Source organism: Saccharopolyspora ipomoeae (assembly GCF_029952525.1).
Classification (GTDB): domain Bacteria; phylum Actinomycetota; class Actinomycetes; order Mycobacteriales; family Pseudonocardiaceae; genus Saccharopolyspora; species Saccharopolyspora ipomoeae.
Map to the genome: position 1 here is coordinate 1 of NZ_JASAOF010000009.1, position 113,725 is coordinate 113,725.

The 113,725-nt window shown below is 70.9% G+C and carries 96 protein-coding genes and 1 tRNA gene (1 of these 97 cut by a window edge); 62 read left to right on the plus strand and 35 right to left on the minus strand.

The window, feature by feature from the left end; translation table 11 throughout:
- Positions 1 to 115: 115 nt before the first annotated feature.
- On the minus strand, positions 116 to 1,345 hold the full coding sequence (locus tag QFW96_RS15770; protein WP_281456401.1) for a sarcosine oxidase subunit beta family protein: 1,230 nt from the start codon (positions 1,343 to 1,345) through the stop codon (positions 116 to 118).
- A gap of 410 nt (positions 1,346 to 1,755) precedes the next feature.
- Between QFW96_RS15770 and QFW96_RS15775 the strand changes: the two genes are divergently transcribed.
- The 4 genes from QFW96_RS15775 to QFW96_RS15790 all read left to right on the plus strand — a co-directional run bounded on the left by QFW96_RS15775 (position 1,756) and on the right by QFW96_RS15790 (position 7,739).
- On the plus strand, positions 1,756 to 4,221 hold the full coding sequence (locus tag QFW96_RS15775) for a GcvT family protein (RefSeq protein WP_281456402.1): 2,466 nt from the start codon (positions 1,756 to 1,758) through the stop codon (positions 4,219 to 4,221).
- Between the two features lie 111 nt (positions 4,222 to 4,332).
- Positions 4,333 to 5,688, plus strand: a complete 1,356-nt coding sequence (locus QFW96_RS15780) for an L-serine ammonia-lyase (RefSeq protein WP_281456403.1) — start codon at positions 4,333 to 4,335, stop codon at positions 5,686 to 5,688.
- A gap of 10 nt (positions 5,689 to 5,698) precedes the next feature.
- Positions 5,699 to 6,532, plus strand: a complete 834-nt coding sequence (gene purU, locus QFW96_RS15785; RefSeq protein WP_281456404.1) for a formyltetrahydrofolate deformylase — start codon at positions 5,699 to 5,701, stop codon at positions 6,530 to 6,532.
- Between the two features lie 43 nt (positions 6,533 to 6,575).
- Complete coding sequence (locus tag QFW96_RS15790) at positions 6,576 to 7,739, plus strand: aromatic ring-hydroxylating oxygenase subunit alpha (RefSeq protein WP_281456405.1); 1,164 nt, start codon at positions 6,576 to 6,578, stop codon at positions 7,737 to 7,739.
- A 58-nt stretch (positions 7,740 to 7,797) separates the two neighbouring features.
- Here the strand turns inward: QFW96_RS15790 and QFW96_RS15795 are convergent, their stop codons facing one another.
- Positions 7,798 to 9,228, minus strand: a complete 1,431-nt coding sequence (locus QFW96_RS15795) for an MFS transporter (RefSeq protein ID WP_281456406.1) — start codon at positions 9,226 to 9,228, stop codon at positions 7,798 to 7,800.
- Between the two features lie 328 nt (positions 9,229 to 9,556).
- Between QFW96_RS15795 and QFW96_RS15800 the strand changes: the two genes are divergently transcribed.
- Together QFW96_RS15800 and QFW96_RS15805 are read left to right on the plus strand one after the other, a co-directional pair.
- Positions 9,557 to 9,904, plus strand: a complete 348-nt coding sequence (locus QFW96_RS15800) for a bifunctional 3-phenylpropionate/cinnamic acid dioxygenase ferredoxin subunit (RefSeq protein WP_281456407.1) — start codon at positions 9,557 to 9,559, stop codon at positions 9,902 to 9,904.
- Positions 9,904 to 11,067, plus strand: a complete 1,164-nt coding sequence (locus tag QFW96_RS15805) for an NAD(P)/FAD-dependent oxidoreductase (RefSeq protein WP_281456408.1) — start codon at positions 9,904 to 9,906, stop codon at positions 11,065 to 11,067. Before QFW96_RS15800 ends, QFW96_RS15805 begins: the two co-directional genes overlap by 1 nt.
- 87 nt (positions 11,068 to 11,154) lie before the next feature.
- Here QFW96_RS15805 and QFW96_RS15810 read toward each other — a convergent pair whose 3' ends face one another.
- Together QFW96_RS15810 and QFW96_RS15815 are read right to left on the minus strand one after the other, a co-directional pair.
- Positions 11,155 to 11,814 (minus strand): GntR family transcriptional regulator, encoded by a 660-nt coding sequence (locus tag QFW96_RS15810; RefSeq protein ID WP_281456409.1) that lies wholly within the window; start codon positions 11,812 to 11,814, stop codon positions 11,155 to 11,157.
- Positions 11,815 to 11,985: 171 nt separating this feature from the next.
- Positions 11,986 to 12,579: a TetR family transcriptional regulator gene (locus tag QFW96_RS15815; RefSeq protein ID WP_281456410.1), complete on the minus strand. Its 594-nt coding sequence runs from the start codon at positions 12,577 to 12,579 to the stop codon at positions 11,986 to 11,988.
- 116 nt (positions 12,580 to 12,695) lie between these two features.
- Between QFW96_RS15815 and QFW96_RS15820 the strand changes: the two genes are divergently transcribed.
- Entirely contained in the window at positions 12,696 to 13,883 is a 1,188-nt protein-coding gene (locus QFW96_RS15820; protein ID WP_281456411.1) for an NADH:flavin oxidoreductase, read from the plus strand.
- Positions 13,884 to 13,893: 10 nt separating this feature from the next.
- On the opposite strand, the gene QFW96_RS15825 is transcribed toward QFW96_RS15820, so the two are convergent.
- On the minus strand, positions 13,894 to 14,694 hold the full coding sequence (locus tag QFW96_RS15825) for a crotonase/enoyl-CoA hydratase family protein (RefSeq protein WP_281456412.1): 801 nt from the start codon (positions 14,692 to 14,694) through the stop codon (positions 13,894 to 13,896).
- A gap of 144 nt (positions 14,695 to 14,838) precedes the next feature.
- Between QFW96_RS15825 and QFW96_RS15830 the strand changes: the two genes are divergently transcribed.
- Genes QFW96_RS15830 through QFW96_RS15840 form a run of 3 tightly spaced genes read left to right on the plus strand, consistent with a single transcriptional unit; the run spans position 14,839 to position 18,316 of the window.
- Positions 14,839 to 15,957 carry an acyl-CoA dehydrogenase family protein gene (locus QFW96_RS15830; RefSeq protein ID WP_281456413.1) on the plus strand — a complete coding sequence of 373 codons (1,119 nt, stop codon included), beginning with the start codon at positions 14,839 to 14,841 and terminating at the stop codon, positions 15,955 to 15,957.
- Positions 15,957 to 17,126, plus strand: a complete 1,170-nt coding sequence (locus tag QFW96_RS15835) for an acyl-CoA dehydrogenase family protein (RefSeq protein WP_281456414.1) — start codon at positions 15,957 to 15,959, stop codon at positions 17,124 to 17,126. Before QFW96_RS15830 ends, QFW96_RS15835 begins: the two co-directional genes overlap by 1 nt.
- A complete protein-coding gene (locus QFW96_RS15840; RefSeq protein WP_281456415.1) occupies positions 17,123 to 18,316 on the plus strand; it encodes a CaiB/BaiF CoA transferase family protein in 1,194 nt (397 codons plus the stop codon). Before QFW96_RS15835 ends, QFW96_RS15840 begins: the two co-directional genes overlap by 4 nt.
- Here QFW96_RS15840 and QFW96_RS15845 read toward each other — a convergent pair.
- Together QFW96_RS15845 and QFW96_RS15850 are read right to left on the minus strand one after the other, a co-directional pair.
- A complete protein-coding gene (locus tag QFW96_RS15845) occupies positions 18,303 to 18,908 on the minus strand; it encodes a class I SAM-dependent methyltransferase (protein WP_281456416.1) in 606 nt (201 codons plus the stop codon). The genes QFW96_RS15840 and QFW96_RS15845 overlap by 14 nt on opposite strands.
- Positions 18,909 to 19,159: 251 nt before the next feature.
- On the minus strand, positions 19,160 to 19,987 hold the full coding sequence (locus QFW96_RS15850) for a PaaX family transcriptional regulator (protein ID WP_281456417.1): 828 nt from the start codon (positions 19,985 to 19,987) through the stop codon (positions 19,160 to 19,162).
- 195 nt (positions 19,988 to 20,182) lie between these two features.
- On the opposite strand from QFW96_RS15850, the gene QFW96_RS15855 reads away from it, so the two are divergent.
- Positions 20,183 to 21,484 carry an MFS transporter gene (locus tag QFW96_RS15855; RefSeq protein ID WP_281456418.1) on the plus strand — a complete coding sequence of 434 codons (1,302 nt, stop codon included), beginning with the start codon at positions 20,183 to 20,185 and terminating at the stop codon, positions 21,482 to 21,484.
- Positions 21,484 to 22,986, plus strand: coding sequence for an acyl-CoA synthetase (locus QFW96_RS15860; protein ID WP_281456419.1), 1,503 nt, complete (start codon positions 21,484 to 21,486; stop codon positions 22,984 to 22,986). The genes QFW96_RS15855 and QFW96_RS15860 overlap by 1 nt, the downstream gene beginning before the upstream one ends.
- Here QFW96_RS15860 and QFW96_RS15865 read toward each other — a convergent pair.
- Both QFW96_RS15865 and QFW96_RS15870 read right to left on the minus strand, forming a co-directional pair.
- Entirely contained in the window at positions 22,983 to 23,849 is an 867-nt protein-coding gene (locus tag QFW96_RS15865) for a universal stress protein (RefSeq protein ID WP_281456420.1), read from the minus strand. The two genes, QFW96_RS15860 and QFW96_RS15865, sit on opposite strands and share 4 nt — an antisense overlap.
- Before the next feature lie 88 nt (positions 23,850 to 23,937).
- Positions 23,938 to 24,312, minus strand: coding sequence for a response regulator transcription factor (locus QFW96_RS15870; protein ID WP_281456421.1), 375 nt, complete (start codon positions 24,310 to 24,312; stop codon positions 23,938 to 23,940).
- A 333-nt stretch (positions 24,313 to 24,645) separates the two neighbouring features.
- On the opposite strand from QFW96_RS15870, the gene gad reads away from it, so the two are divergent.
- Together gad and QFW96_RS15880 are read left to right on the plus strand one after the other, a co-directional pair.
- Complete coding sequence (gene gad / locus QFW96_RS15875; RefSeq protein ID WP_281456422.1) at positions 24,646 to 25,923, plus strand: glutamate decarboxylase; 1,278 nt, start codon at positions 24,646 to 24,648, stop codon at positions 25,921 to 25,923.
- A 47-nt stretch (positions 25,924 to 25,970) separates the two neighbouring features.
- Positions 25,971 to 26,903 carry a nitrilase-related carbon-nitrogen hydrolase gene (locus QFW96_RS15880; protein WP_281456423.1) on the plus strand — a complete coding sequence of 311 codons (933 nt, stop codon included), beginning with the start codon at positions 25,971 to 25,973 and terminating at the stop codon, positions 26,901 to 26,903.
- 1 nt (position 26,904) lies between these two features.
- Here the strand turns inward: QFW96_RS15880 and QFW96_RS15885 are convergent, their stop codons facing one another.
- The gene (locus QFW96_RS15885) at positions 26,905 to 27,675 is read right to left on the minus strand and encodes a LamB/YcsF family protein (protein WP_281456424.1); all 771 of its coding nucleotides are present in this window, start codon (positions 27,673 to 27,675) and stop codon (positions 26,905 to 26,907) included.
- Positions 27,676 to 27,853: 178 nt separating this feature from the next.
- Here QFW96_RS15885 and QFW96_RS15890 point away from each other — a divergent pair, with 178 nt between their 5' ends.
- Genes QFW96_RS15890 through QFW96_RS15905 form a run of 4 tightly spaced genes read left to right on the plus strand, consistent with a single transcriptional unit; the run spans position 27,854 to position 31,317 of the window.
- Positions 27,854 to 28,747, plus strand: coding sequence for a 5-oxoprolinase subunit B family protein (locus QFW96_RS15890; protein ID WP_281456590.1), 894 nt, complete (start codon positions 27,854 to 27,856; stop codon positions 28,745 to 28,747).
- Positions 28,744 to 29,724 (plus strand): 5-oxoprolinase subunit C family protein, encoded by a 981-nt coding sequence (locus tag QFW96_RS15895; protein WP_281456425.1) that lies wholly within the window; start codon positions 28,744 to 28,746, stop codon positions 29,722 to 29,724. The genes QFW96_RS15890 and QFW96_RS15895 overlap by 4 nt, the downstream gene beginning before the upstream one ends.
- A gap of 13 nt (positions 29,725 to 29,737) precedes the next feature.
- A complete protein-coding gene (locus QFW96_RS15900; protein WP_281456426.1) occupies positions 29,738 to 29,977 on the plus strand; it encodes an acetyl-CoA carboxylase in 240 nt (79 codons plus the stop codon).
- Positions 29,974 to 31,317 carry an acetyl-CoA carboxylase biotin carboxylase subunit gene (locus tag QFW96_RS15905; protein ID WP_281456427.1) on the plus strand — a complete coding sequence of 448 codons (1,344 nt, stop codon included), beginning with the start codon at positions 29,974 to 29,976 and terminating at the stop codon, positions 31,315 to 31,317. Before QFW96_RS15900 ends, QFW96_RS15905 begins: the two co-directional genes overlap by 4 nt.
- 93 nt (positions 31,318 to 31,410) lie before the next feature.
- Here the strand turns inward: QFW96_RS15905 and QFW96_RS15910 are convergent, their stop codons facing one another.
- The 4 genes from QFW96_RS15910 to QFW96_RS15925 are packed head-to-tail and all read right to left on the minus strand — an operon-like array spanning position 31,411 to position 34,358.
- Positions 31,411 to 32,088: an alpha/beta fold hydrolase gene (locus QFW96_RS15910; RefSeq protein ID WP_281456428.1), complete on the minus strand. Its 678-nt coding sequence runs from the start codon at positions 32,086 to 32,088 to the stop codon at positions 31,411 to 31,413.
- Positions 32,089 to 32,091: 3 nt separating this feature from the next.
- Positions 32,092 to 32,412, minus strand: coding sequence for a biotin/lipoyl-containing protein (locus QFW96_RS15915; RefSeq protein ID WP_281456429.1), 321 nt, complete (start codon positions 32,410 to 32,412; stop codon positions 32,092 to 32,094).
- Positions 32,405 to 33,394 carry an alpha-ketoacid dehydrogenase subunit beta gene (locus QFW96_RS15920; protein ID WP_281456430.1) on the minus strand — a complete coding sequence of 330 codons (990 nt, stop codon included), beginning with the start codon at positions 33,392 to 33,394 and terminating at the stop codon, positions 32,405 to 32,407. Before QFW96_RS15920 ends, QFW96_RS15915 begins: the two co-directional genes overlap by 8 nt.
- Positions 33,387 to 34,358, minus strand: coding sequence for a thiamine pyrophosphate-dependent enzyme (locus tag QFW96_RS15925; RefSeq protein WP_281456431.1), 972 nt, complete (start codon positions 34,356 to 34,358; stop codon positions 33,387 to 33,389). Before QFW96_RS15925 ends, QFW96_RS15920 begins: the two co-directional genes overlap by 8 nt.
- 185 nt (positions 34,359 to 34,543) lie before the next feature.
- Between QFW96_RS15925 and QFW96_RS15930 the strand changes: the two genes are divergently transcribed.
- The 4 genes from QFW96_RS15930 to QFW96_RS15945 all read left to right on the plus strand — a co-directional run bounded on the left by QFW96_RS15930 (position 34,544) and on the right by QFW96_RS15945 (position 39,575).
- Positions 34,544 to 36,061 (plus strand): PucR family transcriptional regulator, encoded by a 1,518-nt coding sequence (locus QFW96_RS15930; protein WP_281456432.1) that lies wholly within the window; start codon positions 34,544 to 34,546, stop codon positions 36,059 to 36,061.
- 98 nt (positions 36,062 to 36,159) lie between these two features.
- Complete coding sequence (locus tag QFW96_RS15935) at positions 36,160 to 37,392, plus strand: NAD(P)/FAD-dependent oxidoreductase (protein WP_281456433.1); 1,233 nt, start codon at positions 36,160 to 36,162, stop codon at positions 37,390 to 37,392.
- Entirely contained in the window at positions 37,389 to 37,550 is a 162-nt protein-coding gene (locus tag QFW96_RS15940) for a hypothetical protein (RefSeq protein ID WP_281456434.1), read from the plus strand. The genes QFW96_RS15935 and QFW96_RS15940 overlap by 4 nt, the downstream gene beginning before the upstream one ends.
- 228 nt (positions 37,551 to 37,778) lie before the next feature.
- Complete coding sequence (locus tag QFW96_RS15945) at positions 37,779 to 39,575, plus strand: flavin-containing monooxygenase (RefSeq protein WP_281456435.1); 1,797 nt, start codon at positions 37,779 to 37,781, stop codon at positions 39,573 to 39,575.
- Position 39,576: 1 nt separating this feature from the next.
- On the opposite strand, the gene QFW96_RS15950 is transcribed toward QFW96_RS15945, so the two are convergent.
- From QFW96_RS15950 to QFW96_RS15965, 4 genes are all read right to left on the minus strand, one after another.
- Complete coding sequence (locus QFW96_RS15950) at positions 39,577 to 40,755, minus strand: amidohydrolase (RefSeq protein ID WP_281456436.1); 1,179 nt, start codon at positions 40,753 to 40,755, stop codon at positions 39,577 to 39,579.
- A gap of 20 nt (positions 40,756 to 40,775) precedes the next feature.
- Positions 40,776 to 42,038 carry an amidohydrolase family protein gene (locus QFW96_RS15955; protein WP_281456437.1) on the minus strand — a complete coding sequence of 421 codons (1,263 nt, stop codon included), beginning with the start codon at positions 42,036 to 42,038 and terminating at the stop codon, positions 40,776 to 40,778.
- Positions 42,039 to 42,185: 147 nt separating this feature from the next.
- A complete protein-coding gene (locus QFW96_RS15960; RefSeq protein WP_281456438.1) occupies positions 42,186 to 42,839 on the minus strand; it encodes a GntR family transcriptional regulator in 654 nt (217 codons plus the stop codon).
- A 52-nt stretch (positions 42,840 to 42,891) separates the two neighbouring features.
- The gene (locus QFW96_RS15965) at positions 42,892 to 44,118 is read right to left on the minus strand and encodes a lipase family protein (protein WP_281456439.1); all 1,227 of its coding nucleotides are present in this window, start codon (positions 44,116 to 44,118) and stop codon (positions 42,892 to 42,894) included.
- Between the two features lie 256 nt (positions 44,119 to 44,374).
- Here QFW96_RS15965 and QFW96_RS15970 point away from each other — a divergent pair, with 256 nt between their 5' ends.
- From QFW96_RS15970 to QFW96_RS16005, 8 genes are all read left to right on the plus strand, one after another.
- Complete coding sequence (locus QFW96_RS15970) at positions 44,375 to 45,952, plus strand: alpha/beta fold hydrolase (protein ID WP_281456440.1); 1,578 nt, start codon at positions 44,375 to 44,377, stop codon at positions 45,950 to 45,952.
- On the plus strand, positions 45,949 to 46,923 hold the full coding sequence (locus QFW96_RS15975) for a R2-like ligand-binding oxidase (RefSeq protein WP_281456441.1): 975 nt from the start codon (positions 45,949 to 45,951) through the stop codon (positions 46,921 to 46,923). Before QFW96_RS15970 ends, QFW96_RS15975 begins: the two co-directional genes overlap by 4 nt.
- Complete coding sequence (locus QFW96_RS15980) at positions 46,920 to 48,362, plus strand: MFS transporter (RefSeq protein WP_281456442.1); 1,443 nt, start codon at positions 46,920 to 46,922, stop codon at positions 48,360 to 48,362. The genes QFW96_RS15975 and QFW96_RS15980 overlap by 4 nt, the downstream gene beginning before the upstream one ends.
- Positions 48,363 to 48,467: 105 nt before the next feature.
- Positions 48,468 to 50,207 (plus strand): fatty acyl-AMP ligase, encoded by a 1,740-nt coding sequence (locus tag QFW96_RS15985; protein ID WP_281456443.1) that lies wholly within the window; start codon positions 48,468 to 48,470, stop codon positions 50,205 to 50,207.
- Complete coding sequence (locus tag QFW96_RS15990; protein ID WP_281456444.1) at positions 50,207 to 56,662, plus strand: type I polyketide synthase; 6,456 nt, start codon at positions 50,207 to 50,209, stop codon at positions 56,660 to 56,662. The genes QFW96_RS15985 and QFW96_RS15990 overlap by 1 nt, the downstream gene beginning before the upstream one ends.
- Complete coding sequence (locus tag QFW96_RS15995) at positions 56,629 to 58,194, plus strand: acyl-CoA carboxylase subunit beta (RefSeq protein WP_281456445.1); 1,566 nt, start codon at positions 56,629 to 56,631, stop codon at positions 58,192 to 58,194. Before QFW96_RS15990 ends, QFW96_RS15995 begins: the two co-directional genes overlap by 34 nt.
- Positions 58,195 to 58,220: 26 nt before the next feature.
- Positions 58,221 to 59,180 (plus strand): alpha/beta hydrolase, encoded by a 960-nt coding sequence (locus QFW96_RS16000; RefSeq protein WP_281456591.1) that lies wholly within the window; start codon positions 58,221 to 58,223, stop codon positions 59,178 to 59,180.
- A 386-nt stretch (positions 59,181 to 59,566) separates the two neighbouring features.
- Positions 59,567 to 60,883 carry a PucR-like N-terminal domain-containing protein gene (locus QFW96_RS16005; RefSeq protein ID WP_281456446.1) on the plus strand — a complete coding sequence of 439 codons (1,317 nt, stop codon included), beginning with the start codon at positions 59,567 to 59,569 and terminating at the stop codon, positions 60,881 to 60,883.
- 209 nt (positions 60,884 to 61,092) lie between these two features.
- On the opposite strand, the gene QFW96_RS16010 is transcribed toward QFW96_RS16005, so the two are convergent.
- The 5 genes from QFW96_RS16010 to QFW96_RS16030 are packed head-to-tail and all read right to left on the minus strand — an operon-like array spanning position 61,093 to position 65,647.
- A complete protein-coding gene (locus QFW96_RS16010) occupies positions 61,093 to 61,803 on the minus strand; it encodes a GntR family transcriptional regulator (protein WP_281456447.1) in 711 nt (236 codons plus the stop codon).
- A gap of 35 nt (positions 61,804 to 61,838) precedes the next feature.
- Positions 61,839 to 62,303: a ribose-5-phosphate isomerase gene (locus QFW96_RS16015; RefSeq protein ID WP_281456448.1), complete on the minus strand. Its 465-nt coding sequence runs from the start codon at positions 62,301 to 62,303 to the stop codon at positions 61,839 to 61,841.
- Entirely contained in the window at positions 62,300 to 64,009 is a 1,710-nt protein-coding gene (locus QFW96_RS16020) for a dihydroxyacetone kinase family protein (protein ID WP_281456449.1), read from the minus strand. The genes QFW96_RS16015 and QFW96_RS16020 overlap by 4 nt, the downstream gene beginning before the upstream one ends.
- Before the next feature lie 16 nt (positions 64,010 to 64,025).
- Entirely contained in the window at positions 64,026 to 64,802 is a 777-nt protein-coding gene (locus tag QFW96_RS16025; protein ID WP_281456450.1) for an SDR family NAD(P)-dependent oxidoreductase, read from the minus strand.
- A 23-nt stretch (positions 64,803 to 64,825) separates the two neighbouring features.
- Positions 64,826 to 65,647: a sugar phosphate isomerase/epimerase family protein gene (locus tag QFW96_RS16030; RefSeq protein WP_281456451.1), complete on the minus strand. Its 822-nt coding sequence runs from the start codon at positions 65,645 to 65,647 to the stop codon at positions 64,826 to 64,828.
- 220 nt (positions 65,648 to 65,867) lie between these two features.
- On the opposite strand from QFW96_RS16030, the gene QFW96_RS16035 reads away from it, so the two are divergent.
- Positions 65,868 to 67,214, plus strand: a complete 1,347-nt coding sequence (locus QFW96_RS16035) for an MFS transporter (protein ID WP_281456452.1) — start codon at positions 65,868 to 65,870, stop codon at positions 67,212 to 67,214.
- A gap of 233 nt (positions 67,215 to 67,447) precedes the next feature.
- On the opposite strand, the gene leuD is transcribed toward QFW96_RS16035, so the two are convergent.
- Together leuD and leuC are read right to left on the minus strand one after the other, a co-directional pair.
- A complete protein-coding gene (gene leuD / locus QFW96_RS16040; protein WP_281456453.1) occupies positions 67,448 to 68,041 on the minus strand; it encodes a 3-isopropylmalate dehydratase small subunit in 594 nt (197 codons plus the stop codon).
- Entirely contained in the window at positions 68,041 to 69,468 is a 1,428-nt protein-coding gene (gene leuC / locus QFW96_RS16045; protein ID WP_281456454.1) for a 3-isopropylmalate dehydratase large subunit, read from the minus strand. The genes leuD and leuC overlap by 1 nt, the downstream gene beginning before the upstream one ends.
- 62 nt (positions 69,469 to 69,530) lie before the next feature.
- Here leuC and QFW96_RS16050 point away from each other — a divergent pair, with 62 nt between their 5' ends.
- Positions 69,531 to 70,013 (plus strand): Lrp/AsnC family transcriptional regulator, encoded by a 483-nt coding sequence (locus QFW96_RS16050; protein WP_281456455.1) that lies wholly within the window; start codon positions 69,531 to 69,533, stop codon positions 70,011 to 70,013.
- A 5-nt stretch (positions 70,014 to 70,018) separates the two neighbouring features.
- Here QFW96_RS16050 and QFW96_RS16055 read toward each other — a convergent pair whose 3' ends face one another.
- Positions 70,019 to 71,380 carry a GntP family permease gene (locus QFW96_RS16055; RefSeq protein ID WP_281456456.1) on the minus strand — a complete coding sequence of 454 codons (1,362 nt, stop codon included), beginning with the start codon at positions 71,378 to 71,380 and terminating at the stop codon, positions 70,019 to 70,021.
- 380 nt (positions 71,381 to 71,760) lie between these two features.
- Between QFW96_RS16055 and QFW96_RS16060 the strand changes: the two genes are divergently transcribed.
- The 3 genes from QFW96_RS16060 to QFW96_RS16070 all read left to right on the plus strand — a co-directional run bounded on the left by QFW96_RS16060 (position 71,761) and on the right by QFW96_RS16070 (position 77,624).
- A complete protein-coding gene (locus QFW96_RS16060; protein WP_281456457.1) occupies positions 71,761 to 75,366 on the plus strand; it encodes an indolepyruvate ferredoxin oxidoreductase family protein in 3,606 nt (1,201 codons plus the stop codon).
- Between the two features lie 31 nt (positions 75,367 to 75,397).
- Complete coding sequence (locus tag QFW96_RS16065) at positions 75,398 to 76,426, plus strand: PQQ-dependent sugar dehydrogenase (protein WP_281456458.1); 1,029 nt, start codon at positions 75,398 to 75,400, stop codon at positions 76,424 to 76,426.
- A gap of 166 nt (positions 76,427 to 76,592) precedes the next feature.
- Positions 76,593 to 77,624 (plus strand): aldo/keto reductase, encoded by a 1,032-nt coding sequence (locus QFW96_RS16070; protein ID WP_281456459.1) that lies wholly within the window; start codon positions 76,593 to 76,595, stop codon positions 77,622 to 77,624.
- Here the strand turns inward: QFW96_RS16070 and QFW96_RS16075 are convergent.
- On the minus strand, positions 77,614 to 78,618 hold the full coding sequence (locus tag QFW96_RS16075; RefSeq protein WP_281456460.1) for a LacI family DNA-binding transcriptional regulator: 1,005 nt from the start codon (positions 78,616 to 78,618) through the stop codon (positions 77,614 to 77,616). The two genes, QFW96_RS16070 and QFW96_RS16075, sit on opposite strands and share 11 nt — an antisense overlap.
- Positions 78,619 to 78,780: 162 nt before the next feature.
- Here QFW96_RS16075 and QFW96_RS16080 point away from each other — a divergent pair, with 162 nt between their 5' ends.
- Entirely contained in the window at positions 78,781 to 79,776 is a 996-nt protein-coding gene (locus QFW96_RS16080; RefSeq protein ID WP_281456461.1) for a zinc-dependent alcohol dehydrogenase family protein, read from the plus strand.
- A gap of 109 nt (positions 79,777 to 79,885) precedes the next feature.
- Positions 79,886 to 81,298, plus strand: a complete 1,413-nt coding sequence (locus tag QFW96_RS16085) for a sugar porter family MFS transporter (protein ID WP_281456462.1) — start codon at positions 79,886 to 79,888, stop codon at positions 81,296 to 81,298.
- On the opposite strand, the gene QFW96_RS16090 is transcribed toward QFW96_RS16085, so the two are convergent.
- From QFW96_RS16090 to QFW96_RS16100, 3 genes are all read right to left on the minus strand, one after another.
- Positions 81,288 to 82,094, minus strand: a complete 807-nt coding sequence (locus QFW96_RS16090) for an alpha/beta fold hydrolase (protein ID WP_281456463.1) — start codon at positions 82,092 to 82,094, stop codon at positions 81,288 to 81,290. The two genes, QFW96_RS16085 and QFW96_RS16090, sit on opposite strands and share 11 nt — an antisense overlap.
- 130 nt (positions 82,095 to 82,224) lie before the next feature.
- Positions 82,225 to 83,259, minus strand: a complete 1,035-nt coding sequence (locus tag QFW96_RS16095; RefSeq protein ID WP_281456464.1) for an esterase/lipase family protein — start codon at positions 83,257 to 83,259, stop codon at positions 82,225 to 82,227.
- 57 nt (positions 83,260 to 83,316) lie between these two features.
- Complete coding sequence (locus QFW96_RS16100) at positions 83,317 to 84,210, minus strand: SAM-dependent methyltransferase (protein ID WP_281456465.1); 894 nt, start codon at positions 84,208 to 84,210, stop codon at positions 83,317 to 83,319.
- Between the two features lie 210 nt (positions 84,211 to 84,420).
- Here QFW96_RS16100 and QFW96_RS16105 point away from each other — a divergent pair.
- The 13 genes from QFW96_RS16105 (at position 84,421) to QFW96_RS16165 (ending at position 95,175) form a co-directional block, all read left to right on the plus strand.
- Positions 84,421 to 84,494, plus strand: a tRNA-Pro gene (locus QFW96_RS16105).
- Between the two features lie 87 nt (positions 84,495 to 84,581).
- Positions 84,582 to 84,809 carry a hypothetical protein gene (locus QFW96_RS16110; protein WP_281456466.1) on the plus strand — a complete coding sequence of 76 codons (228 nt, stop codon included), beginning with the start codon at positions 84,582 to 84,584 and terminating at the stop codon, positions 84,807 to 84,809.
- 135 nt (positions 84,810 to 84,944) lie between these two features.
- A complete protein-coding gene (locus QFW96_RS16115; RefSeq protein ID WP_281456467.1) occupies positions 84,945 to 85,370 on the plus strand; it encodes a cupin domain-containing protein in 426 nt (141 codons plus the stop codon).
- Positions 85,371 to 85,433: 63 nt separating this feature from the next.
- On the plus strand, positions 85,434 to 86,648 hold the full coding sequence (locus tag QFW96_RS16120) for an acyl-CoA dehydrogenase family protein (protein WP_281456468.1): 1,215 nt from the start codon (positions 85,434 to 85,436) through the stop codon (positions 86,646 to 86,648).
- Between the two features lie 18 nt (positions 86,649 to 86,666).
- On the plus strand, positions 86,667 to 87,521 hold the full coding sequence (locus tag QFW96_RS16125; RefSeq protein ID WP_281456469.1) for a fumarylacetoacetate hydrolase family protein: 855 nt from the start codon (positions 86,667 to 86,669) through the stop codon (positions 87,519 to 87,521).
- 343 nt (positions 87,522 to 87,864) lie between these two features.
- Positions 87,865 to 89,175, plus strand: a complete 1,311-nt coding sequence (locus QFW96_RS16130) for an MFS transporter (RefSeq protein WP_281456470.1) — start codon at positions 87,865 to 87,867, stop codon at positions 89,173 to 89,175.
- 159 nt (positions 89,176 to 89,334) lie between these two features.
- The gene (locus QFW96_RS16135; protein WP_281456471.1) at positions 89,335 to 91,149 is read left to right on the plus strand and encodes an acetyl/propionyl/methylcrotonyl-CoA carboxylase subunit alpha; all 1,815 of its coding nucleotides are present in this window, start codon (positions 89,335 to 89,337) and stop codon (positions 91,147 to 91,149) included.
- The gene (locus QFW96_RS16140; protein WP_281456472.1) at positions 91,146 to 91,895 is read left to right on the plus strand and encodes an SDR family NAD(P)-dependent oxidoreductase; all 750 of its coding nucleotides are present in this window, start codon (positions 91,146 to 91,148) and stop codon (positions 91,893 to 91,895) included. The genes QFW96_RS16135 and QFW96_RS16140 overlap by 4 nt, the downstream gene beginning before the upstream one ends.
- A complete protein-coding gene (locus QFW96_RS16145) occupies positions 91,895 to 92,776 on the plus strand; it encodes an HpcH/HpaI aldolase/citrate lyase family protein (protein WP_281456473.1) in 882 nt (293 codons plus the stop codon). The genes QFW96_RS16140 and QFW96_RS16145 overlap by 1 nt, the downstream gene beginning before the upstream one ends.
- Positions 92,773 to 93,243 (plus strand): MaoC family dehydratase, encoded by a 471-nt coding sequence (locus QFW96_RS16150; RefSeq protein WP_281456474.1) that lies wholly within the window; start codon positions 92,773 to 92,775, stop codon positions 93,241 to 93,243. The genes QFW96_RS16145 and QFW96_RS16150 overlap by 4 nt, the downstream gene beginning before the upstream one ends.
- Positions 93,240 to 93,722, plus strand: coding sequence for a MaoC/PaaZ C-terminal domain-containing protein (locus QFW96_RS16155; protein WP_281456475.1), 483 nt, complete (start codon positions 93,240 to 93,242; stop codon positions 93,720 to 93,722). The genes QFW96_RS16150 and QFW96_RS16155 overlap by 4 nt, the downstream gene beginning before the upstream one ends.
- Positions 93,712 to 94,446, plus strand: coding sequence for an SDR family NAD(P)-dependent oxidoreductase (locus tag QFW96_RS16160; RefSeq protein WP_281456476.1), 735 nt, complete (start codon positions 93,712 to 93,714; stop codon positions 94,444 to 94,446). Before QFW96_RS16155 ends, QFW96_RS16160 begins: the two co-directional genes overlap by 11 nt.
- Positions 94,447 to 94,557: 111 nt before the next feature.
- On the plus strand, positions 94,558 to 95,175 hold the full coding sequence (locus tag QFW96_RS16165; RefSeq protein WP_281456477.1) for a TetR-type transcription factor C-terminal domain-containing protein: 618 nt from the start codon (positions 94,558 to 94,560) through the stop codon (positions 95,173 to 95,175).
- 63 nt (positions 95,176 to 95,238) lie between these two features.
- Here the strand turns inward: QFW96_RS16165 and QFW96_RS16170 are convergent, their stop codons facing one another.
- Together QFW96_RS16170 and QFW96_RS16175 are read right to left on the minus strand one after the other, a co-directional pair.
- Positions 95,239 to 96,357 carry an alkene reductase gene (locus QFW96_RS16170; protein ID WP_281456478.1) on the minus strand — a complete coding sequence of 373 codons (1,119 nt, stop codon included), beginning with the start codon at positions 96,355 to 96,357 and terminating at the stop codon, positions 95,239 to 95,241.
- Between the two features lie 26 nt (positions 96,358 to 96,383).
- Positions 96,384 to 97,946, minus strand: a complete 1,563-nt coding sequence (locus tag QFW96_RS16175) for an acyl-CoA carboxylase subunit beta (protein WP_281456479.1) — start codon at positions 97,944 to 97,946, stop codon at positions 96,384 to 96,386.
- 144 nt (positions 97,947 to 98,090) lie between these two features.
- Here QFW96_RS16175 and QFW96_RS16180 point away from each other — a divergent pair, with 144 nt between their 5' ends.
- The 12 genes from QFW96_RS16180 (at position 98,091) to QFW96_RS16235 (ending at position 111,999) form a co-directional block, all read left to right on the plus strand.
- Positions 98,091 to 99,620: a class I adenylate-forming enzyme family protein gene (locus tag QFW96_RS16180; RefSeq protein WP_281456480.1), complete on the plus strand. Its 1,530-nt coding sequence runs from the start codon at positions 98,091 to 98,093 to the stop codon at positions 99,618 to 99,620.
- Between the two features lie 17 nt (positions 99,621 to 99,637).
- The gene (locus QFW96_RS16185) at positions 99,638 to 99,973 is read left to right on the plus strand and encodes an EthD family reductase (protein ID WP_281456481.1); all 336 of its coding nucleotides are present in this window, start codon (positions 99,638 to 99,640) and stop codon (positions 99,971 to 99,973) included.
- Between the two features lie 209 nt (positions 99,974 to 100,182).
- Complete coding sequence (mftA, locus tag QFW96_RS16190) at positions 100,183 to 100,284, plus strand: mycofactocin precursor MftA (RefSeq protein ID WP_281456482.1); 102 nt, start codon at positions 100,183 to 100,185, stop codon at positions 100,282 to 100,284.
- Between the two features lies 1 nt (position 100,285).
- Entirely contained in the window at positions 100,286 to 100,591 is a 306-nt protein-coding gene (gene mftB, locus QFW96_RS16195; RefSeq protein ID WP_343231391.1) for a mycofactocin biosynthesis chaperone MftB, read from the plus strand.
- Entirely contained in the window at positions 100,575 to 101,840 is a 1,266-nt protein-coding gene (gene mftC, locus QFW96_RS16200) for a mycofactocin radical SAM maturase (RefSeq protein ID WP_281456483.1), read from the plus strand. The genes mftB and mftC overlap by 17 nt, the downstream gene beginning before the upstream one ends.
- Positions 101,841 to 101,877: 37 nt before the next feature.
- A complete protein-coding gene (mftD, locus tag QFW96_RS16205; RefSeq protein WP_281456593.1) occupies positions 101,878 to 103,131 on the plus strand; it encodes a pre-mycofactocin synthase MftD in 1,254 nt (417 codons plus the stop codon).
- Positions 103,128 to 103,841, plus strand: coding sequence for a mycofactocin biosynthesis peptidyl-dipeptidase MftE (gene mftE / locus QFW96_RS16210; protein WP_281456484.1), 714 nt, complete (start codon positions 103,128 to 103,130; stop codon positions 103,839 to 103,841). The genes mftD and mftE overlap by 4 nt, the downstream gene beginning before the upstream one ends.
- Before the next feature lie 791 nt (positions 103,842 to 104,632).
- Positions 104,633 to 105,607: a substrate-binding domain-containing protein gene (locus QFW96_RS16215; protein ID WP_281456485.1), complete on the plus strand. Its 975-nt coding sequence runs from the start codon at positions 104,633 to 104,635 to the stop codon at positions 105,605 to 105,607.
- Positions 105,608 to 105,622: 15 nt separating this feature from the next.
- Positions 105,623 to 108,115 (plus strand): ATP-binding cassette domain-containing protein, encoded by a 2,493-nt coding sequence (locus QFW96_RS16220; protein ID WP_281456486.1) that lies wholly within the window; start codon positions 105,623 to 105,625, stop codon positions 108,113 to 108,115.
- A gap of 200 nt (positions 108,116 to 108,315) precedes the next feature.
- Complete coding sequence (locus QFW96_RS16225; protein WP_281456487.1) at positions 108,316 to 109,167, plus strand: ABC transporter permease; 852 nt, start codon at positions 108,316 to 108,318, stop codon at positions 109,165 to 109,167.
- A gap of 252 nt (positions 109,168 to 109,419) precedes the next feature.
- The gene (locus tag QFW96_RS16230) at positions 109,420 to 110,874 is read left to right on the plus strand and encodes an aldehyde dehydrogenase (RefSeq protein ID WP_281456488.1); all 1,455 of its coding nucleotides are present in this window, start codon (positions 109,420 to 109,422) and stop codon (positions 110,872 to 110,874) included.
- Between the two features lie 96 nt (positions 110,875 to 110,970).
- Positions 110,971 to 111,999, plus strand: a complete 1,029-nt coding sequence (locus QFW96_RS16235) for a zinc-dependent alcohol dehydrogenase (protein ID WP_281456489.1) — start codon at positions 110,971 to 110,973, stop codon at positions 111,997 to 111,999.
- 46 nt (positions 112,000 to 112,045) lie between these two features.
- On the opposite strand, the gene QFW96_RS16240 is transcribed toward QFW96_RS16235, so the two are convergent.
- The 3 genes from QFW96_RS16240 to QFW96_RS16250 all read right to left on the minus strand — a co-directional run.
- On the minus strand, positions 112,046 to 112,393 hold the full coding sequence (locus tag QFW96_RS16240) for an EthD domain-containing protein (protein ID WP_281456490.1): 348 nt from the start codon (positions 112,391 to 112,393) through the stop codon (positions 112,046 to 112,048).
- A 53-nt stretch (positions 112,394 to 112,446) separates the two neighbouring features.
- Positions 112,447 to 113,301 (minus strand): mycofactocin-coupled SDR family oxidoreductase, encoded by an 855-nt coding sequence (locus QFW96_RS16245; protein WP_281456491.1) that lies wholly within the window; start codon positions 113,299 to 113,301, stop codon positions 112,447 to 112,449.
- A gap of 63 nt (positions 113,302 to 113,364) precedes the next feature.
- Positions 113,365 to 113,725 carry the 3' portion of a nuclear transport factor 2 family protein gene (locus tag QFW96_RS16250; protein WP_281456492.1) on the minus strand. Its footprint extends 140 nt past the window's final position, so only the last 361 of its 501 coding nucleotides appear in the window; the start codon falls outside the window, past its right edge — the gene reads right to left on this strand; the stop codon is at positions 113,365 to 113,367.

Below are 113,725 nucleotides of genomic sequence, written 5' to 3' on the forward strand. Positions count from 1 at the left end.
GGGAGGACGCCGCGACGCCGTGTATTGGCATACATCAGGAGTGGCGCCCGGACCCGGAGGGCCGCTGAGGTTCCGCTACTTGCACCGCCAAGCAAGATGAGTGTGGAAATAGTGGTCAGTGCGCCACGCCGGCGGCGCCGTGCTCGTCGACGAGGGCGCCGGTGGTGAACCGGTCGAGGCCGAACGGGGCGTTGAGCGGGTGGGGTTCGTCGTGGGCGATGGTGTGGGCGTAGCACCAGCCGACGCCCGGAGTGGCCTTGAAACCGCCTGTGCCCCAACCGCAGTTGATGTAGAGGCCCTCGAACGGGGTGAGACCCATGATCGCCGAGGCGTCCGGGGTCACGTCCACGACACCGGCCCAGGTGCGCAGCACGTGGGCGCGGGCGAACATCGGGAACAGCTCCACGGCGGCGGTCAGCTCGCGCTCGATGGTGTGGAACGAGCCGCGCTGGCCGTAGGAGTTGTAGGAGTCGATGCCGGCGCCGAGGACGAGTTCTCCCTTGTGCGCCTGGGAGACGTAGACGTGCACGGCGTTGGACATGACCACCGTGGGGTGCACGGGTTCGAGCAGTTCGGACACCAGCGCCTGCAGCGGGTGGCTCTGCAGCGGCAGCCGCAACCCGAGCTCGTCGGCCAGCACCGAGGTGTGCCCGGCGGCGGCGAGGGCGACCTTGCCGGTGGCGATGTCGCCGCGCGTGGTCTTCACCCCGACGATCCGGTCGCCGACCCGGTCGAAGCCGGTGACCTGGCAGTTCTGCACCAGGTCGACGCCCATCCGGTCCAGCGCGCGGGCGAACCCCCAGGCGACGTGGTCGTGCTTGGCGATGCCGGCCCGGGGCTGCCAGGTGGCGCCCATGACCGGGTAGCGCAGGTCGGGGGAGGTGTTGAGGATCGGGCAGATCTCGGCGACCTGCTGCGGGTCGAGCCACTCGGCGTCGACGCCGTTGAGCCGGTTGGCGCCGACGCGGCGGACGCTGTCGCGGACCTCCTGCAGGGAGTGGGCGAGGTTGAGCACGCCGCGCTGGGAGAACAGCAGCGGGTAGTCGAGCTCCTCCTCCAGGCCCTCCCAGAGCTTGAGCGCGTGCTCGTAGAGCCCGGCGCTCTCGTCCCAGAGGTAGTTGGAGCGGATGATCGTGGTGTTGCGGGCCATGTTCCCGCCCGCGAGCCACCCGCTCTCCAGCACCGCCATGTTGGTGATGCCGTGGTTGACCGCCAGGTAGTACGCGGTGGCCAGGCCGTGACCCCCACCCCCGACGATCACCACGTCGTAGGACGGTTTCGGATCGGCCGAACCCCAGAGCCAGTCCGGGTGCTCGGGCAGATCGGCACCGGGCGTTCGAGGCATGGGAGCCCTCCGTTCGAGATGCGGTGGAGCGAGTGCTCAACAGGGGGAGAGGCGCTGAAAGCCAACTGACATATCAGATGGACACCAAGGTAACAGCCAGCGCCGCCCGGTCAAGCCCTCGCGTCCATCCGGTCGAAAACCCCGGTTTTCGTGCCGATGAATGTTGCGGTTTTCGGCGGGTCGGGGCGTTCGGTAGCGGGCGCGGGGGAATTTTCGGGTCACGTGTTGACCGCGGGGATGTGGGCGCTTACCTTGATGCGCAGTTGATATATCAGTCCTCTGTCAGGGGTCGCTGATCGCCTTCGCCTCGTTCCGCCGTCCGGCGGAACTCCTTCTCCTGCAACGCTTCTCCGCCTCACCGGAGGCGGAACCTCCAGCTTCAGACTCCGCCGCTCCGTTAGGAGATCAGCATGAGCACGAGTCCTCGCGTCGTCATCATCGGAGCCGGGATCGTCGGTGCGAACCTGGCCGATGAGCTCACCAGCCGCGGGTGGAACCAGGTGACCGTCGTCGACCAGGGCCCGCTGCCGCTCACCGGCGGCTCGACCTCGCACGCGCCCGGGCTCGTCTACCAGACGGGTCCGTCCAAGACGATGACCCAGTTCGCCACCTACACCGTCGAGAAGTTCCTGGAGCTCGACGACGACGGCGACCGCTGCTTCAACCAGGTCGGCGGCCTGGAGATCGCCACCACTCCCGAACGGCTCGCCGACCTGCACCGCAAGCAGGGCTGGGCCACCTCCTGGGGGGTTCCCGGCGAGGTCATCGGGCCCGACGAGTGCGCCAAGCTGCACCCGCTGCTCGACGCCGACAAGGTCCTCGGCGGGTTCCACACGCCCACCGACGGTCTGGCCAAGGCCGCGCGGGCCGTGGTCACGCTGGCCCGTCGGGCGGTCTCGCGCGGGGCGCGGTTCCGGGGCGCGGTGACCGTCACCGGCATCAACCACAGCAACGGCCGGGTGACCGGGGTCGAGACCGACCACGGCGAGATCCCCGCCGACATCGTCGTGTCCTGCGCCGGTTTCTGGGGTCAGGCCATCGGCGAGATGGTCGGCATGACCGTGCCGCTGCTGCCGATGGCCCACCAGTACGCGAAGACCGCGCCGCTGCCCGAGCTCGCCGGCCGCAACGACGAGCGCACCGAGGCCAACCTGCCGATCCTGCGCCACCAGGACCGCGACCTCTACTACCGCGAGCACGTCGACCGCCTCGGCATCGGCACCTACGCCCACCGGCCGATCCCGGTGCGCCTGAGCGACCTGCCGCAGGACGGCGAGACCTCCGAGCGGGCCATGCCGTCGATGCTGGAGTTCACCGAGGAGGACTTCGCACCGTCCTGGGAGCACAGCAAGCGCCTGCTGCCCGCGCTGGAGACCGCCGAGATCGAGACCGGGTTCAACGGCGTCTTCTCCTTCACCCCCGACGGCGGCCCGCTGGTCGGCGAATCGCCCGACGTGCAGGGGTTCTGGATCGCCGAAGCCGTGTGGGTGACGCACTCGGCCGGTGTCGCGCGCTCGGTGGCGCAGCTGCTCGTCGACGGCCGCAGCGAGATCGAGCTGCACGGCTGCGACGTGCACCGGTTCGACGAGATCGAGACGACGCCCGACTACGTCGAGGAGACCTCCTCCCGCAACTTCGTCGAGATCTACGACGTCAAGCACCCGCTGCAGCCGAAGTTCTCGCCGCGCGACCTGCGCGTGAGCCCCTTCCACGCCCGGCAGAAGGAGCTCGGCGCGGTGTTCCTGGAGGCCCACGGCTGGGAGCGCCCGCACTGGTTCGAGGCCAACGCACCGCTGGTCAAGGACCTGCCGATGGAGTGGCAGCCGCCGTCGCGGGACTCCTGGTCGGCGATGTACCACAGCCCCGTCGCCGCGGTGGAGGCGTGGAGGACCCGCACCGCCGTCGCGCTCTACGACATGACCTCGCTCAAGCGCCTGGAGGTCAGCGGCCCCGGGGCGCTGGCGTTCCTGGACCGGATGACCACCAACAAGGTCGACAAGTCGGTCGGGTCGGTGACCTACACGCTCATGCTCGACGAGGCCGGCGGCGTGCGCAGCGACCTCACCGTCGCGCGGCTGGGCGAGCAGCTGTTCCAGATCGGCGCCAACGGCAACATCGACCACGAGTACCTGCGGCGCAACCTGCCCGACGACGGCAGCGTGACGGTCCGCGACATCACCGGCGGCACCTGCTGCATCGGCGCGTGGGGCCCGCTGGCCCGCGACCTGGTGCAGCCGCTGACCGACGCCGACCTGTCGCACGAAGGGCTGAAGTTCTTCCGCTGCAAGCAGATCCGCATCGCCGGGATCCCGGTGACGGCCATGCGCGTGTCCTACGTGGGCGAGCTCGGCTGGGAGCTCTACACCAGCGCCGAGTACGGGCAGCGGCTGTGGGACGTGCTGTTCGAGGCCGGTCGCGACCTCGGGGTCGTGGCGGCCGGGCGCGCGGCCTTCAACAGCCTCCGGCTGGAGAAGGGCTACCGCGCCTGGGGTGCGGACATGACCACCGAGCACGACCCGTACGAGGCCGGGGTCGGCTTCGCCGTGCGGATGAACAAGGGCGACTTCGTCGGCCGCGACGCGCTGGCCGAGATCGACCCGGACGCGGTCGAGCGGCGGTTGACGTGCCTGACCGTCGACGACGGGCGCAGCGTGGTGCTCGGCGCCGAGCCGGTGTTCGTCGACGAGGAACCCGCCGGCTACATCACCTCGGCGGCCTTCTCGCACACCCTGGGCACGCCGATCGCCTACGCGTGGCTGCCCGCCTCGGCGGAGCCCGGAACCCGGGTCGAGATCAAGTACTTCGACCGCATGATCGCCGCGACCGTCGCGGCCGAGCCCCTGGTGGACCCCGAGATGCACCGCATCCGCCGCTGAGTTCCGGGAGCGGGGCGGTTCTTCCTCGAATCACCCATGATCGTGATCCGTTTTGTCCGGTCAATTCGAGGAAGAACCGTCCCCTGCCCCCACCTACCCCCGGGAGCACCCATGACTCTGTCCGTCTTCGACTTGTTCAAGGTCGGCATCGGGCCGTCCAGCTCGCACACCGTCGGGCCCATGCGAGCGGCGTACCTCTTCGTCGAGCACCTGCGCGCCACCGGGACGATGCCCCGGGTCCGGCGGGTGCGGTGCGAGCTGTTCGGCTCGCTCGGCGCCACCGGGCACGGGCACGGCAGCGTCAAGGCCGTGGTGCTCGGGCTGACCGGCGAGCAACCGCACCTGGTCGATCCCGTCGCCGTCGAACCGCACGTCGACGCGGTGCGGGAGGAGCGCCGGATCAGCCTCGGCGGCGAGCACAAGATCGCCTTCGACCTCGACCACGACGTCGTGCTGCACCGCCGCAAGCGGCTCGACTTCCACAGCAACGGCATGACCTTCGAAGCCCTCGACGACGACGGCGCCCGTCTGGTCCACCGCGAGTACTACTCCGTCGGGGGTGGTTTCGTGCTCGACGAGGACGACACCGGACGCCCGGTGCTCGTCGAGGACGCCACCCCCGTCGCCCACCCGTTCGGCACCGGGGCCGAGCTGCTCACCCAGGCGGCCGGCCTCGGCGGACGGATCAGCGACGTCGTGCTGGCCAACGAGGCGTCCTGGCGGCCCGAGGCCGAGACCCGCGCGCACCTGCTGCACATCTGGCAGGTGATGCGCGAGTGCGTCGAGCAGGGCGTGCGCACCGGGGGAGTGCTGCCCGGTGGGCTCAAGGTCCGCCGCCGGGCCCGCGACCTGCGCGCGAGCCTCGACGAGCACGCCGATCCGATGGAGTGGGTGACCCTCTACGCCCTGGCCGTCAACGAGGAGAACGCCGCGGGAGGCCGGGTCGTCACCGCCCCGACCAACGGCGCGGCCGGGATCGTGCCCGCGGTCCTGCACTACGCCCACCGGTTCCTGCCCGGCTTCGACGACGACCACGCGGTCCGCTTCCTGCTCACCGCCGGTGCGGTGGGCGTGCTGTTCAAGGAGAACGCCTCCATCTCCGGCGCCGAGGTCGGCTGCCAGGGAGAGGTCGGCTCGGCCTGCTCGATGGCCGCCGCCGGGCTCGCCGAACTCCTCGGCGGCACCCCCGAGCAGGTGGAGAACGCCGCCGAGATCGGCATCGAGCACAACCTGGGGCTGACCTGCGATCCCGTCGGCGGGCTGGTGCAGATCCCGTGCATCGAGCGCAACGCGGTCGCCGCGATCAAGGCCATCACCGCCGCCCGCATGGCGCTGCGCGGCGACGGCGAGCACCACGTGTCGCTGGACAAGGCCATCAAGACGATGCGCGAGACCGGCGCCGACATGAAGGACAAGTACAAGGAGACCGCGCGCGGCGGACTCGCGCTCAACATCGTGGAATGCTGAGGAGAATCCCGTGACGTTCACCCTCACCCTGAGCTGCCCCAACCGCACCGGCATCGTCCAGGCCGTCAGCTCGTTCCTGTTCACCCACGGCTGCGACATCGGCGAGTACCGGCAGTTCGACGACCCGGTGCGCGGCCGCCTGTTCCTGCGCGTGCAGGCCACCGGCGAGGACACCGACCACCTGTCTCGCGAGTTCGCCTCGGTGGCAACCGATTTCGAGATGGACTACGCCTTCCACCCGGACCGCCCCGCGCGCGTGCTGGTGATGGTCTCCAAGCTCGGCCACTGCCTCAACGACCTGATCTACCGCTGGCGGGCGGGCGCGCTGGGCGCCGAGATCGTCGCCGTGGTCTCCAACCACGAGGACCTGCGGCCGATGGCCGAGGCCGCGGGCCTGCCGTTCCACCACGTGCCGGTCACCGCGGAGACCAAGCCGGAGGCCGAGGCGCAGCTGCTGCGGCTGGTCGACGACCACGCCGCGGACCTGGTCGTGCTCGCCCGCTACATGCAGGTGCTCTCCGACCAGACCTGCAAGGCGCTGCACGGCCGGGCGATCAACATCCACCACTCGTTCCTGCCCGGTTTCAAGGGCGCCAAGCCCTACCACCAGGCCTACGACCGGGGCGTCAAGCTCGTCGGCGCCACCGCCCACTACGTCACCCCCGACCTGGACGAGGGGCCGATCATCGAGCAGGAGGTCATCCGGATCGACCACACCCACGACCCCAAGGCCCTGCAGACCGTCGGTCGCGACGCCGAAGCGCTCGCCCTGTCGCGGGCGGTGCGCTGGTACTGCGAGCACCGCGTGCTGCTCAACGGCACCAGCACCGTCGTCTTCCCCTGAAACCGCTTCCTGCGCCCCTGAACCCCTGCGCCGAGGAGAAACGATGACCACCGGTGAGCTCCCGACCACCGACCTGTCCGAGCCCGAGCTGACCCAGAACGCCCTGCCCGAGAGCCTGCGCGAGACGCTGCCCGGGCACTACTACACCGACGAGGGGATCTTCCGCCTGGAGCAGGCGACGATCTTCGAGACCGGCTGGTTCTGCGCGGTTCTCAGCGCCGACCTCGACAAGCCCGGCAAGTTCGAGACCGTCCAGATCGGCCGCGAGAGCGTGCTGGTCACCCGCAACCGCTCCGGCGAGATCCGCGCGCACCTCAACGTGTGCCGGCATCGCGGCGCGCGGCTGTGCACCGAGGAGTCCGGCGAGGCGCGCCGCTCCTTCCAGTGCCCGTACCACGCCTGGACCTACTCCTTCGACGGCGACCTGATCGCCGCGCCGAACCTCAACGCGATGGACGACGTGGACCGCACCCAGTACGGCCTGCACCGCGTCCACGTGCGCGAATGGCTCGGCTACGTGTGGCTGTGCCTGGCCGAGGAGCCGCCGTCGTTCGAGGACACCGTCATCGGCGACGTCACCGAGCGGCTCGGCACCCCGGACGCGATCGTGGGCTACCAGGTCGCGGACCTGAAGCTGGGCAGGCGCATCGAGTACGACGTGAAGGCGAACTGGAAGCAGATCGTCGAGAACTTCATGGAGTGCTACCACTGCGCGACGATCCACCCGGAGCTCACCGAGGTGCTGCCGGAGTTCGCCGACGGGCTGGCCGCGCAGTACTTCGTCGGGCACGGCGCCGAGTTCGGCGAGGACGTCGAGGGCTTCACCGTCGACGGCTCGGCCGGTCTGGCCAAGCTGCCGGGCGTGAGCGAGGAGCAGGACCGCCGGTACTACGCGATCACGGTCCGCCCGCAGGTGTTCATCAACCTGGTTCCCGACCACGTGGTGTTCCACCGCATGTTCCCGCTCGCCCCCGACCGGACGCTGGTGCGCTGCGACTGGCTGTACCTGCCGGAGGTGGTCGATTCGGGCGCCGACATCGACCGCTCGGTGGAGCTGTTCCACCGCGTCAACCAGCAGGACTTCGACGCCTGCGAGCGCTGCCAGCTGGCGATGGACTCCCGCTCCTACGCCTCCGGCGGCGTGCTGGTGCCCAGCGAGCACCACATCGCCGAGTTCCACGACTGGGTCCGCGAGCGCACCGGCTGACCGCACCCACGACGAGGGCCCCGCACCTGATCCAGGTGCGGGGCCCTCGTTCTCGTGCTCAGCGGGGGAGTTCCAGCGGCACGCCGTCGTCGGACAGCGGGGGAGGCGGCAGCTCGGCGCTGGAGGTCAGCGGGGCGGCCCCGTCCAGGGGCTTGCCGGCGTGCTCGCGCAGGAAGTGCGTGGCGGCGATGCCGATGACCCCGGCGCCGATGAGGTAGTAGCCGGGCCAGTCCAGGTTGCCGGTCGCCGTCACCGCGGCCTCGATGATGGTCGGCGCGGTACCGGCGAACAGCGACACCGAGAGGTTGAAGATCACCGCGAGGCTGCTGTATCGGATCATCGTCGGGAACAGCGCGGGCAGCGTGGACGGCGAGACGGCCGCGAAGCACATCAGGCACAGACCGATGATGAGCAGCCCCAGCAGCTGGCCCGCCGCGCCCTCGCGCAGCAGCCACACCGCGGGCAGTCCCAGCAGCACCAGTCCGACGCTGCCGGTCATGAGCACGGGTTTGCGGCCGATGCGGTCGCTGAGCCTGCCCACGCCGACGATGGCGCACAGCATCACCAGCATGACCGCGACCTGCATCCCGGTGGCCACGGCGCCGGACGTGGCGACCTCGCCGTGCCGCTGCAGGGTGCTGGTCAGGTAGGTCGGCGCGTAGTTGGTGAGCACGTAGTTGGTGACGTTCCAGGCCACGACGATCCCGGCCGCGACCAGCGCGGGCGTGCGGTAGTGGCGGCGCACGATCTGCACGGCGCGTCGCGTCGACATCGTGGCCAGCACGGGGGAGCGCTCCATGAGCTGCCGGAACGCCGGGGTGTCCTCCAACCGGATCCGCAGGTAGAGCCCCACGATCCCCAGCGGCAGGGCCAGCATGAACGGGATCCGCCAGCCCCAGGCGAGGAGGTCGGAGGTGGGCAGCAGCGCGATGACGGCCCCGCAGGTGCCCGCGCCGAGGGCGTAGCCGGTGAGCGTGCTGAACTCCAGCCAGCTGCCGAAGAACCCGCGCCGCCGGTCCGGCGCGTACTCGGCGATGAGCGTCAGCGCGCCGGTGTACTCGCCGCCGGCGGAGAAGCCCTGCAGCATCCGCACGAGCAGCACCAGCAGCGGGGCCAGCAGCCCGATGGCGCCGTGGCCGGGGACGAGGCCGAGCAGCACGGTGGCACCGGCCATCATGAGCACGGTCGCCGAGAGCACCTTGGTGCGCCCGTAGCGGTCGCCGAGACGTCCGAAGACGAACCCGCCGAGCGGGCGCATCACGAACGCGGCGGCGAAGGCGCCGAGCGTGTAGACCGCGGACCACGGGCCGAAGGCGGGGAAGAACACCTGGTCGAGCACTCCGGCCGCCAGGTAGGAGTAGATGCCGAAGTCGTACCACTCGGCGACGTTGCCCACGGAGGCCGCTGCGACCGCCCGGTGGACCGTGCGTTCCTCTTGCACGACAGGCGGTCTCAGGCCTCGCCGAGGCCGTCTGGGGCGATCGGTCATGGGGCTCTCCCGGGTGCGACGCAGCGCTGGGGGCCGCGAGTCCTCGTGGCGGCGTCGCGGTTGTGACCGCGATCGACTACTGATATATCTGTTGGCGAGAAGGTAAACCCTCGGCATCGCCGAATCAAGGCCTCAACCCCTCCGCTGGTCCGTACCCGGGGTCGCGACGCTGTTGTCCGCGGTCCCGCGATGAGGTGTGCCCATCGGCTTCCACCTGGGAAAACCGCATGTTTCCGTCCGGATTTCCCCATTGACGAGCGGGCCGCGGACCCCCATCCTGTTGTTGCGCATAGCACGCGGTGTTCCGCTATCTGCAACAGGAGGCGTCATGATCTTGGTTGGTGAGCTGGTCGACCTGCCGCCGGGGGAGTCGGTTCGCGTGCACGGCGACGTGGCGATCGCGGTGTTCAACGTCGACGGCGAGCTCTACGCCATCGACGACACCTGCTCGCACCAGGACGCGTCGTTGTCCGACGGCTGGCTCGAAGGCTGCGCCGTCGAATGTCCGCTGCACGCGGCCTGTTTCGACCTCAAGACCGGTATGCCCAGCGGTCCGCCCGCCAAGAAGCCCGTCCGCACGCACGCGGTGACCGTCGAGGACGGCGTCATCTACGTCCACGAGACCACGCGCGTCGAGGCTCCCGCCCAGGGGGCGCCCGCGGAGGAGGTCGTCTGATGCGGCACATCACCGTGGTCGGCGCCTCGCTGGCCGGTCTGTCGGCGATCCGCGCGCTGCGCGAGCAGGGCTTCGACGGCCGGATCACGGCCGTCGGCGACGAGGTGCACGCACCCTACGACCGCCCGCCGCTGTCCAAGGAGTTCCTCGCCGGGACCGCGAGCGAGGACGACATCCGGCTCACCGACTCCGACGACGACGCGCTGGAGGTGGACTGGCGGCTCGGGCACCTCGCAAGCGAGCTGGACACCACCGATCGCGCCGTCGTGCTGTCCGACGGCACCCGCATCGGCACCGACGGCGTCGTGCTGGCCACCGGCGCGCGGGCGCGCTCCCTGCCCGGCGGCGACCTGGCCGGGGTGCACGTGCTGCGCAGCCTCGACGACGCGCTCGCGCTGCGCGCCGAGCTGGTTCCCGGGGCGCGCGTGGTGATCGTCGGCGCCGGCTTCATCGGGGCCGAGGTCGCCTCGACCGCCGTCGGTCTCGGCTGCGAGGTCGACGTCGTCGACAACGGGCCGGTGCCGCTGCGGCGCGCGCTCGGTCCCGAGATGGGCGAGATCTGCGGACGCCTGCACGCCCGCAACGGCGTCCGGGTGCACCCGCTGGCGGGCATCGCCGAGCTGATCGGCGAGTCGCGGGTGAGCGGCGTGAAGCTCACCGACGGGCGCGAGCTGCCCGCCGACGTCGTCGTGGTCGGCATCGGCGCGGAACCCAACACCGAGTGGCTGGCCGGGTCGGGGCTCGACGTCGACCACGGCGTGCGCACCGACGCCGACGGCCGGACCGCGCTGCCGGAGGTCGTGGCGGCGGGCGACTGCGCCCACTCCTACCGCGACTACACCGCGCGCCCGATGCGGCTGGAGCACTGGACCAACGCCTTGCAGCAACCCGCTGCGGCGGCCGCGGCGCTGCTCGGCCGGGAGCACTCCGCGCCCGCGCACCACGCGGTGCCCTACTTCTGGTCCGATCAGTACGGGCACAAGATCCAGTTCGCCGGTCACCGCACCGACGACTGCACGGTCCAGATCGAGGAGGGCGACCCGGAGTCCGGCGACTTCCTGGCCCTCTACCTCGACGCCGCCGAAGAACCCGTCGGCGTCCTCGCGGTGGATCGGGCCCGCCCCTTCGGACAATGGCGCCGCAAGCTGGCGAAGCGCTTGTAGGAGGTCGCCGGGGGTGCGGCGGTAGCCGCTGCTTCAGGTGTGGGACTCAGCCCGCACCCCCGAGGCGCTGTGGTGCTCCGACAGCTCTCAGACCAGGGAGCGCATCGCCTTGTCGAAGTTGAGGACGTGCTCCCTGGCCAGCTGCTCCGCCTTGTCGGGCTTCTCCGAGGCGATGGCGCGCAGCAGGGCCGAGTGCTCCATGACGTGGCTGTCGAAGTCCTGCATGCGGTCGAGGAAGACGCAGAAGATCCGGGTGGCGAGGTTGTCGTAGCGGATCAGGGTGTCCTCGAGGTGCGGGTTGCCGGCCGCGTGGTAGATCGTGCGGTGCACGTGCAGGTCCCAGCGCATGATCTCGTCGCGCTCCATCGACCGGAAGTCCAGGCCGTCGAGGTGGTCGACGAGCTCGCCGATCTCCTCCAGCTCCGCTTCACCGGCGACCTCGGCGGCCCGTCGCGCGGCCAGCGGCTCCAGGTTCATCCGGATGTCGGAGATGTAGGCGAGGTCGGTGATGTCCACGGCCGTGGCGAACGTGCCGCGACGCGGGTAGGACACGACCAGCCGGTCGATCTCCAGCCGCTTGAGCGCCTCGCGCACGGGCGTGCGGCCGATGTCGAGCGAGCGGGCCAGCGCCGCGTCGTCGATGGCGGTCATCGGTGGGATGTCCAGCATGATCAGCCGGTCCCGGATCGCCAGGTAGGCCTTCTCGGCCATGGACAGGGCCGGGTGCTCCTCGCTCGCAGTCATCATCGCCTCGACCTCAACAGAACGCAGTTCTGGCGCATCGAAATTCTGGTACATCAGTAGTATAGCAGAAAGCGGGATCGGTTCATTCAAATGATTTGGATCGTGCGGTGAAATCATTTTGAATTGTGATTTTACGGTGCTCGACACCGCGATTCGGCGATTCCCGCGAGGTCGTCAGGCACCCCGGATGGACAGCCAGCCGAGGGCCTCCTCGGCCGCCGTGGCGGCGCGGTCGTGGGAGGCGGTCTCGCTCCAGGCGACGAGGGCCGCGAAGGTCGCGGCCTGGTAGCCGCTGGCCAGGGCCGTGGCCGCGGCAGGGGTGATGCCCGGGACGCGGCGGGCGATGAAATCGGCGAGTTCGTCGATCCACGGCCGGTAGGCGGTGGGGGCGGTGCCGGCGAGCTCGGGTTCGGTGCACACCAGGCGGATCCAGTCCGGGCCGGCCGGGGACATCGGATCGTCCGACATGGACGCGACGACCCCGCGGCGGACGGCCTCGTCGACCGGGACGTCCTCGGGCATCTCCGCCAGCGCCTCGCGCAGTCGTCGGGTGGCGGCCGGCACGCCGACCCAGGCGATGTCGGACTTGCGCGCGAAGTGGCGGACCAGCGTGCGGACGCTGACGCCGGTGGCCTCGGAGATCTCCTTCCACCCGACGGCGGCGTAGCCGCGTCGGCTCCAGAGGCGGAACGTGGCGGTGGCGATGGCGGCGCGGTCGAGCACGGTCGGGCGCCCGCGCTGCGGCGCGGAGGCGTCGCTGTGGGTCACGCGCCCGAGCCTAGTCGATCCCGGTGCTGGTCAACCGCTCTGGCCGACAAATTTTGGCCAAGTGCGCCAAAACTCTGGTAGCGTCAGCCCGCGCAACGCCGCGGGAGGAGAATGCGATGCGCGACAAGGCCGTTCCCGACGTCCTCGCCCCTGCGAAGCTCGGCCCGGTGCGGCTGCGCAACCGGATCCTCAAGGCCGCGACCTACGAGAAGCGCGCGCGGCGGGGCCTGGTCACCGACGAGCTCATCGACTTCCACGTCCGGCACGCCGCCGGGGGAGTCGGCATGACCACCGTCGCCTACTGCGCCGTGGCGCCCGAGGGACGCACCGACGGCCACCAGATCGTGTGGCGCGACGAGGCGGTCCCGGGGCTGCGGCGGCTGACCGAGGCCGTGCACGCCGAGGGCGCGGCGATCTCCGCGCAGGTCGGCCACGCCGGTCCGGTCGCGGACCCGACCAAGACCAAGCTGCCCGCGCTCGGCCCGAGCCGGTCGCTGAGCCTGCAATCGCTGCGGCAGGTCAAACCGGCCACCCTCGCCGACATCGACCGGGTCGTGCGCGCGCACGGCGAGGCCGCGAAGATGGCGGTGGCAACGGGTTTCGACGCGGTGGAAGTCCACTTGGGACACAACTACCTCACCAGCTCGTTCCTGAGCCCGAAGCTCAACAAGCGCACCGACGACTACGGCGGTGACCTCGCCAACCGCGCCCGGCTCGCGCTGCGGGTCATGCGCGCGGTGCGGGAGGCCGTGGGGGACCGGATCGCGATCCTGGCCAAGCTCAACATGGATGACGGTGTGCCGGGCGGGTTCTGGCTCGACGAGGCGATCACCGTCGCGCAGTGGCTGGAGGCCGAGGGCACGGTCGACGCACTGGAGATGACCGCCGGCAGTTCCCTGCTCAACCCGATGTACCTGTTCAAGGGCGACGCCCCGGTCCGCGAGTTCGCCGAGGTGATGCGCGAACCGATCCGCACCGGCGTCAAGCTCGTCGGCAGCAGGTTCCTCCGCGAATACCCCTACCAGGACGGCTATCTCCTCGACGACGCCCGCCAGATCCGCGCCGCCGTCGACCTCCCGATGGTCCTCCTCGGCGGGGTCACGAACCGGCAGGTCATGGACACGGCCATGCACGAGGGCTTCGAGTTCGTGGCGATGGCCCGGGCGCTCCTCCGAGAGCCCGACCTCGTCAACCGCATCGCCGCCGACTCCTCGACCCGCTCCCTCTGCAACCACAACAACCGCTGCATGGTCACCATCTTCACCGGCTCCCGCTGCGTCCTGGCCCCGGAAACCCCGTCCTGAAACCGGGGTTTCAGCGGCCTCGGTAGGTCGCGGAGCGCTTGTTCAGGACGGCGTCCATGGCTTCGGCGTGGTCCTCGGTGTGGTGGGAGAGGGCCTGCATGGTGGCGGAGAGTTCGAGGACGTGGCGGAGGTCGTTGGTGCGGGACTCCTTCAGGAGGCGCTTGGCCATGCGGGTGGCGTGAGGCGGGTTCTTGGCGACTCGGGCCGCGAGGGCGCGGGCTTCGTCGAGGAGGTCCTCGGGTTCGGTGACGTGGGCGACCATGCCCCAGTCCAGGGCCTTCCGGGCGTCGACCCGGTCTCCGGTGAGGGCCATCTCGGCCGCCTTCTGCGGGCCGATGGCCTGGGTGAGGAACCAGGCGCCGCCGTCGCCGGGGATGATGCCGAGCTGGACGAAGGACTCGGCGAACCAGGCGTTGGCGGAGGCCACGCGCAGGTCGCACATCATGGCCAGGTCGCATCCGGCGCCGACGGCGGGGCCGTTGACCGCGGCGACCATCGGGACCTCGCACTCGGACAGGGCCAGCGGGATGCGCTGGATGCCGTCGCGGTAGCCGTTGCGCATCTCCCACGGGCTGCCGCTGAACATCCCGGCCTTCTCCCGCATGTCGTTGACGTTGCCGCCCGCGGAGAACGCCTTGCCCGCGCCGGTGAGCACCACGCACCGCACGTCGAGGTCCTGCTGGACGCGGCGGGCGTGGGTCTCGAACGCCTCGATCACGTCCGCGCCGGAGATCGGGTTGCGCTGGTCGGGCAGGTTGATCGTCCAGGTCTCCACGTGATCGGCGCGCTCGACCAGCAGCACATCGGACATGAGTGGCATTCCTCCCAGCGTGCGGGCACGGTTCGGCGACACCCTACGTGCGCGGACGCGTCCCGGTCATCAGGAAGGTCCGTTGACCGGGAACGTGCGTACCGGTTACGTGGGAGGCACCCGTCGGAAGCACAGGAGTGATCGATGCCGTCGCTGATGCCGCCACCGGTCCAGGAGGACGCCGCACTGCTGTCGTTGCGCAGGCAGGTGCGGGAGTTCCTCGCCGAGCAGGTCACCTCGGGCGGCTTCACGCCGACCGTCGACAGCTGGCTCAGCGGCTGGGACCTGGAGTTCACCCGCGCGCTGGCCCGGCGCGGCTGGCTCGGGATGACGGTGCCGGTCGAGTACGGCGGGCACGGCCGCACGTTCCTGGAGCGGTTCGTGGTCACCGAGGAGCTGCTCGCCGCAGGGGCGCCGGTCGCCGCGCACTGGATCGCGGATCGGCAGGTCGCGCCGAACCTGCTGCGCTTCGGCAGCGAGGACCTCAAGCGCACCTACCTGCCGCGCATCGTGGCTGGTGAGGCGTTCTTCGCGATCGGGATGAGCGAACCGGATTCGGGCTCGGACCTGGCCAGCGTCCGCACCCGCGCCGAGCGGGACGACGGCGGGTGGCGGGTGCGCGGCACGAAGCTGTGGACCTCCGGCGCGCACGTCGCCGACGCCTTCATCGTCCTGGTCCGCACCTCGCCGCCGGGCGAGGACCGGCACGGCGGCCTGAGCCAGCTGCTGGTGCGGCTGGACTCGCCGGGGCTGACGGTCCGGCCGGTGATCTCGGCCAACGGCACGCACCACTTCAACGAGGTGCACCTCGACGGCGTGTTCGTCGCCGACGATCACGTGGTCGGCGAGATCGGGGCCGGGTGGCAGCAGGTCACCTCGGAGCTGTCGTTCGAGCGGTCCGGTCCGGAGCGGTTCCTGTCCACCTACCAGCTCGCGAAATCCCTGGTGAACAGCCTGGATCCGGCCGAGGCCGGGCGGATCACCGGCAGGCTCGCCGGGTTGCACCAGATGTCGCTGTCGGTCGCGGCGGCCCTGCAGCGCGGCGAGCGCGCCGACGTGCCCGCCGCGCTGGTGAAGGTGCTCGGCACGACGCTGGAAGGCGACATCGCCGACATCGCCGACCTGGACACGCCGACCGGCGCCGCCGACGACGTCGCCGGACTGACCCGGCGGGCCGTGCAGCAGCGGCCGGGATTCACCTTGCGCGGCGGGACGAACGAGATCCTGCGCGGCGTCATCGCACGCGGATTGGGGATGCGCTGATGAGCACGGACCACGACCTGCGCGAGGTGCTGCGCGACGTCCTCGCGGGCGAGATCACCGAGCGCCTCGACCAGGCCGAGACCGGTGTCGGGTTCGACGCCGAGCTGTGGGCGAAGCTGAGCGACCTCGGCTTCACCGCTCTGACCGCCCCCGAGGACCGCGGAGGTTCCGGCGCCGGGTGGCCGGAGGCCGCCGCGCTGCTGACCGAGAGCGCGGCGGCGGCCCGCCACCTCCCGTTCGCCGAGAGCGACCTGCTCGCCCACTGGCTCCTCCGCACAGCCGGAGTCCCGGCCGCGGACCCGACGACCCCGCTCACCATCGCCCTCGTCGACCCCGACGGAACCGCCCGATCCGTGCCCTGGCTCGGCCACGTCCCCGCAGTCCTCGTCATCCCCCGCCCCGACGGCACGTGGTCCGTCCGACCCCCGGATTACGCCCGCGATCAGCCCCCGGAAAACGCCCGTAATCAGCTCCCGGAAAACTGGAGTAATCGGGTCCCGGAAAACTGGAGTAATCGGGTCCCGGAAAACTGGAGTAATCGGGTGCCGGAAAACTGGAGTAATCGGGTTACCCACTCGGGAGTGCCGCGTGGGGATCTGTTCGGGGTGGAAGCTGTCGACGGGGATGCCGTCGTCGGGGATGCCGTCGTCGGGGGTGAGGTGGTGGATCGGCTGGTGCTGCGGGCGGCTCTGGCCCGGGCCGTGCAGGTGGTGGGGGCGTTGGACCGGGCCGTGGAGCTGTGCGTGGAGCACGCGAGGACCCGGGTGCAGTTCGGGCGGCCGCTGGCGAAGTTCCAGGCGGTGCAGCACCTGGTGGCCGACGCCGCTGCGGAGGCCGCGCTGGCGCGGGCGGCGGTGGACGCCGCCGTGCTCGACGCCGCCGAGACCGACCTGGCCGGTCCGGCGTCGGCGACGAAGGTCGCCGCGGCGCGGTCCTGCGCCGGGCACGCCGCCTCGGTCGTCGTGCGCAACGCCCACCAGGTCCACGGCGCCATCGGCACCACCCGGGAACACCCGTTGCAGCTGGTCACGCTGCCCGCGCTGGACTGGCGCGGCGAGTTCGGCACCACCCGCGACTGGGACCGCTTCCTCGGCAGGAGCGGACCGCTGTGGGACGTGGTTCTCGGCGCCCCCGCAGAGCACCCGCCGATCCCGGGAGGCCACCGATGAGCGGCGACCTGCTCACCGGGGTGCGGGTGCTCGACCTGTCCACGGTGTTCATGGGCCCCTACGCCGCGCAGGTGCTCGCCGAGTGGGGCGCGGACGTGATCAAGGTCGAGTCGCTGCGCGGCGACCAGGTGCGCGGCATCGGCGACGTCACCGGCAACGGCGTCGGTCCGATCTTCGTCAACGCCAACCGGGGCAAGCGCTCGGTGGCGATCGACCTGAAGAGCCCAGAGACCCGCGAGGTGCTGCGCGCCCTGGTGCGCGGCGCCGACGTGCTGCTGCACAACATCCGCCCGCCCGCGGCGGCGCGCCTGGGCCTGACCTGGGATGAGCTGCGCGAGATCAACCCGGGTCTGGTGCTGTGCGCGTTCCGGGGCTACGGGAAGGACGGGCCGCACGCCGACCGGCCCGCCTACGACGACGTGATCCAGGCGGCCTCCGGCATCGCCGCGGCCCAGGGCGCGGCCGGCGGTGAACCCGAGTACTGGCGCTCGGCGGCCTCGGACAAGATCCTCGGCCTCTACGGCGCCGCCGCCACCTGCGCGGCTCTGCGCGCGAAGGAGGCCGACGGCCGGGGGCGCTCGGTGGAGGTGCCGATGTTCGAGGGGATGGCCTCGTTCATGCTCCTGGACCGCCAGGGCGGGTGGCTCATCGACCCGCCGTCGGGCCCCACCGGCTACCCGAGGACCGATTCACCCCACCGCAGGCCGTACGCCACCAAGGACGGGCACCTGGCGGTGATGATGTACGCCGACAAGCACTGGACGGTGTTCTTCGACCTCATCGGCCGCCCGGAGCTGGCCGAGGACCCGCGGTTCCGCGACATCGGCGCGCGCACCAGCCACATCGACGAGCTCTACGCGCTGCTGGCCGAGGAGATGGTCACCCGCACCTCGGCGGAGTGGAGCGAGGCGTTCGAGCGCGCCGACATCCCGCACGGCCCCGTCCACGACGTCGAGGACCTGTTCACCGACCCGCACCTGAGCGCCACCGGCTTCTTCCAGACCGTCGAGCAGCCGGGCGTGGGCCCGGTGCGGCTCGCGCGCAGGCCGGTCGACTTCGGCGAGCCCGCGCCGCCGCCCCGCCCGGCCCCGCTGCTGGGCCAGCACTCCCGGGAAGTGCTGGCGGAGGCCGGGATTCCGGAGGACGACGTGCAGCGGCTGCTCGACTCCGGTGCGCTCAGCCAGCGCTGAGCACGGCGACGAGGAAGTCGGAGTCCTCGCGGAACGGGCGCAGGTCCCAGGTGCTCAGCGCCAGGTCGGTCCGCAGCCCGGCCTTCTCGACGTCGGCGAAGAACTCGTCGGGCTCGTAGCCCCGGCCGGTGCCGAAGCCAACCGCCACCCGGCCCTCGGGGGACAGGTGCTCGCGGAACCGCTTGAGCACCGCGCCGCGGGTGCTGGGCGCGAGGAACGTCATCACGTTCCCGGCGCACACGATCAGGTCGAACGGCTCGGTGATGCCGTGCGCGGCCAGGTCGAGTTCGGCGAGGTCGCCGACGACCCAGCGCGGCCCCGGGTGGTCCTCCTTCGCCGCCTCGATCAGCGCCGGGTCGACGTCGACGCCGACGACGTCGTGTCCCACCGAGGCCAGCCAGCCGCCGACCCGGCCCGGGCCGCACCCGGCGTCGAGGACGCGGGACCCGCGCTCGGCCATCGCGTCGATCATCCGGGCCTCCCCGGCGAGGTCGGTGCCCGCCTCGGCCAGGCCGCGCATCCTGTTGATGTACCAGGAGGAGTGTCCCGGATCCGCGGCCACCTTCTGCATCCAGATGCTCTGCTCGACCATGCCCCCATTGTGCGCTGCGCACGATAAGGCCTGTTGAGCGGTCCTCTTGCTCAGCGGTGCGGGTGGCGGAACCTGAGCGCCTCCGTGGACTCCGTGCGCCGCTCCTTGAGCATGCCAATACGCGGCGTCCCGGCGCACTCGCCACGAAGGCGCTCAGGTTCCCCCAGAGGAGACAACACAGCGGTGCCAGTGTCTCGGGTGGTGGAAGAGGATGCGGCTCCGCCGCATGCCGCAACAGCGCCTCGACGGGCTCAGAGCTCGATCTGGTCGATGGTCCGTTCCGCCAGGTCGGCTGTGGTGGCGTGGTAGTGGTGGGCGAGGTGCCGGAACAGGGTCTCGGCGCGGATGGCGGGCCAGTCGGCGTCGAGCAGGTCGGCGGGCAGGTGCGGGTCCTGGCGGACCAGCTGCAGCCAGTCGGTGTGCAGCACGAGCTGGCGGGCGAGGTCGTCGGGCGCCGAGGGCAGCGGGTCGGGGCTGTCCCACCGGGTGAGGAACGCGCGGTAGCGGGCGGCGATGGCGTCGAGGTCGAAGGCCTTGCGGACGAGGTCGGCCGACTCGGTGGGCTTGCTCTGCTGCGCGGTGAAGGCGGTGACGTTGTCGTTGAGCCCGAGCTCGTCGACGATCGCGGTGACGTCCTGAGCTCCGGGCGCGATCCACAGCCCGTTCTGCAGCAGGCCGAACCCGGCCCAGATCAGCTGGGAGCGCAGGTCGTGCCGGTCGCTGCGCCGGGTGTCGGGCAGCGAGAAGGCCACCAGCGTCCAGGTCCCGTCCCAGTCGCGGTTGACCGCGCCGGTGTCCCAGATCCGCCGCTCGCCGTCTTCGAGGACCTGCTCGGCGTGCTCGGTGAGTCCGAAGTAGACGCGACGGCCCCGCCGGTGGCGGGTGAGCAGGCCGCGGTGGACCATCCGGCTCAGCGTCGAGCGCACCGCCTCCTCGGAGATCTCGATCCGGCCGAAGACGTCGATGATGCTGCCCGAGTACGCGGCCGAGTCGCGCCCGAGCACGTGCAGCCCCAGGAAGCTCAGCATGAGCGACTGCGGTCGGGCCGAGTAGGTCAGCGCGTCGTCGGCGGAGGTCACGATGACCAGCGTAGTCGCTCCAATGTTGGGCACAACGTTGACGGCCGTCACTGCGGCGCCGTACGTTTTGCCGGGTCGGCACGCTCATCCACCGAGGGGCTCTCGATGCAGCCGCACGACCCAGCCGAGTGATCCGGACCGTCTGATGTGGATGGTCATCCTGTTCCGCACCCGCCAACGACGAGGGCGATCGGCATGACAGATTCGGTCACACCCGAGAGGCAGCTCAGACGCGCGGTCGCGTCCAGCTTCCTGGGCAGCGTCATCGAGTACTACGACTTCCTGCTCTACGCCACGGCCTCGGCGGTGGTCTTCAGCCAGGTCTTCTTCAGCAACCTCGACCCGCTGGTGGCCACCGTCGCCAGCTTCGGCACCTTCGCCACCGGCTACCTCGCGCGCCCGCTCGGCGGGCTGGTGTTCGGCCACTTCGGCGACCGGCTCGGCCGCAAGCGGATGCTGGTGCTCACGATGCTGCTCATGGGCATCGCCAGCTCGCTGATCGGCCTGCTGCCCACCTACGAGCAGATCGGCGCGTGGGCGCCGCTGGGACTGGTGCTGCTGCGCGTCGTCCAAGGCGTGGCCGTCGGCGGCGAGTGGGGCGGGGCGGTGCTCATCTCCGCCGAGCACGCGCGTTCGCGGCGCGGGCTGTGGGCGAGCTTCACCAACGCCGGAGCGCCCTGCGGCATGGTGCTGTCCACCGCCGTGCTCACCGGCACCGCCGCCGTCCTCGGCGAGGAGGCGTTCCTCGGGTGGGGTTGGCGCATCCCGTTCCTGCTCAGCGTCGCGCTGCTGGTCCTCGGGCTGTTCGTGCGGCTCAAGGTCGCCGAACCCCGCCTGTTCCGGGAATCCCGGCGCAGCGCGCGGGCACCGCTGGTGGAGGTGCTGCGGAACCGGCCGCGGCAGCTCGCGCTCGGCGTCGGCGTCGGGCTCGCCGCGTTCGTCGCCCAGTCGACGCTGACCACGTTCGTGCTGGCCTACGGCGTGCAGGCGGGGTTCAGCAGGCAGACCGTGCTCAACGCCATCACGCTGTCCTCGGTGACCGCCGTGGTGGGCATCATCGCCTGGTCGGGGCTGTCCGACCGGCTCGGCCGGCGCCCGATCGTGCTGGTAGGGGCGCTGGCGATGGCCACCTACAGCTTCGCGCTGTTCCCGATGGTCGACAGCGGCAGCGCCGCGCTGCTCGTCGTCGCGCTGGTGCTCGGCCAGGGCGTCATCCACCCGATGATGTACGGGCCGCTGGCCGCGCTCTACACGGAGCTGTTCAGCACCGAGAGCCGCTACACCGGCGCGTCGCTGGGCTACCAGCTGGCCGGGCTCGGCGGGGGACTCGCACCGGTGCTGTTCGCGCAGCTGCAGAGCAGCGGAGCCGGGACCACCGCGATCTCGGGCACCATCACCGCGTTCTGCGCGCTGACCGTCGCCTGCGTGCTCGCGCTGCGCGAGACCAGCGGGCAGGTACTCGGCACCCCCGAGGGCGCACGGGAAGGAGCCCGCTGATGCACGACCTCGGCCTGGGCGGCTGGCCCGCCCGGCGAGCCCTGATGACCCCGGACCGCACCGCGTTCGTCTTCGGCGAGGACGCGGTGACCTACGCCGAGTTCGCCGAGCGCACCGCCACCGCCGCCCAGCGGTTGCGCGCCGACGGCGTGGGCCGCGGCGACCGGGTCGCCTACCTGGGGCCCAACCACCTCGCGTTCGTCGAGACGATGTTCGCCGCGCACCGGATCGGCGCGGTGTTCGTCCCGCTGAACTTCCGGCTCGCCGCACCCGAGATCGACTACGTGCTCGCCGATTCCGAGCCCGAGGTGCTGGTCTACGCGCCCGAGTGCGCGGGAACCGTCGGGGCCCTGGAGAACCGCCCGCGCCGGATCGTGGCGCTCACCGACCCGCAGCCGGGCGAGCAGGAGTACGAAACCTGGCTCGCCGCAGCTGGTCCCGATCCGATCGAGGAGCGGGTGGGCTTCGACGAGACCGCGCTGATCCTCTACACCTCCGGCACCACCGGCCGGCCCAAGGGGGCGATGCTCACCCACGGAAACCTGGTGTGGAACACCGTCAACCTGCTGGTCGGCGTCGACGTCGTCAGCGACGACGTCGCGCTGATCACCGCGCCGCTGTTCCACGTGGCCGCCCTCGACCAGACGCTGCTGCCGACGTTCATCAAGGGCGCCTGCTCGGTGATCGCCCCGGGCTGGGACGTCGACGCCTGCTACGACCGCATCGAGCGCAACGGGATCACCTGGATGTTCGGCGTCACCACCATGTTCGCCGAGCTGGCCGCCTCGCCGCGCTGGGCCGAGGCCGACCTGTCGTCGCTGCGGATCGTGATGAGCGGCGGCGCGGCCGTCCCCGAAGCGCTGATCCGCACCTACCAGGAGCGCGGTCTGGTGTTCTGCCAGGGCTACGGCATGACCGAGACCGCGCCGGGCGCCACGTTCCTGGAAGCGGGGGAGAGCGTGCGCAAGGTCGGCTCGGCCGGGGTGCCGGTGTTCTTCACCGGCGTCCGGGTGGTCCGGCCCGACGGCACCGACGCCGATCCGGGGGAGCCGGGGGAGGTGCTCGTCAAGGGCCCCAACGTCAGCCCCGGCTACTGGCGCAACCCCCAGGCCACCGACGCGGCGTTCGAGGACGGCTGGTTCCGCTCCGGCGACCTGGCGTCGTTCGACGACGAGGGCCACCTGCACGTGGTGGACCGGGTCAAGGACATGTTCATCTCCGGCGGGGAGAACGTGTACCCGGCCGAGGTGGAGAACGCCCTGTTCGAACACCCGGCCGTGGCCGAAGCCGCGGTCGTCGGCGTCCCGGACGAGCGATGGGGCGAGGTCGGCCGCGCCTTCGTCGTCTGCCACCCCGGCAGCGCACCGACCGGCGACGAGCTGCGGGAATTCCTGCGCACCCGGCTCGCCCGCTACAAGGTCCCGGTGCACGTCGACCTCGTCGACAGCCTGCCGCGCACCGGCTCCGGCAAGATCCAGAAATCCGAGCTGCGGAAGCGCTAGCCCTGCGGGCGGACGACGAGGACCGTGCACCGCGCGTGGTTCAGCAGCGCTTGGCTGGTGGAGCCCAGGAGCATGCCGAGGAACCCGCCCCGGCCGCGGCTGCCGACCACCAGGAGCTGGGCGCGGGTGCTCCAGTCCAGCAGCGCGTCCCGGGGGCGCTCGTTGGCGGTCACGCGTTCGACCTGCACGTCCGGGTGCTTCTCCTGCAGACCGGCCAGCGCCTCGGCCAGCAGGCGCTCGCTGGTGGCCATCTCCGGTTCGAGGTGGCCCAGCCCGACCTCGCGGATCGAGGGCTCGCGGGAGGCGTGCACCGCCACCAGCCCGACCCCGCGCCACGCCGCCTCGGCGAAGGCCGCGGCCAGCGCCTCCGCGCTGTTGTCGCTGCCGTCGACACCGGCGACCACCGGCCCGTCCGGCGCGGCCGGTTCGCGCACCACCGCCACCGGGCAGGCCGCGTGCGCGGCGGCTGAGGCGGCCGTCGACCCCAGCAGCATGCCGCCGAAACCGCCACGCCCGGACGCGCCGAGAGCGAGCATCCGGGCGTCCTCGGCCATCCGCAGCAGCAGCGCGACCGGCTGCTCCTGCACGTACTCGGTGGTGAACTCCAGCCCGGAGGCGACCGAGTTGACCCGATCTGCGGCGTCGCCCAGCTGGGTGCGCGCCAGCTGGTCGATCTCGGCGAACGCGTCGGGCGGCACCGGCATCCCGGACCCGTAGAAGCCGCGGAAGTAGGGCTCGGTCGAGGTCACCAGGTACAGCGACAGCTTGCGGGCCGAGGCCACCGACGCGGCCCACGCCGCCGCGCTCAGCGCCTGCTCCGATCCGTCGATCCCGACCACGATCGTGTTGCTGAGGTCAGTCATCGTCGCTCCCCTCGATCCGCCCCGAACCGACCATGCCGGACGTGAGCGTTCCGCGCCCGATGACCTCGCTCAACGCGAGCCGCGTTCGCTAGTCGTGGTGCCCTAAGAGCTTGACCACCGCCGAGGTCCGGTCGCTCACGTGCAGCTTCGTGAAGATGTTGCGGAGGTGGTTCTTGACCGTGCGCTCGGAGATGCCGAGCGCACGGCCGATCTGGCGGTTGGACCAGCCGCGAGCCAGGTGGTCGAGGACCTCCTTCTCGCGCTTGGTCAGCGATGAGAGCACTTCGGCGATCGCGTCGTCGGAAGGGTTTTCGTGTTCTTCGTCCGAGATCGCGTTGATGCGCGCCGACGCGAGCTGGCCGACCTGGTTGAGGACCTGGCGCATCGCGCGCGAGTGCTCGACGGCCTCGTGCAGCAACGCGGTGATCGCCCGATCGAGCGCCCGGTCTGAGGAACGGGCCATGAAGCGCCTCCACTCGGGCGGTTCGTTCCGGGCCGCCCGACACCCGTGGATTCCTACTCTTCATTTCGCCACTGCATTTCGCTCTTATTACGACCCAGCCGCCGAATCCCCCGGTAGGGACGGGATATACCCCATGTGGACCAGTGCGAGGAACGTGCTGTGGTCCTCGTGCGCGGCGGTGCGGGTGGCGGAACCCGAGCGCGTTCGCGATCGCCGTGCGCCGCCCACGACCTAGTGCGGAAGGTATAGGGCGAATTGTTCATGGTGCTCGGGTCCACAGCGGACCTAGCGTTGATCGTGTTCAGCACATCAACAGAACAGGAGCTCTCGACGATGGCTGCTTTACCGGAGGCGTGCGAGGCAAGGTCGGTTCCCTCGACGCAACTTCGGGGCGGGATACCACTTTTCGGAATGGACGCGGACACGGCGCTCGACGTGGTCACGGGCAGGCTGGGGCTTGGCTGCCCGCCGGAGCGCAACCTCGCGACATTCCTCACCACGTCGATCGAGCCGGAGGCGCAGCGGCTCTACCGCACCTACCTCAACCACAACCTCGTCGATCGGGAGCAGTACCCGGCCATCGACGCGATGCTGCGGGAGTGCGTCGGCATCATCGGTTCGCTGTGGCACGGCGAACCGCACCGGGTCGCGGGCAGCGCGACCACGGGGTCCAGCGAGGCGGCGCTGCTGGCCGGGGCCTCGCTGCTGCGCAACTGGCAGGAGCGAGGCGCAACGCGCCGGCCGAACCTGGTGATGGGGGCCGGTGCGCACGCCTGCTGGGCCAAGTTCTGCCGCCACTGGGACGTCGAAGCGCGCGTGGCTCCCGCGCGCGGCGACTCCCCGTCGCTGGACCCGGACGAGGTCGAGGAGCTCTGCGACGGGGGAACCATCGGCGTCGTCGGCATCCTGGGGTCCACTCTGGACGGACGGTACGAGCCGATCGCCGCGATCGCCGACGCCTTGGACCGGCTCCAGGAACGCACCGGGCTCGACATCCCGATGCACGTCGACGCCGCCTCCGGGGGCTTCCTCGCGCCGTTCCTCGATCCCGACCTGGCCTGGGACTTCCGCATCCCGCGGGTGGTGTCGATCAACGCCTCGGGGCACAAGTCGGGCATGGTGCCGCCCGGCCTGGGCTGGGTGCTCTGGCGCGGCGAGGGCGACCGGAACCAGGGCCTGGGGGTCCGGGTCAACTACCTCGGCGGGGACGACGCGCACCACGAGCTCACCTTCTCCCGCTCGGCGGCCCCGGTGGTGCTCCAGTACTACAACTTCGTGCGCTACGGCTTCGCCGGGTTCCACGCCGTGCACGCGAGATCCCGCGGTCTCGCGCGGCGGCTCGCCGAGCGGATGCGCGCGACCGGGCGGCTCCGGCTGCTCGGCGACGGCGGGGAGCTGCCCGTCGTCGCCGTCACCGCCAGGCCCCCGGTGGCGCTGCGGGAGCTGGCCGCGCACCTGGCCGAACGCGGCTGGGCGGTGCCGGTCTACACCCTGCCGCCGCACCTCGAACACGTCGAGGTGATGCGCGTGGTCGTGCGGAGCGACCTCACCCCCGCGTCGGTCGAGGAGCTGGCGACGACCGTCGAGGAGTTCGTCGCCGGCGCCCGATGAGATCGACCCGATGAAATCCGTGCAGTGAACCGAGAGGAGCAACATCCATGCGTCCCATCCGCATCGTCAGCCGGTTGACCGACCGAGAGCCCCCGGAGCGGGGGAGCGGGGTCCGCCTCGCCCTCTTCCAAGGTGAGAACCCCTCGGGAACTCCGGCTGCGGTCGCCGAGAACCTCGCCAGGATGGAGCAGGTGCTGGCGCTGGCCGCGAGCTACGGCAGCCAGCTGTGCGCGTTCCCGGAGTGCTTCAACACCGGGTACGCGCTCGACCGCCAGCAGTGCGAGCAGCTCGCCGAACCCAGCGACGGCACCACCGTCGAACTCGCCCGCAAGCTCTCCAGCCGCCACGACATCGGCGTGGTGCTGCCCTACGTGGAACGCGCCGCCGACGGGGCGCTGCACGACTCGGTGGCGCTGGTCGCCGAGGGGGAGCTGGTCGCCAACTACCGCAAGACCCACCTCTACGGCGCCGCCGAGCGCGCGAACTTCACGCCCGGGCACGACCTCCCGCCGGTCGTGGAGATCAACGGGTTCCCGGTCGGGCTGCTCAACTGCTACGAGTGCGAGTTCCCACCGCTGTACCAGAACCTGGTCGGCAGGGGAGCGCGGCTCATCGTCGGGCCGACGGCCGCCGACCGGCACTTCACGCTGCAGAGCGGGGAGCCGACGCTGGTGGCCTACCCCGACGCGACCGAGCACATCATCCCCGCGATGGCCGCCGTGTGGCGGGTCTTCGTCGCCTACGCCAACCGGCGGGGCTGGGAGACGTCCGAGCGCGGCCAGTGGGAGTACCGGGGCAACTCGGGCATCTGGGCGCCCGACGGCACCGCCGTGGTCAGCGCCGGACCCGAGGAGCGGGCGGTGGACTCGCTGCTGCTCGGCGACTGCCTGCCCGGCGCGGTTCCCCCGTTCAGCCCCGAGGGGGACCACCGCAGCGATTCCCGCATCGCCGCTGCCGACGGGCTGCTGCCGGCCGGGTGACTCACCTCCGGGAGTCAGCGACCTCGGCCATCGGCGCGAGGCGCACACCGGCGGAGGCGAACCGGGAGCGGATCGCCTCCGCGATCTCGACGGCGTTCGGCCGATCCCCGTGCAGGCAGATCGTGTCCGCGTCGACCTGCACGGGCGCGCCGTTCACCGAGCGCACCTCGCCGCGCAGCACCGCCTCGGCCTGATCCGCGCAGGTCTCCGGGGGCTTGGGGAGCGGTTGCGGCTCGATGATGATGTGCCCGTTGTCGTCGTAGTCGAGATCGGCGAAAGCCTCGCGGACCACGGGAAAACCGCGCTCGGCGAGGCGTTCCGAGACCGGACCCGCCAGCAGCACCACCCGCACGCCCGGCGAGGCCGTCGCGAAGGCCGACACGATGGCCTCGGCGACGGCCTCGTCGCGGATCGTCAGCCCGTAGAACGCGCCGTGCGGTTTGACGTGGGCGATCGTCGCGCCCTGGTGCGCGGCGATCGCCTGCAGCGCCCCGAACTGGTACAGACATGCCTGGGCCGCCTCGGCGGGGCTCAACGACATGGCGCGCCTGCCGAATCCGGTCAGATCGGGGAAACCCGGGTGCGCGCCGACGGCGGTCTGCCCGTCGCGCGCGAGTTCGACCGAACGGCTCATCGTGGCCGGGTCGCCCGCGTGCCAGCCGCACGCGATGTTCACCGAGGTCACGAGCGGGATGAGACGGGCGTCGTCACCCAGTTGCCAACGTCCGAAGCTCTCCCCGGCATCGGCGTTGAGATCGACGAGAGTGCGCACGGATCACCTCCAGATCGGGCGTCCACCATAGTTTTCGGTGTTTGCGCACGCAGATCACGCAGCCTACCCTCTCACTCGAAGGTGGTCGATTGGTGACCGACGCGCTGCGTCGAACCGTCCCGCAGCGCATTCTCGACGAACACTCGTCGGTGGGCTGCGGAGGTGCGCCGTGACCGTGATGGAGGTTCAGCTACCGCCCGCGCGGTACGAATTCGGCGGCGACGAGTTCGTCTTCGTCGAGATCGACCGGGAGATGAGCCTGCAGGCCAATCTCAAGGCGATGGCGATCACCGGCGCGCTGCGCCGCGAGAACATCGAGGGCGTCGTCGACATCTGCCCGTCGAACGCCTCCTACCTGGTGCGCCTGGACCCGGAGCGGCTGCACCCGGTCGAGCTCGTCGACGAGCTGCGGCGACTGGAGCGCACGGCCGGTGAGCTCAGCGCCGACGACGTCGTGCCGACCCGGATCGTCGACGTGCCGGTGCTCTTCGACGACCCGTGGACGCGCGAGACGCTGCTGAGGTTCCGCGACCGGCACCAGGACCCGGAGGTCACCGACCTCGAATACGCCGCGCGGATCAACGGTTTCGCCGACGTCCCCTCGCTGATCGAGGCGATCACCTCGGCTCCGTTCCTGGTCACCATGCTCGGTTTCGTGCCCGGGCTGCCGTTCTGCTACCAGATGGTGACGCGCGAGAAGCAGATCGAGGTGCCCAAGTACGTGCGCCCGCGCACCGACACCCCGGAGCGCGCCTTCGGCTACGGCGGCGCGTTCTCGGTGGTCTACCCGGTGCGCGGAGCCGGCGGCTACCAGCTGTTCGGGATCGCGCCCGCGCCGGTGTTCGATCTCGCCCAGCGGCTGCCGGACTTCGCCGACGACATCGCGTTCCCGCGCCCCAGCGACGTGCTGCGCTACCGGGCGATCGATCGCGACGAGTACGACCGGACCCGCGCCGAGGTGGAGGCCGGAACGTTCCGCTACCGGATCCGGGAAGCGGAACTCGTTCCCGCCGAACTGCTCGCCGACCCCGACGCGGTCAACGCGCGGCTGCTGGAGGTGCTGTACCGGTGAACACCCTGATCGTGCGCAAGGGCGGGCTGTCGACGACCGTCCAGGACTCGGGCCGCGACGGCCGCTACGCCATCGGCATGCCGCCCTCCGGGGCCATGGACCAGTACTCGGCCCTGGTGGCGAACATGCTCGTCGGCAATCCCGACGGCGCGGCGGTGCTGGAGGCGACCTACGTCGGTCCCGAACTGGAGTTCACCGACTCCCGCACCGTGGCCGTCACCGGCGCCGACACCGCCGTGGCGCTCAACGGCGAACCCGTGCCGACCTGGCAGGCCGTGCCGGTGGCGGCCGGGGACGTGCTCGCCGTGCAGGCGGTGCGCACCGGCGCCCGGCCCTACGTCGCCGTCGGCGGCGGGATCGACGTGCCGCTCTACCTCGGTTCCCGCTCGACGTACATGCTCACCGGCATCGGCGGTTTCGAGGGCCGCGCTCTCGCGGACGGCGACCGGCTCCCGCTGGGCGAGGCGCCGCCCGCGCCCGCCTCGGGAACCGAGGTGCCGGAGGAACTGCGCCCGGAGCTGCCCGCGACGACGACGCTGCGGCTGGTCGTCGGGCTCTGCGCCTACCGGCTCACCGACCGGGGGCTGGCGTCGTTCCTGGGCACCGAGTGGAAGGTGACCAAGGACGCCGACCGCATCGGGTACCGGCTGCGCGGCGGCGACCTGGAGTTCATCGAGCGCGAGCAGCCGTTCGGCGCGGGCAGCGACCAGGCCAACGTCGTCGACCTCGGCTACCCGATCGGATCGGTGCAGATCCCCGGCGGCGACGAGCCGATCGTGCTGCTCAACGACGCGGTCACCGGTGGCGGGTACGCCACGATCGGGACCGTGATCTCGGTGGATCGCGACCGGATGGCCCAGGCCAGGACCGGCGGCAAGGTGGGTTTCGAGCAGGTCGACGTCGAGACCGCCGTGGCGGCCAGGCAAGAGCGGCGCGCACGGCTGGAGAAGGTGCGGGCGGCGGTCGCGACCGCCTAGGAGGGGAGATCCGATGTCCACTGTGGATGCTCAGATGCCCGGGGTGTTCTACCGGCGCCCGTCGCCGGAATCCGATCCCTACATCGAACCGGGCAGCGTCGTCCAGCCCGGCCAGACGATCGGGCTCATCGAGGTCATGAAGACCTTCAACGAGATCAAGGCCGACAAGCCGTGCCGCGTCGCGAAGATCCTGCTCGACGACGGCGACGAGGTCGACATCGGCCAGTCGATGTTCGAGGTCGACGAGCCATGAGCGGGCTGCGCAGGGTCCTGGTCGCCAACCGGGGCGAGATCGCCGTCCGGATCATCCGCGCGTGCCACGCGGCGGGCCTCGAAGCGGTGGCGGTGTACTCCGACGCCGACGAGCACTCGCGCTGGGTGGCCCTGGCCGACGACGCCGCGCACATCGGGCGGTCGGCGGCGCAGAAGTCCTACCTCGACCCGGACGCGCTGCTCAAGGCCGCGCGCACGACCGACGCCGACGCCGTGCACCCGGGCTACGGGTTCCTGTCCGAGAACGGCGGTTTCGCGCGGTCGATCGAGGAGGCGGGGCTGGTGTTCATCGGCCCGCGCCCGTCGGTGCTGGAGCGGATGGGAGACAAGGCCGCCGCGCGCAGCGCCGCCGTCGCCGCCGGGGTGCCGGTGGTGCCCGGCACCGACCCCATCGCCGAGCCCGAGGACGTGGCGCGGCTCGCCGACGAGATCGGATTCCCGCTGCTGCTCAAGGCCGCCGCGGGCGGGGGCGGTCGGGGCATCCGGCCGGTCGGCTCGATCGAGGAGCTGCGGGACGCGCTGCCCGCGGCTCAGGCGGAGGCGCGTTCGGCGTTCGGCGACCCCGCGATCTACCTGGAGAAGGCCGTCCCGCGGGCCCGGCACGTGGAGGTGCAGGTCCTCGCCGACGACCACGGCGGCGTGGTGCACCTCTTCGAGCGGGACTGCTCGGTGCAGCGGCGCAGGCAGAAGCTCATCGAGGAGGCCCCGGCGCCCGGGCTGCGGGAGGAGACCCGGCAGGCGATCACGGCGGCGGCCGTGCGGCTGGCCGAGCACGTCGGCTACCGGGGTGCCGGGACGGTGGAGTTCCTGGTGGACGGCTCGGGGGAGTTCTACTTCATCGAGATGAACGCGCGGGTCCAGGTCGAGCACCCGATCACCGAGATGATCACCGGTGTCGACGTCGTCGCCGAGCAGCTGCGCATCGCCGGCGGTGCGCCGCTCTCGGTGGATCAGGGCTCGATCGAGCGCCGGGGTGCGGCGGTCGAGTTCCGGATCAACGCCGAGGACCCGGAGCGCGACTTCGCCCCGACTCCAGGCGGGATCGAGGCGCTGCGGCTGCCGGGCGGTCCCGGCGTGCGGGTCGACACCGGCATCACGCAGGGGGACCGGATCAGCCCGTTCTACGACTCGCTGATCGCCAAGCTCGTCTGCTGGGGCGAGGACCGCGAGCAGGCCTACGCCCGCGCGCGGCAGGCTCTCGCGGAGTTCCACGTCGAAGGCGTGGCGAGCACGGCGGGCCTCCACCGCCGCCTCACGGCGGACCCGGAGCTCATGGCGGGGCCCGTGCACACCACCTGGCTGGAGGAGCGCCTCACCTGAGGACAGTTTTAGCCATAATCACCCATGATCAACATCCGTCTTGTCCGGTCAATTACGGCTAAAACTGTCCCCTGCCAACGACCGTTGACACCGTTACCCGCCGACGGCTCCGGTGTTGAAGAAGTCGAGCGCGGCGGTTTTGAAGGTGCGGCTGGAGACTGCGTTGAGGTGGTTCCGGCGGCCCAGGGAGATGTGCGGGGCGTCCAGGGATTCGGCGAAAGATCGGGCTTCCGGGGCTATTTCGTCCTGGTCTCCGGAAGCGAAGAGGACCGGGGCCGGGGGTGGTGGGGTGAGGTGGTGGCCTGCCACGGCGTCGATGCAGGGGGTGAGGTCTTCGGCGGTGAGGGCTCGTTGGACTTCCAGCATCGTGGTGCGGTCGACGGGCCGGCCGTCGAGGCCGCCGAGGGCCATCGCGCGGACTCGGTCGGGTGCCAGGGCGGCCAGGGTCCAGGCCACGAGACCGCCCATCGAGTAGGCGACCACGTCGGCCTGCCGCACCTCGGCCGCGTCGAGGACCGCCAGGACGTCCCGGGCGAGGTCCTCCGGGGTGTAGCCGGTGTCGGGGCGGTCGCTGCGGCCGTGCCCCCGGAGGTCGGTGACGACGTGACCCCGGTCGGCGACGGCGCGGAGCCAGCCGGTGCGCTCCCACGTGAGTTCCGCGTCGGAGGCGAAACCGTGCAGGAGCAGCACCGGGCTCGTGCCGGGGACGCCTTCCACCGGGAGGACGGCGTCGTACCAGAGCTTGACGCCGTCGCGTTCGGTGAACGCCATCGGTCAGTCCTCCGGCGGGGTCAGGCGGACGCGGCGCTGCGGTGCGCGCTCCTCGGGGACCGTGCCGACGATGCCGGCCTGGTCGGCGACGGTGAACGTCACCAGCGGGGCGCCGACTTCGAGCTCCTCGTCCTCGCCGACGTGCAGCCGCGACACGCGGCCGGTCTGCGGCGACGGGATCTCCACCGCCGACTTGGTGGTCTCCAGCTCCACCAGCGGCGCGTTGCGCTCCACCCAGTCGCCCTCGGCGACGAGCCATTCCAGGATCCGGGCGCTGATCAGGCCCTCGCCGAGATCCGGCAGCGGGAAGGTCACCTCAGCCACGGCGGTACTCCAATGCGGTCTGCACGGCGGTCAGGATCCGGTCGACGCTGGGCAGGTACTCGTCCTCCAGCGCCCCCGACGGGTAGGGCACGTCGAAGCCGGCCACCCGCTGCACGGGCGCGCGCAGGTCGCCGAAGCAGCGCTCGGTGATCAGCGACGACACCTCCCCGCCGAGCCCGGCGGTCAGCGGCGCTTCGTGGACGACGACGGCGCGGCGGGTGCGCGACACCGACTCGGCGAGCCCGTCGGCGTCGATCGGCTTGAGCCAGCGCAGGTCCAGCACCTCCAGCTCGACGCCGTCCTCGGCGGCCAGTTCGGCGACCTGCCGGCAGCGCGCCACCATCGCGCCCCAGGCCACCAGCGTCGCGTGCCTGCCCCGCCGCACGACGCGGCTGCTGCCGATCGGCGGCGGTTCGACGGGCTCGGCCGGGTCGAAGTCCTCCCGCTGCCAGTAGCGGGACTTGGGTTCCATGAACACCACCGGGTCCGGATCGGCGATCGCCTGCCGCAGCAGGTGGTAGCCCTCCGACGGCCCCGACGGGGCGACGACCTTGAGGCCCGGCACGTGCGCGAACAGCGACTCCAGGCTCTCGCCGTGGTGCTCCGGCGCCCGGATGCCGCCGAAGCTGGGCAGCCGCAACGTGATCGGCATTCCCAGCGACCCGCGACTGCGGTAGTGCATCCGGGCGACCTGGTTGACGATCTGGTCGATCGCGGGATAGCTGAACCCGTCGAACTGGATCTCCGGCACCGGCCGCCACCCGGCCATCGCCAGGCCCACCGACAGGCCCATGATCGCCGACTCGGCCAGCGGCGTGTCGAAGACCCGCTGCGCGCCGAACTTGTCCTGCAGGCCGTCGGTCACCCGGAACACGCCGCCGAGCTCTCCCACGTCCTCACCGAAGATCAGCACCCGGTCGTCGTCCTCGCACGCGTGGCGCAGCGCGGTGTTGAGCGCTTGCTGCAGCGACAGCTCAGGCATCCTGCGACTCCTTCCAGGCGCGGTGCTGGGCGAGCAGAGCGGCGGTCGGTTCCCGGTGGACGAAGCGGAACATGTCGTCCCCCGGAGGGGTTTTCAGCGCGCGCAGCCCCTCGGTGGTGCGGGTGACGACGCTCGCCGCGTGCTCCTCGGCGTCGGCGACGTCCTCGGCGGTCAGCGCCGCCATCCCGGTGGTGATCGGGTCGTGCTCGGCGCGGGCGCGCTCCTCGTCGGCGCTGCGGTAGCGGGAGGGATCGTCCGATGTGGAGTGCGGGCCGAGGCGGTAGGTCATCGCCTCGACGATCGTCGGTCCGCCGCCGGAGCGGGCGTGGTCGAGCGCCTTCCGGGTCGCCTCGAACACCGCGGTCGCGTCGTTGCCGTCGACCCGCACGCCCTCGAAGCCGTACCCGGCGGCGCGGGCCGCCACCGAGCCGCCCGCGACCTGCCGGGCGGTGGGCAGCGAGATCGCCCAGCCGTTGTTCTGGCAGAAGAACACCACCGGGAGCCGGTACACCCCGGCGAAGTTCATCGCCTCGTGGATGTCGCCCTGCGAACTGGCGCCGTCGCCGAAGTAGGTCAGCGCGGCCCCGCCGGTGCCGTCCAGCTGCGCGCCCATCGCCCAGCCGACGGCGTGCAGCACGGGACCGCCGACCACGGCGTTCGGCGGTGACAGGCGGGAGGTGCTCGCGTCGTAGAGGCCGCCGTGCCAGATGTTGAGGTGCATCGCCAGGTAGGCGACGGGGTCGACGCCCATCGCCACCGCCGCGCCCAGCTCGCGGTAGGTGGGGAAGGCGAAGTCGCGGGAGAGGTCCAGGGCCGCCGCGCTGCCGACCTGCGCGGCCTCCTGACCTCGAACGGGGGCGTAGGCGGGCAGCACGCCCTGGCGTTGCAACGCGATGGCCTCCTCGTCGAGGCGCCGCGTCACCAGCATGAGGCGGAAGAGCTCGCGGAACTCTGCGTCGTCCATGAGCGGAAGCGTGCGCATCAGGAGTTGCCTCGTGCAACAGTGCAGTTCTCGACTGCTCAGGTTGTTCGCTCTGCCTGCCGCATCCGAGTCCGAGCTGTGCAAGTTGTCCAGCCGGGATCAACCGGTACTCCGTTCGCGTGGCCCCTGCTGCGCGGCCCTCGGGAGGTCTGGTCGACGATGTCGGCATGGTCAAGCTGGACCGACTGATCAACGTCCTCGGCGGCTACGGGGCGCGGCTGGTGTGCGCGCCGCGCAGCCGGTCGACCGAGCTGCGCGCGGTCGCGCTGCACGACCCCGGCGAGCAGGTGCCGAGCGGCGACGAGGTGCTGCTCGCGGTCGGCCTCGACCGGCGCGACGCCGCCGAGCTGCTGGCCCGCACCCGCGCGGTCGTCGTCGTGTTCCGGCTCGACGAGCTCGACGCCGAGGCCCTGGAGCTCGCCCGGGAGCGGGAGGTCGCGGTGCTGCTGGTCGACCCCGCCGTGTCGTGGGGCCAGCTCGCCGGGGTGATCTACGGGCTCGTGCTGGAGGGGCGCGAGACCGAGGCCGGGCGCGGGCCCACGGACCTGTTCGCGCTGGCCGACGCCCTGGCCGAGTCGGTGGGCGGCCCGGTCACCATCGAGGACCACCGCTCCGGCGTGCTCGCCTACTCGCAGCGCCAGGAGAGCGCCGACCAGGCCCGGCTGGAGACCATCCTGGGCAGGCGCGTGCCGGAGGGCATCCGCCGGGAACTCGTCGAGCGCGGCGTGTTCCGGCACCTCGCGGCCTCCGACGAGCCGCTGTTCGTCGAGCCCTCCGGCGCCCGCCAGGGCCGGGCCGTGGTGGCGGTGCGGGCGGGCAAGGCGCTGCTCGGGTCGATCTGGGTGGGCACCTCCGCGCCGCTGGACGCCGAGCGGCAGGCCGCGCTGGTGCAGGCGTCCCGCACGGCGGCGGCGCACCTGCTGCGCACCCGCGCGAGCGCCGACCTGGAGCGGCAGGTCGAATCGGACCTGGTGATCGGCCTGGTCGAGGGCCACCCCGACGTCGCGACCGCGGTGAGCCGCCTCGGTTTCCGCGGCGAGACGTTCCGCGTGGTGGCCGTGCAGGCGCACAACCGGGGCGAGCACGACTCGGCGGCGCTGCTGGTCTTCGAACTGGCCACGGTGGGTTTCGGCTGGTCGCGGCCGGGACGCAGCGCCCTGTTCGCCAACACCGTCTACACGATCCTGCCGCACGACGACGGTGCTGCGGCGCGCGAGTGGGTGCGCTCGCTGGCGCGCGAGATGCCCGGTGGGGTCGAGGTCTTCGCCGGGATCGGCGGCCCGGCCGGGCCCGACGGGCTCGTCGACAGCCGCCGCGAGGCCGACGAGAGCCTGGCGGTGCACGCCGCGAAACCGGCCGGCTCGGCGGCGGTCGTCTACGACGAGTCCTGGCACGAGATCCTGCTGCGCCGCCTCCAGCACGTCGCCGCGAGCGGCCGCGCACCCGAGCGCGGTCCGGTGGCGCGGCTGCGGGAGCACGACCGGGAGCAGGGCAGCAGGCTGGTCGCGACGCTGCGGGCCTGGCTGGAGGTGCAGGGAGACCTCGGCGCCGCCGCCGCGCGCCTGGAGATCCACCCCAACACCGTCCGCAACCGGATGCGCAAGGTCGCCGAGGTCGGTGCGCTGGACCTCGACGAACCGGACACCCGGCTCGCGCTGATCATCGCCCTGGCCGCCGAGCCGTAGTGGGTTCGGCACAACCGCGGTCGACTCGGTTGTGCCGAATCCACAGCGCTCCGGGCGCCGTCGTCGCGCATGCTTCGAGGCGACGAACAGGAGTGAGCATGGGTTCTGCAGCGGGCGCGCCGCGCACGGCCGTGGTGGTGGGTGCGGGCGCGGTCGGGCTGTCGACGGCCTGGTTCCTGCAGGAACGCGGCGTCGAGGTGACGGTGGTGGACCGGCGCGGGGTCGCGGCCGGGGCGTCGTGGGGCAACGCGGGCTACCTGGCCCCGGCGTTCTGCGTCCCGCTGCCCGAACCGGAGGTGCTGCGCTACGGCCTGCGCTCGCTGTTCGACCCCGCCGCGCCGCTGTTCGTGCCCAAGACCGTCGACACCGGGCTGTGGCGGTTCCTGGCGGGTTTCGCGCGCCGGTGCACGCGCGGTCGGTGGCAGCGGTCGATGCGGGCGCTGGTCGGGCTCAACGCCGACTGCCTGGACGCCTTCGACGAGCTGGCCCGGGGCGGCGTGGACGTCCGGACGCGGGAAGGCCCGGTCGTGGCGGCGTTCGAGGACCCCGCCCAGTCCGGCGTGCTGCGCGACGAGTTCGAACGCACCGGCCAGGGGACCCGGTACCTGGAATCCGACCGCAGCGAGGTGCCGCAGCTGTCGTCCCGGGTGCGCACGGTGCTGCGCATCGAGGACCAGCGCCACGTCGACCCCGGCGAGTTCACCCGCGCGCTGGCGGCGGCCGTGGAGGAGCGCGGCGGGAAGATCCACACCGGGTTCACCGCCCGGGACGTGGTCCGCGACGGCGGTCGGGTGCTGGTGCGCTCCGACCGGGGCGACCAGGTCTCGGGGTCGGTCGTCGTGCTGGCCACCGGGGCGTGGCTGCCGGAGCTGGCGGCCTCGGTCGGCGTGCGGCGGGACGTCCGCGCGGGGCGCGGGTACTCGTTCACGGTCCCGACCGAGGAGGCCGTGCCGTGCCCGATCTACCTGCCCGCCGCGCGCGTGGCCTGCACTCCCTACCAGGGGGCGCTGCGGGTGGCGGGCACGATGGAGTTCCGCTCCCCGGACGCCGCGCTGGACCGCGCGCGGATCGAGGCGATCGTGCGCTCGGCGAGCCCGCTGCTGCGCGGCGTCGACTGGGAGAACCGGCGCGACGAGTGGGTCGGGCCCCGGCCGGTCACGGTCGACGGGCTGCCGCTGATCGGTGCCTCGGCGATGCCGGGCGTGCACGTCGCCGGAGGTCACGGCATGTGGGGGCTCACGCTCGGGCCGATCACCGGGCGGTTGCTGTCCGAGCAGATCGTCACCGGCGAGCGCCCCTCGGCGCTGCTGCCTTTCAACCCCCTGCGATGACGGGCGGGCTGTCGGAGTCCGAGCGCGGTGAACTCGACCGGTTGCGCAAGGAGAACCGGTTGCTGCGCGTGGAGAAGGAGATGCTGCTGCGGATCGCCCGGGAGTACGCCCTGGAGCGAATCCCGCTGCCCGATCAGGAGAACGGGAGGTTCCCATGATGGAGTGGTGCCAGTTCGGTCTGGCCGTGTGCGCTTTCGGCCTGCTGGGGCTGAACCACTGGCTGACCCGGCGCGCCCACGGCCTGCGCGAACGCCGCTGACGCGCGCCCGGTTCGTCGGGTCTGGAGCCGGGGCCGCTGCGCGACGTGCTAACTTGGACTAAGTCGCATGACTTAAATCCAAGGCGACGCGCTGCCCCGGGGTGGGCGCGCAGCGAGAAAGGCCGCGATGTCGACTCCTCCGATCCCCGAGTTCTCCGACGCCGAGGTCGCCGAGCTGCGCGAGCGCTACCGCGCGGAGCGCGAGCGCCGCGTCCGGCCCGACGGCGCCGCGCAGTACCGGCGGGCGGAGGGCGGCTTCGGCTACTACGCCGAGGACCCGTACGCGGAGGAGATCACCCGGGAACCGCTCGACGACCGGGTCGACGCGATCGTGCTCGGCGGCGGGTTCGGCGGCCTGTGCGCGGCGGCGCGGCTGCGCCAGCGCGGAGTCGAGCGGATCCGGATCGTCGAGAAGGGCGGCGATTTCGGCGGCACCTGGTACTGGAACCGCTACCCGGGCATCCACTGCGACATCGAGTCCTACGTGTACCTCCCGCTGCTGGAGGAGGTCGGGTACGTGCCGCGGTGGAAGTACTCGCCGGGCGAGGAGATCCGGCAGCACGCGAGGGCGATCGGGCGCACCTTCGACCTCTACTGCGACGCCTGCTTCCAGACCGGCGTCACCGAGCTCCGCTGGGACGACGGCGAGTGGGTCGTGCGCACCGACCGCGGCGACGCGATGCGGGCGACCTACGTGGTGGTCTCCAACGGCACCCTGGACCACCCGAAACTGCCCGGGATTCCCGGGATCGAGACCTTCCGGGGGCACACGTTCCACACCAGCCGGTGGGACTACGGCTACACCGGGGGAGGACCGGACGGCGGTCTGACCGGGCTGGCCGACAAGCGGGTCGCGATCATCGGCACCGGGGCCACGGCGATCCAGGTCGTGCCGCACGTCGCGCGAGATGCCCGGGAACTCCTGGTGTTCCAGCGCACGCCGTCCTCCGTGGACGTCCGCGACAACCGCCCGACCGATCCGGAGTGGGCCGCCTCGCTGCAGCCCGGCTGGCACGCGCGGCGGCGGGAGAACTTCCAGGCCGCGGTGACCGGGCAGCCGGTGGAGGACGACCTGGTCGACGACGCGTGGACGGCCAGTGCCCCCGTGCTCGGCAAGATCATCTCGACCGACGCCCGCGCCGACCGGGACGCCGACGAGTGGGAGCGGGCCGAGGAGCTGCTGGACTTCGCCAAGATGAACCGGCTGCGCGCTCGCGTCGAGCAGGTCGTGGACGATCCGGCCACCGCCGAGCTGCTCAAGCCCTGGTACCGCTACGGCTGCAAGCGGCCCACCTTCAGCGACGAGTACCTGACGGCGTTCAACCGGGACACCGTCACCCTCGTCGACACCGCCGATTCCGGTGGCGTGGAGCGGTTCACCGAGACCGGCCTGGTCGTCGGCGGCCGGGAGTACGAAGTGGACTGCGTGATCTTCGCGACCGGATTCGAGGTCGGCAAGTCCGACGTCATGACCGGACGGCTGCCGGTTCACGGCCGCGACGGCACGCGGTTGCTCGACGTCTGGCGCGACCGCGGCGTCCGCACGCTGCACGGGTTCACCAGCAACGGGTTCCCGAACCTGTTCCACCTGGGGCCGCTGCAGAACGCGCCGTCGGTGAACTACGCGCACGTCCTCGACGAGCAGGCGATCCACGTCGCCGAGGTCGTCGCCGAAGCCCGCAGGCGCGGTGTGAAGACGGTGGAACCCACCGCTGACGCCGAGATCGAATGGGTGGAGACGATCACGGCGTCCTCCCCGGACCGAGCCTGGTTCGACGCCGAGTGCACCCCCGGCTACTACAACAACGAGGGATCGGCTCGCCCCCGGATCACCTTCGCCGCGGGACCGGCCGCGTTCCAGCGGCTCCTGCGCGAGTGGCGATCCGGGGACGGCATCAACGACGTCCTCGGCGACGCGGGCTGATTCAGCGCACCTCGCCGTCGCGCGCCACGACGCGGCCGGCGTGCACGACCACGTCCGGCCGAGGCGTGTCCACCACGATCTGCGGGAGGCATTCGCCGCGCACCAGCAGGAAATCGGCCGGCGAACCCGGTGTGAAGTCGACGCGGGGCAGGTTCATGACGTCCGCGCTGTCGTCGGCCGCCACGCGGTAGCAGTCGGCCAGCTCCTCGTCGGTGCGGGCGCCGGTGATCCAGCCCAGCTGGTGGACCCGGTGGAGCATGTCGGCGTCGCCGAACGGGCTCCACGCGTCGCGGACCCCGTCGGTGCCCAGGCCCACCCGCACGCCGTGCTCGCGCAGCCGGGCGACCGGCAGCACCCGCGTCTCGGAGGGCGCCACCGTCGTCAGCGAGATGTCGAGATCGACCATCGCGGAGGCGATCTCGTCGAACTCGCGGTCCGGGAGCCCGGGCAGGCCGAAGACGTGGCTGACGGTGACCTTGCCCCGCAACGCCAGTGCGCGGGTGCGGTCGATGACGGCGCGCAGCGTCGTCGTCCCGGCCTCCCCGCGATCGTGCAGGTGCAGGTCGACGCCCACCGCGTGCCGATCGGCGAGGTCGAAGACGAGGTCCAGCTGCTCGTCGAGGGCGTGGTCGAAGCCGACCGGGTCGATGCCGCCGACCACGTCGATCGCACCCGTGCGCGCGGCTTCCTCCAGCAGTTCCCGGGTGCCGGGAGCGCGCAGGACGCCGTGCTGGGGGAACGCCACGATCTCGACGTCGAGCGCGTGCCGCAGCCGGTCGCGGGCCTGCGCGACGCCGTCGAGGCAGGCCAGGTCGTAGGCCGGTGCCACGTCGGCGTGCGCCCGCATCGCGCGGGTGCCGCGTGTGACGGCGTGGGTCATCAGGCCGAGGGACCGCTCGGCGACCGCGCGGGGCTGGCTGCGGAAGAGCTCGGCGTCCTGCTCGCAGTGGTCGGCGATGCCCTTGGCGGGCCTGCGCGACACCCACGGCCCGCCCCAGGTGGTCTTGTCGGGGTGGATGTGGGCGTTGACCAGCGCCGGGAGCGCGATCCGGCCGTCGGCGTCGACGACCTCGGCATCGGCGGGGACGGGGCCGTCGGTGAACCGGCCGTCGACGACGGCGAGGTCCGTGGGCGAGTCCGCCCCGGAGGGGCGGACGTTGCGGACGACGAGGGAGTGCATCGGGTACCTCCGTTCCGGCGTCAGATCGCGACGCCCGTGCGCACGACGAGCGACGGCGTCTTCAGCGCGGACACGTCGGCGAGCGGGTCGGCGTCGAGGACGATCGCGTCACCGGCGTAGCCGGGGCGCAGGCGGCCGACCTGCTTCTCCAGGCCGAGCAGGCGGGCTGCGGAGGTGGTGGCGGTGCGGATCGCGTCGAGCGCGGGCAGCCCGGCTTCGCGCATCAGCTCGACCTCGCGGCCGACGGGGTCGACGGTCCCGCCCGAGGAGTCCGTGCCGGCGGCGAGCGGCACCCCGGTCGCGTGGGCCGCGAGCACCGCCTGCTTGAGGATCGGCAGGTAGGTGCGGCCGCGCTCGGCGAGCACGGGGTCGGGGGAGTCGATCATCCCGGCGATCGCGGTCAGCGTCGGCGTGAAGTACGTGTCGCGCCTGCGCATCTCGTGCAGGGTGCGCTCGCCGACGAACACGCCGTGCTCCAGCGAGCGGATCCCGGCCGTGACGGCGTCGTGGCAGCCCTGCTCGCTGTAGCTGTGGCAGAGCACGCCCCTGCCGCCGCGCCGGGCTGCGGCGACGATCTCGGCCAGCTGCTCGTGGGAGTAGACCTGGGTGCGCGGGTCCTGGTCGGGCTTGCCCGCGCGCTCGTTGACCCGGGTCTTGATCACGTCGGCGCCCCGCCGGAGGTTGACCTCGACGACCTTGCGCAGCGCCTCGGGCGAGCGCACCCCGTCGTGCAGGCGGGCCAGCGGCGCGAGGTCCGGATCGGCCAGGACGGTCTCGGCGAGATCCGGGGTGACGAACACGCCCGCCGCCTTCAGGCGCGGGGTGAGCTCGGGCGCCTGCTCGGCGAGCTCCCGGAGGGCGATGTCCTGGTAGAAGCTGGTCGAGCCGCTGCGGACCGTCGTGACTCCGGCGCGCAGCGCGGCACCGGCCTCGTCGAGGGTGGTCAGGTGCATGTGCGCGTCGACCAGGCCCGGCATCACCCACTTGCCGGGCACGTCGAGCACCTGCGCGCCCTCGGGAACCCGGACGTCGGCCCCGGCCGCGCGGACCGCGCCGCCGGTGATGACGACGGTCGCGTTCTCGGTGACCTCCCCGGTCTGCGGGTCGAGCAGGGTGCCGCCTCGGAGGACCAGGTCACCGCCGCGCGAGGGGGCCGGGCGCTGCGCTGCCGCGGCCGGGGTCGTGAGAGCCGCGCCGCCCACGCCGGCGAGCATCGCCGCACCCGCGAGCACGCCTCGGCGGCTCAGGCGGTTCGACGGCGGTGGCACGTGGTCGAGGCACATGCGGGCTCCTTCGGAAGCAGGGAGGTAGGACGACGTGTTTGTATACCAAAGCACGTCGACGCTGCAATCCTGCTCCGGAAATTGCCGTTGTCATCCCAAAACGGTCGTGGCCGGTGCAGCTGGATCTGTCGATTGGTATACCGATCGTCAGCCGTCCCCGAAGAGGGAGCGCAGGGCCAGCGACCTGCTGTCGCGCACGTGCAGGAGCGTCGCGGCGGCCGCGGCCTCCTCGTCGCCCGCCGCGATCCGCCGGAACATCTCCGAGTGCTGAGCCCGCATGTGCGCGGGTTCCTCCCGCATCCCGAACAGCAGCCGCAGCAGCCCGTTGAGCTGCTCCATCGTGCGGGTGAGCAGCGGGTTGCCCGCCAGATCCACGACGCGTTCGTGGAACGCGGCGTGCGCGGTCACCTCGCGGGCGCCCGCACCGGCCGCGGCCGCGCGCTCGGCGTCGTCCAGGGCCTGCTCCAGGTCCGCCGCCCGCTCGGGGTCGTCTGCGGTGGCGCGCGCTGCTAGCCGGGACGCCTGCACGGCCAGCGGTTCCCACACCTCGTAGAGGTGGTGCACGTCGTCGCGGGTGATCGTGCGGACCCGCACGCCGCTGTTCGGCAGCAGCTCCAGCAGCCCGTCGGCGACCAGCGACCGCAGCGCCTCGCGGACGGGCACCCGCGACATGCCCAGCTCCTCGGCCACCTCGCGCTCGACGAGCCGAACTCCCTGCGGGTAGCGGCGGTCGATGATGCGCTCGCGCACGGCTTCCCTCGCCCGCGCGCTCATCGAGGTGGAGTCGTCGTTCCCGGCCATCCGCTCAGGATAGGCGCGCCGCCCCGGGCGGACCGGGGCGGCGCGGCCGCGATCAGCAGTTCGGTTCGGCAGGTTTGCCCTCGAAGCGGTCGGCGAGGAACCGGCCCGCGTCGGCGTTGCCCGCGAAGATGCCGGCGAGGTGGTCGACCGGGTAGGTCATCCAGGTCACCGGGACGCCCTGGTCGCAGTAGCGGCGGTGCAGCGCCTCGGCCTGCGGCGTGTTGACGATCTCGTCAACGGCGCCGTGGTACTGGAACACCGGGACCCGGATCGGCCTGGTTCCCAGCTCGTTCTCCTCGATGCGGGCCTGCCACTGCGGGGTGGGCAGCGGGTCGCGGTCGGTGTAGTCGCTGATCTTCTTGCCCGGGTACTTCGCCAGCAGCTCGACGACGCAGTCCTGCTGCTTGGCCTCGGCGATGGCCTGCCTGCCGGTGTCGTTGAGGTAGGAGTCCAGGTCCAGCTCCGGGTAGGCCGCGTCCAGACCGACCGCGGCGAAGGCCAGGAAGCCGAAGCCGACGTAGCCGTTGAGCCCCTCGGCGACCTCGTTGAGGTCGGCGGGAACGCCGCCGCCCGCGACAGCGACCAGGTCGAGCTCGGGCGCGTAGGCCGGTTGCTGCTCACCGGCCCACATCGCCGCGCCGCCGCCCTGCGAGTAGCCCTGGAACGCGACCTTCGCCTCCGGCGAGAGCTTCGCCTGCGGGAAGCGCTGCGCCGCGCGGACCGCGTCGATCAGCGCCGGTCCCTCCGAGCGCCCGGTGATGTAGGTCGGGGTGGTCTCGGGCGAGTAGCCCTCGTAGTCGGTGACCGCGACCGCGTAGCCCCGGCTGATCAGGTCGTTGACGGCGGGCTGGTCGTAGAGCGTGCCGCGCTCGATCGCCTTCGACGCCGTGCACTTGAACGCCGGTCCCTGCGTGCCGGGCGCGTAGCCGACGATCGGGGCCTTCGCCGGATCGGCGCCCCTGGGCACGAGAACCGTTGCGGTGACGGCGTTGCGCTCGCCGAGCGCGTTCGTCGACAGGTACATGACCTGCCACGCGTCGGCGTTGGCCGCGTTGAGCGCGGGTAACGCCGGGCGCCACCGGATGACGTCGCCCGGCTCGCCCTCGGGCAGCGTTCGCGGTGGCACGTAGAAGGAATCGTCGAACGGACCCGGCTGCTGCTGCGCGGTGGCCACGCCGGCAGGGCGCTCGCCGACGGCGACGGGCGCCGTGGCTGCGGTGACGCCGAGCGCCGCCACCACCAGCGCCACGAGCCTGGTGCGATGTGCGAATTCGGGCACGAGCCCACCTCCGTTGTGAGACCTGGTGCGATGGGCGGAGATTAGCCGAACTCGCCGCTTCGTCGAGTCCTTGACCGATTAGTTGTAGGGCGCATGACAAAAACGAGAAGACGCGTTGTCACCGTGCCTGGAAAGGAAATTCGAGTCCTTGCCCGGTGCCGAATTCCGTGCTTATGGTTCCGCCCCGTCGCCGGGAGTCGCGAATGGCGAACAACGAAAGGCGGACGCAATGCACAGCCGCAGGACGTTTGTCTCGATGTCGGCGCTGGCCTGCTTGGCGGCGGCCGCACCCGCCGCGCACGCGGAAACCGGCTTCACCACGCGCTTCGTCGACATCACCGCCGCCGACGGCGTGAAGCTCAAGGCGATGGTGATGGAGCCGAGGACCCCGGACCCGCACCCGGCCGCCGTGCTGATCAGCGCGTGGGGCGGCGGGTGCACCCAGAACGTGATGCCGGCGCGCGACCTCGCCGCCCGCGGCTACGTCGTGGTCGCCTACGGCGCACGGGGTTTCGGCGAATCCGCGGGTGAGGTCGACACCGCCGGGCCGAAGGACGTCGCCGACGTGACGACGGTGCTCGACTGGACCACCGCCAACACCGCCACCGATCCCGAGCGGATCGGCGTCGCCGGGGTGTCCTACGGGGCCGGGATCGGCGTGATCGCAGCCGCTTTCGACAACCGGATCCGCTCGGTGGTGTCGCTGAGCGGCTGGTTCGACCTGGTGCACTCGCTGTACGGCAACCAGACCCGGCGCGGGCTCGTCGCCCTGGTGCTCTACACCTCCGGGTGGGGCCACGGCAGGCTCAGCCCGGAGACCGACTGGATGCTGCGCACCTACTTCGACCCCACACCGGACCCGGTGGACCGGGAGGTCATCAACGAGTGGGCACGAGTCCGCTCGCCCAGCCGGTACCTCGACCGGCTCAACGAGAACCGGCCCGCGCTGCTCATCGGGCACACCTGGAGCGAGACGGTGTTCCCGCCGGACCAGATGGTCGAGCTCTACGAGGACTACACCGGCCCCAAGCGCATCGACCTCGTCCCCGGCGAGCACGCCTCGGCCGAATCCGGTGGCCTGCTGGGACTTCCCAGCGAGACGTGGGACACCGCGTTGCGCTGGTTCGACGCCACCGTCGCGGGCACCGACACCTCGATCCTCGGCGAGGAGCCGGTCGTGCTGCGGGCCCGGCCGGGCACCCACGACCCCGAGACCTACCCGGACTGGCGAGCCGCCGAAGGCGAGCCGCAGCACCTGTTCCCGGGTCCCGGGCCGGACGACGGGGTGATCGGCGACGCGCCCCGGCCCGGCTGGCGGGTCGAGATCGACGCGAGCCGCGACACGATCGCCACCGGTGGTGTTCCGCTGGCGACCTACAGCTTCGAAGCTCTCACGGGTGAACCGCCGAGGGCGTGGCTGTCCGGGATCGACCGGGAGCACGGCGCGGTGTGGACCAGCCCGGAGTTCCCGGACGGGCTCCAGGTGCGCGGCTCCGTCGACCTCCACCTGACGGTGATCCCGCCCGGGGAGACGGGCACGATCGTCGCCTACCTCTACGACGTGGACTCCACCGGCACCGGGCGGCTGATCAACTACGTGCCGCTGAGCTGGACCGACGCGATCCCCGGCGCGGAGATGCCGGTGGACCTGCGGTTCTCGCCGACGGCCTACGACATCCCCGCCGACGGCAGGCTGGCGCTGGTGATCGACACCGCGGACCCGCTGTTCATCGACTGGAACTCCGGCGGGGGACAGGTGGTGCTCACCTCGCCGGAGACCGATCCGTCCCGCGTGGACGTACCGGTACGACGTGGAGAGGAGTCAGCACGATGACCGGACACGTGATCGACGCTCGTCCGCGCGAGGGCTTCCACTCGCTGCGCGAGGGCGGCCTGAACTGGGACTCGCTGCCGCTGCGGCTGTTCGACAAGGGCAACGCGCGGTTCTGGAACCCCGCCGAGCTCGACTTCAGCCAGGACGCCGAGGACTGGGCGTCGCTCGACGAGCAGCAGCGCTTCGCCGGGACCATGCTCTGCGCCCAGTTCCTCGGCGGCGAGGAGGCCGTGGCCCAGGAGATCCAGCCGTTCCTGGCCGCGATGCGCGCCGAGGGGCGCATCGCCGACGAGATGTACCTGACCCAGTTCTGCTTCGAGGAGGCCAAGCACGCCCAGGTGTTCCGGCTGTGGCTGGACGCCGTCGGTCTCACCGACGACCTGCACCACCACGTCGCCGACAACCCCGGCTACCGCGCCATCTTCTACGACGCGCTGCCCACCGCCCTGTGCCGGCTGCACGACGACCCGAGCCCGGAGAACCAGATCCGCGCGTCGGTGACCTACAACCACATCGTCGAAGGGGTGCTGGCGCTGACCGGCTACTTCGTGTGGAACAAGGCATGCAAGCACGCCGGGATCCTGCCCGGGATGCAGCAGCTCATCCGCCGCATCGGCGACGACGAGCGCAGGCACATGGCCTGGGGCACCTTCACCTGCCGGCGCCACGTGGCCGCCGACGACGCGAACTGGGCGGTCGTGCAGGACCAGATGGACGCGCTGCTGCCGCACGTCATGACCCAGATCCAGCACTCGCTGGACCAGCTCGACGACGACCCGTTCGGCTTCGACCTGGGCGATGTGTTCGGCTACGCCACCGACCGGGCCGCGCGCAGGCTCAGCTCGATCGAGGCCGCGCGCGGCGCGGAACTCGCCGCCATCGACGTCGACTACAGCCCGGAGCGCCTGGAGGACCAGTTCGGCGCCGAGGACGAGGCGGCGCTGGCCGAGCACGAGAACGAGGAGGGATGAGCGTGCTGCCCGGAAGGATCACCGGCCCGGTCGGCGTCGCGCAGCCCCGAGGCGCGTCCCTGCCGACCCTGGTGATCATCGCCCTGGTCGCGTTCGTCACGACGCTGGACAACAACATCGTCGCCGCGGCCGTTCCCTCCATCGGCCGCGAGCTGGCGCTGGGGCTCACCGAGCTGCAGTGGATCAGCCTCGGCTACATCCTGCCCTTCGCCGGACTGCTGCTGGTCGCGGGCAACCTGGTGGACCGGTGGGGACAGCGCCGCGCGCTGCTGCTGGGCCTGCTCGTGTTCGGGACCGCCGCGCTGGCCGGGGGTTTCGCCCGCGACGCGGTCACGCTCATCGCGGCCCGGGTGGTGCAGGGCTGCGCCGCCGCCGTCCTGGTCCCGGCGACGCTGAGCCTGCTGCGCACCAACCTCGACGTCCGGGGACGGGCGATCGGGGCGGGCATCTGGACCGCGGCGCTGGCCGTGGCGATCGCGGTCGGCCCCGCCACCGGCGGCCTGCTCAGCGAGCACCTGCACTGGAGCTGGATCTTCTTCAGCAACGTGCCCTTCGCGGTCGCAGCGGCCGCCCTGGCGCCCGCTGCCGCCGTCACCACCGAGCGCTCCGCCCCGGGCCGGGTGGACGTGCGGGGGATGCTGCTGGTGACCGCCTCGATGCTGCTGTTCCTGATGGCGCTGGTCGGCACCGGCGAGCACGCCCCGGACCTCGCGGGCCGGGTCGTCCCGGCCGGGCTCGGCGTGCTCGCGCTGGTCGGATTCGTGCTGGTGGAACGCCGTTCGGCGCACCCGCTGCTGCCCCGGGCGCTGGTGGCCGAGCGGGCGTTCCTCGGTGGGGTGTCGGTGCAGCTGCTCTGGGGACTGGGGGTCAGCGGCGTCTTCTTCTTCACGCCGCTGCTGCACCAGGAGTCGCTGGCGCTGACCCCCACCGAGGCCGGGCTGCCGCTGGTGCTGGTCGCCGTCGCCATCGTCGGCGCGACCCCGCTGGTCGCCCCCGCCGTCGAGCGGTGGGGACCCCGCTACACCGTGCTGGTCGGGCTGGTCCTGGTCAGCGCGGGGCTGGTGGCCATCGCGGTCGTCAACCACGTCCCGGAGGTGCCGCCCCGCATCCCGGGCCTGCTGCTCATCGGCGCGGGCTCGGCGTTCACCACGCCGCTCACGTCGTTCTCGCTGGAGGTCGTCGCCACCCGCGACGCCGGCATCGCCTCGGGCGTGCTCACCGCCTCCCGCGAGCTGTCCAGCGCGCTCGGCGTCGCGCTGATCGGGCTCGTGCTCACCGTCCGCCAGAACGCCGAACTGGCCGGGGGCGCGCCCGCTCCGGAAGCGCTGGCGTCCGGGTTCACCGCCGGTCTGATCACCGCCGCGGTGGTGGAACTGCTGGCGGCGGCGGTGACCTACCGCTGCTTCCGATCGCGCACCCCGGAATCCGCCGTCGACTGAGAATCGCGGGAATTCCCGCCACTGGAATCGCATTTCGCTGCCGCCGAATGGGAACCGGGACCGAACGCGCCCGGAATCGCATTCCGCACGATTGTTGGGAGAACCATGCGAGCGACTGCCGCCGACATGTCCAACGCCGCGGGTTCGTGGCTGCCCGATGTCGAAGGGGAATCGCTGTCCGCGCTGCTGACGCGGTGCGCGCAGCGCAGCGGGGACCGACTGGCGGTCACCCACCTCGACTTCACCGAGAGCCCGGAGGGATTGGCCGCGTCGCTGACGTGGTCCGAGCTGGACCGCAGGGCGGGCTCGGTGGCGAGCGCGCTGCGCCGGTCCGCCCTGCGCGGGGACCGGGCGGCGATCCTGGTGCCGCAGCGGGCGGACTACCTCGTGGCGTTCCACGGAGCCTGCCGCGCCGGGCTGGTCGCGGTGCCGCTGTTCGCCCCGGACCTGCCCGGCCACGCCGACCGGCTCGCCGGCGTGCTCGCCGACTGCGCGCCGAGCGTCGTGCTCACCGTCGCCGACAAGCTCGGCGTCGTCCGGGACTTCCTGCGCGAGCGCGGGGTCGTCGGCGTGGAGGTGCTCGCCGTGGACGAGGTGCCCGACGCCGAGTGCGATCCGGTGGCGCACGACCCCGACGAGGTCGCGTACCTGCAGTACACCTCGGGTTCGACGAAGGCCCCCGCCGGCGTGATGATCACCCACCGCAACGTGGTCGCCAACGCGGCGCAGGCGATGTCGGCCTACGAGGCGGTCGGCGGCCGCACCCCGACGGTGAGCTGGCTGCCGCTGTTCCACGACATGGGGCTGATGCTGGCGCTGGCCGCGCCCCTGGTCGCCGGGACCCGGTCGGTGCTCATCGACCCCGTCGCCTTCCTCGAACGACCCGTGCGCTGGCTGGAAGCCCTGTCGGCGAACCCGGGCGCGATCACCGCCGCGCCGAACTTCGCCTACGCGTTCTGCGCCGCGCGCGTCGCCGAGGAGGACAAGGCGCGGTTGCGGCTGGACCACGTGCGCGCCCTCATCGACGGCAGCGAACCCGTGCAGCCGGCCGCGATCGACCGCTTCCACGACGCCTTCGCCGGGTGCGGCCTGCGCCGCAAGGCGCACCGCAGCTCCTACGGCCTGGCCGAGGCGACGGTGCTGGTCTCGGCGAGCCCGGCCGGGTCGCCGCCGCGCCGCGTCGAGCTCGACCGCGAAGCCCTGGCCGCCGGACGGGCGGAACCCGCCGGCGGTGACGTGAGCACGCTGGTCTCGGCCGGGCACCCGGTGGACCAGCTGGTGCGCATCGTCGACCAGCACACCGAGCAGGACCTCCCTCCGGACCGGGTCGGCGAGATCTGGGTGCGCGGCGAGAACGTGGCGCACGGCTACTGGCGCAAGCCCCAGGAGTCGGCGTGCACGTTCGTCCCGGACGCTGCCGGGCACTGGCTGCGCACCGGCGACCTCGGCGTGATCCACGGCGGCGAGCTGTACGTGACCGGCCGGATCAAGGACCTGATCATCGTCGACGGCCGCAACCACTACCCGCAGGACGTGGAGGAGACCGTCGAGCAGGCGCACCCGGCCGTGCGCAAGCACTCGGCGGCCGCGTTCGCCGTCCCCACCGACGACGGCGAGGCCGCGGTGGTGGCCGTGGAGCGGGCCAGCCGCCTCGCCGAACACGAGGTGGACCTCGACGCGCTCGGCCAGGCGGTGCGCGCCGCCGTCGCCGGGCGGCACGGGCTCGCCGTGCACGAGCTGGTGGTGCTCGGCCCCGGCGAGGTGCCCCGCACCTCCAGCGGCAAGATCTCGCGCTCCGCGGCGCGACAGCACTACCTGACCGGAACTCTGCGAGGGAGCGCGTGATGGGCGACCCGAACACCTTGGGCGAGAACGAGATCCGGCGGTGGCTGACCGAGCGGTTCGCCGAGACCACCGGACTCGACCGGGTCGACGTCGAGCGGCCGCTGCACGAGTTCGGCCTGTCCTCCCGGGACGCGGTGGCGCTGGCCGCCGAGCTGGGGGAGCGGCTGGGCAGGCGGCTCTCGCCGACGCTGGTCTGGCAGAACCCGACGATCGCCGCGCTGGCGGCCCGGCTCTCCGGCGGCGAGGAGATCGACATCCCGCGACCCCGCGCCCGCGGGGACGAGCCGATCGCCGTCGTCGGCCTGGGCTGCCGCCTGCCGGGCGGGGTGAACTCGCCGGAGCGGTTCTGGGAGCTGCTCGACCGCGGCGACGAGGCGATCCGGGACCTGCCCGAGGGCAGGTGGGCCGACTTCGCCCCGGCCGAGGACTGGCGCAATCTGCCCGCGCGCGGCGGATTCCTCGACGACGTCGCGGGTTTCGACGCCGCGTTCTTCGGCATCGCCCCGGTGGAGGCCGCCGCGATGGACCCGCAGCAGCGGCTGCTGCTGGAGGTGACCTGGCAGGCGCTGGAGCACGCCGGCATCCCGCCGAGGGAGCTGCGCGGCAGCCGCACCGGCGTGTTCGTCGGGATGTCGTCCACCGAGTACGGGTCACTGACGATGGGCGAGCTCGACACCGTCGACGCCTGGACCGGCACCGGGGCGGCCGCCGCGATCGCCGCGAACCGGCTGTCCTACCTGCTGGACCTGCGCGGCCCCAGCCTCACCACCGATTCGGCGTGCTCGTCGTCGCTGGTCGCGGTGCACCAGGCGGCCGCGAGCCTGCGCGGCGGCGAGTCGGACCTGGCCGTGGTCGGCGGGGTGAACCTGATGCTCTCGCCGGGCATCACCGCGAACTTCCACCGGGCGGGCGTGCTCTCGGCCGAGGGCCGCTGCAAGCCCTTCGCCGCCTCCGCCGACGGCATCGTGCGCGGCGAGGGCTGCGGCGTGGTGCTGCTCAAACGGCTCTCCGACGCCCGGCGCGACGGCGACCGGGTGCTGTCGCTGGTGCGCGGTACCGCCATCAACTCCGACGGGCGCTCCAACGGCATCGTGGCCCCGAACCCCGACGCGCAGCGCGCTCTGCTGCGCGACGCCTACGCCGCCGCCGACCTCGACCCGGCGGTGGTGGACTACATCGAGGCGCACGGCACCGGCACGCCGCTGGGCGATCCGATCGAGGCGGAGGCGCTCGGCGAGGTGCTGGGGGCGTCGCGCGCGTCGCGGCGACCGCTGCTGCTGGGCTCGGTGAAGAGCAACCTCGGGCACCTGGAGGGCGCGGCCGGGCTGGTCGGGTTGATCAAGGTGGTCCTGGCGATGACGCGCGGGCGCATCCCGCCGAGCCTGCACGCGACCGAACCCAGCCCGCACATCGACTTCGACGCCACCCGCCTGCGGGTCGCCGACACCGGCGCGGCGTGGCCGCGCTACTCCGGGATCGCCCGCGCGGGCGTGTCCGCGTTCGGCTTCGGCGGCACCAACGCCCACGTCGTCCTGGAGGAGTGGCCGGAGCCCGACCCCGAACCCGAGCCGGACGGCGCGGTCCCGCACGCGTTCGCGCTGTCGGCCCGCACCGAGTCGGCGCTGCGGCGCCGCGCCGCCGACCTCGCCGAGGGCCTGGAGGGCGCCCCGCTGGGGGACGTGGCCGCCGCGCTGGTCACCCGCCGCGACCACCTCGCGCATCGCGCCGCCGTGGTGGCCGCCGACCGCGACGAGCTGGCCGAGAAGCTGCGCAGCTTGGCCGGAGACGGCGTTCACGTCGGTGAAACGGTGGGCACCGGGCTGGTTTTCGTGTTCTCCGGCTACGGGTCGCAGTGGGCGGGGATGGGTCGGAGGCTGCTGGAGACCGAGCCATCGTTCCGGTCCGCTGTGGACGATCTGGACCCGCTGTTCGCGCAGGGTACCGGTTTTTCGCTCCGCGAGGTGCTGGGCGGGGACCTGACCGAGTCGGATCTGGCGGCGCGGCAGCAGGTCCTGTTCGGCGTCCAGGTCGCGCTCGCGGCGGTGTGGCGGGCGCACGGCGTCGAACCCGACGCGATCGTCGGGCACTCGATGGGGGAGGTCGCGGCCGCCGTGGTGGCCGGTGCTCTGCCGTTCGCCGACGGGCTGCGGGTGATGGTCACCCGCTCCCGCCTGCTGGCGAACCTCGACTCCGGAGGCGCCGGGCGGATGGCCGCGGTCGAGCTCTCCGCCGCCGAGTTCGCCGAGCTCGCCGCCGACCACCCCGACGTGTCGATCGCCGTGCACACCTCGCCGACCCAGTGCACCGTCACCGGCGACGCCGCGCAGGTCGAGGCCCTGGTGGCCCGGGTCGAGGCGCGCGGCCGGATGGCCCGCTCGCTGGACGTGGGCGGGGCCGGGCACTCCCCGGCGGTGGACCCGGTCCTCGACGAGTTCCGCTCCCGCCTGGGCGAGCTGAACCCGACCGAGCCCGAGATCCGCTGCTACAGCAGCGTTCTCGACGACCCGACGGGGGTGCCGGAGTTCGACGAGCACTACTGGGCCGCGAACCTGCGCCGACCCGTCCGCTTCACCCAAGCCCTGGCGGCGGCGATGGCCGACGGCCACCGCACCTTCCTGGAGATCTCCCCGCACCCGATCGCCCGCTTCGCCGTCGAGGGCACCGCCGGAGCAGCGCGGGTCGCCGCGCTGCCGACGCTGGTCCGCGACGCCGACGACCAGCGGAGCCTGCTCGGGGCGATGGCCGCGCTGCACGTCGCCGGCCACGAGACCGCGCTGCGCACCCGCTACCCGCGCGGCCCGGTCGTCGACCTGCCCGGCCCGGTCTGGGAGCACCAGCGGCACTGGACGCGACCCCGCCGCCGCAGGGCCTCCGGCGAGCACCCGCTGCTGGGCACGCACGTCGAGGTCCCGGACGCCGACCTGCACGTCTGGCGCGGGGAGGTGGGCACCGACGGGCAGCCGTGGCTGGCCGACCACGTCGTGCACGACGTGCCGGTGCTGCCCGCCACCGGCTACCTCGACGCGGCGCTGTCGGCCGCTGCGGTCGCGTTCGGGCCGGACCGGCCGGTGCGGGTGCGGGATCTCGAACTGCGCCAACCCCTTCCGCTGACCACCGGCACCACGGTGCACACCTCGCTGCGCACGACCGGCACCGACACCGCCCAGGTCGCCGTGCACGCCCGCTCCGCCACCGGACGCTGGGTGCGGCACGCGGTGGCGACGGTCCGGGTCGAGTCCCCCGACCGACCCGGACCCGAGCCGCTGGGCGAGCTCCCGGACGGACGCCCCGTCGACGTCTACCGGGAGCTCGCCGAGCTCGGGCAGCACTACGGCCCGGCGTTCCGCGGTCTGCGCACCGCGCGGGCCGGGCGAGGCCGGGCTTCGGCGGGCATCTCGCTGCCCGCGGCCGCCCCGCAGAGCCGGCACCACGTGCTGCACCCGGCGCTCGCCGACTCCTGCCTGCACGCCCTGGCCGCCGCGGCGGCCGACCGGGTCGCCGAGGATCCGGGCCTGTACCTGCCGATGTCGTTGGGCTCGGTGCGGGTGCTCGGCGACCCGGGCGACGGGGTCCGCTGCGACGCGGCGCTCGACCCCGCCGACGAGCACGGCGACGGCCTGGTCGGCACGGTGCAGCTCGTCGACGGCTCGGGCCGCGTCCTCGTCGAGATGGCCGAGGTCTACCTGCGCCGCCTGCGCACGCCGATGCCGGTTCCGCTGGCGGACAAGACGTTCGAACTCCGCTGGGCCCGCGCGGACCGCGAACCGGTCGAGCGCCCGCGGCGGCGGTGGCTGCTGCTCGCCGACGACCCGTCCGGCCCTGAGATCGCCCGGGCCTCCGCTGACCTCGCCGGATCCGGCGACGAGACCGCGTCCCTGTCCACATCGGACATCGACGGGCTGGGGAGTCGGAAAGCGGGCTGCGACGGCGTTCTCCTCGTCGCGGGCGCACCCGAGCGCTACGACGAACCCGACGAGGCCCGGCGGCTGCTGCTGACCGCCGCCGCAGCCGCCAACGAGCTCACCGACGGCCGGTTGTGGCTGGTCACCCGCGACTCGGTCGCGATCGGTGACGAACCCGGTGCTCCCGGTCTCGCGTTCCTGCGCGGCCTGGTGCGGGTGCTGGCCTTCGAGCACCCCGAGCTGCGGGTCACCCACCTCGACCTCGACGAGCGCAGCCCGGGTGCGCTGGTCTCCGAGCTGGCGGGGGCGGCGGCCGACGACGAGGTCGCCTGGCGCGACGGCACCCGGTTCGCCGCGCGCCTGGAGCGCGTCGAGATCCCCGAACGCCCTGTGCTCCCCGCGGTGCGCGACGGAGCCTACGTCCTCACCGGCGGTCTCGGCGGGCTCGGTCTGCTGGTCGCGCGGTGGCTCGCCGAGCGCGGCGCGACCCGGATCGTGCTGTGCGGGCGCAGCGCCCCGTCCGGCCCGGCGTCGCAGGTGCTCGACGAGCTGCGCGGGCACGGCGCCGACGTGCGGGTCGTGCTGGGCGACATCGCCGAGGACGGCACCGCCGAGCAGCTGATCCGCGAGGCGGGCGCCGACGACGTCCCGGTGCGGGGTGTGCTGCACGCGGCCGGTGTCCTCGCCGACGCCACGGTCAGCACCCTGACCGAAGCCGACGTCGCGCGGGTGTGGCGGCCGAAGGTCGTCGGCGCTCGCAGGCTGCACGAGGCCACCGCCGGGCTCGACCTGGACTGGTGGCTGGTGTTCTCCTCGACCGCCGCGCTGTTCGGCTCACCCGGCCAGACCGCCTACGCCACCGCCAACGCCTGGCTGGACGCGTTCGTGCGGTGGCGCCGCAGCGGCGGTCTGCCTGCGGCGACGATCGAGTGGGGACCGTGGGACGAGCTCGGCGGAGCCGTCGGCCGCGACAACGCGGTGCTGCGGCCGCTCACCCCGGGCGAAGGGCTGGAAGCCCTCGAAGCCGTGCTGGCCTCCGGGCGCACCGCCACCGGCGTCACCCGCCTGGACGTGACGGGAACCCTGGAGCTGTTCCCGGAGCTGGCGCGCCGCCCGATGTTCGCGGCCCTGGCCGCCGAAACCGAGCCGACCGAACCGGAGGGCGGCGGGCCCGACGTCGAGGCGCTGCGCTCGGCGGAACCCGCGCAGGCCCACCAGGCGATCCTGGACGCGCTGGTGTCCCGCATCAGCGGCCTCGCCGGCCTGGACCCCGGCGCCCTCGACGTGACGGCTCCGCTGACCCGGCTCGGGCTGGACTCGCTGATGGCGATGCGGGCCCGCACGGCCTTCGAGCGCGACTTCGGCATGACCGTGCCGATCCCGATGCTGCTCCGGGGCGCCAGCCTGGAGGAGGTCGCCGCCCACGTCGCCGCCGAGCTCGGCCTGCACCCCGTCGAGCCCGGCGCCGCACGACCGGTGCTGGAACCGCGCGAGCAGGTCGAGCGCTGGATCGCCGCGCTGTGGCGGGAGGTCCTCGACGTCGAAGTCCTCGACGTGCACGACGACTTCTTCGCCCTCGGCGGCGACGACGTCCTGGCCGAGCGGGTGCGGGCCCGGGTCGCCGACCGCTTCCCGGACGCGCCCGAGCGGGCGAGGCTGTTCGCCCGGCCCACCATCGCCGAGATGGCCGACCTGGTCCGGCCCTGGTTCGACGCCGCGGCCGAACCGGTCCTCGCGCTGCGCGAGACCGGCGAGCGGGCACCGCTGTTCCTGTTCCACCCGGCGGGCGGCTCGACGGGCGTCTACCGGCCGCTGGTGGAGCTGCTCTCCGACGACCAGCCCTGCCACGGCTTCGAGCGGCTCGACGACGCGCGGTCGGTCGAGGACAGCGCGGCCCGCTACATCGCCACGCTGCGCGAGATCCAGGGCAGCGGGCCGTACCGGCTGGCCGGCTGGTCGTTCGGCGGTTGCCTGGCCTACGAGGTCGCCCGGCAGCTCACCGAGCTCGGCCAGCAGGTCGACCTCGTGGCCATGATCGACTCGATCCTGCCGCTGCCCGCACCGGAATCCGCCCAGCAGGACCTGCTGCTGAACCGCTACGGCCGGTTCCTCGACTACGTCGAGCAGACCTACGGCACCAGCCTGGGCATCGGCGTCGAGGACCTGGCCGGGTTGCCGGAGGACGAGCAGATCCGCTTCGTCATGGACCGCATCGCCGACCGGGTTCCGGACATGGGCGAGGCGGTGCTGCACCACCAGTACACCTCGTACGTCGACGCCCGCATCGCCGAGCGGTACCGGCCGCGCCCCTACCCGGGCCGCGTGCTGCTGTTCCGCTCCAGCGAACCGCACCCGCTGACGACCTCGCTGGACCCGCGCTACCTGCGCACCGACGACTCGCTGGGCTGGGACGAGTTCTGCTCCGACCTGCGGATCGTGCGGGTGCCCGGCGACCACGTCTCGATGATCGACCCGCCGCACGTCTCGGTGATCGCCGACCACCTGGAAGGAGAACTGGCATGCTCGATCGCACGAGCACCGCGGATCGGCTAGGCGACCTCAACGCCCGCCACGAGGAGGTCACCAGGGTCGCCGAGAAGCGCGCGCGGGACCGCCAGCACGCCAAGGGCAAGCTCACCGCGCGCGAGCGCATCGAGGAGCTGCTCGACGCCGACTCGTTCGTCGAGCTCGACGAGTTCGCCCGGCATCGCTGCACCGACTTCGGGATGGACCGCCACCGGCCCTACGGCGACGGCGTGGTCACCGGGCACGGCACCGTCGACGGCCGGCCGGTGTGCGTGTTCTCGCAGGACTTCACCGTGTTCGGCGGCAGCATGGGGGAGACCTTCGGGCGCAAGGTGCTCAAGGTGATGGAGCTGGCGATGGACATCGGCTGCCCGGTCGTGGGCATCAACGACTCCGGAGGTGCCCGCATCCAGGAGGGCGTGGAGTCGCTGGCCTACTACGCCGAGCTCGGCAGGCTCAACACCCACGCCTCGGGCGTGATCCCGCAGCTGTCCATGATCACCGGCCCGTGCGCGGGAGGAGCGGTGTACTCCCCGGCCATCACCGACTTCACCGTCATGGTGGAGGGCACCTCGCACATGTTCGTCACCGGGCCCGACGTCGTCCAGGCCGTCTCCGGCGAGCGGCCGGACGTCGCCGAGCTGGGCGGGCCCGCCACCAACGGTTCCGTGTCGGGCAACGCCCACTACGTGGCGCCTGACGAGCAGGACGCGTTCTCCTGGGTGCGCGCCCTGCTCGGCTACCTGCCCGCCAACAACCTGGAGCAACCACCGATCTACGAGCCGGAGGAACCCCTCGCGCGGCAGGAGGAGCTCGACGAGATCGTCCCCGACTCGGAGAACCAGGGCTACGACATGTACGACGTGATCGAGCGCCTGGTGGACGGGGGCGAGTTCCTGGAGGTCCACGACCGGTTCGCGCCCAACATGATCTGCGCGTTCGCCCGGATCGAGGGGCGCACCGTCGGCGTGGTGGCCAACCAGCCGCAGCACCTCGCCGGGGTGATCGACATCGACGCCTCGGAGAAGGCCGCGCGGTTCGTGCGGTTCTGCGACGCCTTCAACGTCCCGCTGCTGACCCTGGCCGACGTGCCGGGGTACCTGCCCAGCGTGGCGCAGGAGCGCGGCGGCATCATCCGGCGCGGCGCGAAGCTCATCTACGCCTACGCGGAGGCCACGGTGCCGAAGGTGACCGTGGTGGTGCGCAAGGCCTACGGCGGTGGCTACGCGGTGATGGGCTCCAAGCACCTGGGCGCGGACGTGAACATCGCCTGGCCGACCGCGGAGATCGCGGTGATGGGAGCGCCTGGTGCCGCGGCGATCCTGCACCGCAAGCGCCTGGCCGAGACCGACGAGCCGCAGCGCGCCGCCTTGCACGCGCGGCTCACCGCCGAGTACGCCGAGGCATTCGCCACCCCCTACCGGGCGGCCGAGCGCGGCCACGTGGACATGGTCGTGCAGCCGTCCCGCACCCGCCACCAGATCGCGCGGGCGCTGCGGGTGCTGCGCACCAAGCGCAGGACCCTGCCAGCCAAGAAGCACGGGAACATCCCGCTGTGAGCGGGGGAGCCCGCGTCCTCGCGGCGATGATCGCGCTGCTGCTGGCAGTGGCGGCCGCTCCGGCCTCGGCGGTGCCGGGACCGGCTGCCGACGACGGCGCCCGGGTGATCCGGGAGTCCAGAGTGGACGAACGCGAGGTGGACCTGGAGATCGCCTCCCCGGCGCTGGGCGGGGCCGCGGTGGTCCGGCTGCTGCTGCCCACCCGCTGGGCGGAGCGGCCGGACCGGACCTGGCCGGTGCTGTACCTGCTGCACGGCTGCTGCGAGACGGCCGACTACCAGGGCTGGACCTGGTTCACCGACGTCGAGGAGTTCACCGCCGACCAGGACGTGCTGGTGGTGATGCCCAGCGGGGGACCGGCCGGGATGTACTCGCCGTGGTGGAACTTCGGCGCGCGCGGGGCGCCGGACTGGGAGCGGTTCCACGTCACCGAGCTGCGCCAGATCCTGGAGCGCGGCTACCGGGCCGGGAGCTCCCGGGCGGTGGCGGGAGTGTCGATGGGCGGCTACGGCGCCCTGGCCTACGCCTACCGGAACCCGGGGACGTTCGGTGCGGCCGCGTCGTTCAGCGGCATCCCGAACACGCTGTTCCCGGGTGCTCCGGCGGTGATCAAGGGTCTGCTGGTGCGGGAGGGGTACAACCCGTACGCGCTGTGGGGGGACGAGGTGCTCGACCACCGGATCTGGGCGGCGCACAACCCGTTCGACCACGTGGACCGGCTGCGCGGCGTCGGGCTGTACGTCTCGGCGGGGAACGGGCTCACCGGGCCGCTGGACCGGCCGGGTGCGGTGGATCCGTTGGAACCGGCGTCGCTGGCGAGCTCGAAGAGCTTCACCGACCGGCTCGCGGAGCGGGGAATTGCGGTGACCGCGCACTTCTACGCCAGCGGAACGCACGATTGGCCCTACTGGCAACGGGAACTGCGCGCGGCGTGGCCGGTCCTTTCGGCAGCGCTCGGGTTGGAACCCGGCAAATCCGGCGCCTAGCGGGAATCGGGTCGACCTCGTGGAAAAACCGACGATGTGGCCGGGTTCGTCGCATCGAATGGTTTTTCTCGCGCCGAGAGGGGAAATATGGGAAAGATGGTGATGTGAAGCTTCTTCGCAATTCCCAGGTCATGATGGTTCACTGGGTGCGCGGAGGGGCGAGCGGCGCGTGCGGAACGGGTTTTTGTCATCGCGGCACAACCGCGAATCGCAAAATTAGCACCCGCCGGAAGAACCACCACTCGAATAGCCGAAAGCGCCGGTTGCTTCCGCAAAGTCGGAGTGGGGTGCGTTTGACAGTTCCCGCTGCCGTCCATATGTTTTCGTGATTGCACGCGTGTTGCCGAATGATTCACCGCCCCGAAATTGCTGCGACTGGGGGAGAGATGGCGATCGACGTCGGATCCGGATCCGTCCGCGAAGGAGGGCCGCGCGAAGGAACCCAGTTCGGAGTCGGCCGGCGGACCGATCCCCGACGCCGGATCTCCGCCCCGCACAACGAGAGGAGCGCTCCCCAGGTCGAGAAGGGCTGCGCCAGGCAGTTGTTCACCGCGCTGCCCAAGGAGATCGCCGACGGGTTCCGCCCCTACGTCACCCCGCTGGCCAAGGCGATCGTGCGCGAGATCCAGGGCGTGGTCCCGGAGTACGCGCAACCGCTGGACACCGCGTTCGGCGTGTACTTCACCCGGGGCATCGAGCAGGCGATCCTCCAGCCGCTCAACAACATCCGGGAAGAGGAGGACGGTGCCGACGACTGGTCGGAGTACTTCCGCCTGATGGGCAAGCTGGAGTTCGCCGCCGGTCGCGGTCTGCAGAGCCTGCAGACGGCCTACCGGGTGGGCGGGCGCGTCGCCTGGCGGCACTTCGCCGAGTTCGGCAAGAAGCTCGACGTGCAGGTGGACCTGATGTGCCTGTGCGCCGAGGCGATCTTCGCCTACGTCGACGACCTCTCGAAGCTGTCGTTCGAGGGCTACTCCACCGCCCAGGAACGCGCCGTGGGCACCCTGGCCCGGCGCAGGCGACGGCTGCTCGAACTGCTGCTGGCCGAACCGCCCGCCTCACCGCAGTCCGTCGGCGACCTCGCCGACAGCGCCCGGTGGGACGTGCCGGAGTGGGTCACCCTGGTCGCGCTGGAACCGGTCTCCGACGACCCGGACGACCCGCGTCTGGACGACGACGTGCTGGTCAACCTCGAAGGCGCGACGCCCTGCCTGCTGATCCCCGACGAGCCGCGCGACCCGGCGGGCCTGGTCGCCGAGCTCGGCGGCCGGCGCGCGGCGATGGCCCCCAAGGTCCGGATCGGCGACGCCGCCCGGTCGCTGCGCTGGGCGCGGCACGCGATCGACCTGGTGCAGCGCGGCGTGCTCCCGAACCGCGCGCTGACCCGCTGCGCCGACCACCTCACCACGCTCTGGCTGCTCAGCGACGAGTTCCTGGTCACCCAGATCGGCGCCCGCTGCCTCACCCCGCTCGACGAGCTCACCGTCAAGCAGCGCGCCCGCCTCAGCGAAACCCTGCTGGTCTGGCTGCAATCCCGAGGCAGCGCCCGGGAACTCGCCGAACGCCTCGGCATCCACCCGCAAACCGTCCGCTACCGCATGAACAAGCTGGAACAGCTCTTCGGCGACCGCCTCACCGACCCCGACGACCGCCTCGACATGGAGCTCGCCCTCCGCGCCGAAACCCTCCTGATGCGCGGTTGAGAACGGTTTCCGCTCACTTTGCATGGCGGTGCGGGTAGCGGAACCTGAGCGCCTTCGTGGACTCCGTGCGCCGCTCCTTGAGTATTCGAATACGCGGCGTCCCGGCGTACTCGCCACGAAGGCGCTCAGGTTCCCCCGGAGGAGACAACGCGGCGGTGCCAGTGCCTCAGGTGGTGGAAGAGAATGCGGCTCCGCCGCATGGGCAAGAATTAGCCCTCACCGGGGAGTTCGCGGCCTTCGAGGATGTCGATGGGCTTGCGGGCCCGGACGGGTCCGAACAGCAGGGCCTGGGCCGCGCCGACCATGTGGTCCTGGATGATCGTCTGCGTCTTGACCGGGTCGCCGGACTCGATCGCGGTGACGATCTCCAGGTGCCGTTCGGCGCTCATGTTCGACACCGCCCGCTCCTGGCCCCGGTACATGATGCACATCCGCATCGGGCCCTCCAGGAGCTTCCACGAGCGCAGCAGCGCGTCGTTGCCGGTGAGCTCGCACAGCATCTCGTGGAAGCCCAGGTCGGCCACGATCTGGGCCTCCAGCGAGACCCGCGCGGCCGCCGCCATCTCGTCGACGGCGGCCCGCAGGCTCGCGCAGTGCTGGTCGCGGTAGTGGCTCGCGGCCAGCGTCTCGCCCGCGACGCCTTCGAGCGCGGCGCGGACGGTGAAGGTGTTGATGATGTCCTTCTCGTCGATGTCGCGGACCGCGACGCGCCCCCGCTCGCCGTACTCGACGAGGCCCTCCTGCTGGAGCTCGCGCAGCGCCTCGCGCAGCGTGCCGCGGCTGATGCCGAGCTGCTCGGACACCTGGACCTCGCCGAGGTGGGTGCCGGGAGGGAACGTGCCGGTGGTGATGGCCTTGCGCAGCGAGTCCACGGCCTGCTGCCGCAGATTGCGACCGTCCTTGCTACCACGGCTCGCCACTCGCGTCCTCCTCGGTCGCCCGCCCTCGGCGGGTGTCAGCACCGCTCGTACTCGGCAATCAACTCTACCTTCGCCGCGCTGGCGGACTGGTGGTCGAACTCGAAACCGAGCCATTCGGCCACCAGGCGGCGTGCGAGTTCGAGACCGACGACGCGCTGGCCGAACGTCACGACCTGGCAGTTGTTGGACAGCACCGAGCGCTCCACGGAGTAGGAGTCGTGGGCGGTGGTGGCCCGCACCCCGGCGACCTTGTTGGCCGACAGCGCCATGCCGATGCCGGTGCCGCAGATCAGCACCGCCCGGTCGGCGCGCCCGTCGCGGATCGCCTCGCCCGCCGCGAGCCCGATCTCCGGGTAGGGGCGGTGCACGTCCTCGGCGCCCCGGTGCACGCCGAGGTCGATGACCTCGCCGACCCGGGGGTCGGCGCGCAGGTCCTCGGCGATGCGCTCCTTGTAGTCGAGTCCGGCGTCGTCGCAGCCGACCACGATCCGGTAGGTCATGTGCTCGCTCCCGTCAGGTAGTCGCCGATCACCTTCGTGATCAGCGCGAAGGACACCGCCCCCGGGTCGGGGGTTCCGACGCTGCGCTCGGCCAGCGGCCGCGCCCGGCCCTTGCGGGGCACCAGCCGTGCGCTGTCCCGAGCGGCCCGGTCGGCGGCGGTCGCCGCCTCGCCCCAGGCCTCGACCAGCGAGGACGTGGTCGCCGAGAGCAGCGCCGCGCGGAACGGTTCGAGCGCGTCGACGAGGGTCTTGTCGCCGACCTCGGCACCGCCCAGCTCGCGGATCCGGGTGGCCAGCGCGTCGACGGCCTTGGCGGCGATCTCGGCGTCCCCGGCGTGCTCGCCGAGCACCTCGCCCGCCGCGCGCAGCCCGGCTCCCCACAGCACGCCGGAGGTGCCGCCCGCGCGGTCGGCCCAGCCGTCCCCGGCCGCGGCCAGGCAGTCGCCCGCCCCGGCCCCGGCGAGCTGCGCGCGCTCGGCCGCCTCGACGGCGGCGGAGACCCCGCGCACCATGCCCCGGCCGTGGTCGCCGTCGCCCGCGACGGTGTCGATCGCGCCCAGCTCGTCCTCGGCGTCGCGCACCGCGGTCTCGACCCGGCGCAGCGCGGCCACGACGTGCTCGGCCAGCCGCCGCGAGGAATCCGCGGCCGGTGCGTAGCCGACGGTCTCGGCCTCCGGTTCGTCGACGGTCTCCTCACCGCGGACCTCGGTGATGTGCCCGCGCCGGAACGCCGGGGTCCAGGCCGGTGCGGTCCAGAGGCGTTCGAGCTCGTCGTCCAGCCAGGTCAGGGTGAGCGACACCCCGGCCATGTCGAGGCTGGTCACGAGCTCGCCGACCTCCGGCAGCACCGGCACGTGCCCGGAGTCGCGCAGCCGCGCGGCCACGTGCCGCCAGAGCACCAGCAGCTCCTCGTGCTTGACCGCGCCGAGACCGTTGAGCAGCACCGCCACCCGGCCCCCGGCGCCGTCGGGTTTCTCGGCCAGCACCCGGGCCACGAAGTCCTCGGCCAGCTCGGCCGCCGAAGGCAGCGGCACGTCGCGCAAACCCGGCTCGCCGTGGATGCCCAGCCCCAGGCCCATGTGCCCGTCCGGCACCTGGAAGAGCGGCTCGGCCGCGCCGGGGAACGAGCAGCCCGCGAAGGCGGTGCCGATGGTGCGGGTGCGGCCGTTGGTCTTCCGCCCGATCCGCACCACCTCGGCCAGCTCCGCGCCCTCCTCGGCGGCCGCGCCCATCAGCTTGAACACGGTGAAGTCGCCCGCGATGCCGCGCCGCCGCTCGGACTCCTCGGCGGGGGCGCTGGCGATGTCGTCGGTGACCACGACGTGCTCGACCTCGACGCCCTCGGAGCGCAGCCGGTCGGCGGCCAGGCCGAAGTTCATCACGTCACCGGCGTAGTTGCCGTAGCTGAACACCACCCCGGCACCGGAGTGCGCGGCCCGGGCCACCGAGCACGCGTCCTGGGCGGACGGGGAGGTGAACAGGTTGCCGCTGACCGCGCCGTCGGCCAGGCCGGGCCCGATCACGCCGTAGAAGGCGGGGTAGTGGCCGGATCCGCCGCCGGGCAGCACCGCGACCTTCGGCCGCTCGGGCCTGCCGCGCCGGACCGCTCCGCCGGGAACCTGGCGCACGAGGTCGGCGTGCAGCTCGCAGAAGCCGGTCAGCGCGTCGTCGGCGAAGTTCGCCGGGTCGTCCCACAGGTAGGTCATGTCATCCCATCCGTCCTCAGTGGAGGAACGCGCCGCCGTTGATGTCAATCGTGGTGCCCTGCAGGTAACCGGCGTCCTCAGTGGACAGCCAGGTGATCACGGCCGCCACGTCCTCGGTCGTGGCCTGCCTGCCGATCGGGATCCCGCTGGTGATGGCCTCTTCGAGCTCGGGGCTGGTGGCCTCGGCGCGGATGTCGGTCTCGACCGCGCCCGGTGCCACGGCGTTGACCGTGATCCCGGCGGCGCCGAGCTCCTTGGCCAGCGACTTGGTGAAGCCGAGGATCGCGGCCTTCGCCGCGCAGTAGGGCGTCTTGCCGAACACGCCGCCGCCCTGCTGGGCCGACACCGAGGACATGTTCACGATGCGGCCCCAGCCGGACTCGATGAGCTCAGGCAGGAACGCCTTGGTCACCAGGTAGGTGCCGGTGGCGTTGACGGCCATCACCTTGTTCCACAGCTCCAGCGTGGTCTCCAGGAACGGCACCGGGGAGGTGATGCCGGCGATGTTGGCCAGCGCCCCGACCACCGGCAACCGGCCCGCGGCGACCTCGGCCGCCACGGCCTCGTGGGCCAGGCGGACCGACTCCTCGTCGGCGACGTCCACGCGGTGGGCGAACACCGGGGCGCCGGTCTGGGACGCGATGTCCTCGGCGGCCTGCTTGGCGGCCTGCTCGTCGAGGTCGAGCACCGCCACCGCCCAGCCCTGCCGGGCGTAGCGGAGCGCGGTGGCCTTGCCGATGCCGCGCGGAGCTCCCGCCCCGGTCACGACGGCGGTGCGCTGAATGCTGCTCATGGGGTTCTCCAGGTCCTTCGGTGTCAGCGGAGGGAGGCGATGTAGTCCGCGGCCTTGACGGCGGCGGCGGGCCGCTCGGCGTCGGTGACGTCGCGGGTTTCGAGTTCGAGGGCGCACCCGCCGCGGTAGCCGATCTCGCGCAGCGCCGCGAAGGTCGCGGGGAAGTCGACGATCCCGTTGCCGATGCTGTGGTTGATGCCGCCGGGCGTGGCGTCGCGGAGGTGGACGTGGGTGATCCGGTCGGCGAACCGCCGGGCGAACGCGGCGGGGGAGGAGCCGGACGCGGCGATGTGGCTGGTGTCGAGCACGAGCCCGATCGCCGGGTCGAGCCGCTCGACGAGCCGCGCGGCCCGGTCCACGTCACCGCACAGCCGGAAGAAGTGCGGTGCTTCCACCCAGATCTCCAGGTCGTGCTCGCGTGCTCGCTCGGCGGCGCGGGCGAGTTCGGCGGCGACCCGGTCCAGGTCGGCCTCCAGGCCGGTGACGGGGTCGGGTGACTGCGCGCCGCAGGGCAGCACCAGCGCCCGGGCGTCGCAGCCCGCGGTGAGGTCCAGCAGCCGGTCCAGGTGCGCGGCCCGCTGCTCGGTCTCGCGCTCGTCGAGGACCCGGTTGAGGTCACCGACGTCGCCGTTGACCGAGCGCACCGCCAGGCCGCTCGCGCGCACGGTCGCGACCACCTCGGTCACGGCGGTCTCGGTCAGCTCGTATTGCACGTGGTCGCACACGCCCGGCAACGCCCCGAGGTCGATCTCGGTGAAGCCGCACTCGGCGATGACGGCCAGGGCCTCGGCCAGGCCGAGGTGGCGAAAGCTGATGGACGAACATCCCGGCCACCGGTCGGTCACGACTTCCTCCTCGAAGCGACGGTCGCCGGAGATGTTAACAGCGAGATGTCGACAGGCAAGCCCCAAGTGGCAAGTGGGCGGATAAGCCCCGGTTATAGGCGCAAGTTCGCTGTCAGGTGGGTGTTGACAATGAAGGCGATCAAGCCGAATATCTCCGGTTGTGTTGACACCGGGAGGCCGGTGTCCCCATCGTTCGACTACCCCAACGAAGAGGTGAGTGATGAGCGCGGAACCCCAGCGCGCGGGCGACCCGGTGCACGGCACCCCGGACAGACATCGGGTGGCGTGGGGATCGACGGCCGGCGCCGTCATCGAGAGCTACGACTTCATCGGGTTCGGCACCGCCGCGGCCCTGTACTTCGGCGACGCGTTCTTCCCCAACGCCTCACCGATCGTCGGGACCCTGTCGGCGTTCGCCACGCTCGGCGTCGGGTTCATCGCCCGGCCGCTCGGCGGCGTCGTGGGCGGTCACCTCGGTGACCGGATCGGCCGCAAGCCGGTGCTGGTGGCCTCGCTCATCGTGATGGGGCTGGCGACCTTCGCCATCGGCCTGCTGCCCACCTACGCCCAGGCCGGGTTGCTCGCGCCCGCGCTGCTGGTGACGGTGCGGATCATCCAGGGCATCGCCTACGGCGCGGAGTGGGGCGGGGCGATCCTCATGACCTACGAGCACGCCCCGCTGCTGCGCAAGGGCGCGTTCACCGGAGTCGTGCAGTCCGGGTTCCCGATCGGTCTGCTGCTGGCGAACCTGGTGTTCCTGGGGTCGGTGGCGCTGCCGGGCGACTGGGCGTGGCGGGTGCCGTTCCTGGCGAGCCTGCTGCTGGTGATCATCGGCCTGATCGTGCGCTCGAAGGTGCCGGAGTCACCGGTGTTCGAGGACGTCAAGGAGCGCGGTGAGATCGCCGAGGCGCCGATCGTCGAGGTCATCCGGAACGACTGGCGGAACCTGCTGCGCGGCATCGGTCTTCGCGTCGCCGAGACCGCGGGCTACGCCGTGGCCATCACCTACATGATCTCCTACCTCAAGGAGGAGGAGCTGGCGACCAGCGGTGAGACGATCCTCGCCCTGTGCATCGCGTCCGGCATCGGCATCGCGGCCACCATCGCGTGGGGGTGGCTCACCGACCACGTCGGTCGCCGCTCGGTCTACGTCTGGGTCACGCTGTTCAGCGCGCTGTGGGCGATCCCGATGTTCCTGCTGGTCAACACCGGCACCCTGATCGCGGTGATCATCACGATCGTGATCTCGTACGTCATCTGCCAGAACGCCCTGGCGGGTTCCCAGGGCGCCTGGTTCCCGGAGCTCTTCCAGGCCAAGACCCGCTCGTCGGGCGCCTCCCTGGCCTACCAGATCTCGGCCATGATCTCCGGCCTCACCCCGTTCACCACGACGCTGCTGTTCCTCTGGCTCGGCTGGATGGGCCCGGCGCTCCTCTTCGGCGCCTACGCCCTCCTCGGCCTCGCGGCAGCCCTCCTCACCCGCGAGACCTGGGGCAAGCCCGAACGCGCAGAAGCCCACCGCCGCACTGCCGAAACCCCCAGCCCCGTCGCAACAACAACCCCCTGACCGAACCCAGCCAATCCCGGAACAACCACCCCGCCGACCCGATGGGCGCCGCCTCCGCGGCGCCCATCGCCATCTCCAGCACCTGGTTCCTCCGTTGCGAGGAGCGCGGGCGTCACCAGGGGACGGTTTTTCCTCGAATTGACCGGACAAAACGGACGTTGATCATGGGTGATTCGAGGGAAAACCGTCCCCTCCGCAGCGCTGACACCCTCCGCACCCCCTGGAGGGGGCGGTCAGTGGCGAGTGGTGGTGGGGAGCGCTGGGCGGCGGGTGGTTTCGTAGGTGGCGATGTCGTCGGTGTGTTGGAGGGTGAGGCCGATGTCGTCGAGGCCTTCGAGGAGGCGGTGGCGGACGTCGGGGTCGACGGGGAAGGGTTCGTCCACTCCCTCGGCGCGGACGCGTTGCTCGACGAGGTCGACCGTGATCGGGGCCGCGGGGTCGGATTCCAGGAGGTGCCACAGGCGCTCGACGACCTGGATCGGGACGACCACCGGCAGCAGGCCGTTCTGGTGGGCGTTGCCGGCGAAGATGTCGCCGAAGCGGGGAGCGATGACGGCGCGGAAGCCGTAGTCGGTGAGCGCGTAGACCGCGCCCTCGCGGGACGATCCGGTGCCGAAGTTCGGGCCCGCGACCAGGATCGTGGCCGACGAGTACGGCTCGACGTTGAGGACGAACTCCGGGTCCTCGCGCCAGTCGGCGAACAGGTCCCGGCCGTAACCGGACTTGGTCAACCGGGTCAGGAACCGCACCGGGATGATCTGGTCGGTGTCGACGTCGCCCGCGCGCAGCGGCGCGGCCTGTCCGGTGTGGACGGTGAACTTCTCCATCAGTGCTCCAGATCCGTCGGTGCGGTGAGGCGGCCGGTGACGGCGCTGGCGGCGGCCACGGCGGGGGAGACGACGTGGGTGCGCGCGCCCTTGCCCTGGCGGCCCTCGAAGTTGCGGTTGTTGGTGGAGGCGGCCCGCTGCCCGGGCCGCAGCCGGTCCTCGTTGACCGCCGCGCACAGCGAGCACCCGGAGGTCCGCAGCTGCACCCCGGCGGCGGTGAACACCTCGTCGAGCCCCTCGGCCACGGCCTGCTGCCGCACCTTGTCCGAGCCCGGCACGAGGTAGACCTCGACGCCGGGCGCGACGGTGCGCCCGCGCAGCACCTGGGCGGCGGCGCGCAGGTCCTCGATGCGGCCGTTGGTGCACGAGCCGATGAACGCCGCGTCGATGGCGACCTCGCGCAGCGGCGTGCCCGGGCTCAGATCCATGTAGGCCAGCGCCTTCTCGGCCGCCGCCCGCTCCTGCGGGTCGGCGAACGATGACGGGTCGGGCACGGTCGCGTCGATCGGCACGCCCTGCGCGGGGTTGGTGCCCCAGGTGACGAACGGGCGGATCGCGTCCCCGTCGAGCACCACCTCGGAGTCGAAGACGGCGTCGTCGTCGGAGCGCAGCGACCGCCAGTGGGCCACCTCGGCGTCCCAGTCCGCGCCGGTGGGGGCGTGCGGGCGGTCGCGCAGGTAGGCGATCGTGGTGTCGTCGGGCGCGATCATGCCCGCTCGGGACCCGGCCTCGACGGTCATGTTGCACACCGTCATCCGCGCCTCCATCGACAGCGCCTCGATCGCCGTGCCCTGGTACTCCACGACGTGCCCCTGGGCTCCCAGGGTCCCGATCTTCGCGATGAGCGCGAGGATCAGGTCCTTGCCGGTGACGCCCTCGCCCAGACGTCCGGTGACGGTGACGCGCATCGTCTTCGGCCGGGTCAGCGGCAACGTCTGGGTCGCCAGCACGTGCTCGACCTGCGAGGTCCCGATGCCCATCGCCAGCGCGCCGAACGCGCCCATCGTGGTCGTGTGCGAGTCGCAGCACACGACGGTCATGCCCGGGTGCACCAGCCCGAGCTCGGGGCCGATGACGTGGGCGATGCCGCGCTCGGGATCGCCGCGCCGGTAGACCTCGATGCCGAACTCCGCGCAGTTCTCGGCCAGCAGCGCCGCCTGCCGCCGCATCGCGGGTTCCTCGATGCGCTTGAACAGGTCCTGCGTGGGCACCAGGTGGTCCTCGGTGCCCAGCGTCAGGTCCGGGCGGCGGACGGTGCGCCCGGCGGCGCGCAGCCCGTCGAAGGCGATCGGCGTGTTGATCTCGTGCAGCAGGTGCAGGTCCGCGTACAGCAGGTCCTGCGCCCCGTCGGAGCGCACCACGTGCGCGTCCCAGACCTTCTCGGCCAGCGTGCGGGCCACGGCCCCCTCCTCGTGCTGTTGGTTCATCGGGCGACCTCGCGGGTGGACATCTGGTACAACGATGGCGATCGCGACCCCGAGGAGTGCGCATGGCATCCCTGTTCGAGCCGCTGGACATGGCGGTGCTCCGGCTCATCGCCGAGGAACCCCGCGCCGGTGTGCGCGAGTACGCCCGCCGCCTCGGCGTGGCGCGGGCGACCGCGCAGTCCCGGGTGGACAAGCTGCAGCGGCTCGGCGTGCTGATCAGCTGGCGCCCGCAGTTCGACCCGGCCGCGATGGGCTACTCGGGCCTGGCCTACGTGCGGGTCAACCTCAAGCAGGGCAAGCTCGACGACGCCCTCGACGGGCTGCGCGGCATCCCCGAGCTCATCGAGGCCAACGCCGTCGCCGGTGATTCCGACCTGCTGTGCCGGGTGGTCGCCAAGGACAACGCGGGCCTGGAGGAAGTCCTGCAGCAGATCATCGCCGTGGACGGCGTCGAGCGGATCTCCACCGAGGTCGTGCTCAGCAGGCGGATCATGCCGCGGATCTCGCCGCTGATCCGCAAGATGCACGACGAGCTCGGGCGCTGAACGGCTCATCCCAGCGCCATCGACAGCGGGATGATCACCGCGATCGCCACGACCGAGGCCACCGACACCGACCCGGAGAAGGTCTTGAGCGTGCCGCGCGTGGTCAGCCCGGTCAGCGACTGCAGCAGCCAGAACGTGTTGCTGGTGACGTGGATGGCGAACAGCGAGCCCGCCCCGGCCGCCAGCGCGATCCACACCGTGTCCAGCCCGATCACCGGCGCCAGCGGCGCGAGGATGCCGGCCGCGGTGATCGCCGAGATCGACACCGAGCCGACCGCGACGTGCAGGATCGCCGCCACCACCCAGACCATCAGCAGCGGGAAGGCGGTGCTGGCCGAGAAGTGCTGGCCGAGGATCTCGCCGAGGCCGATGTTCTTGATGGTCAGCGCCAGCGAACCGCCGACGCCGTTGAGGATGAGGATCTGCCCGCTCTCCCGGAAACCGGTGCGCAGCGCCTCGTCCATCGCGGTCTTGCCCACGGCCCGCCGGGTCACCAGAATCGTGCCGATCAGGCCCACCAGCAGCGCGATGACGGGTTCGCAGACGAACGACAGCGGCGCGATCTCCACCTCGGCGATGTCCAGGATCGCGCCGGTCGCGATGAGCGCGAGAGCCACCAGGACCGGCGCGAACAGCAGGATCAGCGCGGGCCGGCCGGTGCGGACCTTCGTCGCGGTCCCGGCGCCGCCACCGGTCTCCGACGGTTCGGTGTCGACGGGTGCGGGCTGCTCGTCCTTGGTCTCGTCCCACCAGCCGCGGCGGAACACGAACTGCATGATCGCCACCGAGATGACGGTGGTGGGCACGGCGACGAGCAGACCGAGCAGCAGCATCGTGCCCAGCGGCACGCCGAGCACCCCGGCCAGGGCCAGGGTGGCGATGCCCGGCACGACCATGACGACGCCGACCTCCATGCCGATGGCCATGGCCGAGATCATCCGGGGCGTGCCGGCCTTGCCGATCCGCGCGCCGAGTCCGCGCGCCAGCGGCGCGACGATGACCACCAGCACGTCCAGGAAGATCGACTGCAGGATGGTGGCGAGGCTGACCGACAGCGCGTAGGGCATGCGCTTCGGGCCGATTCGGTGCAGCAGCACCTCGATGAGCCGCTCGATGGCCCCGGAGCGCTGCAGGAGCGAACCCGCGAGCACGCCGAAGGCGATGAGCAGGCCGATCTCCGCCATCAGGTCGCCGAAGCCCTTGGTGATGGCCTCGATCGTGCCGTCGACCCCGAGGCCGGAGGTCATGCCCAGGTAGGAGGCGCTGAGCAGCAGGGCGATCACGGGATTGACCCGGAATCGGATGATCATCAGGACCGCGGCGAGGATCGCGAACGCGGTGTTGAGCAGGATCAGCGTGTCTGTCATGTGCGGTACATCCCGTGGTGGCGCTCGGCGTTGAGCGAGTGGACGTCGTTGTCGGGACGGCTTCGGGTGGGCCGCTGCGGTGCGGAAACGTAACCGGCGGTGTCCAGTGCGTAAATACCGGCGGCAGATTATGGGCCATGTGTTCAGTCGATCACCGTCCGAGGTGGCCAGCGGGTGCCAGGTGACCAGACGATCAGCGCTCGACTGCCGGTTGTGCACCAGAAGTACATACGATGTGGCCGATGGCCCATGTGCTGGCGGTGTTTTCGGCGAAACTCCGCACCACTGGACGAGTTTTTCGGCGAACTGTTGAGCAATCGGGAAACCCTGCCTAACGTGACCGGCGTCTCGTCCACGACGCGCACGAAGGAGTGCCGGCCATGAGCACGCCCACCCGCGAACCGGTCTCGCTCGACTCCCGCTACCTGGCCGAGGACGGCGCGGTGTACCTGACCGGGGTGCAGGCGCTGGTGCGCGTGCTGCTCGACCGCAGCCGCCACGACCGGAGCCGCGGCCACGACGGCGCGCTGTACGTCAGCGGCTACGAAGGTTCGCCGCTGGCGGGCTACGACCTGGAGATCCAGCGCCGCTCCCGGCTCATGGACGAGCACGGAATCGTGCACGCGCCCGCCCTCAACGAGGAGCTCGCCGCCACCGCGCTCGCCGGGACGCAGCTGGCCGGGCAGGTCGCCGAGCTGAGCACCGACGGCGTCACCGGCTTCTGGTACGGCAAGGCGCCCGGGCTGGACCGGGCCACGGACGCGATCCGGCACGCGGCGATGACCGGCACCGCACCGACCGGCGGCGTGGTCGCGCTCGTCGGCGACGACCCGAGCGCGAAGTCCTCCAGCGTCCCCTGCTCGTCGGAGCCGGCGCTGGCGGACCTGCAGCTGCCGACCTTCTACCCGGCCGACTCGCAGGAGGTCCTGGAGCACGGCCTGCACGCCGTCGAGCTCTCCCGCGCCTCCGGGTTGTGGACGGCCATGAAGATCGCCACCAACGTCGCCGACGGCGCCTCCACCGCCCTTCTCGACCCGCACTGGGCGCCGCCCGGGATGGACGGCTTGCCCGGCGGGCTGCGCGCCTACTCCCACGTCCCGCACGCGCGGCTGCTCGGTGCCGACCTGGCCGGGCTGGAGCGCAGCTTCCAGCAGGTCAGGCTGCCGATCGCGCTGGAGTACCTGCGGCGCAGCGGCGTCAACCGCCTGCTGGGCGCGCGCGGCGCGGCGCGGGTCGGCATCGTCGCCGCGGGCAAGACCTACCTCGACGTCCGCCAAGCCCTGGACTCGCTGGGGTTGACCGAATCCGACTGGGAGAGCGCGGGAATCCGGCTGCTCAAGCTCGGCGCGATCGTGCCGGTGGAACCGGGGGTCGTGCGCGAGTTCGCGCGCGGCCTCGACGAGATCGTGGTGGTCGAGGACAAGCGCGCGTTCCTGGAGGTCGCGGTCAAGGACGTGCTCTACGGGGCGCCCGACACCCCGCGCGTCACCGGCAAGCGCGATCCCGAGGGCGCGCGGCTGTTCAGCGACGTCGGCGAGCTAGACCCGATCGCGGTGGCCACCGGCCTCCGGAAGCGGTTGCAGGACAACGGGTTCGACCACCTCAAGCAGGTCGGCAAGCGGCCGGAGCGGATCGCGCTGCCGCTCGCCGCCCGCACCCCGTACTTCTGCTCCGGCTGCCCGCACAACTCCTCGACCGCGCCCCCGGAGGGCGCGCTGGTCGGCGGCGGCATCGGCTGCCACGCTATGGTGCTGCTCATGCCGGAGGAGCAGGTCGGCTCGGTCACCGGGCTCAGCCAGATGGGCGGGGAGGGCGCGCACTGGATCGGCATGGCGCCGTTCGTCCGCCACACCCACTACCTGCAGAACCTCGGCGACGGCACCTTCGCCCACTCCGGCAGCCTCGCCATCCGCGCCGCCGTGGCGGCCGGGGTGTCGATGACGTTCAAGGTCCTGTTCAACTCGACCGTCGCGATGACCGGCGGCCAGGACGCGGTCGGCGGCGGCGGGCTCGCGCAGCTGGTGCGCACGGTGCTCGCCGAGGGCGTCACCCGCGTGGTCGTGACCGGCGACCAGCCCGACCGCATCCGGAAGGCGTTGCGCCGCGAGGGGATCCGGGTCGACGTGCGCGACCGGGGCGACCTCGTCGCCGTCCAGACCGAGCTCGCCGGTGAGCGGGGCGTGACCGTGCTGGTGCACGACCAGGAGTGCGCGGCGGAGAAGCGCCGCAAGCGCAAGCGCGGCACCCTGCCCACGCCGGAGACCAAGGTCGTGATCAACGAGCGGGTCTGCGAGGGCTGCGGCGACTGCGGGCAGAAGTCCAACTGCCTGTCGGTGCGCCCGGTCGACACCGAGTTCGGCCGCAAGACCCGGATCCACCAGTCCTCCTGCAACCTCGACTACTCCTGCCTCGACGGCGACTGCCCGTCGTTCCTCACCGTCGTCCCCGGGAAGAACTCCAGGGGACGGGACAGTTTTCATGAGAACTGCGCGGTCTCAGGGGGTCAATTCCCCGGGGACCGACGTCCCGTCGGTGATGACAGTTTTCATGAAAACTGTCCCCTTCCAGGTCCACGAGACACCTCCACGAGGTCGCGCGTCCCCACGAGTGGGGAAGTTTTCATGAAAACTTCCCGGTCTCCGGGGGAGGACGGTTTTCATGAAAACTGTCACCTACCCACAACACCGAGCCCCGTGCCGGAGGTTTCGGAGAAGGACTTCACGGTGCGGATTACCGGGGTTGGTGGTACCGGGGTGGTGACGGTGGCGCAGGTGCTGGCCACGGCCGCCTCCCTCGACGGCAGGCACGTGCGCGCCCTGGACCAGACCGGGCTGGCGCAGAAGGGCGGTGCGGTGGTCTCCGACGTCAAGATCAGCGACGGCCCGATCGCCCGCGCCGCCAAGCTCGCCGACGGCGAGTGCGACCTCTACCTGGGCTGCGACTCGCTGGTGGCCACCGACCCCACCCAGCTCAAGGCCACCGACCCCGACCGCACGATCGCCGTGGTGTCCACCGCGGAGGTCCCCACCGGGCACATGGTCGTCGACCCGTCGGTCACGTTCCCCGAGCAGGACCGGATCCGCTCGGCCGTCGCCGAGCACGTCCGCCGCGCTCACCACGTCGACGCCGACCGCCTGGCGCTGGAGCTCTTCGACGACGAGCAGTTCGCCAACATGCTGCTGGTCGGCGCCGCGTTCCAAGCCGGGGCGCTGCCGCTGTCGGCGGAGGCGGTGGAGCGGGCGATCCGCCTCAACGGCGTTCGCGTCGAGGAGAACCTCGCTGCCTTCGCCCACGGCCGCAACGCCGTGGCGGGACCGGTGGAGACCGAGAGCGCCCCGCGCGGCCTCGACGAGCTCATCGCGGACCGCACCGCCGAGCTCACCGCCTACCAGAACGCCCGCTACGCCGAGGACTACCGCCGCTTCGTGCACCACGTCCGCGACCGCGAGCACGCGGCCACCGGGACCGAGGAGCTGACCGAGGCGGTGGCCCGGAACCTGTTCAAGCTCATGGCCTACAAGGACGAGTACGAGGTGGCGCGCCTGTCGCTGGACCCGGAGGTGCTGGCCGGGGTGCGCGAGCAGTGGGGCGCGGGCGCGCGGGTCAGCTACCGGCTGCACCCGCCGCTGCTGCGGGCGCTGGGCATGCGACGCAAGATCGCGCTCGGCCCGTGGTTCCGGCCGGTGTTCCGCGTGCTGCGGGGCATGCGCGGGTTGCGGGGAACCCCGTTCGACCCGTTCGGCCGCGCCCACGTCCGCAAGGTCGAGCGCGAGCTCATCGGCGAATACCGCCGGGCCGTCGAGGAGGGCCTGCCGAGCCTCACCGACACGACGCTGCCCGGAGCGGTGGAGCTCGCCGAGCTGCCCGACCTGATCCGCGGCTACGAGCAGATCAAGCTCGACTCCGTGCAGCGCTACCGGCAGCGCCTCGGCGAACTCCGCGACACCCGAACCCACACCGACCTCACGGCTCAGGCACTACCGTGAGGAACAGGAGAATTGGGACGGGGGAGCGGCGATGCGATCACGGCTCGCGGCAGCGGTTCTCGCGCTGCTGATCACGACGACCGCCTGCGCGGGTGAACCGGCCCCGGCGGACGCCGTCGAGCCCGCGGCGGTCGAAGGTCTGACCACGCCGTGGTCGGTGGTGTTCGCGGGCGACACGCCGATCATCAGCGAGCGCGACACCGGCCGGATCGTCGAGATCGACCCGGCCGGGCGCGCCCGCGAGGTCGGCGTGATCCCCGGCGTGGTGGCGTCAGGGGAGAGCGGCCTGCTCGGGCTGGCGCTGCGCGACGGGAACCTCTACGCCTACTCCACCGGCCAGGACGGCAACCGCATCCAGCGCTACCCGCTGCTCGGCCAACCCGGCTCGTTCCGGCTCGGCCCCGAGCGCACGATCCTGGACCGGCTGCCCTCGGCGAGCTACCACGACGGCGGACGGATCGCGTTCGGCCCGGACGGGATGCTGCACGCCGCCGTCGGCGACGCGGGCAACAGCGCCTCGGCCCAGGACTTGGGCAGCCTCGGCGGCAAGATCCTGCGCATGACGCCCGACGGCGGCGTCCCGCCGGACAACCCGTTCCCCGGGTCGCTGGTGCTGACCTACGGCCACCGCAACGTCCAAGGTCTCGCCTGGGGACCCGACGGCACGCTCTACGCCTCGGAGTTCGGGCAGAACACCTGGGACGAGCTCAACATCATCCGACCCGGCTCCAACTACGGCTGGCCCACCGTCGAAGGGATCGGCGGGCGACCGGGCCTCACCGACCCGGTGCAGCAGTGGGCCACCGACGTGGCCAGCCCCAGCGGGATCGCGGTGCACGGGGATGCGCTCTACCTGGCGAACCTGCGCGGCGAACGGCTCCGCGAGGTCCCGCTGCGCGAGCCGGGCACCTCCACCGAGCACTTCGTCGGCGGGTTCGGGCGGCTGCGCGACGTCGCCGTCGCGCCCGACGGCACGCTGCGCGTGCTCACCAGCAACACCGACGGTCGCGGCGATCCCGCACCGGGAGACGACCGGATGCTCGCCTTCCCCGCGCCCTGACCCGGAAGATGTGAAACCCCTCGCCCGCCGAACCGCGCCGCGCGTGGCTTCGCCGGTTGTGAGACCCGAGACGATCAGCTGCCCCGCGTCGTCCGAAGTGGTTGCATGAGCCTGCGACGGCCGGACGCATCCGGCCGAAACCGGCAGAGCGGAGGAAAGGGAACCGATGGGCCACGGGGCGTTCGAGAAGACCTACGCGGCGGCCGACGACCGCTACGAGCACATGCAGTACCGCCGCGCGGGCGCGTCCGGGCTGGACCTGCCCGCGTTCTCCTTCGGCCTGTGGCAGAAGTTCGGCACCGACTACGCCTTCGAGACGCAGCGCGAGATCGTGCTGCACGCCTTCGACCTGGGCATCACGCACTTCGACAACGCCGACCGCTACGGCCCGCCGCACCGCGCCGCGCAGAAGTTCTTCGGCCGGGTGCTCGCCAAGGACCTGGCACCGCACCGCGACGAGCTGATCCTGTCGACCAAGGCCGGCAACCCCATCGGACCCGGCCCGTACCAGAAGGGCGGCTCCCGCAAGTCGCTGCTGTCCTCGCTGGACCACAGCCTGCGGGACCTCGGCACCGACTACGTCGACGTGTTCTACAGCCACAGCCCCGACGAGTCCACGCCGCTGGAGGAGACGGTGGGAGCGCTGGTCAGCGCCGTGCAGCAGGGCAAGGCGCTCTACGTCGGCATCTCCAACTACCAGCCCGACCGCGCCCACCGCACCGCCGAGCTGCTGCGCGAGGCCGGGGTGCCGCTGCTGGTCCACCAGCCCCGCTACTCGATGTTCGACCGCACGCCGGAGAACAACGGGCTGCTCGACCTCGCCGCCGACGACGGCTTCGGCCTCGTCGTGTACTCGCCGCTGGCCCAGGGGCTGCTCACCGGCAAGTACCTCCAGGGCGTCCCGTCCGGTGCGCGCGCCGAGAACAGCGCGTTCCTGTCGCCCGACGTCATCGACGACACCTACCGCACCCGCGCGGCCGCCCTCAACGACCTCGCCCGGCAGCGCGGCCAGTCGCTGGCCCAGCTGGCGCTGCAGTGGGTGCTGCGCCGCCCGGAGGTCACCTCGGCGCTCATCGGCGCGAGCTCGGTGTGGCAGCTCGACCACAACGTCGAGGCCCTGCGCTTCCCGGAGCTCACCGACGACGAGCTGGCCGTGATCGAGCAGCACGCCGTCCACGGCACCGGGCTCAAGCAGTAGCAGCGCAGCCGCAGGAATCCCGGTGCACGAACCGGGATTCCAGCCGCACCTCGACCGGGTCGCGGCCGGGATCGTCCAGCCTGTCCAGCAGCAGCCGCAGGGCCTCGGCGCCGACCTCGCGGCTGGGCTGGGCGATCGCGGTCAGCCGCGGTGCGAACAGGTCGGCCCACGGGAAGTCGTCGAAGGCCACCAGCGCCACGTCGTCCGGCACGCTCAGCGACAGGTCCCGCACGGCCCGCATGGCGCCGATCGTCATCGCGTTGTTCGCCGCGATGATCGCGGTGGCCGGGCGTGAGCCGGTGAGCAGTTCGGAGGCGGCGCGCCGCGCGGCCTCGGACTCCGACGAACCCTCCCGGCACAGCTCCGGGTCGTCGTCGATGTCGTTGCGGCGCAATCCTTCCCGGTAACCGGCCAGCCGCTCGTCGGTGGTGCTCAACCCGGCGAGCCCGGCCACGAACCCGATCCGCCGGTGGCCCAGCGCGGCGAGGTGGTCGACCAGCGAGGCCGTCGACTCGGTGTTGTCGGTGCTGACCTGGTCGTAGCCGCCCGCGATGACGCGGTCGGCCAGCACGGTGGGAACGTCGTGGTCGGCGAGGTAGCGCATCGTCCTCGACGGGTCGGGGGAGGGCGCCAGCACGATCCCGTCGATGCGTCGCTGGTGCAGGTGGGAGACGACGCGCAGCTCGTGATCGGGGTCGTCGCGCGGGTCGGCCACCAGCAGGCTGTAGCCGCGGTCGACGGCCTCGGCCTCGATTCCCTGCAGGATCTCGGTGAAGTACGGGTTGCTCGCCGAGGAGATCGCCACCCCGATCGACAGGGTCCGCGCGGTGGCCAGCGAGCGGGCCAGGGTGTTCTGGATGTAGCCGACCTCCTCGACGGCCGCGCGCACGGCGCGTTCCGTCTCCGGCCGCACCTTCCGGGTTCCGTTGAGCACGTAGGACACCGTCGCCGACGACACCCCGGCGACTCGTGCGACATCTGCGAGCGTGGCCACGCGCAACTCCCTCGTTCCCGTTTCCGGCTGGGAATTTACCATCAGGTTAAGCGCTTGCCTAAGCGCTTAACCGAAAACTAGTTTGTGCGGCACACCGCGCCGGGGCGGCCTGTTCGGCGATCCCCCGCAGCGGTGCGAGCCAGCGTGACGGGATGAGTGATCGTGCAAGCCGTAGTGATCGAAGGACCAGGTCAGGTCGTCGTGAAGGACGTCGCAGACCCCGAACCGGCCGCCGGGCAGGTGCTCGTGCGGGTGCACGCCAGCGGGCTGTGCGGGACGGATCTGCACCTGGTCGACGGGGTGCTGCCCACCGACCACCCGTTGACCCCCGGGCACGAGTTCGCCGGCGAGGTCGTCGAACTCGGCGAGGGCGTCAGCGGGATCGCGGTCGGCGACCGCGTCGCGGTGGACCCCAACCTGCCGTGCGGCACCTGCCGCTGGTGCCGGGCCGGGCGCGGGAACCTGTGCACGGTCTGGGACGCCATCGGCGTGAGCAAGGCGGGGTCGGCGGCCGAGCTGGTGGCCGTGCCGGCGGGGATCTGCTTCGCCCTGCCCTCGACGGTGTCCTACACCGCCGGGGCGATGGTGGAGCCGCTGTCCTGCGCGGTGCACGGCCTGAGCCGGCTGCCGCGGCTGCCCGGCTCGCACTACCTCATCTACGGCGCGGGCACGATGGGCCTGCTCATGGCGTCGCTGGTGCGCCGGGCCGGGGCGGCGTCGGTGTCCACCGTGGACCTCAACGCGTCCCGGTTGGACTTCGCGCTGTCCTACGCCTCCGACCGCGCCACCACCGACGCCGACGCGCTGGAGCAGCCCGACGGCTACGACGTGGTCATCGACGCCACCGGCGCGGTCCCGGCCATCGAGGACGGTCTCGGCCGGGTCCGCAAGGGCGGCACGTTCCTGCAGTTCGGCGTCGCCGACCCGAATGCGCGGGCCAGCTTCTCGCCGTTCCGGGTCTACCACGAGGAGATCGACATCCTCGGATCGATGGCCGTGCACCGGGGTTTCCAGCCCGCGATCGAGCTGGTGGCCTCCGGCACGGTCGACGTCGAGTCACTGGTGTCGGCGACCCTGCCGCTGGCCGACTACGACGAGGCGATCGCCCGCTTCCGGTCCGGTGACGGCCACAAGATCCACGTGGCCCCGGCCCGGTAACGAGCAACCGGGGTTCCGCCGCGATGGGGTGGGGAAGTTTTCATGAAAACCTCCCCACCCCCATCACCGGGACTCCCCAACTTCTGAGTCCGACGAAGGGTTTCGAGCAATGACGCCAACCACCCCCGCGACGGAGCGTTCGCGCACGCGCAACGCCCTGATCTGGATATTCGGGGCGCTGGGCGGAATTCTGTGGGGTTATGACACCGGTGTGATCTCCGGTGCCATGCTGTTCATCAAGCAGGACATCCCGTTGTCCCCGTTCCAGCAGGGGCTCGTGGTCAGCGGCCTGCTGGTGGGCGCGATGGCGGGTGCCGGCGCGTCCGGCCGCCTCGCCGACGCGTGGGGGCGGCGGAAGCTGATCCTGTGGGCCGCCGTGGTGTTCACCCTGGGCACGGTCGGCGCGATGCTGGCGACCACCGCGTGGACGCTGGTGGCCTTCCGGTTCGTCATCGGCATCGGTGTCGGCATCGCCTCGGTGGTCGTGCCGCTGTACCTGACCGAGCTGGCGCCGAAGCAGTCGCGCGGCGGCCTGACCTCGCTGATGCAGCTGCTGGTGACCGTGGGCATCCTGGTCGCCTACATCACCGACTACGCGCTGGCCGACAGCGGGGCCTGGCGCTGGATGCTGGGCCTGGGAGCGGTTCCGGCGGTGCTGCTGGGCATCGGCATCTACTTCCAACCGGAGAGCCCCCGCTGGCTGGTCAAGCACGGCCGGGCCGATCAGGCCCGCGAGGTGCTGACGAAGCTGCGCGGCGTCCGCGCCGAGGAGATCGAGGAAGAGCTCGACGAGATCCGCGCCGCCGACAAGGAGAAGGAAGCCGAGAACGCCGTCGGCATCCGCGAGCTGCTGACCCCGAGGCTGCGCCGCGTCGTGCTGCTGGGCCTGGGACTGGTGTTCTTCCAGAACTTCATCGGCATCAACACGATCATCTACTACGCCCCGACGCTGCTGACCACGCTCGGTTTCGGCACTTCCGGCGCGATCCTGGCCAACGTCGGCATCGGCCTGGTCAACGTGCTCATGACGCTGCCCGCGTTGCGGCTGATCGACCGCGCGGGCCGCAAGTCGCTGCTGGCGGTGGGCAGCATCGGCATGCTGGTGTCGATGCTGGCGCTGGGCATCGCCAACGTCGCCGGTCTGTCCTACGGTCCGCTGCTGGTGGCGGTCACGCTGGGCAGCATCGTGGTCTACATCGCCTCGTTCGCGGTGTCCTGGGGTCCGGTGCAGTGGGTGATGCTGCCCGAGCTGTTCCCGCTGCGGATGCGCGGTTCGGCGGTGGGCATCTGCCTGGTGTTCAACTGGCTGTTCAACATGGCCGTGGCCCTGGTGTTCCCGGTGCTGCTCGACATCACCGGCCCGGGCGCGATGTTCCTGTTCTTCGCCCTGATGGCGGTCCTGTCGTTCTGGTTCGTCCAGCGCGGCCTCATCGAGACCAAGGGCAAGAGCCTGGAAGCCATCGAGCAGGAGGTCCTGGGCACCGACCCGGAGCCCGCTGCCGAGCAGCCGGTCAACGCCTGATCCGACCGCGACCAGTGGCCCCGTCCGCCCCTCGGACGGGGCCACTCGCGCGTTCCAGGGCCACGAGCGCTTCGGCGACGGCGTCCGGAGTCTCGTAGGTGGGGCTGTGACCGGCGTCGACGATCCGCAGGGAGGCGTTCGGGATCGCCGCGGCCATGCCCTCGGCGACGTCGACGGTCCGGACCGGGTCGAACCGCCCGTGCACGATCGAGACCGGCATCGGCAGGTCCGGCAGAACCGGTTCGAGATCGGTGGCGTGCTGACTGCGCAACGCCTGCAACGCCGCGATCAGCGGAACCGAATCGCCGTAGTCGAGCAGGCGCCTGCGGTCCTCGTCGGAGGGGGAGTGGTGGAAGGAGCGCTCGATGACGGCCCGCACGACCTGCTCGGTCCCGTCGCGTTCCATCCCGTCGATCAGGGACGTGACGTCCCCGTGCCGGTGCATGTTCGGACCGGTGTTGACCAGCATCAACCCCTCGACGAGCTCCGGCCGCTCCGCCGCCAGCCGCAACGCGACAGCACCTCCGGTCGAATGTCCGACGACGATCGCCGATCCGCTCGCGCTGCTGGAGATCATCCCGGCGACCCACTCGGCGACCTCGTCGATCCCGCACTCCGGCGCTTCGGTCATCCACGGCAGAGCCCGCACGTCGAACCGGGGCTCCACCAGCTCCCGGAGCGGGTCGAAGACCATCGGCGCGCAGAACGTCCCGGGCAGAGCCACCACGCTCCGCACCCGGTCGCTCAGGCGGCCAATGCCCTCCGGTTCGTCCGACCGGCCCACGACCTCGCTCAACGCTCCACCCCTCGCACCACGGACGCCAACAGCTGGACTCTACGAACAGACCGGAACAACGACCAACCCGATCCAGGCCGCACGCCGCACCGCCGGGTGGAAACCCTGACGACGCAACGGGTTTCCGCTGTCAGCAGCCCGCCGCGTAGACGTAGCAGCGCAGCTGCGGTTCCCGGTCGGTCGACGGCGTGCCCACCAGGTTCACCCCGGGCAGCGCCGTGCTGAGCAGGCCGGGAACCGCCGACAGCGGCTGCAGGAAGGTGTTCACCGACATCGGGTCGACGTGCGGCATCAACGGCTGCCCGCACACCGAGGCGTCGACCCGAGCCGGATCGGCCGGGCCCGGGTGGTCGAGCGCGTCGACGACCAGCGCGTAGGTGACCGGGTCGACGGTGCCGACCAGCAGGTGCGTCGACACGTCGGTGGGGCACACGTCCTGCACGGCGACGTTGCCGATCATCCCGTCACCGGTGTGCAGCTCGGAGGACTCCGGCGGCGTCACGACCTCGTCGAGCCGGGTGTAGATCACGCTGTAGCTGATGCCCGGGAACGTCTCGGCCCGGCTGTTGAGCGCCCGCGTGAAGTCCGAACCCGCCTGCTGCTGCCACACCGCCGGTTCGCACTCGGCCGGAGCGGGCCCGCACCCGGGCATCGACTCGGTGCCGTGGTTGGAGGGAGCCATGCCGATCACGTCGTCGACCAGGCCGCGCACGTCGGGCCAGAAGCGCAGCGCCCACCGCGGGTTCATGCCGCCCTGGGAGTGCCCGAGCACGGCGATGCGCTTGCCGGTGAGCCGGTGCATCTCGCGGATCCCGTGCACCAGGTACTCGCCCGCGACCTGGATATCGCCGAGGGTGTGATCGGGCATCGTCACCGCGCACGAGAACCGGTCCTGAGCGGCGAAGGCCCGCTCGTAGGTCCAGGAGTAGTTCTCCTGCGGCGTGACGCTGGTGGCGGGGCTCAGCAGCACCGGCTGCGGATCGCTCCCGGGATCGCCGTGGCAGGTCAGCGACGCCCGCAATTGCTCCGGCGGCACGCTCAACGCGGGACCGGGCCGGTCCACCGGCGCGAACCCCGACTCCGCCTGCGCTGGCACCGGTACCAGTACCAGCAGCAGGACCATCCCCAACGAGAACACGACGCTGTGCACCCAACGGCTGATCATGCCGCGTACAACGACGCGCCCCGCCGGAGGTTGCGGCCCCGTGTTCCTCAACAGCCCCTAGGCGGACTTCTCGCCGATGGCGAACCAGGCGTACGGGCGCATCTTCTCCGACTCGGCGACGTCCTCCGGGCAGGTGATCATGTCCGGGCGGTACTCGGGCAGCTGCGCCACACCAGGCCCGAGCAGCCGCCAGTCCTCGCCGAGCCCGTCGAACCAGGAGGTGAGCGTGGGGCGGTCCCGCAGCCACAGCGGGTTCGGCGTCACGTCGCACTCGGTCCGGAACCGCTCCATCGCCGCCCGCGCCTCCGGGTCGGGCACGTCGGAGGCGAAGTGGGTGACGACGATCCGCGACCCCGCGGAGAGCTTGCCGGCGTAGCGGCGCAGCACCCCGGGGATGTCGCCGTTGGGGCCGATGAACTGCAGCACCGAGATGGCCAGCAGGCACACCGGTTCGCTCAGGTTCAGCAACCGCTGGGTGGAGCAGTCGTCGAGCACCTCGCGCCAGTTCAGCAGGTCCTCCTGCACGACCCCGGCCCACTCGACGTCCTGCAGCTTCACCCGCGTGTGCGCGGCCGCGACCGGCTCGCAGTCGACGTAGACCACGCGCACCGGCTCGTCGGCGTGGTCCTGGAGGATCTCGTGCACGTTGCCCATGGTCGGGATGCCCGAGCCCAGGTCGAGGAACTGCCGGACCCCGGCGTCGTAGGCGTCGAGCACGGCCCGCCGCAGGAACGCCCGGTTCTGCCGAGCCACGCCCGCGATCTGCGGCCACATGCCCAGCAGCCGCTCCCCGAAGACCCGGTCGATCGCCCAGTGCGCGGTCCCGCCCAGGAACCAGTCGTAGATCCGCCCGGGGTTCGGACGGTTCACGTCCAACCCGGCCGCATCACGTGACTGCTCGACCACCGGCAACCCCCTGCCCTCGAATCCGTACCCCACAGATGATCGCATCCCCAGGCCTTCAACAGGAGAAGGGACAGGCCGGAAAAGGACGACGACCCAAAATCAGGACCAAGCGGAGCGCGATCATCCACACGCCCCGGCGCGGAAGCTCCAGGTTGACTCCCGATGGCCGATGAACTGCGCAAACCAACTTAGGTAGACCCCCATGATCAGCCCCAAATCCGTGGGGTAAGCTATTGGCACACCCCACGGGGTGGCCGGGACGTAGCGCAGCTTGGTAGCGCACTTGACTGGGGGTCAAGGGGTCGTGGGTTCGAATCCCGCCGTCCCGACTGGCAAGAGGGTTTCCGCAGGTCAGAGCCTGTGGGAACCCTCTTTTTGTGTTCTTGCACAGCCTCCCGGAGTCAAGCACGCCGCTCATGGACACCTTGACTGCGGAGCTTTGGAATGCCCTCGGTGATCTTGGAAAGATCACCGAGGGTCTCTCGGCGGTGTGGTCCGGATGCCTCCGGGACTGGGGCCGCAGCCTGCGTTCGACGGCGGTGAACAAGCACAAGGCGTTGCGGGTGTTCTTCGGCTCGCTGCTCAACGACGAGCGCATTTCATTGCGCCGAGTGAAGCCCGTTCGAGCGGGGCTCACGACGTAGTGGAACCTCGCTCGTAAGCGAACAGGTGCTCGTTCGGATGCGTTTTGAACTGGTGTGGACCGAAAAAATGATGCTAGACGAGCGGTCGCACGTTCGTTAGGCTTCGGGCGTTCGAGTTGATGAGGAGGAGCTGAGATGGCCAAGGACGACGTTCCCGTTGTGACCCGGAGCGGGCAGGAGGACACCGGGACCGGACAGTCGGGTGGGGCCGTGCGCATCTCGGGTGTCGGTCCGCAGCACACGCCCGCCACCAGGATCTGGTACGGCAAGGTCAGCAACGAGCCGGGGTACCGGTCGCTCCCGCACCACCACGGCGAGGCCGAGACCGGCGGTTACGTCCTCAAGGGCAAGGGGCGGATCTGGTTCGGCTCGAACTACGCCCAGTACGTGGACCTGGCCGAGGGTGACTTCGTGTTCGTGCCGCCGTTCATGCCGCACGTCGAGGGCAACATGAGCACCACTGAGGAGCTGGTCTGGCTGACCTGCCGGACGCCGGACAACATCGTGGTCAACCTCGACGAGGTCGACGACAGCGCCCTCGAGGGCTATCGGCGCGCCTGATCAGGCCCCTTCGAACACCGACGTTGAACGCCGCGCGGCGGGAGGCGGCAGAAAGGCTCGAACATGCAGAGCGGCACGGCAGGCGGGCGGGATCGTCCCGCGGGATGGAAGGTCGAGGCGGTCGGGACGGATTCGTCGGATCAGGCCGAGCTCCGCGAGCTGGTGCGGTCGATCCTCGCCGATCACGCTCCGGACGAGCGCGTCGCCCGGCTCGACGAGTCGGAGACCTTCGACGAGGAGTTCTACGGTCATCTCGGCGCCGCCGGGCTCATCGGCTTGGGCGCCGACCCGGCGACCGGTGAGGACGCGGATCCCCGGCACGAGATCGTCGTGCTGGAGGAACTCGGTGCTGGCCACACGTCGATGGCCGTCTGCTTGGTCGTGCAGTACATGGCGCTGCGCCTGCTTAGCCATTACGGCGATGACGAGCAGCGCAAGCGGGTTCTCGTGCCGCTCGCGGAGGGGAGCGGGCGGTGCGCGTTCGCGCTCTCCGAGGAGGACGGCGGGACCGACATCGCCCGCGCCATGCGCACGAAGGCTGTCCAGGACGGTTCGGGGTGGGTTCTGTCCGGCCGGAAGACGTGGATCTCGGGTGCGGCGACGTCCGGGTACGCCATCGTGCTGGCCCGCACGTCGGAGGACGCGGGCTCGGCGATCGATGGCATCACGATGTTCTTGGTGCCGCTGGACGCCGCCGGGGTCTCCGTGCGGGTGCTCGACACGGCCGGCATCCACGGCCTCGACACCTGCGAGGTCACCTTCGACGACGTCCGGCTCGACGGTTCAACGGTGCTGGGCCGGGTGGGGGCGGGCTTCCGGCAGGTCATCGGCACGCTCAACGGCGAGCGGCTCAACGCCGCTGCTGTGGCGCTGGGAATCGCGCGCGGTGCTCTGCGGAGCGCGGTCGAGTACGCCTCGCAGCGGCAGGCGTTCGGCCGGAGCATCGGTGGTTTCCAGGCCCTGCAGCACGCTCTGGTCGACGGGGCGGTGCGGGTCGAATCGGCTCGGGGGCTGCTGATCAGGGCCGCTGACGCCGCGGGAGCGGGTGAGGCGCAGTCGGACACCTTCTCCGCTATGGCCAAGATCGCGGCCGCTGATGCGGCCACCGACATCACCGACGCGGGGATGCGGGTCATGGGCGGCGCGGGCTACAGCCGCGAATACCCCATGCAGCGCTACTTCCGCGATGCGCGCCTCTACACGTTCGCGCCGCTGACCAACGAGATGCTGCGCAACTTCGTCGGCGAGCGTTGGCTCGGCCTGCCTCGCTCTTACTGAACCGGAGTCGTTGAGACCATGAAGCTGCTGTCCTACCGAAGTGCCGACCGGTGTTCCTGGGGTGCGCTCGTCGACGACCAGATCGTCGACCTGGCCGCCGTGAACCCGGGTTGGTCGACCTTGGCCCGTGCGCTCGGCGAGGCGGGAACCGACGGCATCCGGCACGCGGTCGCTGCATCGGGCACCGCGCACCGGGTCGCGCCGGGCGCCGCGGAGCTCCTGCCGGTGGTCCCGGACCCGGGTAAGATCTTGTGCGTCGGGCTGAACTTCGAGAAGCACCGCATCGAAACCGGGCGCGAGCGCACCCAACACCCGGTGATCTTCACCCGGTTCCCGGACACCTTCGTCGGTCACGGCGCACCGCTCGTCCGCCCGGCTGAGAGCGAGAGCTTCGACTTCGAAGGTGAGCTGGCGCTGGTCATCGGGCGGGGCGGTCGCCGCATCGCGCCGGAGAACGCGCTGGACCACATCGCGGGGGTCACCTGCCTCAACGACGGTTCGATCCGGGACTTCCAGTCGCACACCCACCAGTTCACGCCGGGCAAGAACTTCCCGGCGACCGGCGCGATGGGGCCCTGGATGGTCACCCTCGACGAGATCGCGGACCTGTCCGACCTGGAGCTGACGACCCGGCTCAACGGTGTCGAGGTCCAGCGGGCGCCGCTGTCGGACCTGACCTACTCGATCCCGGAGATCGTCGCCTACTGCTCGTCGTGGACGGAGCTGCGACCGGGCGACGTCATCGCCACCGGAACGCCGGGTGGCATCGGCGCCCGGCGGGAACCTCCGCTGTGGATGAAGCCCGGGGACGTCTGCGAGGTCGAGGTGTCCGGGATCGGCGTGCTGCGCAACGCGATCACCGCCGACGCCTGAGCCGTAGACCTCAGCAGGACCGGGGTGCGGCCTGTGAAAAACGTACGCACGTTCGTGGAGGTGAACATGAACAGCCCGCTCGTCAGCGTTGCCGAGACGGGAGCGGCTCGACCTCTCCTGGAGATCGAGTTCTTCCTCGGAGGGCGCCACCTCCGGTGGCGCTGAGCTTCCCCGCTGCGCGACCTGTTGCGAATCGGGTGGCACGCCCTTCCGCAAGAAGCGGACGGATCTTCGTCCGCTCCCACGTGACACCGGCAATCGCCGTGGTCGGCCCTTCGAGTCCGAACAGAAGAGATCTCCCATGTCTGAATCCATCGAATCAACACCGAAGACGGCTCCTCCCATGACGACATCACCCGAGAACGAGCGAGCCGCGCGACGGGCCGTGGCCAGCGGTACCTTCGGCACCGCCATGGAGTGGTTCGACTTCGCCGTCTACGGCACGTTGTCCGCCACCCTGTTCCCGACCTTGTTCTTCCCGAGCTTCGACGACAACACCGCCGTGCTGGCCTCGTTCGCCACCTTCGGCGCGGGCATGCTGGCCCGGCCGCTGGGCGGGATCGTCTTCGGCGTCCTCGGAGACCGGATCGGCCGGCGCAACGTGCTCATGTTCACGCTCGTGCTCATGGGCATGGCCTCGGTCCTGATCGGACTGCTGCCGACCTACGCCGTCGCCGGGCTCCTGGCACCGACCCTGCTGGTGATCCTGCGTTTCCTGCAGGGCTTCGCGCTCGGCGGTGAGGCCAGCGGCGCGCAGATCCTCGTCGTCGAACACGCACCCGATGACCGCCGGGGAATGATGGGGGGAATCCTGGCCATCGGCTCACCTCTCGCGCAGACGATGGCGTCGGTCGTCCTCGCGGGACTTGCGGCTCTGCTTTCCGAGGAGGCCTTCGCCTCGTGGGGCTGGCGAGTGCCGTTCCTGCTGGGTGTGCTGCTCCTCGGCGTAGGCATGTTCATCCGCCGTCGCATCGAGGAGTCGAGCGCCTTCCGGGAGAGCCAGCAGCAGGCCGAGGTCTCTGAGGCCCCTCAGGAACGCGCGCTGGCCGTGCTGCGGCGTCGCCCGGGTACGGTCGTCAAGCTGGTCCTGTCTTGGGCCGCATCGGCGGGGCTGTTCTGGATCTGCGTCACCTACGCGGTGAACTACATGACCAAGGAACTGGGCTACGCCAACTCCGTGACCTTCTCGCTGCTGGTGATGGCCAACCTCATCTCGGTGCCCGCCGCGATCTACGGTGGCAGGCTCAGCGACCGGGTGGGCCGCAAGAAGATGTTCATCGTCGGGCTAACGATGCAGGGGATCGCCGCGGGGACCATGTTCCCGATCTTGCACAGCATGAATTTCCCGGCCAGCGTCGCCGTGGTCGCGTTGGCGCTGTGCGGGATCCAGATCACCGCTGGCACTCAGGCGGCGTTCTTCTCGGAGTCGCTGCCGACGACGATGCGCTACACCGGGTCGGCGCTGGGCATGACCTTCGCCGGGCTCATCTTCGGTGCGCCCATGCCGTTCGTGGCCGCGTGGATCTTCCAGAACACGGAGAACGGGGTCGCTGCGCTGACCGGGATCGGTGTCGGGCTGGTGCTGGTGTCGGTCGTGGCGACGCTGCTGCTGCCGGAGCGCTACAAGCGGGGTCTGGACGACGCGGAGCTCTGATCGCGGGCCTGGTCGGGAGCGGTCGTCGTTCCCGACCAGGCTTCAGATGCGAACGAGCGTTCGTCTCTGAGGGTGATGTGACCTGCAGTTCTTGACCAGAAGTCGTCCACGAGTCTAGTTTGGCAAACGAGCGCACGTTCGTTAATGAGGGAGAGATCGATGGCCCAGGTGCCGCGAGAGCAGGCAGAACGAGGAGTCTCCGGGGCTCTGTCGAAGGTGCTGGTCGCCAATCGCGGAGAGATCGCGGTGCGGATCGTCCGGACGTTGGCCGAGCAGGGCATCGGCAGCGTGGTCGTGCACTCCGATGCCGATGAGAAGGCGTTGCACGTGCGCCTCGCCGACGAGTCGGTCGCGCTCCCCGGAATCGCGGCGAACGAGAACTACCTCGACATCGCCCGGATCGTCCAGGCAGCGAAGGACACCGGGGCGGACGCCGTGCACCCGGGCTACGGGTTCCTCGCGGAGAACGCGGAGTTCGCCCGCGCGGTCACCGACGCTGGCCTGGTGTTCATCGGCCCGAGCGGCGACGCGATCGAGGTGATGGGGGAGAAGGTGGCTGCCCGCCGGGTCGCCTCGCAAGCGGGCGTCCCGCAGGTTCCGGGCACCGCGGAGCCCGTCACCAGTGCGGACGCGATCCGGGACTTCGGTGCCGAGCACGGCTACCCGGTGGCGGTCAAGGCCTCCTTCGGTGGCGGCGGACGAGGCATGCGGACGGTCGCAGGCCCGGACGAGGCGGATGACGCCTTGGCGGCGGCCCAGCGCGAGGCCGGGGCCGCCTTCGGCAACTCCGAGGTCTACCTGGAGCGCTACCTCTCGGCGGCGCGGCACGTCGAAGTCCAGATCTTCGCCGACTCTCACGGCAACGCGGTGTGGCTGGGCGACCGCGACTGCTCCGTGCAGCGCCGCCACCAGAAGCTCGTCGAGGAATCGCCCGCCCCGGGCCTGCCCGACGACCTGCGGGCTGAGATGGGTGAGGCCGCGGTGCGGCTGGCGAAGGCGGTCGGCTACGTCGGCGCGGGCACGGTCGAATACCTCGTGGAGGGCGACCGCTTCTACTTCCTGGAGATGAACACCCGCATCCAGGTCGAGCACCCGGTGACCGAGTCGGTGCTGGGCATGGACCTGATCGCCGAGCAGCTGCGGGTCGCGGCGGGCGAGCCGCTGAGCGTGCTCACCTCGGGGCCCGCTCCTCGCGGCCACGCGATCGAGTGCCGCATCAACGCCGAGGACCCGGCGGGCGGGCTGTTCGTGCCGAGTCCCGGGCCGATCCATGCCCTGCAGGTCCCGGTGCGTCCCGGAGTGCGGTTCGACTCCGGTTACGAGAGCGGCGACGAGGTCGCGCCCCATTACGACAGCATGATCGGCAAGCTCGTCGTGTGGGGGCCGGACCGGGGCACGGCGATCCGGCGCACGCTGGCCGCGCTGGACGAGCTCATCGTCGACGGGGTCCCGACGACGATCCCGGCTGCGAAAGCCGTTCTGGAGCACTCGGACTTCGCCGGCGTCTCGTTCACCACGCGCTGGCTGGAGAGCGCCGTCGAGTTCCCCGGCCCGGTGGGCGGCGTGTCTGAGGACGCGGCCGAGGCCGACGGTGACGACGACGCCCGGGACGAGGTGTGGGTCGGCGGACGTCGTTACGTCATCCCGTTCTTCGGCGGAGCGGGAGCGACCGCAGCGGCTGCGGAACCGCCGGCACGCCGGTCGCGGGGGAGCGGCACCAAGCGCAAGGGCGCCGGTGCGCCGGGTGCGGCCGGTTCGGGCGCGGTGAGCAGTCCGATGCAGGGCACGGTCATCGCGGTCAAGGTCGCCGACGGTGATGTCGTGACCGCCGGGCAGGTCCTGTTCGTGGTGGAGGCGATGAAGATGGAGAACCCGGTGCGGTCCACCGTGGACGGAACGGTCGGCGAGGTCGGCGTGGCGGTCGGCGACGTCGTCACCGCCGGTGCGCCGCTGGCCGTGGTGGTGCCCGCATGAGCACCGGAACCTCTCTGATCACCGGAGCCGCAGGCGGTTTGGGATCGGCCATCGCGCGTCGGCTGGCATCGCAGGGACGTTACGTGGTGTGCCTCGACCTCGAGCAGGACGCGGCGCGCACGAACGCGGAGGAGATCGCGGAGAACGGCGGCAGCGCCGTCGGGTTCGGCGTGGACATCACCGACGAGGCCTCGGTGCACGAGCTGCGCGAGACCCTGCTCGCGCGGGACATGCTGCCGCAGCACGTGATCAACGCGGCGGGCATCATGTTCCGCGGGCAGCTCGACACCACTGACACCGCGACCTTCCGCAAGGTGCTCGACGTCAACGTGACCGGTGCCTACACGGTGACCCGCGAGTTCGCCGGTGACCTGGCCGCCAGCGGTGCGGGACGGGTGGTCAACATCGGGTCGATCGCAGGGATGAACGGCTACGAGTTCACCGCCTACGCCACGTCCAAGGGCGCGGTGGTCAACTTGACCAGGGCGCTGGTGCTCGACTTCTGGGGCAAGGGCGTGACCGTGAACGCGGTCTGCCCGGGGCCGATGCGCACGCCGATGCTCAACACGGCCGCCATGGAGGCATTTCTCCGCAAGACGCCGACCCGGCACATCTCAAGCGCCGACGAGGTCGCCGGCGTGTGCGCGTTCCTGCTGTCCGAGGATGCCGCGAACATCAACGGCCAGACCCTCGTCGTCGACGGCGGTGCGACGGCGGTCTTCCGCTTCACCGACGAGGAGGCGTGATGAAGCCCTACCGATCCCTGCTGTTCGTGCCTGGCCACAAACCCGACTGGGCCGACAAGGGAATCCGCGCCGGAGCGCACGCGCTCATCCTGGACCTCGAGGACGCGGTTCCCGCCGAGGCGAAGGACGAGGCCCGCACGGCAACCGCCGCCACGATCGACCGCCTCGCCGGTGGCCGGACCGGTCTGGTGGTCCGGGTCAACCCGCTGGAGACCGACCTGTTCGGCAAGGACGTCGCGGCCGTCGTTCGCCCCGGTCTGACCGCATTGCTGCTGCCCAAGGTCTACGGGCGCGACGACGTCCTGGCCTACGACGCGCTGGTCACCGCGGCCGAGATCGAACGCGGGCTGCCGCGCGGGTCCGTGGGCCTGATCCCGTCGCTGGAGACGGCGCGGTCTTTGACCAATGTGGACGAGATCGCCTCGGCTCCTCGCGTGGTCAGCTTGATGGCCGCCGCGGCGAAGGACGCCGACATCTCCCGCGAGGTCGGCTTCACCTGGAGCCCCGGCGGCCTGGAAACCCTGTACCTGCGCAGCAAGGTCGTGCTTGCGGCGCGATCGGCCGGGCTGGCGCACGTCGTGCTCGGGTTGTGGCAAGACCTGCGCGATCTCGACGGGCTGCGTGCCTTCGCCCGCGCCAACCACGACCTCGGCTTCGGCGGTCAGGTCGTCATCCACCCGTCGCACGTCGGGCCGGTCAACGAGACTTACACGCCCGGCGCGGCGGAGCTCGATCGGCTGCGACGGCTGGTCGAGGCATACGAGGCGGGTGCCCGCGAAGGTCAGGGGGCGGTGATGTTCGAGGGCGAGCACATCGACCTCGCCCACGCCCAGAACGCCCGATCCGCCCTGGCTCTGGCCGGGCACAACGAGGAGGAATGACCATGGCAGGCCTGTACTTCGAGGAGTTCGTGGTCGGCGAGGTCCACCGGCACGCCGTGACCCGCACGGTCACCGAGACCGACAACCTGCTGTTCACGACGCTGACGATGAACCCGCAGCCGCTGCACCTCGACGAGGAGTTCGCCAAGGGATCGATGTTCGGCACGCGGATCGTGAATTCGGTGTTCACCCTCGGTCTGGTCGCGGGCATCCACGTCAACGACCTGACGCTGGGCACCACCGCGGGCAATCTGGGCTTCGAGGACGTGCAGTTCCCGAAACCGGTGCTGATCGGTGACACCCTCCGCGTCGAGAGCGAGGTGCTGGAGGTCCGCGAATCGAAGAGCCGTCCGGACACCGGCATCGTGAAGCTGGAGCACCGCGCGCTCAACCAGCGCGACGAGCTGGTCTGCCGCCTGCGTCGCTCCGCCCTGATGCACCGCCGTCCCACCGAGGTGAGCGCATGAGCGCGGTGACCGGTCAGGGGCGCGTGTTCTGGGAGGATCTGACGGTCGGCGACGAGCTGCGCGGCCCGGGTGTGACGGTCACGGACTCGCACCTGGTTCAGTGGGCGGGTCTGACCGGGGACTGGGTTTCCCTGCACCTGGACGAGGACCATGCCAGGGAAGCGGGTTTCGCGGGCCGGATCGCCCACGGGCCGCTGTCGTTGTCGCTGTCGCTCGGTCTGCTCACGCAGACGGGCATCTTCGGCAACGTGCAGGCGTGGCTCGGCCTCGACGAGGTCCGCGCGTCGGCTCCCGTGCTCATCGGGGACACGGTCCACCCGGAGGCCGAGATCGTCGGCGCGCGCGCGACGAGCAAACCCGACCGCGGGATCTGGACGCTGGGCTATCGGACCGTCAACCAGCGCGGCGAGACCGTGATGACCTTCTCGAGCAGCTTCATGGTCCGCCGACGTCCGGAGGCGGCCGGCGATGAGGCCTGATCTGGTCGGTGTCGTGACGGGAGCAGGCTCGGGTCTGGGCCGCGCGACCGCGGAGCTGTTGCTGGAGCGCGGCGCGCGCGTGGCGGGCTGGGACGTCAGCGAGGACGGGGTGAAGTGGCTCTCCGATACCGGGTCCGGGCTCGCCGCGGTCGTCGACGTCACCGATCCCGACCAGGTCGCCGCGGCCGCGCAGGAGGTGCGGGAGGCCTGGGGCCCGGTGGACTTCCTGGTCAACTCGGCGGGCGTGTTCGTGCTCGGTTCGCTGGCCGAGATCGAGCCTGCAGAGGTGCGCAGGCTGTTCGACATCAACGTCATCGGCACGACTCTGGTGACCCAGGCGCTGCTGCCGGACCTGATCGCGACCGGGGGAGCGGTGATCAACCTCTCCAGCACGGTGGCGCTCAAACCGTCGGTCTCCAACGCCCACTACGCGGCCTCGAAGGCGGCGATCGCCCAGCTCACCCGCTGCTGGGCCCTCGAACTCGCGCCGCGCGGAGTCCGGGTCAACGCCGTCGCTCCGGGCCCGACCAACACGCCCCTGTTCGCTGCGGCCGGCATGGACCCCGCGGCGGCCGAGGAGTTCTTGGCCCAGCGCGCCTCCACCATTCCGCTGGGGCGCACCGGGGAACCGGCCGAAGTGGCGAGGTGGATCACCCGCTTCATCGACGACGAGTGGGTCACCGGGCACGTGCTGCCCGTTGATGGCGGCACGTCGATCTCCTGAGCGCGACACGACCCGGATGGCGAACGGCTGCTTGTTCGCCATCCGCTAGACTGGCGGTCGAGGTACACAACCGGTGAGGCCCTGGCCTCCCACGACGGATCGGAGAATCGCATGCCGCGCCCCACGAACGGCGTTCGCACGCCTGACGCCATCCGTGAGGCGGCGATCGCCCTCTTCTACGAGCACGGCTACGAAGCGACCTCCTTGCGCGAGGTGGCGGCCAAGGTCGGGATCCGTGTCGGCAGCCTGTACAACCACATCAGCGGCAAGGACGAGCTGCTCAGCTCGATCATGATCGGAATCATGGATGATCTGCTGGCGGCGCTGCGCGGCGTGCTGCGCGAGCACGAGGACGATCCGGTCGCGGCCCTGCGCGCCTGCGTGGACACCCACATCCGGTTCCACGCCCAGCGGGCCCGCGAGGTCTTCATCGGCAACTCCGAGCTGCGCGCCCTGCCCGCCAAGGAGCACCGACGGGTGGTCGGCAAGCGCGACCAGTACGAGAAGCTCATCCGCGGTGTCATCGAGGAGATCTCCGCGCAGGGCAAGGCCGAGGTCGTCGACGCGCGGCTGCAGACGTACGCGATCGTCGCGATGGGAACCCACGTGGCGTCCTGGTACAAGCCGCGCGGCGGGATGTCCCTCGAAGCGATCGTCCAGACCTACACCGAGCTGATCCTCCGCCAGGTCGGGGTGTCCTCCGCGGCCGTTGCCTCGACCGGCAGCTGACAGCGTCCAACGCCGAGCGGGGGTGACCAGGTATCCGGGTCACCCCCGCTCGGCGTTCGCGTTCTAGGAGCTGACGGCTCCGTCGAGCGTCGGGTAATCGATGTAGCCCGCGTCGCCGCCGCCGTAGTAGGTGGCGCGGTCGGATTCGACCAGCGGAGCACCGGCCGCGACGCGGTCGGGCAGGTCGGGGTTGGCGATGTAGGGCCGCCCGAACGCCACGGCGTCCACGTGCCCATTGCGCACCGCCCGTTCCGCCGAGGAGGCCTCGTAGCCGCCCGCGGCCACGATCTTGCCGGCGTAGCGCTCGCGCGCCCAGGCCGAACCGAGCGCGCGACGCGCCTCCGCCTGGCGGGTCGCGACAGTCTGGGAACCGTCGATGCCGGGTTCGACGAGGTGCAGGTAGGCGATCCCGGCCTCGCCGAGCACGTCGAGGACGTGGCCGAACAGGGCGGCGGGGTCGGAGTCGGCCATGTCCTGGAAGGCGCTGGCTGGGGAGATGCGCACTCCGACCCGGTCAGCACCGATCTCGGCGCTGACCTCGGCCACGACCTCGGAGAGGAACCGGGTGCGGTTCTCGACGGACCCGCCGTAGCGGTCGGTGCGGGCGTTGGCGTTGTCCTGCAGGAACTGGTCGATGAGGTAGCCGTTGGCCGCGTGGATCTCCACGCCGTCCAGTCCGGCCGCGATCGCGTTGCGCGCAGCGCGCCGGTACTGGGCGACGATGACCGGGATCTCGAGGCTTTCCAGGGCGCGCGGCGTCACGTGCGGTGTGCGCCCGCCCTTGGCGAAGGTGGAGCCGTCGATCGCGATCGCCGACGGGCCCACCTGCGGCTGGTTGCCGGGCTGCAGCGAGGGGTGCGAAGCGCGGCCGGTGTGCCAGAGCTGGGCGACGATCGCCCCACCGGCCGCGTGCACCGCCGAGGCGACCTCGGCCCAGGAGGCCGTCTGGTCGTCGGTCCAGAGGCCCGGCACCTTCGGGTTGCCGACGGCGATGGGGGAGATGCAGACCCCTTCGGACACGATCAGCCCGGCCGTGGCGCGCTGGGCGTAGTAGGTGGGCGCCGACTCCGGCAGGGTTCCGTCCGGGTGGGCTCTGCTGCGGGTCATGGGAGCCATCACGAAGCGGTTGCGCAGCCGCAGCGCTCCCAGATCGACGGGTTCGAACAACGAGCTGAACGCCATGTGCGTGTTCCTCCTGGGCTCGGGGTTCAGACGGGTGTGACGGCCTGGCGGCGCGCGGCGGGCGGGGTGGCGCGGCGCCGGTAGACCGACAAGCGGCGGTGCAGCTCGCCGCGCAGGTCGTTGGCCGGGACGACGGCTTCGACGGCGTTCTCGTTGGCGATCTTGAACACGTCGATGCCCTCGGCGTATTCGGCCTGCTTCTCGGCCACGAAGCGCTTGCGCTCCTCGGGGTCGGCGATGGCCTGGATGCGGTTGTAGTGGATGCCGTTGACGGCGGCGTCCGGGCCCATCAGCGCCGGCTTGGCGGTGGGCAGCGCGATCACGGCGTCGGGCTTCATCGGCGCGCCGGACATGGCGAGGTACCCGCCGCCGTAGGCCTTGCGCACGAGTACGGCGATGCGCGGAACCCGGCTCTCGGCGACGGCGAAGAGCATCTTGGCTCCGTGCCGGATGATGCCCTGCTTCTCGACCTCCGAGCCGATCATGTACCCGGCGATGTCGACCAGGAAGATGATCGGGATGTTGTAGGCGTTGCAGGTCCAGATGAACCGGGCGGCCTTGTCGGAGGAGTCCGGGAACAGCACGCCGCCGCGCTGGATCGGCTGGTTGGCGATCAGGCCGACGCTGTGGCCCTCGATCCGGGCGTAGCCGGTAACCAGTTCGGGGGCGAAGAGGTCCTTGTAGGGGAGGAACGAGTCCTCGTCGACCAGGGCGTCGATGAGCTCGTGCACGTCGTAGACCTCGGACTCGCGCTCCGGCACGACCTCCTGGACGGTTCGAGCCGACGCCGGTTCCGCGGCTGGGGCCACCGGTGGCTTCTCCTCCCAGTTCGACGGGAGGAACGACAGCCACACGCGGATCGCGGCGATGGCCTCGGCGTCGTCCTCCACGAGGCAGTCACCGAGGCCGGAGGTGCGGCAGTGCATCTCGGCGCCGCCCATCTCCTCCAGCGTCACCTGCTCGCCGGTGACCATCTCGGCCAGTCGGGGCGAGCCGAGGTAGGCCGTGGCGTGACCGCGCACCATGATCGTGAAGTCGCACAGGGCCGGGACGTAGGCCGATCCGGCGGGGGAGGGGCCGAACAGCGCGCACACCTGCGGGACGCGTCCGGAGATCTGCACCTGGTTGTAGAAGATGTTGCCCCAGGCGCGCCGACCGGCGTAGCTTTCGAACTGCTCGTCGATCCGGGCGCCGGCGGAGTCGAACAGGTACACCAGCGGGATGCCGGTCTCGTCGGCGATCTCCTGGGTCCGGGTGATCTTCTCGAACGTCCGCTTGCCCCAGGTGCCGGCCTTGACGGTGAAGTCGTTGGCGATCACGGCCACCTCGCGCCCGTCGACCTTGCCGATGCAGGTCACCACGGCGTCGCCGGGCAGGCCCTCCTCGTAGCGGGCGAGCAGGCCGTCCTCGAATGACCAGCCGTCGTCGAACAGCAGCTCCAGGCGTTGCCGGACGAGCATCTTGCCGGAGTCGAGGACCTTCGCGCGGTTCTTCTCCGATCCGCCGAGCCGGGCCTGCTCCAGCTTGCGCGCGAGCTCGTCGTGCACGTCCTCGGCGCTGGTCGCGGGGGCGTCCTGGGTGTCGGTCATCAGTACTCCTGGTTCCGCATCTCAAAACGAACGAACGACCGTATGTTAGCGCGCCTGTCTGGGAATACAAGAAGTCGAGATAGACAAACGTGCATTCGTTTCCTAGGCTCTCGGGCAAGCTCGGAGTGTGTGGAGGAGACAACGATGTGGACCCTTGCCGACTGTGTGCGCCTCAACGCCCGCAGGCACCCCGACCGGGACGCGCTGGTCGACGACACCGGCCGGCTGACCCACCGCGAGCTCAGCGCTCGGGCCGAAGGGATCGCCCGCGGCTTGCGGGCCTCCGGGGTCGAGCGCGGTGATCACGTCGGGATCCTGGCCGGGAACTCGATCTTCTGCGTCGAGGCGTTCCTCGGCGTCATCGCCGCCGGTGCGGTGGCCGTGATGTACAACTGGCGCTGGGCCACCACCGAGCTCGTGCAGGGAATCGCCTCGACCGACGCCCGCGTCGTGCTGGTCGAGTCGCAGTTCGAGGACGCGCTGGACGCCGCAGTGGCCACCGGCGACCTCGACCCGGCGCTCGCGATCGTCCGGCAGGGTGCGGAGTTCGAGTCTCTCGCCGCAACGCCCGGGCGTGCCCTCGAACCCGGTGTCGGCCCTGAAGATCCGATGTGCGTGCTGTTCACCGGTGGGACCACGGGGTTCTCGAAGGGCGTTGTGCTGGCCCACCGCTCCGGGATCACGAACTCGGTCAACGAGCGGCTCGACGTGGGGATGGCCAGCGCCGCGGAGAACGTCGCGCTGAACGTGACGCCGATGTTCCACTCGGCGGCGCTGCTGTGCGTGTTCGCTCCGCACTACATGAGCGGCGGCACCAACGTGATGCTGCACCGCTTCGACGAGCAGCAGATCGGCGAGCTCGTCGAGCGCGAGCGGATCACCACGTCGTTCATGATCCCCAACATGGTGCGGAGGCTGCTGCAGGCCGGGATCTTCGAGACCTCCGGATTCCAGAACCACCTCCGGCAGCTGCACAGCGGCGGCGGCCTGTTGCGGATGCCGGACAAGCGAGCCGTGCGCGAGCTGACGCCGCAGGTGCACATGTACTTCCGGTACGGGCTCACCGAGGCGGGGCCGATGGTGACCCGGCTGCTCGATCGCGACATCATGCGGCCCGAGCTCGACGGTTCGATCGGCCAGGAGTACTCGATGGTCGAGGCGCGCGTCGTCGACCCGGTGACGGGCGAGCCGCTCGGGCCGGGTGAGCTGGGCGAGATCGCGGTGCGCGGTCCGGCGGTGATGCTCGGCTACTACGGCAACCCCGAGGCCACGGCCGCCGCGCTGCGTGAGGGGTGGCTGCACACCGGCGATCTTGTGACCCGGGACGAGCAGGGCTACTTCTACTTCCGCGACCGGGCGAAAGACCTGATCAAGTCGGGCGGCGAGAACGTCTACGCCTCGGAGATCGAGCAAGTCCTCTACACCCACCCCGCCGTCATGGAGTGCGGGGTGCTGGGCGTGTCCAGCACCGAGTGGGACGAGGAGGTCCGGGCGGTGGTGGCGCTGCGGCCCGGTCAACGCGTCTCCGAGGGCGAGCTGCGCGAACACCTGCGCTCGTCCTTGGCCGGCTACAAGATCCCGAAGAAGTTCGTGTTCCTCGAACCGGGGGCAATGCCGGTCAATCCCAGCGGAAAGATCGTCAAGAGCAACCTGCGCCAGCTCGTCGGCTGGTAGCGGAAAGGAATCCAGCGATGTCGGTCAAGATCGTCGCGATGCTCAAGGCGCTGCCCGGACTGTCGCGGGACGAGTTCCTCCACTACTGGCAGCGAGAACACCCTGCTCTCGTCTGGCAGCTACCGGGGCTGCGCGGCTACCGGCAGAACCCGGCCATCGAGCACCGCAAGTCGTGGCCCTACGACGGAATGGCCGAGCTGTACTTCGACACCGTCGACGACGTGCGCACCGCCTTCGCCTCCCCGCAGGCCGAACCGCTGCACGAGCACGAGACGCACTTCCTCGACACCATCGACTGGTTCATCGCCACCGAAACCACCGTCGAGCCGGTGGGTGAAACCCACACGTCATGACCCTGAGACCGGGCGGCACCGGTCGCGGTCTCTTTGACCCCGAGCGCCGCGGGAGGCGTCAGTTCCCCGCGGCGCCCGGTCCCACAGAACTGCAACGCGGTGGTGGATCGCCTCGTGCAGGGGCACATATGCCGGTTGTTGGTCCGAGGAACTCGATAAGGGGCGGGTGGGGCGTACTGACCCTCTCGTTCCCGTGGAAAGGAACAGTCATGGCATCTGCAGATGATCAGCAGAGGGACGTCAGCTCCGAGCTGGTGGTGGAGGAGCTCATCGAGGAGGTCTCCATCGACGGCATGTGCGGCGTCTACTGAGATGACCGAGATGCTCGACGAGCCCTGGACGTTGTCGCCGGCGGTGGCTCTGCGCCCCGAGCCTTTCGGTGCCCTGGCCTACCACTTCGGCAACCGCAAGCTGACGTTCCTCAAGCGGCCTGAGCTGGTGGAGGTCGTTCGTGGGCTCGCCGAGCACCCGGATGTCCGATGTGCCCTGGCAGCCGCCGGTATCCCGGAGCGACATCACCCGGCGTACGCCGCGGCGCTGCGCGGCCTCGCCACGGCCGACATGATTCGCCGCCGGACCATGGAGAACGGAGAGGAGCAGCATGACCCTCGCCCCTGAGAGCGCCGTTGAGGCTTCGGACCGCCCGGTCGGCGGCCCCCTGATCAACCAGTTCGAGCTCGGCCTCGATGCCCCGATCTGCTTGACGTGGGAGCTGACCTACGCCTGCAACCTGGAGTGCGCGCACTGCCTGTCGTCCAGCGGTCGCCGGGATCCGCGTGAGCTCACCACTGAGCAGTGCAAGGCGGTCATCGACGAGTTGGCGCGGATGCAGGTGTTCTACGTCAACATCGGTGGTGGCGAGCCGACGATCCGCCCGGACTTCTGGGAGCTGCTGCAGTACGCGGTCGACCACTACGTCGGAGTGAAGTTCTCCACCAACGGCGTCCGGATCACACCCGAGCGTGCGCGCTTCCTGGCGTCGACCGATTACGTCGACGTCCAGGTCTCCCTCGATGGCGCCACCGCGGAGGTCAATGACTACGTCCGTGGTCCCGGCTCGTTCGACACCGCGATCGGCGCGCTGGAGAACTTGCAGGCTGCCGGTTTCCGGGACGCGAAGATCTCGGTGGTCTGCACGCGCGAGAACATCGGCCAGCTAGACGAGTTCAAGGCGATCGCTGACCGGTACGGCGCGACGCTGCGGCTCACCCGGCTTCGCCCGTCTGGCCGTGGAGCCGACGTGTGGGACGAGCTGCACCCCTTGCCGGAGCAGCAGCGGGTTCTCTACGACTGGCTGATGGCGCACGGCGAAAACGTTCTGACCGGTGACTCGTTCTTCCACCTCGCTGCCTTCGGTGAGTCGCTGCCGGGATTGAACCTGTGTGGTGCAGGCCGGGTGGTGTGCTTGATCGACCCGATCGGCGATGTCTACGCGTGTCCGTTCGCCATCCACGACGAGTTCCACGCCGGAAACCTGCTGGCCGACGGCGGGTTCCAGCGGGTGTGGCAGACGTCCCCGCTCTTCACCGAACTGCGGTCGCCGCAGACCGGGGGTGCGTGCAGCAGCTGCGAGTTCTTCGATTCCTGCCGTGGCGGTTGCATGGCGGCGAAGTTCTTCACCGGGCTGCCGCTGGACGGCCCGGACCCGGAGTGCGTGCGGGGCCACGGCGAAGCCGCGCTCGCGCAGGACCGAGCCGTCCCGGCCGCCAGCCAGGATCACTCGAAGAAAGCCCCGACCCGCAACCAGCCGGTGATGCTGCAGCTGGGGCGGCGGCCTGACGACCTTGAGGCCGCGATCGTCCCGCCATCGCCACCGATGTCCGCCTGCGCGGAGAACCCGCTGGCCGGCTTCAACCCGAACAACTGATTCGCAGTTCGCAGACGTAGGGAAGAGAACCGTGTCCATGAAACCAGCGTGGCTGTCGAAGTTGGAAAACCCCTGGAAGCAGAACCCCTGGTTCGAGTCTGTGGCGGTGGCGCAGGAGCGTGCCCGCAGGCGGTTGCCCGCTCCGGTGTACGGCGCGTTGGTGGCGGGCAGCGAGCGCGGTCAGACGATCGAGGACAACCAGGCTGCGTTCGCTGAAATCGGGATGGCGCCGCACGTGGTCGGCCAGGTTTCGGAACGGGACATGGCCACGCGTGTGTTCGGCCAGGACGTCTCGTTTCCGGTGCTGATCAGTCCGACGGGCGTGCAGGCGGTGCACCCTGACGGTGAGGTGGCGGTAGCCCGGGCGGCGGCTGCCCGTGGCACGGTCATGGGTCTGTCGAACTTCGCGTCGAAGTCGGTGGAGGAAGTGACTGCGACGGGTGCGAACACCTTCTTCCAGATGTACTGGACCGGCGACCGCGCCACCATGATTCAGCGCATGACCCGGGCCCACGATGCCGGTGTCAAGGGATTGATCGCCACGTTGGACTGGTCGTTCTCGATGGGGCGTGACTGGGGCAGCCCGGAGATCCCGGAGAAGGTGGACCTCAAGACCATGGTGCGCTTGGCTCCCAAGGTGGCGCCAAAGCTGCGCTGGTTGTGGCAGTTCGGCCGTACGGGCGAGCTCCCCGACCTCACCGCTCCCAACCTCGCTCCTCCAGGCGGTCAGGCCCCGACGTTCTTCGGTGCCTACTACGAGTGGATGACCACTCCGCCGCCCACCTGGGACGACGTGGCGTGGATGTGCGAGCAGTGGCGACAGATCTCCGGCACCCCGTTCGTGCTCAAAGGAGTCTGCCGGGTCGATGACGCGCTGCGGGCGGTCGACTCCGGTGTGGACGGCATCTCGGTGTCCAACCACGGCGGCAACAATCTCGATGGCACACCGGCAGCAATCCGGATGGTCAAGCCGATCGCCGACCACGTGGGTCACCAGATCGACGTCGTCATGGACGGCGGAGTCCGTCGCGGCTCCGACGTGGTCAAAGCACTCGCTCTCGGTGCCAAGGCCATCCTCATCGGCCGGGCCTACCTGTGGGGGCTGGCGGCCAACGGACAGGCCGGAGTTGAGAACGTCCTCGACGCACTCCGCGGCGGTGTCGACTCCGCGTTGCGAGGCTTGGCGGTCGGGTCCGTCCATGAGCTTTCCCCGGAGCACCTGCTGGTGCCGGACGGTTTCCACCACGAGCTCGGCCTCCCCGCGAAAGCCCACCTGGCCGCCCAACAGTGACCGGCACGACGTTGGCCGACGCGACCTGGCAGCAAGCCGGGGGCGACCTGTTGCTGGTTCCGGTCGGCTCGCTCGAACAGCACGGTCCGCACCTGCCGCTGGACACCGACACCGCGATCGCGGTCGCAGTCGCCAACGGCACGGCGGCCCGGCTCGCCGAGCACGGTGTCACCACCTGGGTCGCACCCGCTCTCACGCTGGGATCCAGCGGCGAGCACCAGCACTTTGCGGGCACGCTCTCGATCGGTACCGAGGTGCTGCAGCACATGGTGGTCGAGCTGGTCCGCTCCGCCCGCACCTGGGTGCCGCGTGTGGTGCTGGTGAACGCCCACGGCGGCAACGCCCGCGCGCTCACCCTCGCGGTCACGCAACTCGTCCGCGAGGGGCATGAGGTGGCGTGGTTGCCGTGCCGGACCGAGGAGGTCGATCTGCACGCCGGCTGCACGGAAACCTCGTTGATGCTTCATCTGCACCCCAACTCGGTGCGCGTCGAACTCGCCGAAGCGGGAAACACCGGCCCGCTCGCCGAGATCCTCCCCGCGATGATCGACGGCGGCGTGATCGCGGTTTCGCCCAACGGTGTGCTCGGCGACCCCGCGGGCGCCACCGCCGAGCAGGGGAGGGACCTGCTGGAAATGATGATCGCCGATACCGTGCAGGCTGTGCTCGCGTCCGAGGACGGCCCGCCGCGCAAAGACGCACCCGGATGAGCAGGGGACCGGCGGATCACGTCTCACGGATGACGGACCGATTCCCACACGGCTTTGACATCCGCGTCCGCCACGATGTGCGGCGCCTCGACGGAGACGACTGCTCCTCGGTGGGGCACCTCCGCGCGTGGTGCGACTGACTCCGCCGGTCAACTACGGCCTGTCAGGCTGCGGTGGGGTGCCTCAGCACGTGGATCCGCTGTACCTTGCACCGACCCGCATTCTCCGGTTTTGCATCGGTGATGCCGTCCGCCGTCCGCGCGACTCCGTTTCATGTGCGGGGATCTCCGCATGGCCTTTTTTGATTGCGACCGCAGCGAGTAACCAATTCATGTGCTGGCGGGTCTATTGTGGAGCCGCGAAGGCTTGGCGGTAGCGGCGGCACCGTGAGATGGCCATGAAACCGACGGCGAAGAAGACAGCGGGCTTTCGTCTCACGAGCGTTCACGGCTGTGGGCACTGACGGTGCTTGGTCGAGGGTCTCGGGCGAGGTGATCGGTAAAGAACTCGGTCGCCTTCATGGTTCCGCGTGCCTGTGGGATCGACGCCTCGCCGAGCATTGACAGACGTACGCTCGTTCGCTTTTACTTCTCCTGCCGCGGCGCCAGTGAGATGGCAGTCACAAAACAAACGCTCGTACTCTCCCGAAAGAGGCAGCAATGGTGCTGACACGTCACGTGCTCGGAGGACTCGCTCTACTGGCCGCTTCAGGGCTAGCGGTCTCCTCGTGCGCGTCAACTACCACGAACTCGCCGGGTGCCGGTCAACCGGCGCAGTCCGACGCGCGTGCCGTGTCGGGCACCGACGGCGACATCATGCCGTTCTGCCCGAAGCAGCCGATGAAGGTCGGCTATGCGAAGGGGACCTCCAACACCTGGACCAAGATCACTCTGGCGGAGATCAAGGCGGAGGCATCTAAGTGCCCCACGATCACCGACGTGGTGTTCACCGACGCGCAGGGCAACCAGCAGAAGGCGATCTCCGACCTCAACGGCTTGGTCGCCCAAGGGGTCAAAGCCATCGTCGTCCAGCCGGAATTCGGTGCGGCACAGCTACCGTCGATGCGCGCCGCGATGCGTGCGGGTGTCGCGATCGTCCCGCTGATCTCCAACCCCGGTGGAACGCAGGGCACGGATTATCAGGACTTTGCCTTCGAGGACACCAAGCACGTCGGGGCCGTCCAGGCCGAATGGCTGGCGAAGACGGTGGGCAAGGGGAAGGTCGTCTTCCTCGGGGGCTCTCCTGGTGCGGCCTCGAGCCAGCAGTTCTTCTCCGGGCTGAAGGAGGCCCTGCGGAAGTACCCGGATCTCCAACTGGTCTCCGACCAAGTGGTCGACACCAACTGGGACACCGGGCAGAAGAAGCGTGTGATGGCGGGGCTGCTGGCGCAGCACGGCCGGATCGAAGCGGTGGTGTCCGACTACGGACTGACCGATACCGGCGTGCTGGACGCCTACGCGGAGGCGAATCTTCCGATGCCGGCGCTGGCGACCAACGCGAGTGGAAACATCAACGGATGTCAGTGGGAGAAGGGCAATTTCCCGTTCCTGTCATTGGACGGCACGACGTCCATCGGGCGGATCGCGCTGCGCAAGGCTGTTGCTGTGGCCGGAGGTTCGGCTGATCCGGAACCGGGATGGGTGAACATCCCCGTTGTCGTCGACACGGTGAACGGGAAACCGCCCAAGTGCGATCCGTCGTTGCCTCCGGATGTCGATCTCTCGTCGTCGCTTCCTCTCGAGCAGCTGCGCGCGGCAGCGCAGTAGAGGGGAGACGAGATCATGGCAGATCGTGGCAAATGGGTTCTCGAAGCGGACAGCGTCACCAAGACCTACCCCGGTGTGACCGCATTGGACGCGGTTGACCTGACCGTCGCGCCGGGCGAGGTTCACGGAATCGTCGGGGAGAACGGTGCGGGCAAATCCACGCTGATGGGGATCGTCTCCGGTGCGCGCGCCGCGGACAGCGGCACCGTTCGCATCTGTGGTGAGGCGCTCTCGTCGGCATCACCGCAGCTCGCTCGGCGTCTCGGACTGGCGATCGTGCACCAGGAGCCGGCGTTGCTCCCTGACCTCACCGTGGCCGAGAACATGTACTTCGGCGTCTCCGAAGCGCAGCGTCCCAAGATCGCGAATCTCACGAGTTGGGCTGCCAGGCATTTGGCTGTCTGGCATGGCGAACCGACGATCGACCCGACGGTTCGCGTCGAGCAGCTCCTTCCGGAGCAGCGGTTCGTGGTCGAGATCTGTCGGGCCCTTGCGGCCGAGCCACGAGTGCTGGTCCTTGATGAGCCGACCGAGCACCTGGGTGGTGCGGACGTCGAGCGGTTGTTCGCGACCATCGCTGAACGGGTCGCGGCGGGTTGTTCCGTCGTCTACATCTCGCACCGGATCAGGGAGATCAGGCGGATAGCGGATCGGATCACCGTTCTGCGGGACGGTCGCTGTCAGGGAACTCACGAGGCTGCGGAGCTGTCCGAAGCAGACATCGTGAACCTCATTGTCGGACGTGATCTGAAGACGACGTTTCCGGAGAAGGGCTCGGTTCTCGATGCGGGCTCGAAGAGGCTGTCCGTGCAGGGCCTTTCGGGAGCGAACTTCGTCGCGACGGATCTGCGCGTCGCGGCGGGTGAGGTCGTTGGCCTCGCCGGCATCGAGGGAAACGGTCAGCGCGAGTTCCTGCGAGCGATCGCGGGCTTCGGCCGAACCGCCGGCGTGATCGAGGTGGACGGAGAGCCCGTCAGCGCTGGGTCGACCTCGAGGACGGCGCGATCAGGGATCTGCTTGGTGCCCGGAGACCGCCACCGTGAAGGGGTTATCACCGGTCTCGGTGTGCGGGAGAACCTCGCACTGCGGAGCCTGCGCCGGTTCAGCCGGGCAGGGTTCGTCTCGGGCCGGCGGGAACGGCAGTTCGTCGGCCGGACGATCGATGAGTTCGCCGTCAAGACCGCGGACCAGGATACGCCCATCGACGCCCTGTCGGGTGGAAACCAGCAGAAGACGGTCCTGGCGAGCGCGTTGAGCAGCGAGCCGGCGGTCTTGCTCGTCGACGAACCCACGCAGGGAGTCGATGTCGGTGCTCGAGCCGAGATCTACCAGTTGCTCCGGGACAGGGCGCGGGACACCGGCATGGCCACCGTGGTGCTCTCCTCGGATGCCACCGAGCTCGCGGGCCTGTGCGATCGCGTGGTGGTCTTCTCCCGTGGCCAGCTCGTCGAAGAGCTGTCCGGTGCCGAGGTCACGGAGGAGAACATCACGCAAGGGCTCCTCACCGCGACGAGCGAGCGCGAAAGCCGCAAGCGGTCGTCGGCGCCCGTGTGGAACTGGTTGGCCGCCGACACCGCACCTGTCGTGCTGGTCGCGCTCGCGCTCGTCGGGCTGGCGACCTACGCCCAGATGCTGAACGACCTGTTCCTGGCGCCGTTGAACGTCTCGAGTTCACTGGCGCTGGTGGCGACGTTGTGCCTGGTCGCGCTCGCACAGGCGACAGTGATGCTCACGGGTGGTATCGATCTGTCCGTCGGTCCGCTCATGGGATTCCTGGTCGTGGTCGAATCGTTCTTCCTCGTCGATGGAACACCGGTCGTCGGTCAGCTGACGGGTTGGCTGCTGCTCATCGCGATACCCGTCGCGGTGGGCGTGGTGAACTGGGCGCTGGTGGACATGGTCCGACTGCATCCCATGGTCGCGACCCTGGTGACGTACATGGCGTTGCAGGCGCTGTCGCTGTTGTTGCGCCCGGTACCGGGCGGGCTGATCAGCGCACAGATCACCGATCCCCTGAGCGCTCTGGTTGGGCCGGTGCCGGTGACCTTCCTGGTCGCGGTCGTGCTCAGCGGCACACTGGCCTGGCTGCTGGTGCGCAGCAAGCCCGGCATCGCGTTGCGGGCCGCCGGCTCGGACGCGGAGCGGGCACGGATCAACGGCATCCGGCCCACGCACGTCCGTTTGGCGGCCTACGTCGGATCCTCCCTGCTGGTTGGTGTTGCGTCGGTGACGTTGCTGGCCCAGGTCGGGTCGGGAGATCCGTCGGCCGGAACCAGCTACACGCTGGCCAGTATCAGTGCGGTGGTCATCGGTGGCGTCAGCCTCTACGGCGGTCGTGGCTCGTTCGCAGGTGTGCTGCTGGGGGCATTGCTGGTGCAGGAAGCGGCGTCGGTGACGACGTTCTTGAACCTGTCCACGGCGTGGCAGTACTACCTGCAGGGCCTGCTCACGATCGTTGCGGTCGCCGCCTACTCGAAGAGCCGACAGCGGGTCGTGGTGAAGGGATGACGATGCAGAGAAATTCCGATGCCGTCCGCGCGCCCGACTCCACCGACCTGGCGGACGCGTCTGCACCAACGCAGAAAGGGACCCTCGCACGGGCGAGGTGGGGCGGTCCGGTTCGCTCCATCCTGATCGTCACCGGACTTCTGTTCGCGGTGAGCGGTCTGGTCGCTCCGCAGACGCTGTCACCGACCTCGCTGCTGTCCATGGTGCCGTTCGCCGCGGTGCTCGCCATCGCCGCCGCAGGTCAGACACTCGTGATCCAACAACGAGGCCTGGATCTCTCCGTTCCGGGTAACATCAGCCTGGCGGCCGTCACGCTCGGCGTCTTCCACGCCCGAAACGGGACTTCGCTGGCCGTCACGCTGGGCGTGGTGGCAGCCGTCGCGGTGGTGGTCGGATTGGCCAACGGCTTGCTCGTGGCCAAGCTCGCCATCACGCCGCTGATCAGCACGTTGGCTGTCAACGCGTTGTTGCTCGGTGCGTTGCAGGCCTATTCTGGCGGGTCACCGGCCACAGCACCGCCCGCGTTGAGCGAGTTCGTCTCTACCAAGTTCCTCGGGCAGCAGGTCGTGGTGTGGGTGGCGCTCCTGGTCGTGGTGGTGCTGGCGGTCTTGGCGCGCAAGACCGTCGCCGGGCGGCGGTTCGTCGCAGTGGGCGCCAATCCCTCCGCCGCGCGGGCCGCCGGTGTCGCGGTGAACCGCTACGTCGTCGGCGCCTACGTCGTCGGCTCGCTGTGCATGGCCTTGGCCGGTGTGCTGCTCGCGGGCTACCTGAAGACCACCGCCACCACGGTCGGTGATCCCTACCTGCTTCCGGTCATCGCCGCCGTGATCATCGGCGGCACACCGCTGACCGGGGGGCGCGGCAGTGTGGTCGCCAGTGCCGTCGCCGCCCTGTTCCTCTCGCAGCTGGGCCAGCTCGTTCTCACGCTCGGGGCACCATCCTCGATCCAGATCCTCATCCAGGCGGTGGCGATCGCGGTCGCCGCGGTCCTCCGCGGGATTGGAGATGGTGGTGCGAGGGTGCCATGGCTGCGGCGTGTGCGAGGAACTTGACGACGTGATCCTGCCACCAGCGGCGATGTGCCCGGTTGTTGGCTGTGGGCGTTCGGCGACGTCGGACGCCCACAGTCCTGTTCGTTCAGTCCAATGGTCCAGTTGAGCCGGATCTCGCGGGATTGACGAGAAGAGCAGCCTGACCTTAGGGTCAAGCGAACGGTCGTTTGTTTTTCTGTTTTCAGAAAGCTCGTCTGAGCGGCCCTTTTCATTGTCACAGCCGGACTTTGGCATCCGTGAGGGGACATCATCATGAGTACGAGGCAGGACGTGGGGTTGAGGAGCTTCTCCAAGCTGTTCATCGGAGGGCGGTGGGTCGACCCCGTGAGCGAGGAGACGCTGTCGGTCGTCTCGCCGAGCTCCGAGGAAGTGATCGCGACCGTGCCGTCGGCGTCTCCTGCGGACGTCGACGCCGCCGTGGCGGCCGCGCGGCGGGCCTTCGACGACGGTCCGTGGCCGAGGATGAGCGCGGCGGAACGGGCGGGATACCTCTCGCGCATCCGGGACGAGGTCGCCGCTCGCGTCGAGGACATGGAGCACGCGTTCAGCGCCGAGGTCGGCGCTCCTGCTGGGGTGAGCAAGGCGTTCCACCAGAACGCGCTGGCCGCGTGGGACGACGCGATCACCGTGCACCAGCGAGCCGCGTTCGAGGAGAAGCGGAGCTGGGGAGACGGTGAGGGGGTCCTGGTCAGGGAGCCTGTGGGCGTCGTGGCCGCGATCATCCCGTGGAACGGCCCGGTGGCGCAGGCGTCGATGAAGTACGCCCCCGCGCTCGCCGCCGGCTGCACTGTCGTGCTCAAGCCCTCTCCCGAGGCTCCGCTGAGCACGCTGATCCTCGCGGAAGCCATCGAAGCCGCCGGGCTTCCCGAGGGTGTGGTCAGCATGGTGCCCGCCGGGCGGGAGGTGGGCGAACACCTCGTCCGGCACCCCGACGTGGACAAGGTCTCCTTCACCGGCAGCACCGCCGCGGGCAAGCGGATCATGAGCATCTGCGGTGAGCGCATCGCCCGGGTTTCCCTGGAACTCGGTGGAAAATCGGCCGCCATCGTCGCTGATGACGTTCCCGTCGGCGACGTGGTGCCCTCGCTCGTGCAGGCCGGGGTCATCAACTCCGGTCAGGTGTGCGCTGCTCTGACGCGAGTCCTGGTGCCGCGGCACCGCCAGCAGGAGTTCGCCGAGGCGATCGCCGGGGAGATGGAGTCCTACTCCGTCGGCAGTCCGTTCGAGGAGGGGACCGACCTCGGGCCGCTGGTGAGCGAGCAGCAGCGGGAGCGGGTGGAGAGCTATGTCCGCCTCGGCGTCGAGGAAGGCGCCAGGTTGATCACCGGCGGTGCGCGGCCGGAAGGCCTGGAGCGCGGCTGGTACGTGGCGCCGACGCTGTTCGCCGACGTGCGCAACGACATGCGCATCGCCCGGGAGGAGATCTTCGGGCCGGTCATGTGCCTCATCCCCTTCGACGGGATCGACGAGGCCGTGGCCATCGCCAACGACTCCGACTACGGGCTCTCCGGCGCGGTCTACGCCGAGGACACCGCGCTCGCCGAGCGCGTCGCGCGCCAGGTGCGCACTGGCCAGATCTGCATCAACGGCTGGGCCATGCGGATCGACCAGCCCTTCGGCGGCTACAAACAGTCCGGCCTCGGCAGGGAGGGAAACCTCGAGGGGCTGGGGGCGTTCCTGGAGTACAAGCTCATCCAGCACTCCTGAGGCCGAGGAACGTCAAGACCGGTCGTTGCGCTGCCCGGCTGCCCTTCGAGGTGGCCGGGCAGCGCAGCGATGAACGAACGATTCGGAAGGATGTCGATGAAGGGCTACGCATTTCCCGGTGGCAGGGAGGTCGCGGTCGTGGAACGGCCCACGCCGTCGCCCGGGCCGGGAGAGGTGCTCATCAAGTCGGGCACGTCGTCGGTGTGCGGATCGGACCTGCACGGCTACCGGGCCCCGAAGCAGGACCGCGCGCCGTTCGCCGCGGTCGTCAGCGGGCACGAGCCCGTCGGTGAGGTGGTCGCCGTCGGCGACGGCGTCGCGTGGCCGACGGTCGGCGAGCGCGTCGTCGTCTACCACGTGGGCGGGTGCGGCGAGTGCGGCTCGTGCCACGAGCGCGACTACAAGGCGTGCCCCGGGGCGACCGAACCCGACAACAGCATGACCTTCGGCCGAGACGGTTCGAACGCCGATCACGTCCTCGTCCCCGCAGGCCAGGTGCTGCCGCTGCCCGAGGACTTCTCCTACCCGGAGGGATCGGTCCTGAGCTGCAACTTCGGGACGGCGTGGGGCGCGGTTCGCAACGCCTTCAGCTTCCCCGGGGGCACGCTCGCGGTGTGGGGGCTCGGTCCCGTCGGACTCAACTGCGTGCTCATCGCCCGCGCGCTCGGCATGAAGGTCATCGGGGTGGACATCTCCGAGGGCCGGCGCGAGGTCGCCGAGGGGGTCGGAGCGACGGTCGTCGACGGCGCGCGCTCCGACGTGGTCGAGGCGGTCCGGAGCGTGACCGGCGGCGACGGGCCCGACGCGATCATCGACACCACCGGGGTCGGTGCCGTGCACGCGATCCTGGTCTCGGCCGTCAAGCCCAGGGGAACGGTCGTCCTCGTGGGACTGGGGCACGAGACGTCGGTGGGGCCGGTGCCCGAGGTCGTGCTCAAGCAGGTGACCATCAAGGGATCCTGGCTCTACGACGTCGCCGACTGGCCCGAGATGCTCGACTTCGTGCGGCAGCACGAGATCGACCTCATGACCACTGTGGACAAGGTGGTCCCGATCGCCGAGTTCGAGACGATGCTCAAGGAGGCGGACGCGGCTTCCGCGGGGAAGATCGTGTTCACCTGGTGAACCCCGGTGCCGGGGTCGTGAAGGCCACGACCCCGGCACGCGGTCTTCAGTCTCCGACGACGACGTGGTCTTCGAGCACGACGACGTGGTGATCTCCGATGAAGTTCTCGATGTCGGCGAGCGCGCGCTGACCGGCCTCGGACGCCCACCCGGCTTCCATCGCCTCGGGGCTCTCGTAGTCGAGGACGGCGATCCCGTCGACGCCGAAGGAGTTGTCGGGCTCGGAGAGGTCGCCCTGCGGAACGATGTGGCGTTGGACGTACCGGGTCACGCCCGGCACTTCGGCGGCGAGCGGAGCGTGCTGCTCCCGCCAGTAGTCGCAGAACTCGGCGAAGGACATGCCGGGCTTGCGGCTGAACAAGGCGATGGTGCGCACGGGTCTGGTGTCTGACATGGTGGTTCCTCGCATTCGCCGGAGAGCGGCTGGGATGTGCGGTGGCCGGATGCTCAACCGGCGTACTTGCTGAGCATCCCGGCGTCGACCGGGAGCGCGGTGCCGGTGATGTAGCGCGACTCGTCGGAGGCGAGCCACAGCACGGCCTGCGAGACGTCGTTCATCTCCACCCACGGCTGCGGCAGCATGTTGATGCGGCGCAGCACGTCGGCACCGTCGTCGAGGGTGGGTTGGTCGAGATCGGGCCGGAAGATCTTGGCCGAAACCGGGTTGTCGATCATCGGTGTTCGCACGTTGGTGGGGTGGATGGTGTTGACGCGGATGCCGTGCTCGGCGACCTCGTTGGCCAGCGCGGTCGCAAGGCCGACGACGCCGTGCTTGGCGGCGCAGTACTGGGCGACGTTGGGGATGCCGCGCAGTCCCGCGATCGAGCTGATCGCGATGACCGATCCGCCGCGGCCACCGGCGATCAGGTGCGGGACGGTGGCCTTGGTCGTCTGCCACACCCCGCTGAGGTTGATGTCGATGACGGTGGACCACTCGTCGCGGGTCAGCTCCCAGGACGGCTTAGGGGAGCCGAGCACGCCGGCGTTGGCCACGACCACGTCGAGACCGCCGAGCCGTTCCACCGCGTCGTCGACCGCGGGGGCGAGCTCCTCGTCGCGGACATCGGCCTCCACGACCACCGCGCGGCGGCCCAGAGCCTCGACGGCCTGGGCCGCCGCCTTCAGCTCGGAGGACGAGGGCAGCGGGTAGCCGACCCCGTCGATCGGTCGGACGGCGTCGACGAGGACGACATCGGCGCCGTGCTCGGCGAGGGTGACCGCGTGCGAGCGTCCTTGGCCGCGGGCCGCTCCGGTGATGAGCGCGACCTTGCCCGCGAGCCGGCCGTGTTCGGGTGTGGTCATGGAACTCCTTCCGCTGGACTGGTTCGACCGTGCTGGGGACCTCGTGGTGCGGACCGCTCCGGATCACCCGCGCAGCGGCTGCTTGACCCAGCCCTGGTCCCAGTTGGAGACCTGGTGGGTCTTGCCGAGGAGTTCCTGGAAGTACCAGCGACCGTCGCGCTTCACGAACTGGTCGGTGTAGTGGATCGTGATGAGGACGGGGTCCTTCTCCGTCGGGTCGTCGAGGCTCTCGATCGTGCACAGGCACAGCAGGTAGAAGTGCCCGGTGGCGGTGCGGCCGTCCTCGTCGAGCTCGACCTGTGGGTTGAGCACGTGGTGCAGCGCCCAGCTGATCTTCTTCGACAGGGCGCGGAAGTGGGCCTTGATCTCCTCGTGGCCCACCATCGATCCGCCCTCGCCGTCGACGACCCAACGTCCGTCGTCG

Bases quoted from the DNA above. Each gene is read 5' to 3' on its own strand.
- QFW96_RS15770 (WP_281456401.1), bottom strand. From the start codon at position 1,345: ATGCCTCGAACGCCCGGTGCCGATCTGCCCGAGCACCCGGACTGGCTC.
- QFW96_RS15775 (WP_281456402.1), top strand. From the start codon at position 1,756: ATGAGCACGAGTCCTCGCGTCGTCATCATCGGAGCCGGGATCGTCGGT.
- QFW96_RS15780 (WP_281456403.1), top strand. From the start codon at position 4,333: ATGACTCTGTCCGTCTTCGACTTGTTCAAGGTCGGCATCGGGCCGTCC.
- QFW96_RS15790 (WP_281456405.1), top strand. From the start codon at position 6,576: ATGACCACCGGTGAGCTCCCGACCACCGACCTGTCCGAGCCCGAGCTG.
- QFW96_RS15795 (WP_281456406.1), bottom strand. From the start codon at position 9,228: ATGACCGATCGCCCCAGACGGCCTCGGCGAGGCCTGAGACCGCCTGTC.
- QFW96_RS15800 (WP_281456407.1), top strand. From the start codon at position 9,557: ATGATCTTGGTTGGTGAGCTGGTCGACCTGCCGCCGGGGGAGTCGGTT.
- QFW96_RS15805 (WP_281456408.1), top strand. From the start codon at position 9,904: ATGCGGCACATCACCGTGGTCGGCGCCTCGCTGGCCGGTCTGTCGGCG.
- QFW96_RS15810 (WP_281456409.1), bottom strand. From the start codon at position 11,814: ATGATGACTGCGAGCGAGGAGCACCCGGCCCTGTCCATGGCCGAGAAG.
- QFW96_RS15820 (WP_281456411.1), top strand. From the start codon at position 12,696: ATGCGCGACAAGGCCGTTCCCGACGTCCTCGCCCCTGCGAAGCTCGGC.
- QFW96_RS15825 (WP_281456412.1), bottom strand. From the start codon at position 14,694: ATGTCCGATGTGCTGCTGGTCGAGCGCGCCGATCACGTGGAGACCTGG.
- QFW96_RS15830 (WP_281456413.1), top strand. From the start codon at position 14,839: ATGCCGTCGCTGATGCCGCCACCGGTCCAGGAGGACGCCGCACTGCTG.
- QFW96_RS15835 (WP_281456414.1), top strand. From the start codon at position 15,957: ATGAGCACGGACCACGACCTGCGCGAGGTGCTGCGCGACGTCCTCGCG.
- QFW96_RS15840 (WP_281456415.1), top strand. From the start codon at position 17,123: ATGAGCGGCGACCTGCTCACCGGGGTGCGGGTGCTCGACCTGTCCACG.
- QFW96_RS15845 (WP_281456416.1), bottom strand. From the start codon at position 18,908: ATGGTCGAGCAGAGCATCTGGATGCAGAAGGTGGCCGCGGATCCGGGA.
- QFW96_RS15855 (WP_281456418.1), top strand. From the start codon at position 20,183: ATGACAGATTCGGTCACACCCGAGAGGCAGCTCAGACGCGCGGTCGCG.
- QFW96_RS15860 (WP_281456419.1), top strand. From the start codon at position 21,484: ATGCACGACCTCGGCCTGGGCGGCTGGCCCGCCCGGCGAGCCCTGATG.
- QFW96_RS15865 (WP_281456420.1), bottom strand. From the start codon at position 23,849: ATGACTGACCTCAGCAACACGATCGTGGTCGGGATCGACGGATCGGAG.
- QFW96_RS15870 (WP_281456421.1), bottom strand. From the start codon at position 24,312: ATGGCCCGTTCCTCAGACCGGGCGCTCGATCGGGCGATCACCGCGTTG.
- gad (WP_281456422.1), top strand. From the start codon at position 24,646: ATGGCTGCTTTACCGGAGGCGTGCGAGGCAAGGTCGGTTCCCTCGACG.
- QFW96_RS15880 (WP_281456423.1), top strand. From the start codon at position 25,971: ATGCGTCCCATCCGCATCGTCAGCCGGTTGACCGACCGAGAGCCCCCG.
- QFW96_RS15890 (WP_281456590.1), top strand. From the start codon at position 27,854: ATGGAGGTTCAGCTACCGCCCGCGCGGTACGAATTCGGCGGCGACGAG.
- QFW96_RS15900 (WP_281456426.1), top strand. From the start codon at position 29,738: ATGTCCACTGTGGATGCTCAGATGCCCGGGGTGTTCTACCGGCGCCCG.
- QFW96_RS15905 (WP_281456427.1), top strand. From the start codon at position 29,974: ATGAGCGGGCTGCGCAGGGTCCTGGTCGCCAACCGGGGCGAGATCGCC.
- QFW96_RS15910 (WP_281456428.1), bottom strand. From the start codon at position 32,088: ATGGCGTTCACCGAACGCGACGGCGTCAAGCTCTGGTACGACGCCGTC.
- QFW96_RS15920 (WP_281456430.1), bottom strand. From the start codon at position 33,394: ATGCCTGAGCTGTCGCTGCAGCAAGCGCTCAACACCGCGCTGCGCCAC.
- QFW96_RS15925 (WP_281456431.1), bottom strand. From the start codon at position 34,358: ATGGACGACGCAGAGTTCCGCGAGCTCTTCCGCCTCATGCTGGTGACG.
- QFW96_RS15930 (WP_281456432.1), top strand. From the start codon at position 34,544: ATGGTCAAGCTGGACCGACTGATCAACGTCCTCGGCGGCTACGGGGCG.
- QFW96_RS15935 (WP_281456433.1), top strand. From the start codon at position 36,160: ATGGGTTCTGCAGCGGGCGCGCCGCGCACGGCCGTGGTGGTGGGTGCG.
- QFW96_RS15940 (WP_281456434.1), top strand. From the start codon at position 37,389: ATGACGGGCGGGCTGTCGGAGTCCGAGCGCGGTGAACTCGACCGGTTG.
- QFW96_RS15945 (WP_281456435.1), top strand. From the start codon at position 37,779: ATGTCGACTCCTCCGATCCCCGAGTTCTCCGACGCCGAGGTCGCCGAG.
- QFW96_RS15950 (WP_281456436.1), bottom strand. From the start codon at position 40,755: ATGCACTCCCTCGTCGTCCGCAACGTCCGCCCCTCCGGGGCGGACTCG.
- QFW96_RS15955 (WP_281456437.1), bottom strand. From the start codon at position 42,038: ATGTGCCTCGACCACGTGCCACCGCCGTCGAACCGCCTGAGCCGCCGA.
- QFW96_RS15960 (WP_281456438.1), bottom strand. From the start codon at position 42,839: ATGGCCGGGAACGACGACTCCACCTCGATGAGCGCGCGGGCGAGGGAA.
- QFW96_RS15970 (WP_281456440.1), top strand. From the start codon at position 44,375: ATGTCGGCGCTGGCCTGCTTGGCGGCGGCCGCACCCGCCGCGCACGCG.
- QFW96_RS15975 (WP_281456441.1), top strand. From the start codon at position 45,949: ATGACCGGACACGTGATCGACGCTCGTCCGCGCGAGGGCTTCCACTCG.
- QFW96_RS15980 (WP_281456442.1), top strand. From the start codon at position 46,920: ATGAGCGTGCTGCCCGGAAGGATCACCGGCCCGGTCGGCGTCGCGCAG.
- QFW96_RS15985 (WP_281456443.1), top strand. From the start codon at position 48,468: ATGCGAGCGACTGCCGCCGACATGTCCAACGCCGCGGGTTCGTGGCTG.
- QFW96_RS15990 (WP_281456444.1), top strand. From the start codon at position 50,207: ATGGGCGACCCGAACACCTTGGGCGAGAACGAGATCCGGCGGTGGCTG.
- QFW96_RS15995 (WP_281456445.1), top strand. From the start codon at position 56,629: ATGCTCGATCGCACGAGCACCGCGGATCGGCTAGGCGACCTCAACGCC.
- QFW96_RS16000 (WP_281456591.1), top strand. From the start codon at position 58,221: ATGATCGCGCTGCTGCTGGCAGTGGCGGCCGCTCCGGCCTCGGCGGTG.
- QFW96_RS16005 (WP_281456446.1), top strand. From the start codon at position 59,567: ATGGCGATCGACGTCGGATCCGGATCCGTCCGCGAAGGAGGGCCGCGC.
- QFW96_RS16015 (WP_281456448.1), bottom strand. From the start codon at position 62,303: ATGACCTACCGGATCGTGGTCGGCTGCGACGACGCCGGACTCGACTAC.
- QFW96_RS16020 (WP_281456449.1), bottom strand. From the start codon at position 64,009: ATGACCTACCTGTGGGACGACCCGGCGAACTTCGCCGACGACGCGCTG.
- QFW96_RS16025 (WP_281456450.1), bottom strand. From the start codon at position 64,802: ATGAGCAGCATTCAGCGCACCGCCGTCGTGACCGGGGCGGGAGCTCCG.
- QFW96_RS16035 (WP_281456452.1), top strand. From the start codon at position 65,868: ATGAGCGCGGAACCCCAGCGCGCGGGCGACCCGGTGCACGGCACCCCG.
- leuD (WP_281456453.1), bottom strand. From the start codon at position 68,041: ATGGAGAAGTTCACCGTCCACACCGGACAGGCCGCGCCGCTGCGCGCG.
- leuC (WP_281456454.1), bottom strand. From the start codon at position 69,468: ATGAACCAACAGCACGAGGAGGGGGCCGTGGCCCGCACGCTGGCCGAG.
- QFW96_RS16050 (WP_281456455.1), top strand. From the start codon at position 69,531: ATGGCATCCCTGTTCGAGCCGCTGGACATGGCGGTGCTCCGGCTCATC.
- QFW96_RS16055 (WP_281456456.1), bottom strand. From the start codon at position 71,380: ATGACAGACACGCTGATCCTGCTCAACACCGCGTTCGCGATCCTCGCC.
- QFW96_RS16060 (WP_281456457.1), top strand. From the start codon at position 71,761: ATGAGCACGCCCACCCGCGAACCGGTCTCGCTCGACTCCCGCTACCTG.
- QFW96_RS16065 (WP_281456458.1), top strand. From the start codon at position 75,398: ATGCGATCACGGCTCGCGGCAGCGGTTCTCGCGCTGCTGATCACGACG.
- QFW96_RS16070 (WP_281456459.1), top strand. From the start codon at position 76,593: ATGGGCCACGGGGCGTTCGAGAAGACCTACGCGGCGGCCGACGACCGC.
- QFW96_RS16085 (WP_281456462.1), top strand. From the start codon at position 79,886: ATGACGCCAACCACCCCCGCGACGGAGCGTTCGCGCACGCGCAACGCC.
- QFW96_RS16095 (WP_281456464.1), bottom strand. From the start codon at position 83,259: ATGATCAGCCGTTGGGTGCACAGCGTCGTGTTCTCGTTGGGGATGGTC.
- QFW96_RS16100 (WP_281456465.1), bottom strand. From the start codon at position 84,210: ATGCGATCATCTGTGGGGTACGGATTCGAGGGCAGGGGGTTGCCGGTG.
- QFW96_RS16110 (WP_281456466.1), top strand. From the start codon at position 84,582: ATGGACACCTTGACTGCGGAGCTTTGGAATGCCCTCGGTGATCTTGGA.
- QFW96_RS16115 (WP_281456467.1), top strand. From the start codon at position 84,945: ATGGCCAAGGACGACGTTCCCGTTGTGACCCGGAGCGGGCAGGAGGAC.
- QFW96_RS16120 (WP_281456468.1), top strand. From the start codon at position 85,434: ATGCAGAGCGGCACGGCAGGCGGGCGGGATCGTCCCGCGGGATGGAAG.
- QFW96_RS16125 (WP_281456469.1), top strand. From the start codon at position 86,667: ATGAAGCTGCTGTCCTACCGAAGTGCCGACCGGTGTTCCTGGGGTGCG.
- QFW96_RS16130 (WP_281456470.1), top strand. From the start codon at position 87,865: ATGACGACATCACCCGAGAACGAGCGAGCCGCGCGACGGGCCGTGGCC.
- QFW96_RS16135 (WP_281456471.1), top strand. From the start codon at position 89,335: ATGGCCCAGGTGCCGCGAGAGCAGGCAGAACGAGGAGTCTCCGGGGCT.
- QFW96_RS16140 (WP_281456472.1), top strand. From the start codon at position 91,146: ATGAGCACCGGAACCTCTCTGATCACCGGAGCCGCAGGCGGTTTGGGA.
- QFW96_RS16145 (WP_281456473.1), top strand. From the start codon at position 91,895: ATGAAGCCCTACCGATCCCTGCTGTTCGTGCCTGGCCACAAACCCGAC.
- QFW96_RS16150 (WP_281456474.1), top strand. From the start codon at position 92,773: ATGACCATGGCAGGCCTGTACTTCGAGGAGTTCGTGGTCGGCGAGGTC.
- QFW96_RS16155 (WP_281456475.1), top strand. From the start codon at position 93,240: ATGAGCGCGGTGACCGGTCAGGGGCGCGTGTTCTGGGAGGATCTGACG.
- QFW96_RS16160 (WP_281456476.1), top strand. From the start codon at position 93,712: ATGAGGCCTGATCTGGTCGGTGTCGTGACGGGAGCAGGCTCGGGTCTG.
- QFW96_RS16165 (WP_281456477.1), top strand. From the start codon at position 94,558: ATGCCGCGCCCCACGAACGGCGTTCGCACGCCTGACGCCATCCGTGAG.
- QFW96_RS16170 (WP_281456478.1), bottom strand. From the start codon at position 96,357: ATGGCGTTCAGCTCGTTGTTCGAACCCGTCGATCTGGGAGCGCTGCGG.
- QFW96_RS16175 (WP_281456479.1), bottom strand. From the start codon at position 97,946: ATGACCGACACCCAGGACGCCCCCGCGACCAGCGCCGAGGACGTGCAC.
- QFW96_RS16180 (WP_281456480.1), top strand. From the start codon at position 98,091: ATGTGGACCCTTGCCGACTGTGTGCGCCTCAACGCCCGCAGGCACCCC.
- QFW96_RS16185 (WP_281456481.1), top strand. From the start codon at position 99,638: ATGTCGGTCAAGATCGTCGCGATGCTCAAGGCGCTGCCCGGACTGTCG.
- mftA (WP_281456482.1), top strand. From the start codon at position 100,183: ATGGCATCTGCAGATGATCAGCAGAGGGACGTCAGCTCCGAGCTGGTG.
- mftB (WP_343231391.1), top strand. From the start codon at position 100,286: ATGACCGAGATGCTCGACGAGCCCTGGACGTTGTCGCCGGCGGTGGCT.
- mftC (WP_281456483.1), top strand. From the start codon at position 100,575: ATGACCCTCGCCCCTGAGAGCGCCGTTGAGGCTTCGGACCGCCCGGTC.
- mftD (WP_281456593.1), top strand. From the start codon at position 101,878: ATGAAACCAGCGTGGCTGTCGAAGTTGGAAAACCCCTGGAAGCAGAAC.
- QFW96_RS16220 (WP_281456486.1), top strand. From the start codon at position 105,623: ATGGCAGATCGTGGCAAATGGGTTCTCGAAGCGGACAGCGTCACCAAG.
- QFW96_RS16225 (WP_281456487.1), top strand. From the start codon at position 108,316: ATGGTGCCGTTCGCCGCGGTGCTCGCCATCGCCGCCGCAGGTCAGACA.
- QFW96_RS16230 (WP_281456488.1), top strand. From the start codon at position 109,420: ATGAGTACGAGGCAGGACGTGGGGTTGAGGAGCTTCTCCAAGCTGTTC.
- QFW96_RS16235 (WP_281456489.1), top strand. From the start codon at position 110,971: ATGAAGGGCTACGCATTTCCCGGTGGCAGGGAGGTCGCGGTCGTGGAA.
- QFW96_RS16240 (WP_281456490.1), bottom strand. From the start codon at position 112,393: ATGTCAGACACCAGACCCGTGCGCACCATCGCCTTGTTCAGCCGCAAG.
- QFW96_RS16245 (WP_281456491.1), bottom strand. From the start codon at position 113,301: ATGACCACACCCGAACACGGCCGGCTCGCGGGCAAGGTCGCGCTCATC.